83 protein-coding genes and 1 tRNA gene (3 of these 84 running past the window's edge) are annotated in these 115,343 nt (G+C 62.3%); 17 read left to right on the top strand and 67 right to left on the bottom strand.

Annotation, left to right across the window (positions count from 1 at the left end; translation table 11 throughout):
* Window positions 1-3, top strand: the end of a protein-coding gene (locus tag ACFPN2_RS02490) for an iron-containing redox enzyme family protein (RefSeq protein WP_380594636.1). Its footprint begins 1,836 nt before the window's first position; 3 of the gene's 1,839 nt are visible here — the last part of the coding sequence; the start codon falls outside the window, past its left edge; its stop codon occupies window positions 1-3.
* A protein-coding gene (locus ACFPN2_RS02495; protein ID WP_380594638.1) for a DUF6999 family protein crosses the window boundary here: on the top strand, window positions 1-905 show its 3' portion. The gene continues 1 nt to the left of window position 1, outside the view; the window shows 905 of its 906 coding nt (coding positions 2-906); only part of the start codon is in view: it crosses the left edge, with 2 bases visible at window positions 1-2; it ends in the stop codon at window positions 903-905. Before ACFPN2_RS02490 ends, ACFPN2_RS02495 begins: the two co-directional genes overlap by 4 nt.
* A gap of 230 nt (window positions 906-1,135) precedes the next feature.
* Entirely contained in the window at window positions 1,136-2,083 is a 948-nt protein-coding gene (locus ACFPN2_RS02500; RefSeq protein WP_380594640.1) for a pectate lyase, read from the top strand.
* 40 nt (window positions 2,084-2,123) lie between these two features.
* On the opposite strand, the gene ACFPN2_RS02505 is transcribed toward ACFPN2_RS02500, so the two are convergent.
* From ACFPN2_RS02505 to ACFPN2_RS02530, 6 genes are all read right to left on the bottom strand, one after another.
* A complete protein-coding gene (locus ACFPN2_RS02505; RefSeq protein WP_380594642.1) occupies window positions 2,124-4,568 on the bottom strand; it encodes a M20/M25/M40 family metallo-hydrolase in 2,445 nt (814 codons plus the stop codon).
* Window positions 4,565-5,518: an alpha/beta hydrolase gene (locus ACFPN2_RS02510; RefSeq protein WP_380594643.1), complete on the bottom strand. Its 954-nt coding sequence runs from the start codon at window positions 5,516-5,518 to the stop codon at window positions 4,565-4,567. Before ACFPN2_RS02510 ends, ACFPN2_RS02505 begins: the two co-directional genes overlap by 4 nt.
* A gap of 31 nt (window positions 5,519-5,549) precedes the next feature.
* Window positions 5,550-8,009 (bottom strand): TonB-dependent receptor, encoded by a 2,460-nt coding sequence (locus ACFPN2_RS02515; protein WP_380594645.1) that lies wholly within the window; start codon window positions 8,007-8,009, stop codon window positions 5,550-5,552.
* Between the two features lie 86 nt (window positions 8,010-8,095).
* Entirely contained in the window at window positions 8,096-9,064 is a 969-nt protein-coding gene (locus tag ACFPN2_RS02520; RefSeq protein ID WP_380594647.1) for a FecR family protein, read from the bottom strand.
* Complete coding sequence (locus ACFPN2_RS02525; RefSeq protein ID WP_380594649.1) at window positions 9,037-9,606, bottom strand: RNA polymerase sigma factor; 570 nt, start codon at window positions 9,604-9,606, stop codon at window positions 9,037-9,039. The genes ACFPN2_RS02520 and ACFPN2_RS02525 overlap by 28 nt, the downstream gene beginning before the upstream one ends.
* 544 nt (window positions 9,607-10,150) lie before the next feature.
* The gene (locus ACFPN2_RS02530; RefSeq protein ID WP_380594651.1) at window positions 10,151-11,089 is read right to left on the bottom strand and encodes a LysR family transcriptional regulator; all 939 of its coding nucleotides are present in this window, start codon (window positions 11,087-11,089) and stop codon (window positions 10,151-10,153) included.
* Window positions 11,090-11,206: 117 nt separating this feature from the next.
* Between ACFPN2_RS02530 and ACFPN2_RS02535 the strand changes: the two genes are divergently transcribed.
* Window positions 11,207-12,100 (top strand): NmrA family NAD(P)-binding protein, encoded by an 894-nt coding sequence (locus ACFPN2_RS02535; protein ID WP_380594653.1) that lies wholly within the window; start codon window positions 11,207-11,209, stop codon window positions 12,098-12,100.
* Between the two features lie 48 nt (window positions 12,101-12,148).
* On the opposite strand, the gene ACFPN2_RS02540 is transcribed toward ACFPN2_RS02535, so the two are convergent.
* From ACFPN2_RS02540 to ACFPN2_RS02585, 10 genes are all read right to left on the bottom strand, one after another.
* Window positions 12,149-13,645, bottom strand: a complete 1,497-nt coding sequence (locus ACFPN2_RS02540; RefSeq protein WP_380594655.1) for a S10 family serine carboxypeptidase-like protein — start codon at window positions 13,643-13,645, stop codon at window positions 12,149-12,151.
* Window positions 13,646-13,676: 31 nt separating this feature from the next.
* Complete coding sequence (locus tag ACFPN2_RS02545; protein ID WP_380594657.1) at window positions 13,677-14,162, bottom strand: Lrp/AsnC family transcriptional regulator; 486 nt, start codon at window positions 14,160-14,162, stop codon at window positions 13,677-13,679.
* A 10-nt stretch (window positions 14,163-14,172) separates the two neighbouring features.
* A complete protein-coding gene (locus ACFPN2_RS02550; RefSeq protein ID WP_380594659.1) occupies window positions 14,173-15,624 on the bottom strand; it encodes an amidohydrolase family protein in 1,452 nt (483 codons plus the stop codon).
* A 2-nt stretch (window positions 15,625-15,626) separates the two neighbouring features.
* The gene (locus ACFPN2_RS02555; RefSeq protein ID WP_380594661.1) at window positions 15,627-16,967 is read right to left on the bottom strand and encodes an APC family permease; all 1,341 of its coding nucleotides are present in this window, start codon (window positions 16,965-16,967) and stop codon (window positions 15,627-15,629) included.
* Window positions 16,964-18,964, bottom strand: a complete 2,001-nt coding sequence (locus ACFPN2_RS02560) for an amidohydrolase family protein (RefSeq protein WP_380594663.1) — start codon at window positions 18,962-18,964, stop codon at window positions 16,964-16,966. The genes ACFPN2_RS02555 and ACFPN2_RS02560 overlap by 4 nt, the downstream gene beginning before the upstream one ends.
* A complete protein-coding gene (locus ACFPN2_RS02565) occupies window positions 18,961-20,286 on the bottom strand; it encodes an amidohydrolase family protein (protein WP_380594665.1) in 1,326 nt (441 codons plus the stop codon). The genes ACFPN2_RS02560 and ACFPN2_RS02565 overlap by 4 nt, the downstream gene beginning before the upstream one ends.
* A gap of 21 nt (window positions 20,287-20,307) precedes the next feature.
* A complete protein-coding gene (locus ACFPN2_RS02570) occupies window positions 20,308-21,492 on the bottom strand; it encodes an aminotransferase class V-fold PLP-dependent enzyme (protein ID WP_380594667.1) in 1,185 nt (394 codons plus the stop codon).
* Between the two features lie 184 nt (window positions 21,493-21,676).
* Window positions 21,677-22,168, bottom strand: a complete 492-nt coding sequence (locus tag ACFPN2_RS02575) for an Lrp/AsnC family transcriptional regulator (RefSeq protein WP_380594669.1) — start codon at window positions 22,166-22,168, stop codon at window positions 21,677-21,679.
* 45 nt (window positions 22,169-22,213) lie between these two features.
* Entirely contained in the window at window positions 22,214-23,689 is a 1,476-nt protein-coding gene (locus ACFPN2_RS02580) for a S41 family peptidase (protein WP_380594671.1), read from the bottom strand.
* Window positions 23,686-25,254, bottom strand: a complete 1,569-nt coding sequence (locus ACFPN2_RS02585; protein WP_380594673.1) for a S10 family peptidase — start codon at window positions 25,252-25,254, stop codon at window positions 23,686-23,688. The genes ACFPN2_RS02580 and ACFPN2_RS02585 overlap by 4 nt, the downstream gene beginning before the upstream one ends.
* A gap of 158 nt (window positions 25,255-25,412) precedes the next feature.
* Here ACFPN2_RS02585 and ACFPN2_RS02590 point away from each other — a divergent pair, with 158 nt between their 5' ends.
* Window positions 25,413-27,254, top strand: a complete 1,842-nt coding sequence (locus tag ACFPN2_RS02590) for a DUF885 domain-containing protein (RefSeq protein ID WP_380594675.1) — start codon at window positions 25,413-25,415, stop codon at window positions 27,252-27,254.
* A gap of 22 nt (window positions 27,255-27,276) precedes the next feature.
* On the opposite strand, the gene ACFPN2_RS02595 is transcribed toward ACFPN2_RS02590, so the two are convergent.
* From ACFPN2_RS02595 to ACFPN2_RS02605, 3 genes are all read right to left on the bottom strand, one after another.
* On the bottom strand, window positions 27,277-29,097 hold the full coding sequence (locus ACFPN2_RS02595) for a DUF885 domain-containing protein (RefSeq protein WP_380594677.1): 1,821 nt from the start codon (window positions 29,095-29,097) through the stop codon (window positions 27,277-27,279).
* A 15-nt stretch (window positions 29,098-29,112) separates the two neighbouring features.
* Window positions 29,113-31,314, bottom strand: coding sequence for a TonB-dependent receptor (locus ACFPN2_RS02600; protein ID WP_380594679.1), 2,202 nt, complete (start codon window positions 31,312-31,314; stop codon window positions 29,113-29,115).
* A 228-nt stretch (window positions 31,315-31,542) separates the two neighbouring features.
* The gene (locus ACFPN2_RS02605) at window positions 31,543-32,346 is read right to left on the bottom strand and encodes a tryptophan 2,3-dioxygenase (protein ID WP_380594681.1); all 804 of its coding nucleotides are present in this window, start codon (window positions 32,344-32,346) and stop codon (window positions 31,543-31,545) included.
* Window positions 32,347-32,476: 130 nt separating this feature from the next.
* On the opposite strand from ACFPN2_RS02605, the gene ACFPN2_RS02610 reads away from it, so the two are divergent.
* On the top strand, window positions 32,477-32,932 hold the full coding sequence (locus ACFPN2_RS02610) for an Lrp/AsnC family transcriptional regulator (protein ID WP_380594683.1): 456 nt from the start codon (window positions 32,477-32,479) through the stop codon (window positions 32,930-32,932).
* Between the two features lie 4 nt (window positions 32,933-32,936).
* Here the strand turns inward: ACFPN2_RS02610 and ACFPN2_RS02615 are convergent, their stop codons facing one another.
* Window positions 32,937-33,998 (bottom strand): serine hydrolase domain-containing protein, encoded by a 1,062-nt coding sequence (locus ACFPN2_RS02615; RefSeq protein WP_380594685.1) that lies wholly within the window; start codon window positions 33,996-33,998, stop codon window positions 32,937-32,939.
* 170 nt (window positions 33,999-34,168) lie between these two features.
* Window positions 34,169-35,653, bottom strand: coding sequence for a serine hydrolase domain-containing protein (locus tag ACFPN2_RS02620; RefSeq protein ID WP_380594687.1), 1,485 nt, complete (start codon window positions 35,651-35,653; stop codon window positions 34,169-34,171).
* Window positions 35,654-35,772: 119 nt separating this feature from the next.
* Between ACFPN2_RS02620 and ACFPN2_RS02625 the strand changes: the two genes are divergently transcribed.
* Window positions 35,773-37,047 carry an O-acetylhomoserine aminocarboxypropyltransferase/cysteine synthase family protein gene (locus ACFPN2_RS02625; protein WP_380594689.1) on the top strand — a complete coding sequence of 425 codons (1,275 nt, stop codon included), beginning with the start codon at window positions 35,773-35,775 and terminating at the stop codon, window positions 37,045-37,047.
* A 62-nt stretch (window positions 37,048-37,109) separates the two neighbouring features.
* On the opposite strand, the gene ACFPN2_RS02630 is transcribed toward ACFPN2_RS02625, so the two are convergent.
* Window positions 37,110-39,875: a TonB-dependent receptor gene (locus ACFPN2_RS02630; protein WP_380594691.1), complete on the bottom strand. Its 2,766-nt coding sequence runs from the start codon at window positions 39,873-39,875 to the stop codon at window positions 37,110-37,112.
* A gap of 229 nt (window positions 39,876-40,104) precedes the next feature.
* Between ACFPN2_RS02630 and ACFPN2_RS02635 the strand changes: the two genes are divergently transcribed.
* Both ACFPN2_RS02635 and ACFPN2_RS02640 read left to right on the top strand, forming a co-directional pair.
* Complete coding sequence (locus tag ACFPN2_RS02635; RefSeq protein WP_380594693.1) at window positions 40,105-41,139, top strand: YncE family protein; 1,035 nt, start codon at window positions 40,105-40,107, stop codon at window positions 41,137-41,139.
* A 290-nt stretch (window positions 41,140-41,429) separates the two neighbouring features.
* Window positions 41,430-43,229: a glycosyl hydrolase family 18 protein gene (locus ACFPN2_RS02640; protein ID WP_380594695.1), complete on the top strand. Its 1,800-nt coding sequence runs from the start codon at window positions 41,430-41,432 to the stop codon at window positions 43,227-43,229.
* A gap of 56 nt (window positions 43,230-43,285) precedes the next feature.
* On the opposite strand, the gene ACFPN2_RS02645 is transcribed toward ACFPN2_RS02640, so the two are convergent.
* On the bottom strand, window positions 43,286-43,612 hold the full coding sequence (locus ACFPN2_RS02645; protein ID WP_380594697.1) for a hypothetical protein: 327 nt from the start codon (window positions 43,610-43,612) through the stop codon (window positions 43,286-43,288).
* A gap of 801 nt (window positions 43,613-44,413) precedes the next feature.
* Between ACFPN2_RS02645 and ACFPN2_RS02650 the strand changes: the two genes are divergently transcribed.
* Both ACFPN2_RS02650 and ACFPN2_RS02655 read left to right on the top strand, forming a co-directional pair.
* Complete coding sequence (locus ACFPN2_RS02650; protein ID WP_380594699.1) at window positions 44,414-45,565, top strand: ABC transporter permease; 1,152 nt, start codon at window positions 44,414-44,416, stop codon at window positions 45,563-45,565.
* A gap of 6 nt (window positions 45,566-45,571) precedes the next feature.
* On the top strand, window positions 45,572-46,741 hold the full coding sequence (locus ACFPN2_RS02655) for an ABC transporter permease (RefSeq protein WP_380594701.1): 1,170 nt from the start codon (window positions 45,572-45,574) through the stop codon (window positions 46,739-46,741).
* A 125-nt stretch (window positions 46,742-46,866) separates the two neighbouring features.
* Here ACFPN2_RS02655 and ACFPN2_RS02660 read toward each other — a convergent pair whose 3' ends face one another.
* The 4 genes from ACFPN2_RS02660 to ACFPN2_RS02675 form a co-directional block, all read right to left on the bottom strand.
* Window positions 46,867-48,330 carry a Fic family protein gene (locus ACFPN2_RS02660; RefSeq protein ID WP_380594703.1) on the bottom strand — a complete coding sequence of 488 codons (1,464 nt, stop codon included), beginning with the start codon at window positions 48,328-48,330 and terminating at the stop codon, window positions 46,867-46,869.
* Between the two features lie 138 nt (window positions 48,331-48,468).
* Window positions 48,469-49,713 (bottom strand): tyrosine-type recombinase/integrase, encoded by a 1,245-nt coding sequence (locus tag ACFPN2_RS02665; protein WP_380594705.1) that lies wholly within the window; start codon window positions 49,711-49,713, stop codon window positions 48,469-48,471.
* A 165-nt stretch (window positions 49,714-49,878) separates the two neighbouring features.
* Window positions 49,879-49,954 (bottom strand) — tRNA-Arg (locus tag ACFPN2_RS02670).
* Between the two features lie 33 nt (window positions 49,955-49,987).
* Window positions 49,988-50,227, bottom strand: coding sequence for a hypothetical protein (locus tag ACFPN2_RS02675; RefSeq protein WP_380594707.1), 240 nt, complete (start codon window positions 50,225-50,227; stop codon window positions 49,988-49,990).
* A 158-nt stretch (window positions 50,228-50,385) separates the two neighbouring features.
* Here ACFPN2_RS02675 and ACFPN2_RS02680 point away from each other — a divergent pair, with 158 nt between their 5' ends.
* Complete coding sequence (locus ACFPN2_RS02680) at window positions 50,386-52,044, top strand: response regulator (RefSeq protein ID WP_380594709.1); 1,659 nt, start codon at window positions 50,386-50,388, stop codon at window positions 52,042-52,044.
* A 1-nt stretch (window position 52,045) separates the two neighbouring features.
* Here ACFPN2_RS02680 and mgrA read toward each other — a convergent pair whose 3' ends face one another.
* From mgrA to ACFPN2_RS02700, 4 genes are all read right to left on the bottom strand, one after another.
* On the bottom strand, window positions 52,046-53,062 hold the full coding sequence (mgrA, locus tag ACFPN2_RS02685; protein ID WP_380594711.1) for an L-glyceraldehyde 3-phosphate reductase: 1,017 nt from the start codon (window positions 53,060-53,062) through the stop codon (window positions 52,046-52,048).
* A 65-nt stretch (window positions 53,063-53,127) separates the two neighbouring features.
* Window positions 53,128-54,417, bottom strand: coding sequence for a putative porin (locus ACFPN2_RS02690; RefSeq protein ID WP_380594713.1), 1,290 nt, complete (start codon window positions 54,415-54,417; stop codon window positions 53,128-53,130).
* A gap of 109 nt (window positions 54,418-54,526) precedes the next feature.
* Window positions 54,527-54,811: an Lrp/AsnC family transcriptional regulator gene (locus ACFPN2_RS02695; protein ID WP_129649355.1), complete on the bottom strand. Its 285-nt coding sequence runs from the start codon at window positions 54,809-54,811 to the stop codon at window positions 54,527-54,529.
* Window positions 54,812-54,853: 42 nt separating this feature from the next.
* Window positions 54,854-55,309: an Lrp/AsnC family transcriptional regulator gene (locus tag ACFPN2_RS02700; RefSeq protein ID WP_380594716.1), complete on the bottom strand. Its 456-nt coding sequence runs from the start codon at window positions 55,307-55,309 to the stop codon at window positions 54,854-54,856.
* A gap of 132 nt (window positions 55,310-55,441) precedes the next feature.
* On the opposite strand from ACFPN2_RS02700, the gene kynU reads away from it, so the two are divergent.
* Together kynU and ACFPN2_RS02710 are read left to right on the top strand one after the other, a co-directional pair.
* Complete coding sequence (gene kynU, locus ACFPN2_RS02705) at window positions 55,442-56,716, top strand: kynureninase (protein ID WP_380594718.1); 1,275 nt, start codon at window positions 55,442-55,444, stop codon at window positions 56,714-56,716.
* A gap of 20 nt (window positions 56,717-56,736) precedes the next feature.
* Complete coding sequence (locus ACFPN2_RS02710) at window positions 56,737-58,341, top strand: AMP-binding protein (RefSeq protein ID WP_380595293.1); 1,605 nt, start codon at window positions 56,737-56,739, stop codon at window positions 58,339-58,341.
* A 393-nt stretch (window positions 58,342-58,734) separates the two neighbouring features.
* Here ACFPN2_RS02710 and ACFPN2_RS02715 read toward each other — a convergent pair whose 3' ends face one another.
* From ACFPN2_RS02715 to ACFPN2_RS02820, 22 genes are all read right to left on the bottom strand, one after another.
* Complete coding sequence (locus ACFPN2_RS02715) at window positions 58,735-59,016, bottom strand: alanine-zipper protein (protein ID WP_380594720.1); 282 nt, start codon at window positions 59,014-59,016, stop codon at window positions 58,735-58,737.
* Window positions 59,017-59,103: 87 nt separating this feature from the next.
* Window positions 59,104-61,146 (bottom strand): hypothetical protein, encoded by a 2,043-nt coding sequence (locus ACFPN2_RS02720; protein ID WP_380594722.1) that lies wholly within the window; start codon window positions 61,144-61,146, stop codon window positions 59,104-59,106.
* A 67-nt stretch (window positions 61,147-61,213) separates the two neighbouring features.
* Window positions 61,214-63,601: a tetratricopeptide repeat protein gene (locus ACFPN2_RS02725; RefSeq protein WP_380594724.1), complete on the bottom strand. Its 2,388-nt coding sequence runs from the start codon at window positions 63,599-63,601 to the stop codon at window positions 61,214-61,216.
* A gap of 391 nt (window positions 63,602-63,992) precedes the next feature.
* On the bottom strand, window positions 63,993-65,636 hold the full coding sequence (locus ACFPN2_RS02730; RefSeq protein ID WP_380594726.1) for a glycosyltransferase family 4 protein: 1,644 nt from the start codon (window positions 65,634-65,636) through the stop codon (window positions 63,993-63,995).
* 7 nt (window positions 65,637-65,643) lie between these two features.
* Window positions 65,644-67,239 (bottom strand): VPLPA-CTERM-specific exosortase XrtD, encoded by a 1,596-nt coding sequence (xrtD, locus tag ACFPN2_RS02735; RefSeq protein WP_380594728.1) that lies wholly within the window; start codon window positions 67,237-67,239, stop codon window positions 65,644-65,646.
* 87 nt (window positions 67,240-67,326) lie between these two features.
* The gene (locus ACFPN2_RS02740; protein ID WP_380594730.1) at window positions 67,327-68,364 is read right to left on the bottom strand and encodes a glycosyltransferase family A protein; all 1,038 of its coding nucleotides are present in this window, start codon (window positions 68,362-68,364) and stop codon (window positions 67,327-67,329) included.
* Entirely contained in the window at window positions 68,361-69,851 is a 1,491-nt protein-coding gene (locus ACFPN2_RS02745; RefSeq protein WP_380594732.1) for a lipopolysaccharide biosynthesis protein, read from the bottom strand. The genes ACFPN2_RS02740 and ACFPN2_RS02745 overlap by 4 nt, the downstream gene beginning before the upstream one ends.
* Window positions 69,848-71,023 (bottom strand): glycosyltransferase, encoded by a 1,176-nt coding sequence (locus tag ACFPN2_RS02750; protein WP_380594734.1) that lies wholly within the window; start codon window positions 71,021-71,023, stop codon window positions 69,848-69,850. Before ACFPN2_RS02750 ends, ACFPN2_RS02745 begins: the two co-directional genes overlap by 4 nt.
* On the bottom strand, window positions 71,001-72,167 hold the full coding sequence (locus tag ACFPN2_RS02755; protein WP_380594736.1) for a glycosyltransferase family 4 protein: 1,167 nt from the start codon (window positions 72,165-72,167) through the stop codon (window positions 71,001-71,003). Before ACFPN2_RS02755 ends, ACFPN2_RS02750 begins: the two co-directional genes overlap by 23 nt.
* 1 nt (window position 72,168) lies before the next feature.
* Window positions 72,169-73,578: a BNR-4 repeat-containing protein gene (locus ACFPN2_RS02760; RefSeq protein ID WP_380594738.1), complete on the bottom strand. Its 1,410-nt coding sequence runs from the start codon at window positions 73,576-73,578 to the stop codon at window positions 72,169-72,171.
* An 8-nt stretch (window positions 73,579-73,586) separates the two neighbouring features.
* Entirely contained in the window at window positions 73,587-74,921 is a 1,335-nt protein-coding gene (locus ACFPN2_RS02765) for an O-antigen ligase family protein (RefSeq protein WP_380594740.1), read from the bottom strand.
* Window positions 74,911-75,804 (bottom strand): glycosyltransferase family 2 protein, encoded by an 894-nt coding sequence (locus ACFPN2_RS02770; RefSeq protein WP_380594742.1) that lies wholly within the window; start codon window positions 75,802-75,804, stop codon window positions 74,911-74,913. The genes ACFPN2_RS02765 and ACFPN2_RS02770 overlap by 11 nt, the downstream gene beginning before the upstream one ends.
* Before the next feature lie 146 nt (window positions 75,805-75,950).
* Window positions 75,951-77,213 carry a glycosyltransferase family 4 protein gene (locus ACFPN2_RS02775; protein WP_380594744.1) on the bottom strand — a complete coding sequence of 421 codons (1,263 nt, stop codon included), beginning with the start codon at window positions 77,211-77,213 and terminating at the stop codon, window positions 75,951-75,953.
* A 4-nt stretch (window positions 77,214-77,217) separates the two neighbouring features.
* Window positions 77,218-77,913, bottom strand: a complete 696-nt coding sequence (locus ACFPN2_RS02780) for an FkbM family methyltransferase (RefSeq protein WP_380594746.1) — start codon at window positions 77,911-77,913, stop codon at window positions 77,218-77,220.
* A gap of 32 nt (window positions 77,914-77,945) precedes the next feature.
* Entirely contained in the window at window positions 77,946-78,737 is a 792-nt protein-coding gene (locus ACFPN2_RS02785; protein ID WP_380594748.1) for a WecB/TagA/CpsF family glycosyltransferase, read from the bottom strand.
* 98 nt (window positions 78,738-78,835) lie between these two features.
* Complete coding sequence (locus ACFPN2_RS02790; RefSeq protein WP_380594750.1) at window positions 78,836-79,666, bottom strand: CpsD/CapB family tyrosine-protein kinase; 831 nt, start codon at window positions 79,664-79,666, stop codon at window positions 78,836-78,838.
* A 10-nt stretch (window positions 79,667-79,676) separates the two neighbouring features.
* Entirely contained in the window at window positions 79,677-81,380 is a 1,704-nt protein-coding gene (locus ACFPN2_RS02795) for a lipopolysaccharide biosynthesis protein (protein WP_380594752.1), read from the bottom strand.
* A gap of 32 nt (window positions 81,381-81,412) precedes the next feature.
* On the bottom strand, window positions 81,413-82,582 hold the full coding sequence (locus ACFPN2_RS02800) for a TonB-dependent receptor (protein ID WP_380594754.1): 1,170 nt from the start codon (window positions 82,580-82,582) through the stop codon (window positions 81,413-81,415).
* Between the two features lie 5 nt (window positions 82,583-82,587).
* Window positions 82,588-83,169, bottom strand: a complete 582-nt coding sequence (locus ACFPN2_RS02805; protein ID WP_380594756.1) for a polysaccharide biosynthesis/export family protein — start codon at window positions 83,167-83,169, stop codon at window positions 82,588-82,590.
* Between the two features lie 103 nt (window positions 83,170-83,272).
* Entirely contained in the window at window positions 83,273-83,812 is a 540-nt protein-coding gene (locus tag ACFPN2_RS02810) for a VPLPA-CTERM sorting domain-containing protein (RefSeq protein ID WP_380594758.1), read from the bottom strand.
* A gap of 5 nt (window positions 83,813-83,817) precedes the next feature.
* Window positions 83,818-84,357 (bottom strand): ribbon-helix-helix domain-containing protein, encoded by a 540-nt coding sequence (locus tag ACFPN2_RS02815; protein ID WP_380594760.1) that lies wholly within the window; start codon window positions 84,355-84,357, stop codon window positions 83,818-83,820.
* Between the two features lie 243 nt (window positions 84,358-84,600).
* Complete coding sequence (locus ACFPN2_RS02820; RefSeq protein ID WP_380594762.1) at window positions 84,601-85,350, bottom strand: DUF4114 domain-containing protein; 750 nt, start codon at window positions 85,348-85,350, stop codon at window positions 84,601-84,603.
* Between the two features lie 335 nt (window positions 85,351-85,685).
* Here ACFPN2_RS02820 and ACFPN2_RS02825 point away from each other — a divergent pair, with 335 nt between their 5' ends.
* Together ACFPN2_RS02825 and ACFPN2_RS02830 are read left to right on the top strand one after the other, a co-directional pair.
* A complete protein-coding gene (locus ACFPN2_RS02825) occupies window positions 85,686-86,360 on the top strand; it encodes a lamin tail domain-containing protein (protein WP_380594764.1) in 675 nt (224 codons plus the stop codon).
* Between the two features lie 29 nt (window positions 86,361-86,389).
* Complete coding sequence (locus ACFPN2_RS02830; protein WP_380594766.1) at window positions 86,390-87,286, top strand: SdiA-regulated domain-containing protein; 897 nt, start codon at window positions 86,390-86,392, stop codon at window positions 87,284-87,286.
* A gap of 107 nt (window positions 87,287-87,393) precedes the next feature.
* Here ACFPN2_RS02830 and ACFPN2_RS02835 read toward each other — a convergent pair whose 3' ends face one another.
* The 13 genes from ACFPN2_RS02835 to ACFPN2_RS02895 all read right to left on the bottom strand — a co-directional run bounded on the left by ACFPN2_RS02835 (window position 87,394) and on the right by ACFPN2_RS02895 (window position 111,928).
* Window positions 87,394-87,654: a hypothetical protein gene (locus tag ACFPN2_RS02835; RefSeq protein WP_380594768.1), complete on the bottom strand. Its 261-nt coding sequence runs from the start codon at window positions 87,652-87,654 to the stop codon at window positions 87,394-87,396.
* A 150-nt stretch (window positions 87,655-87,804) separates the two neighbouring features.
* Window positions 87,805-89,421 carry a hypothetical protein gene (locus tag ACFPN2_RS02840; RefSeq protein ID WP_380594770.1) on the bottom strand — a complete coding sequence of 539 codons (1,617 nt, stop codon included), beginning with the start codon at window positions 89,419-89,421 and terminating at the stop codon, window positions 87,805-87,807.
* A gap of 97 nt (window positions 89,422-89,518) precedes the next feature.
* Window positions 89,519-90,331: a VPLPA-CTERM sorting domain-containing protein gene (locus ACFPN2_RS02845; protein WP_380594771.1), complete on the bottom strand. Its 813-nt coding sequence runs from the start codon at window positions 90,329-90,331 to the stop codon at window positions 89,519-89,521.
* A gap of 445 nt (window positions 90,332-90,776) precedes the next feature.
* Window positions 90,777-91,508: a DsbC family protein gene (locus tag ACFPN2_RS02850; RefSeq protein WP_380594773.1), complete on the bottom strand. Its 732-nt coding sequence runs from the start codon at window positions 91,506-91,508 to the stop codon at window positions 90,777-90,779.
* Between the two features lie 4 nt (window positions 91,509-91,512).
* The gene (locus ACFPN2_RS02855; protein WP_380594775.1) at window positions 91,513-93,936 is read right to left on the bottom strand and encodes a tetratricopeptide repeat protein; all 2,424 of its coding nucleotides are present in this window, start codon (window positions 93,934-93,936) and stop codon (window positions 91,513-91,515) included.
* A gap of 9 nt (window positions 93,937-93,945) precedes the next feature.
* Window positions 93,946-94,590: a hypothetical protein gene (locus tag ACFPN2_RS02860; protein WP_380594777.1), complete on the bottom strand. Its 645-nt coding sequence runs from the start codon at window positions 94,588-94,590 to the stop codon at window positions 93,946-93,948.
* 20 nt (window positions 94,591-94,610) lie between these two features.
* Window positions 94,611-96,278 carry a putative porin gene (locus ACFPN2_RS02865; RefSeq protein WP_380594779.1) on the bottom strand — a complete coding sequence of 556 codons (1,668 nt, stop codon included), beginning with the start codon at window positions 96,276-96,278 and terminating at the stop codon, window positions 94,611-94,613.
* Between the two features lie 38 nt (window positions 96,279-96,316).
* Window positions 96,317-96,952 carry a TonB C-terminal domain-containing protein gene (locus ACFPN2_RS02870; RefSeq protein ID WP_380594780.1) on the bottom strand — a complete coding sequence of 212 codons (636 nt, stop codon included), beginning with the start codon at window positions 96,950-96,952 and terminating at the stop codon, window positions 96,317-96,319.
* Window positions 96,953-96,965: 13 nt separating this feature from the next.
* Complete coding sequence (locus ACFPN2_RS02875) at window positions 96,966-97,373, bottom strand: ExbD/TolR family protein (protein ID WP_380594782.1); 408 nt, start codon at window positions 97,371-97,373, stop codon at window positions 96,966-96,968.
* Window positions 97,373-99,187 (bottom strand): DUF2341 domain-containing protein, encoded by a 1,815-nt coding sequence (locus ACFPN2_RS02880; RefSeq protein WP_380594784.1) that lies wholly within the window; start codon window positions 99,185-99,187, stop codon window positions 97,373-97,375. The genes ACFPN2_RS02875 and ACFPN2_RS02880 overlap by 1 nt, the downstream gene beginning before the upstream one ends.
* A gap of 158 nt (window positions 99,188-99,345) precedes the next feature.
* Window positions 99,346-99,948, bottom strand: a complete 603-nt coding sequence (locus ACFPN2_RS02885) for a hypothetical protein (protein WP_380594786.1) — start codon at window positions 99,946-99,948, stop codon at window positions 99,346-99,348.
* A complete protein-coding gene (locus ACFPN2_RS02890; protein WP_380594788.1) occupies window positions 99,918-110,306 on the bottom strand; it encodes a filamentous haemagglutinin family protein in 10,389 nt (3,462 codons plus the stop codon). Before ACFPN2_RS02890 ends, ACFPN2_RS02885 begins: the two co-directional genes overlap by 31 nt.
* Before the next feature lie 17 nt (window positions 110,307-110,323).
* Window positions 110,324-111,928: a ShlB/FhaC/HecB family hemolysin secretion/activation protein gene (locus tag ACFPN2_RS02895; RefSeq protein WP_380594790.1), complete on the bottom strand. Its 1,605-nt coding sequence runs from the start codon at window positions 111,926-111,928 to the stop codon at window positions 110,324-110,326.
* 224 nt (window positions 111,929-112,152) lie between these two features.
* Between ACFPN2_RS02895 and ACFPN2_RS02900 the strand changes: the two genes are divergently transcribed.
* Window positions 112,153-114,546 carry a tetratricopeptide repeat protein gene (locus ACFPN2_RS02900; protein ID WP_380594792.1) on the top strand — a complete coding sequence of 798 codons (2,394 nt, stop codon included), beginning with the start codon at window positions 112,153-112,155 and terminating at the stop codon, window positions 114,544-114,546.
* Here the strand turns inward: ACFPN2_RS02900 and ACFPN2_RS02905 are convergent.
* Window positions 114,541-115,343, bottom strand: the 3' portion of a protein-coding gene (locus tag ACFPN2_RS02905; RefSeq protein ID WP_380594794.1) for a CorA family divalent cation transporter. The gene runs 256 nt beyond the window's last position; the window shows 803 of its 1,059 coding nt (coding positions 257-1,059); its start codon lies off the right edge, out of view; its stop codon occupies window positions 114,541-114,543. The genes ACFPN2_RS02900 and ACFPN2_RS02905 overlap by 6 nt on opposite strands.

The raw sequence follows: 115,343 nt of genomic DNA on the forward strand, positions 1-115,343 counted from the left end.
TGACCACTCAACCGAAGTTCCTCCGCGAACCGCACGACCCCAACGATCCGAGCCCGTGGCGCGCGTTGTATCTCGACCAGAGCTTGCCACTGGCCGAAGAATGCAAGCGCGCATGGCTGGAGGATGTGAGCTCGCGCTCGCGGCAGTTCCTGCTGCCGCTGGTGCGACCGCTCGCGCGACTGACCATCGTCGGCCTGCAAGTCCTCAAGACCCTGATTCCGAATCGGTTCACGTCCTCGGCGCTGTTGCATCGACTGCTGGAATGGAACATGCGCACGTGGCTGTCGCCGAATGCGAATCTGCTGATCTTCCGCCATTTCCATCTGGGATCGGAAATCCTCGACTTCATCGCGCGCAATACGCGAGGTGTAAATGTGACGACGAATCCGCTGAAGCCAAAACAGCTCAGCGAGGTCCGCGATCACCTCTATCTGAAACACGATATCAATCTGTTCAACTTCGTGATCGCCCTCAACGAGCAACTGCGCGAGCGCGGCCTGGAGCTGGCACCCGTCGACGAGCTCGATTTCAGCGGCATCACGGACGGGCCGCTGCCCATCGAGCCGATGCCGGATCGCTGGAGCAACTTCATCGACCTGCAGACCGCCATCGAGCTGTACACGCCGTTCTATCAGCTGCTGCTGACCGATAACGACTTCTGGCGCGCATCCAACTCATTGCAACTGGATGAAACCATCGGCCTCTATGTGGCACGCCTGCTCGGCACGGCCTGGACGCCGGGACTCATCAACAACCGACATCCCCTCGTGCCGCTCTCGACGATGAAGGCCGGCTTCCGACTGGTGTTGCATGGACTCGCGACGGAGATGCAACACGCGTTGCTGGTTCAATACAAACGCGCGCAATCGCAGGAAACAAACTCGCGTATCGGGCCTACGGCGTGAACAAATGAGTCACAAACGTTTCGCCTGCACCATGTACGTATACCGAGCGATGAAGTGCGCTTGTACGGTCCGTGACACCGGTGTCAAGGGGGCCAAGAGCACCGGTATCAACCCGCTCGGCGCTCAATGTGTGCTCGAAGGATCAGCACGCAGTCGTGTTGTTGCGCCTGTTGTTCGCCCGATCGGGATCGACGCAATGTTCCAAACATCCAATGGACAGGAGATGGATCATGATTCGTAAGTTGTTTTTCGGGGGATTGTTGCTGACAGTCGCGAGCACGGCATGGAGCGCGATCAGCCTGACGGCATCGGCCGGCAGCGGCCAGGTGTCGTTGAGCTGGTCCTATTCCGGCAGCACCGCCACCACCCAGGAAATTTATCGCGATCTGGATTCGAATCCGACCGGCCGCGTCCGCATCGCCAGCGTGAGCGCAAGCACACGCAGCTATGTCGATACCGGTGTGAGCAGCGGCACGACCTATTACTACTGGATCAAGAACACCGTCAGTGGCGTGGCTGAGAATTCGAACGTCGCCTCCGCCACGCCCTCCGGCGGTAGCTCGATCACAGGGGCGTCTTGCACGACGGGCGGTGCGCAGACCACGGTGAATGCAACGATCCGTGTCACCAGCGGTACATACGATGGCGGTTGCCAACGTTTCAACGCGGGCTCGGCGCTGGGCGACGGCAGTCAGTCTGAAAGTCAGCTGCCAGTGTTCCGGGTCGAGAATGGCGCGACGCTGCGTAACGTCGTGATCGGCACCAACGGTGCGGATGGCATCCACACCTACAACGGCGCGGTGCTGGACAACATCTACTGGATGAACGTCGGTGAAGACGCGATGACCATCAAATCGTCGGGCACCACCACGGTACGCAACATCGAAGGCTACGATGCCGAGGACAAGTTCTTCCAGGTGAATGCCGCGTCCACGTTGAATGTGAGTAACTGCATCATTCATCGCGCCGGCAAGGTCCTGCGACAGAACGGCGGCACCACGTTCCAGATCAACGTCACCGTCGATCGCTGCGACATCAACACCATGAGCGAAGGCGTGTTCCGCACCGACAGCTCGAGCAGCACGGCACGGCTGACCAACAGCCGACTTCACAACGCCGGCACGGTCTGCATCGGCTCGTGGTCGAGCTGCACGCAGTCGGGCAATACGAGCTATTGAGACTGGCGAGTCGGGCGCCGGGGGCTTCGTCCCCTGGCGCTCACTTGTCGCCGATCACGACATGGCTCATGAACAGCGAGTTCTCCGACAGTCGGCTCGGCATAGTTTCAGCCGGTGGCGGCGTAGGTAACGTCACACCCTCCGGCCAGCCATCGACGATTTCGATTGCGTGGACTTCGATGCGTCCGAGCGCCGTGGTATCGAAGCGGAGTGTCAGCCCCTTCTCCCCGGTCGCGTACGCGCTGAAGCGACCCCACTCGTTCGGACGAGAGAACCACTCGGCGCGAACCGGATGTCCGTTCAAAGTGACATTGCGGACCTCATTCGACGATCGGATGTGAACTGCGATCTGCCGCGCCTTGTGCGGACTGCCGATCCGAATCACGACCTGCGTCCCTTCTGCCGCTGTCGTGTTTTCAGCCGTGATCGTCGGCCCGACGGCGTCGGTGAGCTTCGTTTCAGCGAACCACATGGGCTGCGTGAACACCGGCTCGAGGGTCTTCTTCTCGGGCTTCGCGCCATCGAGCTGCAACGCTGACCAGGACCACTCATCGGGCTTTGGAAGCGTGCTGGCACGGTAGGAACGTCCATTCGTCACATCGGCGACGAAGAAGGCGTCGCGCGTTTCCGGCGCATCGACACTGGGACTGCGGTCCATGCGTGAATAGGCAACGAGCAATGCTCCCGCCACGACAGCGAAGGTACAAAGCGTAATTGCGACGTGCCCCGACGCGCGAATCAAAGGAAACAACACGAGCACCGCAACCATGACGAACGGTGCCAGGATCAAAGGCAACAGAGACCCGACAGCACCGAAGATGGTTGCGGCCCAATAGGCAAGTTGAGCGAAGAGCACCGTGCCGACCAGCGCACTGATCAGCACTACACGTCCATCCATCTGCTTTGACGCCACCAGCAACGTGAGAACTGCCAGGATGGCGGCACCGAGCACCGGCCACATCACCATGAACGCGCCGAGCGGCGCGAGCGCTTGAGCCACCGTCGCCAGAACGACACCGGTTGCGAGACCGCCCAACCAGTAGCCCCACGCGGATGCGGGCTTCCGTAATGTCACCAGTCCCAGAATGCTCACCACCGCGGCAAGCGCGATCGCCACCCAATCGACACTGCCCGAGACCAGACAGGAAATCGCCGCCACGATCCAGGCGCCGGCGAGCACCCAGCGGGCGGCAACGCCGCGCAATTGAGCGATCACCAACAGCACCGCGACGCCACCCGCAAGACTCGCCGCGCCGGCGAGCTCGAATGTGTAACGGTCAAACAACGCATATATCTGTGAGATGGAGCTCTTCAGAATCCCCGCCCCGGCGGCCTGCAGACACAGCGCTGTGCCTGCAAGCAACACTACTGGCGCGCTCGCGCCCCGTGCGAAATCCCAGCCGCCCGCCAGCTCCATCCGACGCGCGCGAACGATTGCGAACGCCACGAGCGCGACAGCGAGAATCGCCAGCCCCCAGCCGATCCAGGTCGGATAAAAAATCAGCGTCGTGCCGAGGACATCGAAATGAACGGCATCCGGTTGCGCGGCGGGCAGTTCGGGCGCCTTGGCAAGCGCGAGCACAATCGGCAGCACCTGTTCCCCGAGATGCTGAAGACTGCCCACGTCCAGTCGCTCGGGCGTCGCCACCATCGTGTGATAACCGAACTGATCGCCGAGGAAAGCGAAGTTCAGCCCCGGCAGACCGCGTTTCAACGGAACGGTGAGATCCGTGCCGTTGGGCATGCGTCGGTACACGCTGCCCATCAACGAGTTTGCAACCGGCAGACTCGCATGGGCGCCCCACAACCGAACCAGATCTCCAGCGCGCTCGCTCGTTTCAAACATCATGGCGCGGCCGCTGGTCCCTCGAGCTTCCATGTTCAGCACCACACCGACGCGACTACTCAACGGATCGCTCTCGAAAAAAGCAGCGGCGCCGAGCAGCCCCACTTCCTCACCGTCCGTGAAAAGGAAGATCACCGTGCGCTCCAGCGGCCCGCCCGCACGCAGATTGGCAGCCAGCTCCAGAGCTGTAGCCACACCCGCGCTATCGTCCCCGGCGCCGGGCGACGTCGGCACGGTGTCGTAATGGCTCATGATCACGATGGCCGGCAGCTCCGGTGAGCGCCCGGCAAGCACACCGATGACGTTCTCAACCGAAGCCAGAGCTGGAGGCAATCGCCAGGCATCGAAAAACGCCTCGCCCCGTTGGATGTGCGTCTGCAGGCCGAGCGTTTGCAATCGGCCCGCGATGTAGTCGCGAACGCGCGCCGCTTCCGCTGAACCGATGGGATGAGGACGCTGCGCGATGGCACGCACATCTTGCATCGCTCGTTCGGCGGAAAAGATCGTCGCCGGCGCTATCGCCGGTTGTGGCGCGGGCGTCCGCAGGGCCAGGCCGACGAGCATCAAAGCGATGCCGATACATACGAGCAACGGCAGCGCGCTGAGGAACGAACCCTCGCGTCGGATAGCATCATTCATTGGGATTGGTTGAGGCTGCGTACTTCTTGAACGACTTCAAGGATGTTTCGAACGACATCGTCCGCGTTGCTCTTGTCGTAGACCAAGGACATGTGCCCGGCATTGGGCAGTATGACCTGACGACCGCGGGAAGACAGTGCGGCGTACTGGGCATGCAGCTCGGAGAAAATCTTCACGTAGGCTTCGGCATCAGCCAATTCCTTCGGGTTCGAATGTTTCCTCAGCTTGCCCGCGGTGATGACCACCACCGGCCGGTCGCCCAGACTGTCGACCAGCGCCGCGTCGGCGGTGTCAGCGTCGAAACGATCCAGCTCGGCACGCCCGGTGGAATACATGCGAGGATCGCCGCCGAAATACTCAAACGCTGCGCGCACGTCTGCGGGAGGCTCACCGGACGACGGCTCATCAGACGAAGAAGTCAGCAGCCCCGTCAAGCCCAGATGCGCCCCGATGCTCAACGCAGTAAGCATCCGCTTGCCCCATCGCTCGTTGCGCTCGTAATCGGGTAAACGTGCCTTCTGTTGCGGATGACTGGAGTCGAGAAACACCAGGCCCGCCACTTCATCGGGATAGCGACGGGTGTACGCAAGGATGAGCAAACCACCTAGCGAGTGACCCGCAAGCACATAAGGCGGAGAGATATGCGCTGCCTCGAGCAGCGCATGCAGATCGCGAACCATGTGCTGAGCGTCGCGTGGATCGGAGCTGCTGTCGCTCCATCCCAATCCGGCGCGGTCATAGGAACACACTCGCGCCTGTTTCGAGACACCGGCCTGTACCCAATGATAGCTCGCGCTCATCTCGCCGAGCCCGGCTTCAATGATTACTGTCGGTTGCGCCGTGCTCGGCCCCGTGCAGTTCACATGAAGCGCGAGCCCACCGATATCCACCTTCTGTCCAGGCGGCGGTGGCGCCGACGAGCAACCGGCCAGCGCGAGGACACAGACCATGCTGAGCCTCGCGCCGATCCTCGTAGCCCAATCAAAACTCATAGCGCGCTTCGAAGCCGTACGTGCGGGGACGCAGCTGATACGCCGTCGCGGGGGTCAGCTGTTGTCCCGCCAGCGTCGAAAGCGGCGTCCCCAACGTGCTGGCATCCTCATTGAGCACGTTGTCGACGTAGAGCATGAAATCGATAGCCGACACCCGCAGCGTGCCGCGCAGATTCACGAGGTGATAGTCGCCGAGCTTCGGGCCGGTGGCATTGAATCCCGCATACGAGGCACCCACGTAGCCATGCTCGGCACGCAGCGTCGTTGCCTTGGTCGGCTGGAACTGCAGATAAGTCGTGCTGGTGAACTCCGGGGTCGCGGGCAAGCGAGCCCCCGATCGAATGCCGACCGCACCGGCCATCGATATGTCCTCGGTCAACTTGGCCCGGCCGCCGAACAGCGATGAGCCCAGCGTCCAGCGCTGCGACATCCGCCACAGGGTTTCGATCTCGACGCCGTAGGATCCCGCGGCACCGACGTTGCCGGTATAGGACACGCCATTGGTGGACAGGCCGAGCTGCAGGTCCTGCCAGTCGATGTAATAGACCGCGGCGTTGAGGACCAGCCGGCGATCGAGCCAGTGACTCTTCAGACCCAGCTCGTAGTTCCACAACCAGTCCGGCTCATATGTGCTGGGAATGCCGAACAACGTGGACGCGGTCAGATTCGGGCCGCCGGTCCGAAATCCCTTCGACGCCTGCGCGTACACGCGTGCGTCGTCGGAGAACGCATAGCTCAACGCCAACCTTGGCGTCACTGTATCGGCTTCCTTATCGCCGAAAAAATTGTTGGTCAGCGTGAACGAGCCGGTGGCCAGATAGCCCTGCGCAATCGTGTCGAAACCCACGCTGGTCCGGCTGGCGCGCAGACCGGCGGTGGCATTGAATCGGCCTGTGACATCCCAGGAGACTTCGCCGAACAACGCCTTCTCGCTCTGCTCGGAGCGCACGTCCAGCGCGAACAGCGTACCGGAGCCGACCAATGGCACGAGCTCCGGCGCCGTGAGCCACTGGCCGGAACGCGTGCCGCGATCGATATAGATCGCGCCAACGGTCCAGTCGAGCACATGCTCGCCGGTCGACGCCAGGCGAATTTCCTGCGCGAACTGATGCTGGGACGATGGCGTCCACAGCGGCGTAGGCGTCGTCAGCCCGCCAGGCACGCCCAATGCGCGACTGATGACGGTGAGATACGCCGTACCGTCATCGGTGATGTTGAATTCGCGCTCGCTATAGCTCGTCGAGGACAGCAGCGAAGCGAAGCCGAGATCGACCTGCGCGACGAAATTCGCCGCCGAGAATTCCAGCTCGTTGCGAGCGTTCAGGTATTGCACCGTTTGATAGTCCCCGACCCGCGCCCCGAGGCCCGGCGTGACGACCGATCCATAAGTGCCGTAGGTCTTGCTGTCCTGATGCAGCACCGTGGCTTGCAACGACAGCCGTTCCAATGGCTGCGCAGCCACGATCAAACGTCCGCCGCGCACGCGCTCCGAATTCACGTCCTTCTCATTGCGCCTGACATTGTCGATGTAGCCGCCTTCGTCGTGTCCATAAGCCACGGCACGCACGCCGAGCTTGCCTGCCACGAGAGGAACATTGAGCATGCCGCTCAACCCGCCTCCTTCGTCGCCGTCCTGGGTCGACTCGCCGCGAACCTCGGTCGTGACATGAAACTCTTCCAGATCCGGCTTGTTGGTGATGATGCGCATCGCGCCGCTGAGCGAGCCGGAGCCGAACAATGTTCCTTGCGGGCCGCGTAACAATTCGACCCGCTGCACGTCGAACAGTCGCGAGTCGAGCGTCGTGGTCGCGCCCGTGCCCGAGTCCGTGACGATCTCATCGACGAACTGTCCCACCGTCGCCTGTTGCAACACTCCGCCCTGCGAGGTCGCGATACCGCGCACAGCGATGCGGTCCCGATTGGCACCGGCACTGGTGATCGAAAAGCCAGGGGAATAACGCACGACATCCTGCACGCGGGTGGCGCCGGCACTGACCAGATCGTCTTGAGTCAGCGCCGTCGCGGCGATCGGCACTTCACTCAAGGTCTGCGCGCGATGGGTCGCGGTCACGATCACTTCCTCGACCGTCATCGTGCTCGATTTGGACTCCGGGACACGAAGTGTGACGACATTGCCTTCCCGCGAGGCGATGATCAGCCCCACTTGAATCAGCAACCGGTCGAGCACTTCCTCGGTCGTGAGCTCGCCTTGAATGGCGCGGATCTGCTTGTTCTCGATCGCGTCATAGGGGAACAGCAGCCGCAGGCCGGATTCGCGCGAGAAAGCATTCAAGGCATCGACCGCAGGTTGCGCGGGGATATCGACTCGTTGACGAGCCTCCTCGGCGACCGCGTTCTGACTGAGTAGCGCTCCGAGCGCCGCGACCATCAGGGTCTTCCGCAGGCTTCGGGCAATCGAGTTATTGCTGAGTTGTTTTTTTGACGACATCGTATCCTCCCCGCCAGCTGTTGCTGGGTACCGATGTCGAAACGAAGCAAGCCGACCGAGCTGCTACTCGAAACTGAAATATTTTTCTAATCGCGGTGGACCAGATACACGGTGCCGTCCGCGCCTTCGATGATCCGGACCGGAAAGCCGGACTGCACCGAGCGCAGGAACGCGTCCGCCTCGTTGCTCGGGAATCGTCCGCCGATCCGGATCGAAGCAACGCGGGGATCGGCAACGATGATGCGTTTGGTCCGGTAGCGGCTGAATTCTTCGGCGGCCTGGGCCAGGGTCTCGCCGCGCAACTCGATCACCCCTTCGCTCCAGGCGAGGCGTTGTCGCAAGACATCCGGTCCAAGCTCGCTCTTCGCGACCGTTGAGCGGTCGACAACAGCTCCCGAGCCGGCGGCGATTTGCCTGGCAGGGTCCGGCGGTGGCACTGTTTCCGGCGCTTCGACGACGACCACGGTTCCTTCCGTCACCGTGACCTCCGCCAGATCGCTTCGCAGGCGAACGACGAACGCCGTGCCCAAGGCGCGGATGTGCGAACCCGCCGCTGTAACGACGAAGGGGCGCTGCGGATTGTGAGCCACCTCGAACAGCGCTTCACCGCTGACCAGATGTAACGAACGCTCCGCGTCCGTGAACCGGACGCGCAGGACGCTCGCGGTATTCAATGTGACTCGGCTGCCGTCTTCGAGCGCGATGACCCGACGCTCGCCGATCGCACTCTTATAAGTGTCGGGGGCGGAGAAAACCCACCAGCCAGCGGCACTCGCCGCGCATAAACCGAGTCCACCCGCGAGCGCCGTCCGACGCGTCATCCGCCATCGGGCCACCGTCTCGTCGGGCATGAGCGAGGACACCGGCACCGCTTTGAGTCGTTCCATGCGCTCCCACGCAGCTTCCGCCTGCAGATAGGCCACGGCGTGCGCCGGATCCGCATCCATCCAGCGTTCCAGTTCGTCCCGCACTTCGCGCGTGACGGCCTGTCCCTGAACACGGGCGACCCAGGCGGCCGCCTCGCCGCTCAGCGCGTTTCCTTCACTTTGCGCCATGATCGTCCGAACCTGGGTTGAGGGGCCTGATGCTCGGCGAGCGCGCTGGTGACGAGCGCAATCGCCTTGGTCAAATGTTTCTCCACGGTGGAAATCGAGAGCGACAGCTCGGCGGCAATCTCTTGCGTCGATCGTTCCAGCACCCGGCGCAGGACGAAGACACGACGGCATTGAGGAGGCAGCGTATCGATGATGGCTTGCAGGCGACGCAGCTCGTCCCGCACGGTCACGACCTCTTCCGCCGAACCGCCGCCGTCCGCCACGTTGAGCACTTCGAGGTCGGCCATCAAGTCGAAAGACACCACGGCCTTGCGACGGGCCGCGTCGGTCAACAAGTTGCGCGCAATAGTGAAGAGATAGCTGCGGCCTTGCTCGATGCGCGCCCAATCCGTTGCTACATAAGCACGGGCCAGCGTCTCGGCGACGACGTCATCGATTTCCACGGCAGGCAGCGCCATCCGACGCAGTTGACGGCGCAGCGCCGGCTCATGCACCAGGATGATCGACTTGAACCAGGCGTTGCGGGCATCGCGGTCGTGCACGTGGCTGCTCACCTCCAGCGGCCGGCAGCCTAAGGGACGAGCCGCAGCCGCGCAACTCGCTCTTGACAGATCTCCGCCGGTCACTGCCGCCGAGTGATCCACAAAAGTTGTGGGCAACCCTGTGGATATCTTCGCGCACGCGGTCTGTTGCGGCGAAAATCGGCCGCGAGCGTGGGGTGATCAACTTTTGATCATTGGCGCCCCTGCCGGGCGCGGTTCTGCGCGAAGCGCGTGCTCGCCGCACTCGTGCGCCTCGGACCTGTGGCCTCCTGGAACTGTTGCAGGAAACATTGCTGACCTCCGGCCGATCGTTGCCGGAGACGACGAGATCGGCCCTGTCCTCGATGAAGCTCGGCGGTCAGGGGGCGCGTATCAGAAAGGAGTTGCTGAGATAGTCGCGTCTGCTCGTCAAGTCTTGACAGCTCGCGCGAATTCATCGCCGTCAATCGATCCACAAAAGTTGTGGGCAACCCTGTGGATATCTTCTGGAGCACCCCCTCTCGCCGCGAAAAACCGCGACTCACATCACGTGATCAAGTTTTGATCAAACCGTGGTGTCGACGACCGCGGGTTGCGCGAGGCGCGCGGGCGCACGCGCGGCTTCCTTCGCAAGATCGATGAAAGCGCGTGTCTTCGCGGGCGGAGCGATGTTCCCCGGATAGGCCGCGTACAAAAACATGTGGCGCATCGTCCAGCCAGACACGAGGCGAACGAGCCGCCCCGCCGCCACTTCGGCACGCAAGTCGGCCGTGCAAGGAAAACCGGAAATACCGGCGCCTTGAATCACCATGCGCAACAACGCGTCGTTGCTGGCGACCGAAATGGCACCGCGTGTCTTGACGCGCACCTTGCGACCACCGCGATGAAGCTCGATCGACCACGGCGACGGTAACAATGACAACGCGATCCACTCGTGGCTCGACAGGTCCGCCGGCTTGCGAGGCGTGCCATGTCGCGCCAGGTAGACGGGCGCCGCCACTGGCCACAGTTCCAGCTCCTCCAACACGACCGCGCGCAGCGAGGAATCGGCCATCGGTCCGATGCGGATCGAAAGATCGAAGCGTTCCGCGATCAGGTCGAGCTTCCGGTCCGTCGGCACGTAGTCGATGCGCATGGCCGGATAGCGCTCGCGGTAGGTCGCGATCCAACCGGCGACCAAACCGGCCACTCCGTGCGTGCTCGTGAGCCGCAATGTGCCGGACGGTTGAGCACGACCGGTGCGAGCTCGCTCCATCGCTGCTTCGGCATCGGTCAACAAGGCTCGGCAGTCGGCAAGAAACGCCGCGCCTTGCTCCGTGATTGCAAGCTTGCGCGTTGAGCGCTGTAACAGCTGCGCTCCCAACTCCCGCTCCAGCACCGCGACGGCCTGACTGACGGCGGACTTGGTCGTGTTGAGACGTTCCGCCGCGGCCGTGAACGAGCCGGCCTCCGCCACCGCGACGAAAGCCACCAGACGAGCCAGGGAGACGGCGGGCGTTCTCATTCGATTGTTCTCGATTACTGGACAATGAATTATTGCCCGGCCGCTTTTTCAGAACAATCGGGACGCGCAGCATGGCACCCATCGACTCACCGCAACCCACTGATAAAAGGAACTGCCATGTACGTACTCCTCGGCTCCAACGGCAACATCACCTCCAAGACCGCCAGCCTGCTGCTCGCTCAAGGCGCGCCGGTCCGCGTCGTCGGTCGAAATGCGAACTCGCTCCGTGCCCTTCGCGCCGCCGGCGCCGAGATCGCGACGGGCGACCTTGCCGACTCAGACTTTCTTGCAAAGGCATTCACCGGCGCCCTCGCCGTCTACACCATGATCCCGCCCGGTCACTCCGAGCTCGACATGGCGGCCACTCAGAATCGACGCGGAGAGGCCATCGCCCGCGCAATTGGCGCGTCGGGCGTGAAGCGGGTCGTGAACCTGAGCAGCATCGGCGCCCATCTGCCCTCGGGCACCGGGCCGATCGCCGGCTTGTATCGACAGGAACAGCGCCTCAATGCGCTCGACGGTGTCGACGTGCTCCATGTCCGCCCCGGATATTTCTTTGAGAATCATCTGGCCGCGCTACAAATGATCCCGACCATTGGCGTGTACACGGACATGACCGCTCCCGACGCTCCGCTGCCGATGGCTGCCACTTCCGATATCGCAAAAGTCGTGGCGCGCGAACTGCTGACTCCGTCCTTCAGCGGCAAGCGCGTGCTCCACCTGCACGCGCCGCGCCTCTACACGATGCGCGAATCGACCCAGTTGCTCGGCGCCGCCATCGGCAAACCCGACCTCGCCTATGTGCAGGCAGACCTGGTGCAAGGCAAAGCGGCGCTGCTGCAGTTCGGACTCTCCGCCAGCGGCGCCGATCAGATCGCGGAAATGAGCGCCGCCTTCTCAGCGGGACTCTTGAATGGCGAATATGAGAAAGGCCCGACGGAGCTCGCGCCGACGACCCTGGAAAGTTTCGCGGCCACGGTGTTCAAGCCTGCGTACGAGGCAAGCTTATAAATATATCGATCCATCGCGGGGGCGGCCAATTGCCGCCGTCTGCAGCCGCTACGGCGTCTTCGAAGCCGAGCGAATGAAGGCACGCGCATCGTTGGCGAATTGCAGGCCGACGCCCGGGGTGCGCCAGGGCGTGTGACCTGACTCGTAACATTTGAACGTCATGGCCTGCCGCAAATAGGGCGGCAGGTTGCGTTCCAATTCGGCATTCGCCGGACACGTCGACTCACCGTCGTAGCGTCCGAGAATGATTAGAAACTTCAGGTTCGGATTGAGCTGTACCGCTTCATCCGTCGCGGGTAATGGCGTGCCGACCGTCGGTGGCCCGCCACCTCGCTGCACGGCTGCTACCATGAGCGCGTTGGCCTCCGCTTCCGGCACGGGGGACGTTGCATATACCCAGTTCTCGCCCGGTCCCGGAGGAAACACGCCCGCGGGAGCAAAGCCGGCGTTGTTATGGGGCGAGCCCAGGCCGCGATAGGGAAGATCGGTGCGATATCCCAACTCATACTTGAAGTGCCGCAGGATGGCTGGCGTCGCACTCGTGGGCGGACGCGACGTCGTCACTCGAGTGTCGAAGCCGAACAGCTTCTGGTCCTGATCCTTCAGCAGCAGCGTATGAAACTGACGCGGCGTGACGATCAGCGTCTTGCGATCGATGGCGTCCGGCGCGATACCAGTGAATCGTGACAAGCCCGCGACGATCTCGGATCGTTCCGCACCCGATAACTGATCGATGCGATCCAAGGCGGGAACATAAGTGTTACGAACCCACGTGTCCGCGGCTTTGGCAATCGCGTCCCGATCCGTACCGAGTTCGGGTGAAAGGCGATGATGGAAGCGCGCGACCTCGGCCATACCGACGACGCGCAGCGCTTCGAACAAACGACGCGAGATGTAGGGCTTATTCAGACTGGTCTCGCCCGTGATCATGATCACGCCGTGAAGCGGCAGCCCCTGCTTCGTCAACGCATATCCGACGGTGGCCGCACGCGGTGCGCCCCAGCTGACACCGCCGATGAAAACCGGCGTCTCTTCGGCATCGTGCTGAATGAGCCAGCAACGAATGAACTCAGCAAAGGAATTGGTATCGCCGATGGTGCTGTTGAACTCGGCGGCATACTCGGGCCTTGTCGGTCTGCTGAAGCCGGTGCCCACCTGATCGACGACGACCAGGTCCGTGGCCGTCAGCCAGGTTCGATCGTTCGCCACCAACCGCGCGCCATCGAACAACTCGCCCTCTGCCACCATGGGGCCAGCAAGATTGAAGTTCATTCCGACTGACGCGCCGCCCGGTCCGCCGCCCCACAGAAAGGTGACGGGTCGGGTCTGTCCGGACGAGCGCACGCGATACGCCGTATAAAACATGTAAGCGTGAGGCTCGCCGGTCTGAACGTCGCGAATGGCGATGCGACCTGCTTCAGCGGTGTATTGCAACGTCTTGCCGTCGACTTTGATCTGATGCTGAGTGACGACCGGCGCCGGCTCCTCCGCCCGCGCAGTCATCGCACAGAGCATCGCCAACGCTGCCAGAGCAAATCTCACCATAAACATCGCGTCCCCTTTGAATTCAGAATGATCAGCGTCGCTTCGCCAGGATCTGCAACGGCAGCTGCGTGGTATCGATGAGCCGGGTCAGGGAAATCGACGAGCGGATGTCGACGATGCCCGGCATGGAAGAAAACCTCTCCCACAGCAGCTTTTCGTAATCCTTGATGGTCGGCGCCACGATCTTCAGCAACAGATCCACGGCGCCCATCAGGGCGTGGCACTCCACGACCTGAGGAATCTTTCTGATGTTCTCGATGATCTGCGAGGCCGTGACCTCACCGCGCCCGTCGATCTTCACCATCGCCAGCACCATCACCCCGAAGCCCACCTTCTCCGCATCCAGCAAGGTGACGCTGTTGGTGACAATGCCCTCTTCCTTGAAGCGCTGAATGCGCCGCCAGCACACCGACTTGGAGGAGCCGACCCGCTCGGCCAGGGCTTCCAGGCGCAACGACGCATCGGATTGCAGCTCGGTCAGAATTTTCAGATCCAGCGCATCGAGAGGCTCGCTCACTGTCGACGCCTCAATCGATCCCGACCGTTCCAGCCAGCGCCTTCTTGATCGCGACCGGGTCGTAGGCCACGCCGTTCTTGAAGACACTCTCGACGTGGTCGATGGCATTCACGTTGGCGGACAGATCGCCGTTCAAGAGCACCAGGTCGGCGCGCTTGCCCGCCGCCACGGAGCCGATCTCTTTGTCGCGCCCGAGATAAATGGCGGCATTGAGACTCATGATGCGAATCGACTCCGGCAGCTGGAAGCCGCCCTCGAGCATCATGTGCAATTGTCTTTGCGCTGTAGTTCCGGGCACGGTGCCGCCAAAGCTGGTCGGATCGGAGCCGGCCATCAGCAAACCGCCGGCTGCGACGAACGCCCGCTCGAATTGCAGCAGCTTGGGCACGAAGCCAGTCATGATGTTGACCATCTGGCTCGGCTGCAGTCGCGTCCACATCGCATCGAAGCTACTACGCAATGCAGGCGAGAGCGGCGCGAGCGCTTCGTCGGTCGGTCGATGGCCGCGAATCAGGACTTCGGTCACAGGGAGTGTCGAGGTGAGCGCCACTTTGTGATCGACCAGCAGCTTGATCAGCCGCTGTATTTCGGGTCCCTGCGGATCCAGGGCCATGAGCGAGGCGGTTCGCACCTCCCACGAGGGACATTCCTCTGGCTTTCGGCCGGGCACGAAGTCGCTCGGCTCCATAAAACTGTGTTCGAGATTGTCGATGCCGGCGTTGATCGCCTCTTCGTAGGTAATCGAGCAGATGTGGCCGGTGACTTTGAGCCCACGCGCGTGCGCAGCTTCAATGGCTGCGCGTAAGTCGGCACGCGAGACGTGCTCATACACTTTATATGAGGTGACGCCCTCGTCCGCCCAATAGTTGACGAGCTCGCGCACCTTGTCGGGCCCATGCACCGACGGCATGCGATCGAGCCGCGGCTCGCCTTCGATGTAGGGCCCCGTCACATCCATGTCCGGACCGATTTGTTTGCCGCTCTTGATAGCACGCGCGACCGCGAGATCGGCATAAGGGTCGAGTGAGCCTGCGGTTCGAATCGTCGTTGCGCCGGAAGCCAGATACAAGCGCGAGAACTGCTCGGGATACGTGCCGTAGTGGCCTTGGCCGAGCGGATAAAACATATGCTCGTGCATCAGCACGAAGCCGGGCACCACGGTTTTGCCCGTGCCGTCGATGACGGTCGCTTCCTTGGGAACAGGCGTACTCGCCGACGATCCTACGGCAGTGATGCGCCCGCCAGCGAACAGCACCGTCATGTCTTTGGCAGGCGGCGCACCGGACCCGTCGATGAGAGTCACATGTGTGATCGCAATCGAGGGCTGGTGGTGAGACACAAAGGCCTGGTCCGCGGCCACCAGACTCGAGCCATTCTGAGCCGACGAGCCATTCTGCGCCGACGCCGTGCCAGCAATCGATAGGCCGAGCAGCGTCGCGACACTGAGAAACGTTGCGCGCATCGTCATTCTCCCGTGCGCTCATGCATCGCCAGGCTGCGATGCCGACCATGAAGCCACCAATACACCGTGCCGAGCACCGCCCATCCGAGCAGCAGCACGTATGAACGCCAGTCCGCGTTGATGCCCACAATCAAAATTCCCAGCGCGCATACGACGCCGATCCAGCCCCAGAGCCTGACCGTGCGCCGATGCAACCTGAACGCCGCCTGCGCGTGAATGTCAGGATGCTTGTCGACCAACCCGATGGCCGCCAGACAGTTACTACCGTACTTGAAAACGGTCGGAATATTCGACGCGAGAAACAAAAACACCAGGCTGTCCGGCAACATGAGACACGCCACCGCGCAGACGAAAACCACGGTGATCGCCACATGTGGCGTGCCCCACTTGGGATGAATCGCTCCCAACGAAGCGGGCAGGACTTGATCCCGGCCCATCGCAAACAAAAACCGGCCGGTGATCAAGGTCAGCGTATTGATCGCCGCGGCGATGGAGACCAGAGCAGTAAACATCAGCGCCGGCCCCATCCAGCCGCCGAAGAACGCATTGCCGGCATCCGCCAGCGGCGCTTTGCTGGCCCCCGCAGCGGTTGCGCCCAACACGCCAATCGTGACGACGGTGACGCCCAGATAAACAACGACGGCAATGACGGTGGAGAGCGTCAACCCCTTCCCCATCGTGCCCTTGCTGTTGCGGATTTCTTCGCCGGCTTCCGCTGCACTCTCGATACCGGAATACAGACCGACCAACAGCGGCAGAGCCGCCAGCGCGCCTACCACCCCGTGCGGCAGGAACGGATCGAAATGCATCGACTCGATCTTGGGCAAGCCGAAAAAGATGAAGGCGGCCAGCACGATCAGCTTCGCCGCCACCAGCCAGCGCGCCGCGCGACCGACCAGCCCGACCCCGAATACGTTGACCAGATAAAATGCCAGCAACAGCGCGAACATCGTCGGCAAGCGCGGCACATCGACCAGTTGCGACAGATAGCCGACGAACACCGTCGCCATCAAGCTCAGCGCGCCGGCATTACCGAGAATCCGCAGCCACGACACGATGAATCCCAGATAGGGATGTACGAATTGCGCCGGCCACGCGTACGAAGAGCCGCTGCGGGGGACCGCCGACCCCATGAAGGCATAGATCACGACGAACACGGCCATCGGCACCATGGCCACCAGCAACGTGAGCAGCACGGCCGGACCGGCCACCGCCGTCGAAGGCGCGACCACCGAGAAAATCGAGACGCCGATCGCAGCGCTGAGTCCGAGCGCGACCACGTCGAACAGAGTCATCGCCGGCTGCAGATGACCCGGCGCGGCGCGTTCGTTCGAGGTCGTCATGGCTTGCGGGGCTTCATTCCGATGGCGCGATCGAGCGCAGCGGGATCATAGAACGTCCCATCGCGCACGATCAGTTCGATGTTCCGCAGGTTGCCGATGTCGATCGAAGGATCGCCGCGGACCAGGAACACATCGGCGAGCTTGCCCTCCGCAATCGAGCCCAGCTCCCGGTCGCGCTTCATCATACGCGCCGGCTCGAGCGTGGCCAGTTGCAACACGCTCAGCGGAGAAATGCCTGCGGCAACGTACAGCTCCAACTCATGCGGCAGCGTCAAGCCGGCCATGCCGTCCGTTCCAGGCACGACACGCCCACCGCACGCGTGAAACCGGCGCAACAACTCCATCGCTCGTTTGAACGACGCCGTGTACTCCGCGCGCTCCTCATCGTTCTTCGGCAGCCCGCCGCCCTTCGCCTCGCGTACTACTGTCGGGGGAAGACGGTCGACATAGGGCAGCGCATACGCCGCCACTTCACCACGACGCGTAGTAAACAAAGCTTCCAGCACGATCGCGGTTGCATCCAGCGTGATGCCACGCTCGCACCAGTTCTTGATCGATTGCGTCACCGCCGGCGAATCCAGATCGATGGTCGCACCGAGCTTTGCCGGCAACAGCATCCGATTGAGCGTGTTGGTCTGTTTCTGCACCTCGTCGGGCAGGAAATTCAGCACCGCGAAGTTGAGATGACTCACATCGTCGAAGCCCACGCGGACGACATCGTCGAACCGGATCCCGGCGGGGACATGGCCACCGACACGCAGCCCATGCGCATGCGCTTCCTTCACGGCCTGCGGCAGCAGCTCGACCGGCACCGAGCTATAGATCTTCAATTCGTCGTAGCCGCGGTCTGCCAGAGTCTCGATGGCTTGCGTGAGCTCGGACGCATTTGTGACTTTGATGCTGACGAGATTGCTGGTCGCGGCCCGGCCATCGACGAGCCCAGCCAAGGCCAGGCGCGGGCCGATCAACGTACCGTCGTTGAACTCCTTGCGCCAGCGGGTGACGGCATCGATGTCATTGCCCATGTCACGCGCGGCCAGCACACCGTTGGCCACATGAAGCAGTCCGTCGAGCGTCGACCGCAGATGCACGTGCATATCCCACAAGCCGGGCATGAGCGTGCGACCCGTGCCGTCGATCTCGCCCTTGCTGACACCGGTCGTGTCATCCGGCGCCACTTGTGAGATCCGGTTGCCTGCGATGACCACGCGCATGTTTCGGCGCATGACTTTGGCTTCAGCGTCGAACACATCGACGTGGCGAAATACCGTCGCGCCCGTAGGCTTGCGTCCCAGCTGTTTGGCAATATCGTGATCGCGTCGATCCAGCACTTCGTTCTGCGCCGACAGCAACGATGCAGCCGTGTCCTCCCAGCCCGCGCGAATGGTGGTGATACCCGTCCTGCTCAGTTCGGCAAACAACTCGCCGCCCGCATCCAGCCAGATCGGCGATGGCCCCAGCGCGACGCCGTGTATGAGAACGAGCGATACCCGCTGCGTTTTTCCGCCCGAGCTGACTTCGCGAGAGACGACGTCCTCCAGAGTTGCCCGGCCCGCCGGTAGCAGATCGATGCCGTGATCCTTCGTCTTCCGTAGCACACGCGCGAGCATCGGAAAGTTGTCAGGTGTGCTGGTCTCCGGCAGATAGAAACCACCGGTCCTCGCCTGCCCCGCATCGCCCGAGGAACGCCAGTGCAACCGGCCATCGCTCGTGCTCAACTCTTCCACGGGCGGCACACCGATGCCGGTATCGCCGCTCGTCTTCAACTCACGGGGCCGACCCGCAGAATCGAGCGACCACACCAGCTCAAGATCGGGTCCGCGACCGTTGTTCCTGGCCGTGTATCGCACGGTACGAGCGTCGCCCGCTTCCTGGACACTCATGTGCCCCACCGGTTGCGACCGATGCAGGACCACATAGTCGGCGGCCGAGGCAACGCCGGCTAGAAACATCGCGACCAGCGATGCGCCGCGGATCAACAAGTATCGTCGGCTCACGGCTGCACCGTCGGCTGTCCGCCGGATTTGTAGACGCGGCCGTCCTTCATCACGAAATCCACCGTGCTCAGTAACTTCACATCGGCAAGCGGATCGCCGGTCACCGCGATGATGTCCGCTCGAAAGCCGGGCTTGATCTGTCCCAAACGGTCGCTCATGCCGAGCGCTTCAGCTGCGTTCACCGTCGCGGTCTTGATCGCCTCGCTCGCAGGCAATCCGCTTTGCACATACAGCTCGAGCTCTTGCGCCCGATTGGCATCGAGATCGCCGCCGGCATCGGTCCCCAACGCAATCTTCACGCCTGCTCGATACGCTTCACCCGGCAGCTGCCGCGCGCGTTTGATGGCGGCGGAAAGGAACGTCCACTCCTCGGGCTTCAATCCCGCCTGAATGCTGGGCTTGTCCAGAAACACGCTGACGTACGTGGTCGGCACCAGGATCACGCCCTTCTGTTTCATCAGCGCGAACGATTCTTTGTCGGCGTAAGTGCCGTGCTCAATGGTAGTCACGCCAGCGCGAACCGCCGCATTGATGCCTTTGGTGCTGGTGACATGCGCCGCCACGCGACGATTGAGTGACTTCGCCGTAGCGATGATTGTTTCCAGCTCATCAGGCAACAGGTCAGGTTCGGCGCTCGCATTCCCCGTCTCGTCGCTGCCCGAGCCCGATACGGAAATCTTGATCACATCGGCGCCATCCGCCACGCGCTCGCGCACGCCTTCGCGACACGCAGCGACGCCGCTGCACGGCTTGCCATAGTCTTCAATGTGCATGCGTAGCTCGGGCCGCAACAGATGCGGATCGCCATGACCGCCCGTACGCGACAGCATCGAGCCGGCCGCGATGATGTGGGGCCCAGGAAACATGCCTGCATTCAGCGCATCGCGCAGAGGAAAGATCACGTCATGAGGCGCGCCCAGATCGCGAATCGTCGTGAATCCACTCAACAACACTTGTCGGGCGCTGACGGCAGCTCGCAACGCCAGGTCGGCCGGGCGCATCGTGACTGAGTCGGTGATCCGCCCGGGACGTGGCTGGAACAGTCGCATGGTGATGTGCGCATGCAGGTCCATCATTCCTGGCAGAACGAATTGCTGAGACAGATCGACCAGGCGCCCATCCGCGCCGACCGCGGCTGGATCGATGAAACCCGCACGCACCTCCGCGATCTTGTCGTCGCGCACGATGATGGTCTGCTTCTCCAGCGGCGCCGCGCCCGGCGTCGCGAGCAACCGGCCGGCATGAATCACGACCGTTTCAGCGGCAGCGGGAGTTGCGATGGCAGCGACAGCAATCGCCAGTAAGGTTCGAAACATCAGCATGAGATCATCGCCCCTGGGTCTTCACAGAATCCGGCGCAGCGCGTGCAGCGCTTTGTCGATATCTGTTTCGTCGTTGAATATATGAGGCGCAAAACGCAGCAGCCCCAGACGCGGCGACACTGCGACGCCCTGCGCCGCCAACTGTTGAGCCAGCGTCGCTGCGTTGTGTGCCGGGAACTCAGCGCTCAGCATCGCTCCCCGTCGAGCTGGATCGAGCGGCGTGACGATGCGGGCCCCCAGCTTCATCAGCCCTTCGGCGAGCATGGAGCCGAGCGCCTGAGTGTGCGCTTGAATGCGATCGATGCCGATGTCCAGCAGATAACTCACCGCGGTCGAGAAGGCAACGCGCGATGGATGAGCGGTACTCGCATACTCGAGCCGACGCGCATCGTCCGGCAGCGTGAGCCGCCTCGGATCGATATCGTCGTACGGCGGTGTCGGGTCGGATGAGCGCGCCCCGACCATGATGGGACGAAAACGATCGAGCAGCTCCGGCCGCAGATAGCAGGCGGCGACGCCACCAAAGCTGCACAACCATTTGTAGGAGCCGGCCACGAGCACATCGACATCGGCCGCCTGCACATCGATGGGCACGACGCCGGCCGATTGCATGGCATCCACCACGAGCAGCGCATTGTGCGCATGGGCGAGATCGGCCAGCGCCTTCAGATCGAAACGATAGCCCGTGATCCATTGCACATGACTCACACAGATCGCCACGGTGTTCTTGTCGACCTGAGCAGCGATATCGTCGATGGACAACGATCCTGGATTGTTTCTTAGCGAGGCCAGGCGCACTTCCGCTTTTGTATCCTCCGCGACCCGCAGCCACGGCAAGGTGACGGCCTCCGGCTCGATGTCGATGGACACGACGTTCTGCCCGGCACGCGGATGCACCCACCACGCCACCTGGCTGATGGCTTCGGAAACACTGGTGGCTGCCGCAACGCTGCTGGCATCGGCACCAAACAATCGGGCGCCGGCGATGCGCGGACCTTTCAGAATCGCATCGACATTGTCGAAGAACGCCGCTGAGCCGCGCTCCGCGAGATCGCGCGCAAAGGCTTCGTGTCGTGCGAGAACCGGTGTCGAGATCAAGCCGACCGCCGCGCTATTCAGATAGCCGGCGCGTCTCGCTGTCGCATAGTCCCTTGCGAGCGCGGCTGAATCGATGTTGTGAAGCTTGTCGCCGGCTGTTTGATACATCGTGCGAGACGATATGACGCGCCCCTCCCGACCGGCAAGACACCGATCCCGCCGCTGGCGGCGGTTTGAACACATCCGCGCGTTTTTGCCCTGCCCGACCGCCGATATTCTCGCACACGCAGTGGAAACAGGAACGTTGTGCCGGCCCCGGCCCCCGGCGGCGTCAAAATAGGGAACGGGTTTCTCAGCGCTTTTTGCCCAGCGTATGCAGCGGCAGCTGGGTGGTGGAAATGAACCGGGTCAACGAGATCGACGAGCGGATGTCGAGGATGCCGGGCATGGCGGAAAACTTTTCCCACAACAGCCGCTCGTAGTCCTTGATGGTCGGCACCACGATCTTCAGGCACATGTCGATCTCGCCCATCATGGCGTGACACTCCACCACCTGCGGGATCTTCCTGATGTTCTCGATGATGTGGGCCGGCTTCACCTCGCCGCGTCCGTCGATTTTGACGAACGCGAACACCGTGACCCCGAAGCCGACCTTCTCCGGGTCGAGCAGGGTCACGCTGCCGGTGATGATGCCCTCTTCCTTGAACCGCTGAATGCGCCGCCAGCACACGGACTTGGAGGAGCCGACACGCTCGGCCAATGCTTCCAGATGCAATGAGGCGTCGGACTGAAGCTCCGTGAGTATCTTGAGATCCAGCGGATCCAGTGGCTCGGTCAACTGCACCCTCGGGCGCCAGGCGCGAAACAGAAGGTGCAATGATAGGCCGAACTACCGAGCCTGTGGCAAGACCTGCTCGCGGATCCAGTGCTTCACCGCATCGGTATCGGCGATGTTGCCCTCGAAGTAGCGGCTCGGTTTCCACGCCTCGTTTTCGCCGCGACGGCGGCCTTCGCGCACCAGTCGTCCCATGCGCACCACCGCCAGTCCGCTAGGTAATTCGAACGCTTCGGGCCAGCCGCCGGAGCGCCGGTCGATATGCGTTTCACCGCCGATTTGCGTCACGCCCGGAAACCTCATGATCTCATCCATGAAGGACAAGCAGGCGCTGGCGCAGCCGTAGTCCGTGAGCACATAGACCTTCGCACGCACCGGATTCGCCGGCGGTCGCTTAGGAAAAGAAAGGCGCTCGACCGCGGGGCGCGTCGTCACGAGCCTCGTGCCGTTCGGCAGCATGCGCACCTTGGGCTTGTCGGCCGTCGCCGTCATCGGTGGATCCGGGGGCATCTCGATACGATTCTGATCGGCCGAGAACCCTGGATCGTCCGCGCCGGTCGGCGAAATCACCAGCATGACGTTGGAGATCTCGAGCCGTGCCCGCGCCATGTAGTCAGCGTATTGCTGGCCATAGAAACCACGCAGGAACGCCATGAACCAGTTGTACGTGCCGCCGGGATTGCCACGAACGTCCAGAATCACCGCATCCCTGTCGCGCAAGCCGGGTGCGCCATCGATGATCTGACGAAACTGCGCGGCGGCTTCCGCTGTGGCCGGCATCATCGTGCCCATTCTCACCCACGCCACGTTGTCCCCGAACTCGCTGATGCTCGACGTTGAGTCGTTGATGCTGGGTGCGGATGAGCTCGTGCGTTGCGGCTGTTCGATCGAGCTGCCTTCGGGCGCCGGCCCCCAGGTCAATGCAATCTCGTTCTCGCCAATCCGACACTTCGTCGGCAGTGAGTACAAGGGATTGCCGAAGTCGAGAAACATCTGCCTCGCGATCGCGGCACGCGTCGTTTCAAGCCCGCGAGGACCGCCGTAGAACTCAGCGAGTCCGTCGGTCCACTCATGCATGGCGCGGCCATCGCAAGTCGTGACGGCATCGCCGGCTTTGACCGTTGGCAACTGCGAGCTGGTGACGACGTAACGTCCGCCTTGATACTCCACCTTGAAGCGTGGCCAATTGGCCCGACGCGTGTTCACATTGAAATAAGCACTGAGATGAGCGTCTTCGAAGCTCACGATGAAATGCTGAAGCACCGCGCGATACGAGCCAAAGTCCTTGACCTGCGCCGCCTCGCGCCGCGCTTGAGTCAGCGAACGTTGGAACAACGTTTGCCATTGCTCTCCGCCCGGGTAGACGGCATAGATGTAGTGTTTGGGAATCGCGGCCTCCAGATACTGCAGATCCTGCTCCAGCAGCGATTGCCACGCTTTGGCGGATGGCGACTCCACGGCATCCGCGGCAACGGTGCCCGCCCCCATGGAAATCAGCACCGCACCGAATAACCAGTTTGCAACGCTCATCGTGAGTTCCCCGCAAGCACGAAAGTTCGGACATCGTCGGCAAAGCGCTCCGCCGTACCGCCGAGATACAACATGTGACCCGACTCGTAGTTCTTGAATGTCACGCGCTCGAGCGGCAGCCCGCCGCGCTCGACCTGACTTTGCGATCCCGCGGGCGTGGCGCCCATGTCGTAGTAACCCGAGGTGACCATGACCCTGAGTGCGGGCGTGCGACGCATGGCCGTGGCGAGATCGACAGCGAAGCTCTGCCCTTTCGGCAACCCGCTGACGCGCGAGAAATCCCAGGTGAATGCCAATGAGAACGTGATCGGCGAATACGCGACCGGCATGGTCACTTTCAAATGATCACGCAGCATCATGTTGAACGCGGCAACAAACCCCGGCACGTAACGAGTCATCGCCGGATCGTCGGCCACCGGATCGCCACCGCTGCCGGCGAGCGGCAAGGTGTAACGACTGTCGTAGGCACCGACTTCAAGCCCCTGCGATGCCAGCAGTTGTTTGCGGAATTCGTTCTTGGGAATGCGCAGGTCCGCGCGCATCCATGCGTCTACGGGCAAGCCGGTGTAGTCGTGAAGCTTGAGTGCGAGCGATTGCTTCTCCGTATCGCTCAACGCACCGCTGCCCTGCTTCCCCAACGCCACCGCGTACTCGGTCGCGGCGAAGGTTTTCACTTCATCGTAGAACTGGACCGCCGACAATCCCTTGCGATCGATCTTGTTGTGATACCAGGCAGTGACCGCGAGGCTCGGCAACGCCAAGGTGGCGGGATCCGGCGCGTTGGGATCCGGCGGGACACCCACGTCGAACCCCGGAGCCACCAGAATCACACCGTCGACCGTGATCCCTCGCATGACGCCGTTGTACATCGGCCCACCCATGAGCGCCCTGGGCAGCACCGCCGCGCGAATCGTTCCGTAACTCTCGCCGACCAGATACTTCGGCGAATTCCAGCGACCATACTTCGTAAGCCAGGCTTCGATGAAACGGGCGACCGAATCGGCGTCCGCATCGACGCTGGCGAAGTCGGTATCGACGGCGTTGCCCGCCGCCCGACTGAATCCCGTGCCCACCGGATCGATGAACACCAGGTCGGCGACATCGAGCACGCTGAAGGCATTGTCGTTAACTCCGAACGGCGGTGTGTTGGAGGGATTCACTTCCTGATCGAGCGCCACACGCTGTGGCCCGAGCACGCCCATGTGAAGCCACAACGACGCGGACCCCGGCCCGCCATTGAAGACGAACATGACGGGTCGCCCGGCATCGCGCGGCTCGTCGCTCATATATGAGAAGGAAAAGAACCGTGCGATCGGCTCGCCGGCGATATTAGTGATGTAGGTCTCTCCGGCCGTGGCTGTATAGGACAGCGCCTTGCCACGTATCTTCGTACGGTGGTGGGTCACAAACTCTCGTGGCGCCGGCAGATCGGAGAGCGCCACCGGCTTCTGAGACACACGAGCCATGATGGCAGGCGGCGTGGGTGGTGCGGGTTGCGCCGGCGGCTCCGCCGCTGACGCGACAGCGCAGATCAAGACGGCCATGCTCGAAACGATCTTTCTCATTATTGGTCCTGGCGATGATGGCGGCTGCCGCGGCTCATTCTAGGCAGGAGTGCTTGCATATTCCTCGCGCGATCGCGGCCGAACTTCGCGTCTAACGAAATATCCATGCGCGCCATCGGGCCTATGATCGCGGGGTGATCCATCTTCGGAGCGATGAGATGAAAGAACAAACGTCCCGCAAGGCACACGCACTCGCGCTGGCCGTGCTGGCAACCCTGGCGACTGCATCGTGCTCGACTGCGCCGACAGCGCAACAGCCGCTGCCCGCGAATCAGGACGCTCGATTCAACGAGTTCGTCGATCGGGCTTATAAACAAGAGCTGGCCTCGGATCCCACGCGGCGTACTGAACTGACGCTCGCCCCGTCCGAACCTTCGTGGACGCCGGCCGGTCTCGCGAACGATGCGGAACTGGCACGCAAGTACACCGAGCGACTGTCGTCTCTGGGCGCGCAGGTCGACCGGCAACAGCTGTCGCCGGATCAGCAGATCCGCTTCGATATCTACCGGGCGGCGTTGCAGAACCAACTGGTCCGGCTGCGGATCAAGCAGGCCGGCTACACGATCGGCGCCAACGTGTTCGATCCACCGCGCGAACTGACCCAGCTGCTGATCAAGAACCACAAGATTCTGTCGGCCGATGACGCACGCAACTATCTGTCTCGGTTGCAGGAATTGCCGAAGATAGTCGATGACACGATGGCCGCGGCCAAGGAACATCACGGCCGAGGGATCGTGATGATCGATCGGGAATATCAGCGCGTCGCCGACGATGCTCGCTCGCTGTCGCAAGGCGCGCCCTGCTCTGGCAACGGCGATCAAGCGCTGGCAAAGGATTTTCGCGACAAGCTCAAAGGCTCGTCCATCCCTGCCGCCGAGCAGGCCGCTTTCACAACTGAGTCGAACACGGTGCTCGCACAGTCCGTTTGCCCGGCGTATGCGAAGTTCGCGCAGGTCGTGACTGAGCTTGGCAAGGCCGGACGTGCCGACGGTCTGTGGGCTCTGCCCAATGGCGTCGCGGTCTATGAGGACACGATCGAATATTCCCTGGGTCGCCGGGTCGATCCTGAAGCCGTGCATCAACTTGGCTTGCGGGAAGTCGAACGTCATCAGCGCGAGATTCAGCAGCTCACCGCCAAGCTGGGCATTCCCAGCGGCGCAGCCGAGCTCGACGCCTACCTCGCCAAGAAAGCTGACCTGTGGGTTCCGAACACGGACGAAGGCTTCAAGCAGTACAAGGCCGCCACTGAAGCCATGATCGCTTTCATCCAGACCAAATTGCCGGACTACTTTCAATACATTCCGAAGTCGCCCCTGGCGGTTGAGTGGGCCGCCACCGGCCCCACCGGCGGCGGCCCGAGCCGCGGCTCGTACTACACGCTCGCCTTGCCCGATGGCTCCAAACCGGCGATCTACAATCTGGCGTTCTGGCCGGGCCCGGAAAGGTTTTCCCTGGTGTCGCTGCCCACGGTGACTTATCACGAAGCCGTGCCGGGTCATCACATGCAGATGGCGACGGCTTTCGAGCTGCAAGGCGCCGACGATAAATTGCGCTTCGGTCACGACGTCGCCTACGCCGAAGGCTGGGGCCTGTATGCCGAACAACTCGCTTATGAGATGGGCGTGTATGCGAACGATCCGTACGGTGCGATCGGCTGGCGCCGCGCTCTGCTCGAACGTGCTGTGCGATTGGTGATCGATACTGGCGTCAACTACAAGCACTGGTCGCGCAAGCAAGCCGAGGACTATCAAGTATCGGTGCTCGGCGGTGAGGCCAGTGTGAACCGATTCTTCAACTGGCCCGGTCAAGCTCTCGGCTACTACTGGGGTTATCAGGAAATCGTCCGGCTGCGCGACAAGGCTCGCCAGGAGCTCGGACCGCGCTTCGACATCAAGGCGTTCCATCATGTGGTGCTCAAGAATGGCGAGATGCCGCTCGATGTGCTGGAACGTACTGTCGATCGTTACATCCGGGAGACCGCGGCGCGCGGCGCTTCCTGATAAAAGCGCCCGAGGCGAGAGATCAGCCCTCGCCTCGGGCTTGAATGTGACGCTCCACCACGCCACTCAAGACCGATTCTGGCATCGGGCCTGATAACAACAACGAATCGTGAAACGCGCGAATGTCGAAGCGCGTCCCCAGCGCAGCTTGCGCCCGCTCTCTCAGCCCAAGAATGCTGAGCTTTCCAACCATATAACTGCACGCCTGCGCGGGAGTCACGCAATAGCGCTCCACCTCGCTCGCAACCGCACTCTCCATCATTCCCACTGTGTCGACCACATATTGGATGGCTTGCGCACGAGTCCACCGCATCTCGTGAATGCCGGTGTCGACGACCATTCGTGCAGCTCGAAACAATGCATCGTTGAGATAGCCCACGCGACCGAGCGGATCGTTGTCGTATACGCCCATCTCATCGGCCAGTTGCTCGGCATAGAGCGCCCATCCTTCATCGTAGGCGCCGTAACGCTGCAGCTTGCGGACCAGCGGCAGCGTCGAATCTCGTTTCAATCCGCCGACCATATGATGGCCAGGCACGGTTTCGTGAAACGTGAGCGTCGACATGCGCCAGCTGGGCAGCTCCGCCGTGTTACGAAGGTTCACGTAAAACAACGCAGGTCGCGAGCCATCCATCGAGCCCGGCACATAGGCACCGCTCGGTGCGCCCGCTTCGATGCTCTGTGGGATGCGTACTGCCGACACTGACGTGTTCGGCAACGTGTTGAAGTACCTCGGCAGACGCCGCTCCATCTCAGCAATCAGCCGATTGAGCTCGGCGATGAGCTGTTCCTTCGCGGCATCGGTATTCGGCCGCACAAATGCAGGGTCCGTCGCCAATGCGCGCAAACGCTCGCCAACGCTTCCGCTCGTGCGACCTTGCGCTCGAAGCAAACCATCGATCTGCGATGACAGCTCCGCCACGACCTCCTTGCCTCGCTCGTGGATGGACTCGGCCGAGCCGTCCGTGGTGGTCTGTTGCCGCAAGCACATTTGGTAGTACTCGCTGCCATTCTTGAACTTCCACACACCCGCATCCGACCTGGCGCGACCGCGCAGCTCCGTGAGCAGCGCGATCTGGCGATCCAACGCCGGCAGCACTTTCTTGGAATAGATGCTGGCGGCGTCACGCTCGTAGTTTCCATCGATCTGCTTCGCTCGAACTTTCGCAGCGAGCGCTTGCACGAACGTTGCGGACTCGACGGGCCTGGCGCGCACGTCCTTTAACATGGCCAACGTTCTATCCAGAATGAAGTCCGGCGCGATCACGCCCAGGCTGGCGCCCTTGCGAAGACATTCCGATTCCTGATCCAGGGAGACCGCAAGCGCCGCCACACGCGACAGGTAAGCATCAGCGTCGGCGCGCACATCGATCCGATGCTGTTGAGCCAGGAACTCCGGAACGCCGGTGCTCGCCGAGGACAGTTGCGTAACGACATACGGCGAACCGACGGGGAAATCGAAACGATCAGCCTCGCGCAGTTCCCGTTCGCAGCCGTACAACACCGTGTCGAGATTGACTTGATCGGGGAACGGTAAGGCGCCGCGGTCCACGGATCGCAAGCGGCGCACCCAGCGGGCGTTATAGCTCTGCTTTGCCGTCAACGCTGCCGGCGAGCGATCGTTCAACAGCGCCTTGGCACCCGCCCGCGCTCCTGTATCCAGGCCAAGCGACGTGACTTGTTCCGGATCGAGATCGAGCCGATCCCGCTCCATGCCCGTGAATATCTCACGCAGCTCGGTCGCGGCGTCCGCTCGATCTTTCGTAACAGCTGCCGCCGGCAGCGCGAGCACCGCGCCGCCGGCGATCAGGAACGATCGACGATCGATCGTTACGTCCGTCATCGTCGACTCCACGCGTCAGAAGCTATAGCGAGCATTGACGCCAATCACTCTCGGTGTGGCAATGACGTCGTAGGGCACTCCGCTCCCGAGGACCGGCACATACGTCACGATGTATTCATCGAACACGTTCGTGGCATAGAGCGCCGCCGACCAGTTCCCTCCCGACACGCCGAGCCGCAGATTCGTGGACGTGTATGCATCCATCAGCGTCGAGCCGCGAGCGCTCTCGAACTGGCTCCAGCGATCGCCGACGCGGTTGACCTCGACTCGAGCGAAGCCATTGAGCGCGGCACCGATCGGGAACTGATACTGCGAGCTCAGATTCCAGGACAGCTTCGCCGCAAGTGGCAGACGATCGCCATCCGACGCGGCGGTTCCAGGCGCGGCTTCGGTGAGCTTGGCGTCGGTATAACCCACGGAGGCGACGATGTTCCACCCATCCACAGGCTGCAGCGCCGCTTCGATCTCGATGCCCTTGCTCTCCGCTTTGCCCGCATTGGCCGTGAAGCTGAAGCCGCAGGTCGGCAGCGGAATGCTGCTTTGGATCCGATCCCAATCGATGAAGAAGGCCGACGCGTTCAACGTGAGCCGCCGATCCAGGAACGCATTCTTCGAACCGATCTCATAGCTCCACAGCTTGTCCGGCTCATATTCGCCAGGCGCCGACGTGTAGCCGAGCGCCGCCAGATCGGCGCCGCACACGGTCGTCGGCACCACATCGTTGGCGCCGCCGGCACGAAAGCCCTGTGCCGCCTGCACATACATGTGATTGTCCGGCGTGAACTTGTAGTCGAGCAGATACTTCTGAGTCGCCGATGACGACTTGCCATCCTTGTTCGTGACGCTACGCCCGCCATTGAGCACGCCATCGCCAATCGACTTGGTATCGGTACGCACATCGAAGCCGCGCGCACCGACAGTTGCGGACAAGCGGTCCGTGATCTCGTATGTGAGCTCACCGAACACCGCTGCCTGGCGATTTTTTTCTTCCTGCTCGCTGAGGAACAAGTCGGAGCCGGTGTACCGCGCCGACACCGCCACCGCTTCGCGCAGATCGAACTCTTGCGTCAAGGTGGTCCGTGCATCGGAATAGAAGCCGCCAACGAGCCAGCGCAATCGGCTGTCACCGCTCGATGCGAGGCGCAGCTCCTGACTGAATACGCTGAAATCCACGTCGGTCGCGATGCCCAGGCCCTCGTTCACACCGACCGGGATGCCGGTCAATGCGCCGACCAGCCCGCGGAAAAACATGGTCGCGTCGATATTCGCCGCACTCGTCTTATCGAGATAGTTGGTCGCCGAGGTAAGGGTCGCGTTGGCGAACTCATGCTCGATGGTCAGGCTCGACAAGCTGGTTTCGCCCGGACCGGTCTGCGAATACACCCGATCCTGCTGATAGCGCGGCAGCGTGTGATCGCTGAAGGCGGTGCCCTGCAGATCCTCATCCTGATACATGAAGCCGAGCGTGACCGACGTTTGCTCCTGCGGCTTGAGCAGCACCTGGGTGCGAACGTTGGTCTTCTCGATGGAGTTCACATCCTTGCGCTCGCGGCCCGGATGCACGTTGTCGATGAAGCCGTCCTCGTCGCGATAGCTGGCGACGATGCGCACCGCAGCCACGTCGTCGACCAGCGGCGCATTGAGGACACCGTCGACGCGATACAAATCGCCGCCGTGCGAGATCGCGCCGAACGTTCCTTCCGCCGCGCCCGAAAATTCGTTGAGCTTGGGCTTGTTCATGATGACGCGCACGGTGCCGCCCATGGAGCCGGCGCCATACAGCGTGCCCTGCGGGCCCTTCAACACTTCGACGCGCTCGACGTCGTAGAGACTGGGATCGAACGTCGGCTGGCTGCCCTGCGTGACTGGCGCCTCGTCGATGTACATCCCGGTCAACGGATCGGTGACGACGAGTCCATCGGAGACACCGCGAATGATGACGCGACTGGTGCGATATCCGTTGTCGGCGTAAGTCACGCCCGGCACCGAGTTGAGATAATCGGTGTAGTCCTGCGCGCCGCTGGCGGCAAGCTGGTCGCCCGTGACGACCGTCAGCGAAGCTGCGACATCCTGCAGGCGCTCGGACCGTCGCAGCGCCGTCACCACGACTTCTTCGAGCGCCATTGTCGAGTCATCGGCCGCCAGCACCGGCAGCGTCGTTACCGCTGAGCTCAGCGCCGTGATTCCGCACAGCCAACGGGAAAATGTTCGTGTCATCGCGCTCCCCTGTTCTATCGTTCTCGATCGACGAGTCGCGATGACGATAGAGCGCGTCACACAGCGCGGCAATACAGCTTTCCAGCGCGGCGCGGCGATTTGAAATCGTTGGCACGGATTCGCCGCTCGTGGCGCGCGAAGATTCCGACGCGACGCTGGATCCTGGAACGATTTTCCCGAGAAGCGCGCCTCGGCCGCAAATTAGGGAAAGTCTCCCCGGCGCTCGAATCAAAGGGCCGTGCGCACCGAGAAAAGCTCGGGAAAGAAGCGCTGTTCGATGACTTTGGCGAGATACGGCACGCCCGGCGTACCGCCGGTGCCGGTCTTGCGGCCGATGATACGCTCGACCGTGCGCAGATGCGCGTAGCGCCACAACTGGAAGCGATCTTCCAGATCCACCAGCTTCTCGGCCAGCTCGTACAATTCCCAGTAACGCTCGGTGTTCCGATACACCTTCGACCACGCGATCTCCACCTCGCGCGACGGCTCGTACGGTTGGCTGAAATCCCGGGAAATGTAGCTGCTCGGGATATCCAACCCATGACGCTGCAAGGCTCGCAACGCTTCGTCGTAGATACTCGGCTCGACCAAAGCCTGCTGCAGATTCCGATAGGCGTCGGCGTGATCGCGAAAGCGCTCGACGTGCGCCACGCTCTTGTTCCCCAGCAGGAACTCGATCAACCGATACTGCTGTGACTGAAATCCCGAGCTGGTGCCCAACAAGTCGCGGAAGCTGAGATAGTCCGCGGGCGTCATCGTGCCCAGCACATCCCAGGAATGAATCAGCTGTTTCTGGACCCCGGCGACTCGCGACAGCATCTTGAACGCCGAACGCAACTGGTTTGACGCGATGCTGACCCGCGCCGCCCGCAACTCGTGCAAGCACAGCTTGAGCCACAGCTCGGAGGCCTGGTGAATGAGGATGAACAGCATCTCATCGTGGCTGTCCGAGGCCGGGGCCTGTTGGTCCAGCAGCGCATCCAGGCGCAGATAGCTCGCGTAGGTGACCGGCGACTGATCGGCATTCGGCATGACGGCTCCACGTGCAATGGCAGACCAGTGTGCGCCGATGCCCGGAAACATTGTTCCGTTCGGGCTGCGTTTTACCCCTCGCGCGCGAACAACGGTTGTCAGCCCCGCGCCTTTCCGAAACAATATTCACATGCTCGATAAAACCGAAATCGCCCTGCTACGTGCACTGGAGCACGACGCCCGCCTGTCCTTTGCCGAATTGGGCGAGAAAGTCGGCCTGTCCAAGACCCCGTGCTGGTCGCGCGTCCAGGATCTGGAGAAGCGCGGCATCATCAAGGGCTACCGCGCCGAAGTCGATCCCGCCGCGATCGGGCTGCACATCCACGCGTTCGTGCAGGTCACCATCACGTCGACCAAGCATACGGAGTTCGAAGCGGCGGCGAACCGGCACGCATCCATCGTGCAGTGTTTTGCCACAGCGGGCGACGGCGACTACCTGCTCCAGGTGCTGGTCCCTGGCATCGCCGACCTGGACCAGCTGCTGCGCCTGGAGATTTCCCGACTGCCGGGCGTGCAACGAATCGTGACGACCGTCTGCGTGAAGGCCATCAAGCATCGCACCCCGATGATCGACTGCGTGCGCTGACCTGCTATTTCGCAGGCAGGCCCAACGCGATCCGCTCGATCCGTTTTGCGACCTCCCCGACACCCACCTTGGGCCCGATGCCGTTCGCGATGATGGCGATGGTGAGGTGATCGTCCGGGAACTCCTGCAATGACGTGTTGAAGCCGAAGATGCCACCGCCGTGTCCGATCCGGGTGTGTCCTTCAATCTTGGTGATTCCGAGCGCGTAGCCATATTCGCTCGGCGGCGCGTCCTCGCTCTTGGGCATCGCCGTCCCACTCAATGTTCCGTCGTTGAGCCGGCCCGGTGCGATCATCGCTTGGAAGGACGCGGGCTTCAGCACCTTGCCGCCAAACAGCGCGGCATTCCATTTCACCAGGTCCGTGGCCGAAGAGCGCATCGCGCCGGCCCCACCGGGAATGGTCATCGAGATCAAGCCCGCATTCTTGAATTTGCCCGGCCCGTCGGCGTCATAGCCCGCCACTCGACCCGGAACGATTTCCTGCTCGTCGTCCAGCGCCGTCTGTTTCATTCCCAAGGGACCGAAGAAACGAGCGGCCAGCACTGCCGCCAGCGGCTTGCCCTCCACCTTCTCGATCACGCCGCCGAGCAGAAAATAAGCCGTGTTACTGTAGTGCCAGCGGGTGCCAGGCTCGAAGTCCTGGGTCTTCGGCATACGCCCGAAACGTTCGACCCACTCGTCGGTCGTCAACTTCACCGCCGCCTCGCGCTTCAGAATCAACTCGTCGTCCGTGTAGTTGTGCAGCCCGGAGGTGTGATGGAGCATTTGCGCCAGCGTCACATCGGCCGCGCGTGGATAGGCGGGGTAATACTTGGACAGCTTGTCGTTGGTGGAAAGCTTGCCCTCTTCCTGCAGTTTCAGCAGCGCGGCCGCGGTGAATTGCTTCGTCACCGAGCCGATCCGAAACACACTGTTGTTGGTGACCGGCACGTTCAATTCGAGATTGGCCGAGCCGTAGCCTTTCACCAGCACCGGCGCGCCATCCTTGAACACCGCCACTTGCAGTCCCGGACTTTCTCCCGCCGCGATGGCTGCCTGAGCTGCGCGGTCGATCGCGGCGGCCATTGTGGACGTGTCCGAGCAGAACGCAGGGAATGCAACCAGAGTCAGCAGCGCCGACAGGAGAAAACGCCGAGCCGGGTGGTTCACGAACAGCCCTCCAGGGAAAGCGCCATTCTAGTATGCGGTCGGCAAGCCGCGACTGACGTTTGGCAATCCATGAGACAAGGCCGAGCTCAATGCTCGGCCTTCGACAGCGCCACCCAATACGACAGCGCATTCCCGGCGCGATCCGGCAAGTCGCGTGACAGCGTCGACACCGAGCCATTCAACTTGTCCGTGCCCCGCTGCTTCAGCGTGAACGACAGCGTGTACGGATAGCGAGCCGCATCGGGCGTGCCGACATCGCCCTCGATGTTCGACAGTTGTAACAAGCCATCCTTACCCAAGGCGACTTCGTCCACGACGCGCAGCGGGCGTTTGCCAACGCGTGCCAGCACGGCGCCATCTTCTTTCACCTGCAGTTCCACCGGTGTCGTGCCAGTGTAGGTCTGCACCGCGCCCGTCCAGCGACCCGTCAGTGACGCCGGCAAGGTCGATTGCCGATCCTTAAGAATCGTTTCCGGCAGCACCGTATGCATGATGGCGTTATCGATGGCGCGGATGTCGGGGCCGCTCGCGTTGGTCAGAATCACCACCACCGTCTTGCTCTCCAGATAGATCGACAGCTGGGTGCGCACGCCGGCCATGCCGCCGGTGTGACCGAACTGCTGCAACCCATGCATCTCGCCGATTCCCCAGCCGATGCCATAAGTTCGCTTGCCTTCGCTGTCGGAGGCAACGGCCTGGTCGAGCATGCGCGCCAGCGTGGCCTGTTTCAGCACTTGCCGCTTTTGTCCGGCGAGCTTGCCGTCCAGATGAAACATCCCGAAACGCACCAGATCGTGGGCGCTCATGTAAATGGCCGAGGCGCCGCGATGATCGAAATCGTAAAACGGCACCTGGTGGCGGTTGACGCCGACGCCATAACGTTCGGCCGCGCGACCGTCGCTGGCCGACGGACGCTCCGCGATGGTTTCGGTCAGACCCAGCGGCGCGAACAGCTCCTCACGCATGAACTGCGGATAGCTCTTGCCCGAGGCACGCTCGATTGCATACTCGAGCAGGCCGTAACCGAAATTACTGTACAGCCAGTTTTCTCCCGGCTCCCGCACCAGGGTGCCGTAACGACGGATGCTTTCGTCCATGGTCGGACGGGTCACTTTTTCGTCGTCGTAAAAGAACTGGTAGTGCAACGGCAGCCCGGAGGTATGGTTCGCCACTCGACGCACCGTCGCCTGGCGCACGTCGAACGCCGGCGACGTGAGCTTCTGCGCGCCGAGATAATCGTTCATGGGCTTGTCGAGATCGATGGCGCCGCGCTCCACCAGGATCATCAGCGCGGTGGCTGTGATGGGCTTGGAGATCGAGGCCAGCGAATACATCGTGTGCGCATCGGCGGGCACACGCTTGGCGACATCGGCCCAACCGAAGCCCTCCTCCCACAGGATCTGGCTGTTGCGCGCCACCGCCACCGCTATCGATGGAATGTTCTGCTCCACCATCGCGTCGCGAATCTGCTGGCGGACGCCGTCGAAATCGTCAGCCTGCGCCCCCGTTCCCAACAACAGCGCGCAGCCGATACCGAGCCAGCCGCGCAGAATCGATCTATTCACTCGCATGCGTTCGCATCTCCCTTACACCTGTCCTAGTTAGTCGAGCGTTCGAGGCATTTCCGTCAGTCATCTTGCGAGACGCTACCGCATGGGGGACGATAGCTTCTTTCCAGTAGAGCAAGCTTATGAAAGACCAGACGATCGCGATCCACGGCGGCTACGAGACCGAACCGACCACGCATGCCGTCGCCGTGCCAATCTATCAGAACGTCGCTTTTGAATTCGACGACGCTCAGCATGGCGCCGATCTGTTCAACCTGGCGGTTCCGGGCAACATCTACACTCGCATCATGAATCCGACGTGCGATGTGCTCGAGAAGCGTATCGCGATGCTCGAAGGTGGCGTAGGCGCCCTGGCGGTATCCGCAGGCAGCGCCGCGATTCATTACGCGATCGTCAATCTGGCGCAAGCGGGCGATAACATCGTGACCACGCCGCAGTTGTATGGCGGAACGTACACGTTGTTCGCTCACATGCTGCCGAAGCTGGGCATCGAGGTGCGTTTCGCCGCGAGCGACGCCGCCAGCGATCTGGAAAAGCTGATCGACAAGAACACCCGGGCGGTATTCTTCGAGTCCATCGGCAACCCCGCCGGCAACATCGTCGACGTGGCGGCCGTGACCGCGATGGCACGTAACCGCGGCGTCGCCACCATCGTCGACAACACCGTCGCCACCCCTGTGCTCCTCAAGCCCTTCGACTATGGCGCGGATATCGTCGTGCATTCGGCCACCAAATACATCGGCGGTCATGGCACGACCCTCGGCGGCTTGATCGTCGACTCCGGTAAGTTTCCCTGGGCTACTCACAAAGAGCGCTACCCGATGTTCAGCGAACCGGAAGCGTCTTATCACGGCGTCGTGTACGTCGATGCGCTCGGGCCCGCTGCTTATATCGGCCGTGCGCGTACTGTGCCGCTGCGGAACACGGGCTCGGCGTTGTCACCATTCAACGCGTTTCAGTTACTGCAAGGCATGGAGACGCTGCCATTGCGCATGCAACGTCATTGCGAGAACACGCAGCGCGTCGCCGAGCACCTGCAATCTCACAAAGCCATTCAATGGGTACGCTACGCGGGATTGAAGGATCATCCGCATCACGCGCTGGCGCAGAAATATATGAAGGGCCGCGCCGCGGGCATTCTAACTTTCGGTGTCAAGGGCGGCTTCGAAGCAGGCGTCAAATTCTACGATGCGCTCAAGCTGTTCCGTCGCCTCGTCAACATCGGCGACGCCAAATCGCTGGCATGTCATCCGGCATCCACCACGCATCGGCAGCTCAGCGAGGACGAACAGCGCAAGGTCGGCGTCACGCCGGAAGCGATCCGCCTCTCCGTGGGTATCGAAGACATCGAGGACATCCTCGAGGACCTCGATCAGGCGTTGAGCGCGGCCCGCTAAGGGGTATAGGTCCACCCGGCGGAGTCTAGTTGATCAGGCCAGCTCCGCCGGTTAACGCTGGTTCAGAACTTCATGCGTGCGCCGATGCTGTAGATCGTCTCGTCGCCGTTGAGCTGGAAGACGACCCGCTCGCTGCCCCAATAACTCGCGGTCTTGTTACGAAGGATGTTCGTGCCGCCAACGTCCACGCGTAACGCGTCGTTCACGTCGTAGCCGATGCTGAAGTCGAGGCGACCGGCGGGCCGGACATAGGTCAGGAACGTCGGCACATAGGCCTCGTCGACGCGGTCCGGATCGAAGGGCCGCAGCGCCACGCCACCGGTGTTGTCGGCGTTGATGTATTTGGAGCGATAGGTCCAGATCAGGCGCCCGCTGAGACCGAACTTGTCGTAGAGCAAGCCGGTCGTATAGTTATATTTGGACACGCCCACCAACGGGTTGCCCGCGAGTGGATCGTCGCCCTTGATCTCCGAGTCCGCCAGCGTAAAGGCGCCCTGCACGCCGAAGCCCGACATCGCGCCCGGCAGGAAGTCGAAGAAATATTGCGCACTGACCTCGACGCCCTGGAGATCCACGGAACCGACGTTGCGTGGGCTCGACATCAAATAGTTGAGTCCGTCGATGGTCTCCTGAGTGTTCGACGTGACGACGCGGTCCTTGATCTTGCGATAGTAGCCGGTCACCGCGGCGTAGCCACTGTCGAAATAATATTCCGCCGTCAGGTCGATGCTATCGGATGTTTGCGGCTTCAAATTCGGATTGCCACGCGTGCCGGTGTTGAGCAGAAACACGTTGCCCACCAGCGTCAACGACTCGGTGGGATTGAGCGACGCGAAGTCCGGACGCCGCATCGAGCGTGAATAAGCCAGACGCGTCTGGAACGACTCGGTGAACTGCAACCGCGCCGTCGCTGAAGGCAGGAAATCGACATCCGATGTCTCAGCACGCACCGGGCTGAAGGTGCTGCCCGTCCGCTCGAAACCTTCGATGGTCCGTTCGGTTCTGACCACACGCGTGCCGATCACGCCATCCAGCATCAGCGATCCCAGCGGAATCTCATAAGCGCCTTCGACATAGGCGGCATAGGTTGGCTCCTCGGCATTGAACTCCTTGGCCGGTTCAAAGCTGGGCTGACTCAGCGGCAAATTGAACAACGCGCGCAGCTCGTTTCGTCCGCGCTCAGAGCGAAGATACGCCGGATTCACACCGAGGAACTCGGCTCCGCCGTTGAGACGCGGCGCCTCGCCGATGACCGCGAGGAAATCAGATGACAGCGGCAGACTGGAGATCAGCCGCGCGTTCGCTTCGGTCGCGGTGCCGATATTGCCGAAGCCGATCGACTGCACCGTATTGGTCTGTCGCACCTCTTGAAACTGCGCCTCACGCCGGGCGAAGCGCAGGCCGGTCTTGAGCTTGGGGAAAAAGCCGCCCATCTCAAACTCGCCGTCGAGCCGCGCCTGTAACAGCTCGCCCTCGCCCAGCGTGTAGTTCTGGTTGATCGAGTTACGCAACGACAGGTTGGTGGAGCTCAGCGGAATCGAAGGATCGATGGAGAACGACGGACCGTCGTTATGATCCATCTCGACGAAGATCGTCGGCACGCGCTGACCGATCTCGGCGTTGAAGTTCTGCAGGAACGAGCGCGACGTCTGATAAGCCAGGTCGAAATTGAGCCTGGCGCGCTCCCGCTCGAAGTTGAAGCCGGTCGCGAACATCTTGTTTCGCTGAGTCACGTCCTCGGACGAAGAGTTCTGGTTGATCACGACATTGTCGAAGCGCGCACTCTTCAGTTCGCACACTCGCCGCACCGTGAACGGCTGCAGCGACACCGTGCCGTCGGCATTGTTGATCAGCGTCGGATTCGTGCCCTGCGCGTTCATGCGGGTGTCGAAACAGTAGTCGCTGACCGTGACGTCGGAAATCCGCGAGTCGTTGGTGAAGGGCTGCGGATTGAAACCGGCAAAACCGGTCGTGCTACGAAAATGGGTGTAGAGACCGTCCGCGTAGACCTGCAACTCCGGCGTCGCCTGCCATTGAATGGCCGCATTCGCTTGCTTGCGATCGATATCGCCCACGTCGGGCATGTTTCTCAGCACCTGCGGAATCAGCAGCCCCGGCTCATTGAGCGGCGCCACGCCCGAATAGCGGCGCTCGCCCAGGTTGGACACGCTGCGGATGTTCTCCGCGCGCGAATAGGTCGCGTTGATCAGCGCACCGATCTCTCCGATCGAAGTATCGGTCTTGCCTGCCGCGAGCAGACCGAACTGTGGATTGTGTGCTTCGGCGATGGTTGCGTAGTTGTCGCGCGCCGTGATGACGGCCGTCGGCTCGCTGAAGCTGAAGGGACGGTTGAGTCGCAGGTCGAGCGCACCGGCCACGCCGCCTTCGATCTGATCCGACGTTTGCGACTTGAACGCGTCGATCCGGGCCAATGCCTCAGCCGGAACATCTTGAAGGTCGAAGCCGCGACCGGTCGTCGTGATCACCTCGCGCCCGTTGACCGTCGTCAGGATGTCCGTCAAGCCGCGAATGCGCACGCTCGACAGCTCGTTGTTACGATCGTTCTGCACCTGGATGCCAGGCACGCGCTGCAAAGCTGCGGCGACAGTGGGATCGGGAAGCTTGCCAATGTCGGTCGCGACGATCGAATCGACGACCTGGACCGATTCTCGCTTCACCTCTGCCGCTCGTTCCAGCGACTGACGAACGCCAGTCACGACGATTTCTTCGAGGCCCCCTGAATCCGTCGCCTCGCTCTCTTGAGCGAGCGCCGGCATGGAAACAAACACAGCCGTGACCGACACGGCACCCAACAGATCGAACCGCATTGTTACCCCCTTGTTACGTGTTGCTCTTATTCGCCAGCGCACGTCCGCTATGTTAGCTATTGCCCGATTAATATTATAAAACCGAAAAATGGTCAACTGGCGTTACGATCTGCACGGGTCCAGGGCATGGTTGCGGGGGGCTGACGCGCCAGGAGAGGCGTCAGCACGGCGTCAGGATCGACGATTCAGAATCAGGGGATCGACTCCACGTACGTCGCAGGGTGGCCTTATGACATCGGCATTTCGCACGTTTCCAACCCGGTTTGCGACCGCCCTTCTCGCCACCGGCGCCTTGGTGGCGGCTCATGAAGCATCGGCGGCCGACGCCCCGGCACCCTACGCCGTCATCCAACATATCGCGGCGAAGGACGGCGGCTACGATTACGTCTCGATCGACAGCGCCGCACACCGCCTGTACATGGCCCGCAACGACGGTGTGATGACCGTCGATTTGAAAACAAACAAAGTCACCCCGCGCTTTGTCGCCGGCGACGAGGTCGCCGCGGTGCTGATCATCCCCGACACTTCCCTCATGCTGAGCACCAACTGGGCCAGCGGCAAAGCCACGCTGTTCGATCGACTGACCGGACAGATCAAAGCGCAAATCCCCGTCGGCAAAGGCCCGGACGCGGCACTGTACGATCCGGCGAGCAAGCTCGCCTTCGTGATGAACGGCGAGAGCAACGATGTGACTCTGGTGGATCTGACCAAGGCCGCCGCCGTCGCAACGATCCCGGTCGGCGGCAAGCCGGAGGCCGCCGCTTCTGACGGGCATGGACGCGTGTATCTAAACATCGAAGACACGGCAGAGATCGTCGTCATCGACAGCCACGCTCACAAAGTCGTTGGCCGCTACGCCATGAAGGGTTGCAAAGAACCGACCGGCCTGGCGTTCGATCCCACGACCGGCTTGCTGATCTCCGCTTGCCACAACAGCGTCGCCAAGCTGATCGATGCTCGCACCGGCGCCGACAAAGGCAGCGCGAAGATCGGCGCAGACGCCGATGGCGCGATCTTCGATGCAACCAAACGCCTGGTCTTCATTCCCTGTAACAGCGGAACGATGACGGTCCTGAAGCTCGATATGAACGGCAAAGCACAGCCCGTTCAGCAGGTGCAGACCCATGAGGGCGCCCGCACTGCCGCCCTGGATCCCACCACCGACCGGCTTTATCTGCCTTCGGCCAATTTCGTGGACGGCAAGGGCGGCGAGCGCGAAGCCGTGGCCGGCACGTTCGAGGTGCTGGTGGTTGGCCGGAAGTAGCTCTTTCTATACTACCAATATAATACCAATTTGATTGAGGATTGGCAATCGGGTTCGATTGGTACTATATTGGCCCTAACGTGGTCTTAGCCACGTGGCGGCGAGGGATCGCCCCCAGCACCGAGCCCCCTAGCGAGCAAGCGACACATGGACGTGTTCATCGGCCCGACCGACAGCCCAGGCGACCGCAGAGTCGCCGGGCTTTGCCCTCTTCCTTCCGGAACATTCGATGACATCGACGGCACCCGCCGTTGCACCCAGTCAGCCATTTTTCATGGAGGATCTTCGCAGTGACAGCTTCAATTGCACGTGCCCCGTGGGGCATCGTAGCGGCCTTCTTCTGGTTGTTATATTCATCGGCGAGCCTGGCCCAGACCCAGCCCTGCCCCTTCCCCGCCTGGAGCAGCAGCGCGGTTTACGTCGGCGGTAACCGCGTCACTTATCAAAACGTCGCGTACGAGGCGAAGTGGTGGACGCAGAATGAGATCCCGTCGCAGTCCGGTGAGTGGGATGTCTGGCGCAGACTATGGGCCTGCAGCGGCGGCGGCACGAATCAACTGCCCACAGCGAATGCGGGCGCGGATCGCTCGATCGCCCCAGGCGCCGCCGCGAGCCTGCAAGGCTCAGGCTCCGATACCGACGGCACGATTGTTTCCTATCTGTGGACGCAGACCGCCGGCCCCGCGATCACGCTGAGCGGCGCAAACACCGCCAACGCGAGCTTCACAGCGCCGCAGGTCACGACGAGTACGGCGTTGACGTTCCGTCTCACTGTGACGGACAACCAAGGCGGTACGGGCAGCGATGGCGTCACGATCACTGTAACGACCGGCACTAACCCTGGCGGCGGCAAACAAGTCGGCTCCTATTTCACACAGTGGGGCATCTATGGGCGCAACTACCACGTAAAGAACGTCGACACGAGTGGCGCGGCCGCGAAGCTGACCTTCATCAACTACGCTTTCGGCAACGTTTATGATGACGGTCGCTGCAACATCATTACTCGCGCCGAGAGCGGCAACGGCGACGGCGGCGATGCTTATGCGGACTACCAGAAGTCCTACGACGCGGCCTCGTCCGTGGACGGCGTGGGCGATACGTGGGATCAGCCGCTGAAAGGCAACTTCAATCAATTGAAGAAGCTCAAGGCGCGTCATCCGCAGATCAAGTTGTTTATTTCCCTGGGTGGCTGGACCTGGTCGAAGAACTTCAGCCGCTACTCGACGACGGCCGCGGCACGCCAGACGATGGTGTCCTCGTGCATCGACATTTATATCAAGGGCAACCTGCCAGTCGGCGATGGCGCGGGCGGTGTGGGCGCCGCGGCCGGCGTGTTCGACGGTATCGACATCGATTGGGAATATCCGGGCGGCGGCGGCCAGCCGTACAACACCGTCAGTCCCGACGACAAGCACAACTTCACCCTGCTCCTCGCCGAGTTCCGTCGTCAGCTGACTGCACTGTCCTCGCAGACCGGTCGTCAGTACTACCTCACGATTGCCGCCGGCGCCGGCACCGACAAGATCGACAACACGGAGCCCGCTCAGTACTCGCAGTCGCTCGACTGGATCAATCTGATGAACTACGACTATCACGGCGGCTTCGAGCCGCAGGGTCCGACCAATTTCCAATCGAACCTGTACATGGACCCGAACAATCCAGCCACGGGCGTCGCGAAGACGTATGCAACCGAAAACGCCGTGAACAAACTACTCGCGGCCGGCGTGCCCGCGCAGAAGATCGTCGTCGGCATTCCGTTGTATGGCCGCGGCTGGACGGGCGTGCCGAACGGTGGCGTCAACGGTTTGTATCAACCGGCGACCGGTCCGGCGCCCGGCACGTACGAAGCAGGCATCGAGGACTACAAGGTGCTCGCCCCTCGCAACGCGCCGAAGTTCTATCACCCCATCACGAAGCAACTGTGGACCTACAACGGCTCGCAGTTCTGGAGCTTCGACGATGCGACGGTGATCGCGACCAAAGCCGCCTACGTCAACAGCCTGGGACTCGGCGGCTTGTTCTCCTGGTCCCTCGACGGCGATGACGCGTCCGCCACGCTCGTGAAGGAGACCGCGAAGGTTCGTCAGTGATCGTGCGATAGCAGATCGATGCGGCGTCGGGGCTCGTCTCCGACGCCGCTCTGCGGTTAGAACTGCAGGATCTCGGCCGACACGATTTCCAGCTGCGACGCGCAGCCAATGGCTCTGCCATCCTTCGGCGACAGGATGAACTCCTCCTGCATCTCCTTCGCCCCCACCGCCGACCACCGGACCCGCACCTTGATGCTCCGGTAGGTATGTTTATTGGTCACGACCCAGGAACGATTGAACTCATCGCACTGTTTATCCGTGCTCGACACGATGAACTCCGTCGCCGGCGGCTCTTCAGCCGCCGCACACAGCTCGCCCAGCACGATTCCTACGGCCAGCACCGCAGCCGGTAACGCCCGGCCCTTCCCCTGAACTTGTCTCATGATGCAGTCCTGTTCTGCGCACCTGGCGCAAATGAGACGGCTAATTATTCGAACGTTGCCCAAGCATGGGCGCAACTAGTCAACGGACCTGTTACTCAGATCTCATTTGTGAGATGAGGGCGGGGCGTATCTAATGAGAAGTGTGAAATCTATCAAGTGACCGGTTACGCTCCCGGAGCCAGGGATTCGTGGGTTGATCAGCTGTTGACCCGCCTCCGGGCCGATCAATCGCTCACCATCGTCCATCTCGATCTCCAGCTCGCCCGTCCGGCGAATCGTATCAATCTGAGCCGATGTCAAAGACAACCGCTGCCCCGGCCCTGCACGACCGTAGCTAACGATATCCAACGCTGGCCTGCCGCGATCGAGGCGAATGGGTTTCATCGCCAGTCCTCCATGAACGCGCATTGGCCTTGATCAGGCCCTTGGTGTAATCGCGCAGCGCCTCACATGCCTTGAGGATCAGATCCCCACGGCTGGGTCCGGCCATGCCTTGATGGGCCAGTCGCGCCCAGCTCGGCAACCGAGTGCTTGAGCGCCATCAACTCAGCTTCGGACAGCGGAGAAAGGTTTCGCAGATCGGCACGGATATATACGTCGCCACCGCCATCTGCCGGGCCGCCGCGCGCTCACTCAGTAGCACTGGCGCTTCATAACATCATGGACGGTAGGATACGATCCGCAAAGGAGCGGAAATGGCGATGAACCAATTTGCGGTGCTGTACGGCGATCGACTCACGATCCCGAAGAAGTGAAATCAACCCGCCTCAAACATAAAGACACGCCCTTAGGAACAGCTGCATGAAATTCCTGCCGCTCATCTGGTCCGGTATATGGCGCAAGCCCGTGCGAACAATCCTCACGCTGGTGCAAGTTATCGTAGCCTTCGCCTTGTTCGGTGTCTTGCAGGGAATGAAAACGGGCGTAGATCAGGTCATAGCTGATGCTCGCGCTGATGTCCTCTACGTCGCTCCTGCTGCTTCCGGGGGTGCGCCTCTGCCTCGAGCTCATATCGAGAGACTCAGGTCGATCCCTGGCGTAAAGACCGTTGCATTCGCCGACGCTCTCTTCGCCACCTATCAGAAGCCCACGCAGCCTGTGTACGTGATGGCGCTCGAAAGCAGTGACGTGTGGTTGACACTTTTCCCGGAGGTCCTCCACATAGATCCAATGAATCTCAAGGCTCTGCGAGAAACGCGAACCGGCGCGCTGATAACCGCCGATATGGTCAAGCAATACGGGTGGCGCATGGGGGACCGGATTCCCCTCACGTCACCCACTCTGCAGCGCAACGGGTCTGGGGCTTGGTTCTTCGACATCGTGGGAACGTTCACTCCTCGCGAGATCGGTGACGATAGCGGCGGCTATATCTTGGCTAACTATGCCTATTTGGATGAGGCGCGGGTGCTCAACGCGGGCACGGTGCGCAACTTCTACGCCATCGCCGCCGATCCGAAGCAGGCGGCGATGGTCGCTGAAGCCATCGACAACGCCTTCGCGAATTCTCCGAGCGAGACGAGAACGACGTCGTTTAGGGAGAACTCACAACAGGCAATGCAATCGATCGGCGACCTCGATTTCGCCATCCGCTCCATCGTGAGCGCAGTACTCGTGGCGCTTCTATTCTCAGTGGCCACCATGATGATGCAAACGACTCGGGAACGAACCCCCGAGTTGGCCGTGCTGAAGACTCTGGGCTTCTCACACCGGGCAGTTTTCCTCTTGCTCGTTGGCGAAGCAGTAGCGACGTGCGTCATCGGAGCAGTCATTGGTCTCGGGCTGGCAATGGTCGCATTTCCTTACGCAGGAAAATTCGTGCCGGGGATTTCGATGCCGATGACTGTGATTGAAATCGGTGTGATGGGGGCAGTACTGGTTGCCTTGCTCAGCACTGCTGTGCCGGCGTTCCGGGCATCGAAACTCGAAATCGTCGACGCACTGGCGGGCCGATAACTCATCATGAACTTCACAAGACAGTTTTGGGCGCTGCTGCACATGAGTCTAACCGCCATTCCCCAGCGCCTGGGGTTGGTGCTCACAATTGTGGTTGGCGTCGCATGCGCTGTTGGAGTGCTGGTGTCGATGTTGGCCATGGGCGTCGGGGCACGACGAGAGGCGATGGGGAATCTGCGACCTGATCGCATCATTCTGATGAGCACTGGCGCCCCAGGCCCAATGCAGAGCAGTATCGGGAAGGACATTGTGCCGTTGCTCTATGATCTGCCGGGCATACGTCGAAATGCGAATGGCAGCCCGATGGCTGCGGCACAGGCAATGCTCTACACGCAGGCACGCAAGAAACTGACGGGCGATCGGGTGGGCTTTGCGCTCTTTGGTGCTACTGCCGGACTAGCCGACACGCTGCCGGAGTTGCGGCTGACTTCCGGACGCATGTTTGAGCCAGGATTCCACGAATTGATTGCCAGCAACAAATGCGCTCGCCAGTTCATGAATTTCGGCGTAGGCGACCAGAGAGTAATGCGAGGCAGCGAGTGGACAGTCGTGGGGAGCTTCGATCTCGGTAGCAGCGAGGGTATGTGTGCCGTCTTCGCCGATGCGGAAACCATTCTGTCAGCATTTCGCATAAACACTTACAACCAAGTGACGGTACTGCTGCAATCTCCGAAAGCATTCACTCAGCTCACCGAGGCCCTCAAAGCCAATCCAACACTTCGGATCGAAGCTAGGCGCGAAGCCGAAGTGATTGAGGAGAGCATGAAGCGCTTCAATGGAATACTTAACTTTGTAAGCTACTTCATCGGCGCCATCATGGCCGTGGCGGCTACGTTTGGAGCTGCAAACTCGCTATACGCAATCGTCGATAGCCGCCGCCGCGAGCTGGCCACGTTGTGTGCCCTGGGTTTCACACCGGGGCCGCTCATCGCAGCCATCGTGGCCGAATCCACTCTCCTGGCATTGTCCGGGGCTATCATCGGAGTGGGGCTCGCCTGGTTTTTCTTCAACGGATTCGCCGCCAGCCCGCTTGGCTTCAGCATTCGCCTTGCGGTCACGGCTCCGATTGCGGGGCTCGGTATCGCATGGGCATTCGCCATGGGCATCGTTGGAGGCGTGCTGCCGGCGGTGAAAGCAGCGCGCCTGCCGCTGACAACGGCGTTGCGCGCAGCTTAGCCCCGCCGGACGGGATCTTGCGGGAAAGTGAGCGCCACGGCTCGGCCAGCAAAGTCACGCGGGCTAGCTAGCAAGCTGGCACTGTCATCCGTCCCACCTGTTTCCAGCAAAGTCGGAATGACTGGCTAAATCGCCCTTCCCCCATCCCCAATCTCCAAACGAAACCTCCTCGGATCCTCCTTCATCGCATTCGATCGCGCCAGCGCCTGAAACGCCCTCTCCTTCGAGCTGACATCGAGCCATCGGCTGAAGCTCGCGGCAAAGGCCAGCATGCGGGGCAACGGCACGGGATGACCATTCGACAGCGCCTTCAGTGCGCTGAGGTAGTCGTCACGATAGATCGTGGGAATGATGATTCTTGTCAGGCCCGCATTCGACAGGAAATGATTCATGGCGATACGCGCGGTACGACCATTACCGTCATCGAACGGATGTACTTCGGTGACGACGAACATCGCCAGCGTCGCCCGATTGGCAGGCGTTGCGGCCGCCATCGTGACTTCATAGCCTTTCATCAGCGTGCCGACGACCTTGTCCGGGTCGACGAAGACGGTCTGTCCGGCCCGGTTTGCCGCCGTTTTGAAATCGCCTGGGTGCTTCTCGCGGCGGGATTCGATGACGAGTCTATTCCAATCTTTGAGCTGAGCGATGAACGCTTCCGCACTCTGCGGGAGGCTCGGGTCGCGCTTCGAGCGTAGGATGGCGCGGTAGGTTCCCAAGATGTCGTGGGAGTCGTCCTCGCGATACTGCAGTGGTCGATCATTGACCACGATGTCGTGCGCCACCTCGATCTCAAATTCGGTTCCTTCGATGAAGTTGGAAAAATATGTTTCGATGAACGCCTGCAGCTGCGGATCCGCATTCGCAGCCGCAGGCGGCACCACCATCGGGTTGCTCTGAAGTTCGGCGGCGAGCGTTTCGAACAACGTCACCCGATCATCGTCGTATGGACGACGTGCGGCGCGAGCGACCGCCTGAGGCGTGATCAATGTCGCTGCTCGCGTGCCGAGCAGCGAGCCGATCATCGCATCCAGCTTTTTGAATTCCTCGTTAAGACCCAATGACTCTGCAATCGATCGGGCTTGGTCGCGAAGCTTGTTAACTTCATTGCTCACGTCACGACTGATGAATCGCTCGAGCCACTCCTCTACGAACGAGACCCCCAACGTGCGTCGTTCGGCGGGATCGCCGCGGCTGAGCGAGAGATTTTCCAGTAGAGCCCGAGCTTGACTCGAAATGAATGCATCGGCGCTCTGCAGTGGCAGCCTGATGTCTGTATCGGTGGGACCAGGGCCCCGCGCGTAACGCAGCTTCACGCCAGGCAGTTGCACCTCGCGCCGGTAAGGGCCGGTGAGAAAGTAATGCCCGCCCGCTGTCGGCCGGTGCTCGAACGCGGAACGATGCGAGACAATGCAGCCAGGCATGATGACGGCGCAGATCTCATTGAGGTGCCTGCAGGTGACCGACTCAATGGGCGCATCGACGTTGTCGGTATAGATGCCGGGCGCCAAGCGCTGCAATTGCCCCTGCCGAGCCAGCCGCTGCAGGCGCCTGGCCTCGGCCCGGTCATCGCCGGCGATTTTCAGCACGTCGCTTTTCTCCACATAAGAAGGCGATAGAAGACTGGGGTGTCGCTACTTTAGGTGTAAGAGCGCTAGTGTGTCGCTATTTTAGACACAAGACGGCATCCGTGTCGCCGTTTTAGGCATAAGGAAGCGCAATTGTCGTCAAACTCGGCATAGTGGTCTCCGCCGATCCGGAAGCCGCTTCGACTTGTCATAGGCTCGTTTCACATCGTTCCCGACATCGTGCCCGAGCTGCCGTTCGATCAACTCATCCTCCCAACCCAGCTCGCGCAATAGCGTGCTCGCGATGGTGCGGAAGCCGTGCCATGTCATCTCATCGCCTGAGTACCCCATGCGCCGAAACGCCGCGGTGATTGCATTCTCGGACATCGGTCGAGTTGAGTTCGTGAGCGAAGGAAACATCAAATCCATCCGGCCCCGTCGCCGAGTGAAGATCACCCAGAATGGCGACCACTCGCGACGCCAGCGGAACAATATGCTCACGCCGCGTCTTCGTCCGAGCGGCTGGAATACGCCATACAGGCGCTCAGCCGCGAGATCGAACTCCGACCATTCGGCGGCACGCAACTCACCAGGCCGAACAAACAAATAGAGTGCCACCCTCATGGCGGCTTCCGTTGTTGGTTGCCCGCTGTAGCTTTCGATCGCGCGCAGCAGTTCACCAACGCGGCGAAGTTCGGTGATCGCTGGATGATTTCTCACCGACAGCGGTGGCAGCTTGTCGCGCGGATCCGCACTATCGCGAAGCGCAGCAGCGGGATTGATCTGCATGCGACCAGTTCCCACGGCATACCGGAACACGCGCTCTAAACGATCGATCAAACGATGCGCCGTCTCAATCTTGTTCCGGCGCTTCAGACCGTTGATGACACCAGCGATGTCATCCTTGGTAATGGCCTGGATCGCCCGGTCGCTGATCGGTCGCAACGGATGCGGCGCCCCCGCCTTCGTCTGCTTGACTCGATACGCGGCAAGATTCAGCAGCCACTGCGTCTTGATGATGGTCGCTTGCGAGAGCGGCTTGTTGCCTTGCTTCCGCTGCTCGCAATAGTGTGAGAACCATTCCTCGGCGACTGCGGCGAACGCGCTTTCCTTGGCCACCTTGTCGGCCTGCTGCTTGGCCTTGCGCTGTGCGCCCGGATCGATCTGACGATCGAGCAGCCGAGCTTCTTCGCGCTTCTCGCGAGCACGCTTCAACGAGACTTCCGGATACACGCCGAATGCCAGCGTCTTCTCGACACCAGCGTGTCGATACTTCATCCGCCCGTACTTCGCGCCAGTCGGTTTGATGAGCACGTGCAGACCACCACCGTCAAAAAGCTTCACGAGCTTGGCCGCGGGCTTCGCACTCTTGATGACAGAGTCGGTCAAAATGTTGGTTGCCACGTGTGGGGGTACCTCGGGCTGATTTTCAGCTGGTCCCCCACTGATACCCCGAGGGTGCTATGCCTCTCAACGGATGGCCACGGACGCAGGCGGACGGGATTTCTCGGGAATCATAGGTTTTTTGTTGTTCTACCGGTCGGTGCCGGATGCCTTCAGAGGCAGGACTGGTCCCCCCGGCCGGAGTTGAACCGACGACCTACCGCTTAGGAGGCGGTCGCTCTATCCACTGAGCTACGGGGGGAACCGGGCGGGATTCTAGCAGCTCGCGCTGGAATCAGGCCTGCGCCGGGTCATTCTTCTTGGCCCCGCGGAGGTTCAGCACGAACAGGCCGACCTGCAGGACGATCAGGGCCAGGGCCTGTTCGTGCCAGCCCCAGACGATCCAGAGCACGTTGCTGACGATGAAAGTCCAGAAGCCCCAGCTGCGCCGGGCTTTGGATTGGGAAGCGACCAGCCAGGCGGCAGTCAGGGTGACGACCATCGCGGGCCATTGCAGCAACGACAATGCATCCATGAAAGCCTCGAAGTGAGCGGTTCGACAGCGGACTGCCGGCGTCGATGCAATCGCCCGGGTGCACGGCGAGTTCCAGCGCGGGGTCGGTGCAATTGTCGGGAAAGCACGCGCTTTGCTAGATTGCGCGCTTTGTCAGCGCCGGTCTTTCCGTCGATCTCATGCTCGTCAGACGCATCCGCAAGTGGTACGAAGCCACGCAGTTCCTGCGAGAGCACACCTGGCTCGGTTATGCCTTTGCCCTGCTGACCAGCATCGGCGCCATGTACGTGCGGGTGCTGCTCAGTGGCATCCTGGAAGGTTTTCCGTTCATCACCTTCTTTGTCGCCATCGTGCTCACCGCCTTTATTTTCGGCTGGAGGGCCGGGGCACTGGCCGGGGTGCTCGGTGCGATCATTTCTGCACACTTCCTGCTGCAGCCAGACTGGTCGCTGGCGGGCGAAGGCATCTCGAACTGGATCGGCATGGGCTTCTACGTTGCGCTGGTTAGCGTGATTCTGCTGCTGACGGCAGCCATGCATCGTGGCTTCGCCGAATATGCGCAGGACGATAGGCAACGCCGGCAACTGAACGACATGCTCGAGACCCGCGTCGCGGAGCGCACAGCCGAGCTGGAAGCCGCGAATCAGAAGCTGCGCGATGAGGCGAAATCGCGAGCCGAGGCGGAAGCGCTGGTCAGGCAGATGCAAAAGATGGAAGTCGTCGGGCAGCTCACCGGCGGCATCGCGCACGACTTCAACAACATGCTCGCCATCATCGTCGGCTCGCTCGACATGGCGAAAAAATACTTCCCGCGCGATCCGGTCAAGGCGTCGCGGTCCATCGATCATGCGATGGAAGGCGCCACGCGCGCTGCCGAGCTCACGGCGCGGCTGCTCGCCTTCTCGCGCCAGCAACCGCTCGATCCCCGCGCCGTCGATGCAAATAAACTCGTGAGCGGCATGTCCGAGCTGCTGACGCGAACGCTCGGCGGCAACGTGCGCATGGAGACGGTGCTGGCCGGCGGCCTGTGGCGAATGTTTGCCGACCCGCCGCAACTCGAGAGCGCGATTCTGAATCTGTGCGTGAACGGTCGCGATGCCATGCCTGAGGGCGGCAAGATCACCCTGGAAACGATGAACGCGCATCTCGACGATGCTTACGCCGCGACCCATGCCGAAGTGCGGCCCGGTCAGTACGTGGCCATCGCGGTCAGCGACACAGGCACGGGCATGACGGCTGAAGTTCTGTCACGGGCGTTCGATCCCTTCTTCACGACCAAGAAGCCCGGCCAAGGCACGGGGCTCGGCTTGTCGCAGGTCTATGGATTCGCGAAACAATCCGGCGGTCACGTGAAGATCTATTCGGAATTGGGTCAGGGCACGACGGTGAAGCTCTACCTGCCCCGCTATACCGGCGAAGACGAGCCTGTTCATACCACGCTGCCGACGGATCGCCCGCTCGAAGGCACGGCAGCGGAAGTGATTCTCGTAGTGGAGGACGAGGATCGCGTGCGTCAGATGTCAGTGCAGCTGCTGAGAGATCTCGGCTACACCGTCATCCATGCGAGCGATGCGAAGCGGGCGCTGGCGATGCTGGAAACCGATGTTTCCTTCGATCTGCTGTTCACCGATGTCGTGATGCCCGACATGAACGGCAAGCAACTCGCCGATCGGGTGCGCGAGCTGCGCCCCGGCGTGAAAGTGCTCTACACCACCGGTTACACGCGCAATGCCGTCATTCACAACGGCATGCTCGATCGCGACGTGTCGTTCCTTCCCAAGCCCTTCACGATCCAGCAGCTGGCGACCAAAGTGCGTCAGGTGCTGGATCAGAAATAACTCACCCCGGCCCGGGAGCGATGCGGTCGATGGCCGCCAGCTCATCTTTGCTGAAACTCAGTTGCTCGAGCGCGCCGAGATTCTCGCGCACCTGAGCGCCGCTGCTCGCGCCGATGATAGTGGACGTCATGCGCGGATCTCGCAGCACCCACGCAATCGCCAGCTGAGCAAGTGACTGGCCGCGCGCCTGCGCGATCGCATTGAGCGCCGCCGCTTTCTTGACGACCGTCTCCGAGACCTCCTCCGGAAGAAGGAAACGAGTGCCTCGCCCAACGCGCGAATCCGCGGGAATGCCCTGCAGATATCGATTCGTCAGCAGGCCTTGCGCGAGCGGTGAGAACGAAATCATGCCGACGCCGACGCGCTCGACAGCCTCGAACAACCCCGCTTCGATCTCTCGATTGAAAATGCTGTACTTGGGCTGATGAATCAGCAGCGGGATCTGCCACCGGCGCAGTAACGCCTCCATTTCCAGCGTCTGCTGGGGCGAGTATGCCGAGATGCCGACGTACAACGCCTTGCCTTGCTGAACCGCGGTCGCGAGCGCCGAGGCCGTTTCTTCCAGCGGCGTCTCGGGATCGAAGCGATGCGAGTAGAAGATATCGACGTAGTCGAGCCCCATGCGCCGCAGACTCTGATCGAGACTGGCGAGCACATATTTGCGCGAGCCCCCGCCCTGCCCGTACGGGCCAGGCCACATGTCCCAGCCGGCTTTGGTGGAAATGATCAGCTCGTCACGATGTGCCTGAAAATCTTCCTTGAGCAGGCGGCCGAAGTTGATCTCGGCGCTTCCATACGGCGTGCCGTAGTTGTTGGCGAGATCGAAATGAGTGATGCCGAGATCGAACGCGGTCCGCAGGATTTCGCGCTGACGCTCGATCGGCGTGTTGTCGCCGAAGTTGTGCCAGAGCCCCAGCGACAAGGGCGGCAGCTTCAGACCGCTGCGGCCGACCGGGCGATACGCGAATTGTTCATATCGGTCGCTGGACGCGACGTAGGGAGTGGCGGGCGCTGTCATGCCCGGATCGTAGCAAACGGCCCCGGGTACGAATACCCAGGGCCGTTGTATCTCAATCGATCAAATCAGAACGAGACCAGGAACGCGACCCGAACCCGGTCCAGCCAATCGCCGATGGCATTGGTGCCGGCGTCCAGGGCGTTGTCCGGCTTGTAGTGATACCAGTAAGCCGTAAGCAGCGTCTTCGGCATAGGCACGTAGTCCACCGTCAGCGCGTGCAACTTGTAGTTGGTGCCGATGCTGATGTTGTCGTGTGAGAACGCGCCCAGCACCGCATCCGTTTCGGCGACCGAGTAGCCGTAAGTCACACGCCAATCGTGTTGCTGAGTGACTCGTCCGATGCCCAGGTCCGCGCCGTAGCCGGTGTCATCCGAGGTTTCGGCACCGAAGTTCTTCACGTAGTCGCCGACGAAACGCACCGGCCAACGCGAGCCGAAGCCCGACCAGGTCGCACCGACGATCAGGTCGCCCAGATTGAAGTCGGACAGATAGTCGCCGTTCGCTTTGCGCCGGTTGTTACGGAAGTCGCCGCTGTCGGCACCCACCACGCTACCCAAGGTGTAATCGTAGTAAGCCGCGGACACGTCGAACTTGAAGTTGCCGAGCTGCGCGGTGTCGTAGCCGACCTGACCGCCGACCATCGTGCTGTCGGCGGCAACTGCGTCTTCATCGACGATGAAGAACAAGCCACTCGCACGCAGCGCCGAGCCGTCGCCGAGCTTGTGCTTGTAGACGCCGCTCAAGCCCTGCGGATTCACGTCGCCGTCCCACACCAGATCGGTGCGAGTGAACGGCTGCGGAATCTTACCGCCGAAGATATTCAAATCGCCGAAGTTGACCTGCGCGTACGCCAGATCCAGGGCCACCTGAAAATCATCGTCCCAGTTCGACATCTGCACGTCGGTGCTGTTTGGATCGTCCGCATCGCCCGTCACGAGACGCGCGCCGAGCGTGACGCGATCGTTCACTGCATAGGTCGCGCCGATGCGGCCACGAACCTGGCCGCTGCGACGAGCGCGAGCATCGTCGTCGGAATAATCGCCTTGAAAGCGAAGACGCAGATCGCCGGTGACATTCAACTTCGACGCGCCATCGGCGCTCGCGACCTTCGGCGATGACGGAGCAACAGCCGGTGCAGGGCTTGCAACACCCGCACCTGCTTCCAGCTGACGAATCTTCGCTTCGGTCTGACGCTGCATCTCGGCGATGCGCGCCTGCTCCGCTCGCAGAGCTTCGATCTGAGCACGAAGCGCGGCGGCATCGGCGGTGTTCGCCGTCTGAGCGAACGCACTGGGACTCAACGCGGCCAGCAAGATTGCAACGGCAGCCCCGGTGCTGAGGTTATTCGAGCTCATTAATTCTCCACGGTTGAAAACGAGCGCGCTCTACCGCGCGACCGTGGAGAATGATGCCGAAGCCGTACTGACGTGAACCTGACGCCTTTGTCAGAAACGAGAGGTGCGCTCAACTGCCGAGATCGAACATCCCTTCGACCGCGGCCTTGGTGAAGACGCGAAACGCAATCATCGTCTCGGTCAACTGCACGCCGGGCAGCTTGCGCATCTTGTCGCTCACCACCTCCGCCAGCTGCTCGTTTTCCTTGACGCGCACGATGGCGACCAGATCGTATTGACCCGCCACCGAGAACACTTCGGCGACGCCCTTGAGCTCCACCAGCTTTTGCGCGAGCTCATTCACACTGGAAGTTTCGGCCTTGATGAGGACCACCGCGCTGACGCCGCCGACCATAGTCGTTCTCCTTAAAACTTTGTCACTGTACTTCGAAAAAGCTCATCGCAGACACGCCATGACCGAGCCGCGATGCTTGATGGTCTTCATACAGACCGTCGTTTCCAATCGTTGCACGCCGGGCAGACGCGAGATCTGCGACCGGAGCAAATCGTCCAGCTCACCGATGCCGCGCACGAGCACGTGGAGCAGATAGTCCGCCTGCCCCGCCGTCGTGAAGCACTCCAGCACCGAGGGGTGACGATTCACCGCCGCCTCGAAGTCGGTGTGCCGCGCCGAGCTGATGGTCACTTGCACGAAGGCGTGTAAATCCAACCCGACCGCCGCCGCATCGATCTCTGCCCGATAACGCCGGATCACGCCCTGGCGCTCCAGCTCCCGCACCCGGGACCAGCACGGGCTCTTCGACAAACCGACCTTTTCGCCCAGCTCGGCGTACGAGAGTCGTCCGTCGTCTTCGAGCAATTTCAGGATAGTGGTCTCGGTCTTGTCCAGCATCGGGACATTTTCCTTCGGATAGGGGTATCGGCACTACTATCGTTCTTTCCGGCCCTTGGCAAGGGCGGGCTTTCGGAACAATGTCTTGCGGCTCTGGCGCGACACTTTTGGGCAGGCACAGGGGTTCGCCAGATGCACCGAAAATTCGACAAGATCACGACCTTCGAGCGGCGCGATGCGATTACCTACCCGGCGATCCGCCGGTGGGACCAGGAAGATCCGTTACGCCATCGTCGTGAGGACTTCGAGTTGCCGGGCGGCATCATTTATCTGGACGGCAACTCGCTCGGCCCGTTGCCCAGAGCCACCCGAGGCCGGATCGATGAAGTGGTCGCCAAAGAATGGGGCCAGGGCCTGATCCGCAGCTGGAACGAGCATCGATGGATCGACGCTCCGCTCCGGGTTGGCGATAAGATCGCGAAACTGATCGGCGCACGCAGCGGTGAGGTCGTCGTGGCCGACTCCACCTCCGTGAACTTGTTCAAACTGCTGGGCGCGGCGCTGGCCGCCCGCCCGGACCGCTGCGTCGTGCTCTCCGAGCCCGGCAACTTCCCCACCGATCTGTACATGGCCGAAGGCGCCATCGGCGCGCGGAGCTGTCCGTTACAACTGCGGCTGGAGCCCGCCGAGCGGATTCTGCAGGCCATCGATTCGAACACCGCGGTGGTCATGCTCACGCATGTCCACTACAAGACCGCCGCCATCCACGACATGCGAGCCATCACGGCCAAGGCTCACGAGCATGGCGCGCTGGTCATCTGGGATTTGAGTCATAGCGTCGGCGCGATCGAGGTCGATCTGAACGGCTGCGAAGCCGATATGGCCGTGGGGTGCGGCTATAAATATCTGAATGGCGGGCCGGGCGCGCCGGCGTTCCTGTTCGTCTCGCAACGCTTGCAGGCCGAGCTCACCTCGCCGCTCAAGGGCTGGATGGGTCATAACCGGCCGTTCGAGTTCATCGACAACTACGAGCCGGCCGAAGGCATCCGTCGTTTCCTGTGCGGCACACCGTCCATTCTCGGCGTGCTCAGCCTCGAGGTCGGCGTCGATCTGATCTTACGCAGCCGGATGCAGGACATCGTGCAGAAGTCCCGCTGGCTGAGCGAACTGTTCGTCGATCTGATCGCCGACATCTGCCCGTCGCTGCGGCTGGTGAGCCCGGCGAATGTGCACGAACGCGGCAGCCATGTTTCTTTCGCGCATCCGGAAGGCTACGCGATCATGCAAGCGCTGATCGAGCGCGGTGTGATCGGCGATTTCCGCGCGCCCGACCTGCTGCGCTTCGGCTTCACTCCTTTATATCTTCGCTACCAGGATGTCTGGGACGCCGCCTATACCGTCGCCGATGTGGTTCACAGCGGCTGCTGGGCCGATCCTCGTTATGCCGTTCGCGCCGCGGTGACCTGATGTTTGCAGAGTCTTTTCGCATGCCGTACACCTCGCACGTGGATGGATTTGCGAATGAGCGGTTACCGCCGCCGCATTTGTGGCCGGAGTTTCGATTCGACCTGCCCGAGCTGCAATATCCCGACCGGATCAACTGCGGCGTGGTGCTCATCGACGATGCCGTCCGCGAAGGTCACGGCGATCGAGTCGCGCTCTACGCAGAGAGCGGCACGTGGACTTACGCGCAGCTGCTCGAGAGAAGCAACCGCATTGCCAACGTTCTAGTGAACGACCTGGGCGTCGTGCCCGGCAATCGCGTGCTGTTGCGAGGCCCGAACAATCCCACACTCGTCGCCTGTTGGCTCGCCGTGATGAAGGCCGGCGCCATCGCGGTGACCACCATGCCTTTGCTCCGCGCGCACGAGCTCTCGATCATCGCTGAGCGCGCACAAATCGATCACGCACTGTGCGATTCACGGTTCGCACAGGAGCTGCAGCAGGCCGCGCAACTCGGCGGACGCCTGCGCAATATCGTGCAGTTCGGGGATGGGCACCTGGAGAAAATAATGAACGGGCAGGCCTCGACGTTCGACAACGTCGACACTGCCCGTGACGACGTTTGTTTGCTCGCGTTCACCTCCGGAACGACGGGCACGCCGAAAGCGACCATGCATTTTCATCGCGACGTGCTGGCGATGCGCGAGATCGTCGCCGGCCATCTGCTCGAGACGTCACCCGAGGACATTTATGTCGGCAGTCCGCCGCTTGGCTTCACGTTTGGATTGGGAGCCCTGCTCGTCTTCCCACTGGGTCGCCGTGCGGCGAGTGTCCTCGTCGAGCAGCCCAGCGGCGAGAACCTGCTGGCGGCCGTGCAACGCTTCCGAGCGACCGCGCTGTTCACCTCCCCAACGGCATATCGTTCACTGATCCCGCTGTTGAGCAAGTTCGATATCGCCAGCCTGAAGCGCTGTATTTCCGCGGGCGAAGCCCTGCCGAAAGCCACCTCGGATGCCTGGTTCGCCGCGACCGGTCTGCGTCTGATCGACGGCATCGGGGCCACCGAGCTGATCCATATTTTCATTTCCGCCAAGGGCGAACAGATTCATCCCGGCACCACCGGCAAGCCGTTGCCTGGTTATCAGGCGTGCATTCTCGATCCCGACGGCTTGCCGCTGCCTCCGGGCAAAATCGGTCGACTCGCGGTGAAAGGTCCAACCGGCTGTCGTTATCTCGACGACCCGCGGCAACGTGACTACGTGTATGAAGGATGGAATGTCACGGGCGATCTGTATTCACAGGACGAGGACGGCTATTTCCATTTCGAAGCCCGCGCCGACGACATGATCATCTCCGCCGGCTACAACATCGCCGGACCGGAAGTGGAATGCGCGCTACTGGAGCATCCGGCCGTCAAGGAATGTGCGGTGATCGGCGTCCCGGACGAAGCGCGCGGCCAGCTCGTGAAAGCGTTCGTCGTGCTTCACGACGGACACGAGGCGTCGGCGGAACTCGTGCAAACATTGCAACAGTTCGTCAAACAAACGATTGCGCCCTACAAGTATCCGCGCGCCATCGAGTTTCGTAGTTCGCTGCCGAAAACGGCGACGGGAAAATTGCAGCGGCATGTGCTGCGCGCCACAATCTAACAAACTAAGCTGCCAGTGCGATCCCGGGTACATGGAAGTACCTCGCCGCCGCAGGCGGCGGCGAGCTGCAAAAAGTCACGCCTTTTTGCTAGCTCGCACGAGGGTCGTGGCAGGATGCCCGATCCCGAGTTTGACAAGCGCGAGGCTGCAATCGGGCTGACACGCTGACGTCACGTTGAAGGGTTTGAATGTCCCTTCCCCGCTGACTGCCCCAGACGCCCATGAAAGATTTGATCCGCTCGCCGCTGCAATTCGTCCGGCCCATGACGGACCCCGAGTGGCAGGACCTGGTGGCGCGAGCCGGTCATCGGGAGCGGCAACGGATCAAGCGGCGTCAACCGCACACCACCGCAAAAACTCTCGAGCTGACGACTCGCCGGCGCGGCGATCAGCTCACGCGGAACGCTTCTTCGGCTTCCCTTTGAGCGTGGCATCCGGGCCGAGCAGTTTCTTCAATTTCTTGCTCAAGCCTTCCAGCTCGGCGCGGGCTTTTTTCGCCACCTTCTTGGCTTCCTTGAAAAGCTTGCGAGCTTCCCGCGCACGAGTCTTGGCGTCGCGCGCTTCCTGTTTCGCAGACTCGGCTCGCTTGCGTGCATCCAGGGCTTGCCGCTGCAGCTCACCGACGTTTTTCTTCTTGCCCTTCCCGGCGCGGGCCGGCGCAGACTTCTTCTTCATAGCGGTTCCCGGTTCGCTGAACGTGGCCGGAGGATAGAGCAAGCCCCGGCCACCGGCAAATCAGTCTCTTTTATCAACCAAGTAGGCTCACTTCATTACACCGCGCTGACGGCGCACCGTCGCCAGGGTCAGTACCGTGGCGAGCGCCACGAGCAGCAGCGGATCCAGATGGCCGCCGCCCCCGCCGCTCTTACCCGGCGTCGGCACGGTCACCGAAACCGTGACGGATGCGCTGCTCCGGCCGCCGGGACCGACGCATTCGAGCGCGTAGGTCGTATTCGAACTGGTCGACAGAGCGCCGGTCGACTGGGTGCCGGAGACTGTCTTGCTCCCGCTCCAACCATTGCTGGCCGTGCAGGAGGTGGCATTGGTTGCGGACCAGGTCAGCGTGGAGCTCTGCCCCGCTGTAACAGACGTCGGCGAGGCCGACAGGGTCACGACCGGCGCGGGCGTCGAGTCGGACACCTTCAATCCGAAGGCGCCGTAGTTGGTGTTCGCCGCGGGCTGGCCGATGAAGTTCAGCACATGCACGCCGCCTTCCAGCTGCAGGTTTTGAATGGGGCTGCTGCCGATCACCTGGCCGACCAGCTCCGTGCCATGAGTGACCGCCAGCCAGCTGATCCGCAGTCGGGACGGGAATTCGAAATCCTTCAACTCGATGTCGTAACGGCCGGCCGCGGGCAGATCGACGACCTTGGCGTTGAACAAGCCGCCCACGCCCTGCGTGCTTTCGAACACGATCGCATCGTTCGCAGCTTTCAGAGCGAGCGCGAACGCGCCGTTGCCAGGCAATGTCCCGGACACGGGAGGCGGCGTCGCCGCCACCAGCACTCGCACCTTGCCGGCCTCCAAGGAAACGACAGTGTTACCGGCCGCATTCAGCTGACCCACCGGCAGCCCTTCCTGGATCGCCAACGCCCGCAGACTCGGCAGCTCGGTCGGAAAACGCAGATCGTTCAGCGACAACGCGTAATTGCCGCGGCTCACCGGTTCGCTGGGCGAGAAAGAATAGATCGCCGGCGTCGTCGCATCGGGTGACGCGTCGGTGATGTGAACATCGCCGTACGCCACCTGCCCGCCGCTCGACAGGACCGCCGACAGCGCGCCCGTCGTAGCGGTCGTGGAATATACAAACAACTGTGCGGAGCCGGCGCTCAAGGAGATATTGCCGGGCGTGGCTCCGGCCACACTGCCGACGAACGCGTCGTTCTGAACGATCGCGGCGGAGAACGCCGTGAGCGGCACCGGGAACTGCAGATCGGTGAGCGCCAGTGAGTACGTGGCCGCGGTTGGAATGGTCAACGCACGCGCCGGCGGCAAGGCACCGACGCCGTTTTCGCTTCTATAGATCACCGTGTCCGACGGACCGCCGCGCACGGCCGCGCCATACAAGCCAGCGCTGCCCGGACTGGCGGTGGCGACAACGATCAACTCATAAGTATCGCCAACTTGCGCGTTGAATGTTCCCACATCGCTCGGGCTGAACGCGCCGCTGGTGTTGAACTCAACCTGGGTCTGCGGCGAGCGTTTTACGAGCAGCACATTTCTATTGAGCAACGCACTCGGAAAGCCGCGATCGAGCGCGAGCACTCGATACGAGCCGGCTGTGCTCACCGTAAACTCGGTCTGCAACAGCGATTGTTCCGACGGCGGAGCGTTCTGAGTCGCGATTGCATCGGCGACAGCAAACACCGCCGCGCCACCGGCCGACGGAGCGACATCGACACTGAACAATCCGCCCGCGCCGTTCGCGGCAATCGCGCCCAACACATGCACCCGATAGGTGCCCGGCGTACCGGCAAACGTTTGCGTCTTCGCCGGCGGCGTCACGCTGGGTTGAGCCGGATACTCGATCGAGAGTCTGGCGACGGCCTGCAAATCGCGCGTCACCAGCACTTGCAACGATTGCAGCGACTGAGGCAGACCGGAGTCCAGGCTGATGTCTTTCAACGTAACAACGTAGTTACCCGCGGCAGTCAGCGTGAAATCATACGTTGGCGGCAGCTGCGCGGCGGCCTCGGCAGTCGCGGCCACCACCTCCGATGTATCCAGATGGACGACGGCTCCCGCCGGCACGCCGATACCGAACGCCAGCCACGCGGCCAGCGTCACAATCATTTTTTTAAGCACAAATGCTCCCACGCGGCGAACCGCGTCCCGCAAGTAGTCTGAGTCGAAAAGCGCGGGCGTCGTCGCCCTAGCCCGCTGCTTTGATCTGATCGAGTGCCGCCTGCGCTTCTTTTGCGCCATGGAACTGCCGGCCCGAGCGCACCGCTGCTTCGAGATTTTTCTCCGCCGAGATCCGGTCGCCGGTCTTCAACTGAGCCATGCCGAGGTGATAGCGCATGAGCGGCGATTCCGGCGATTTCTCCACGGCCTGCTGTAGCAGAGCCACGGATTCCTGAAACTCGCCGCGCTTGAACTTGACCCAGCCGCGCGTGTTCAGAATGGAAGGCTCGGTGACCTTGTCGAGCTTGCTGGCCAGCTCGCCGGCTCGCGCCAGGCTGTTGGAGTCGGTGCGATAGCTCACCAGCAGCATCGCCAGATTGTTTGCTACGGCGACCGAGCCGGGCTCGCGGCTGATCATCGATTCGTAGACGCGGATCGCATCGTCCGGCCGATTCACGCGTTCGTAGAGCGCGGCGAGATCGGTGCCCAAAGCCGCCGCACCGGTTTTCGCCAAGCCGGCTTCGAGTGTCTTTATCGCTTCCTCATTGCGCTTGCCGGCGAGATGCAACAACGCGAGCCCGCGATACGGCATCCACCACTTCGGCGCCTTGGCGATGGCTTCGTTGAACGATGCTGCGGCCTTGTCCAGCTCGCCACGCGTCGTCAGCAGTTCGCCCTTCAAGTTATAAGCGATGGCGTTATCTGGTTGTTTGGCGATGACTTTGTCCAGTCGCGCGAGCGCTTGAGGAATCTGCTTGCGCGTAGCATCGACACGCACGAGTGCAGTCAGCGGCTCACCCGCGCTCGGCTGAATTTCCAGCGACCGCTCATACGCGGCCACCGCGGCGTCGTATTTCTTTTCGGCTTCGTCGACGGCACCTTCCAGATAAGAGCCGAGCGGCAGATCCGGGCGGGCCTTCTTGATGCCTTCCGCCGTGACACGCGCGCCCGCCAGATCCTTGATCGACGCCTGCACGCGAAACAGCGCTTCCATCGCCGGCACGTCATTCGGCGAATCCTTCACCAGCTGCTCGAGCACCGGACGCGCCTGCTCCGGACGGCCGCTCTGAGTCAACAACTGCGCCAGCTCCATGCGAACCGTCTTGTCGCCCGAATTGGCCTGGACCGCCGAGCGCAATGTTTCTTCCGCCAGCGCCGGCTCATTGTTCTGCAAGTGAGCTCGCGCCAGGGCACGCAGCACCGGCGCCGAGTTCGGCTGATCGCGCAACACCGAGCGCAGGTCGGCAATCGCTGCCGGAGCGTCGCCTCGTGACAAAGCCATATTGCCGCGCAGAGCCAGCGCGTCGTTGTCCCGGGGATTTTCCGCCAGGACTTCCTCAATCAGCTTCGTTGCGCCCTTCACGTCTTGCTTGGCGAGCAGCAATACGGCGAGACGACTACGCGCGGTCAAACCATCGGGCTTGAGCTCTTGCTGCTTGATGATTTCGCCATAGACGCGCTGGGCGTCGTCCGGCCTTTTCTGCGACTCATAAAACCGGGCCAGCGCCAGTTGCATGGCCGCGCTGTCCTTTTCTTCGGCCGCGAATTTCTTCAGCTCAGCTTCGGCTTTGGCCGCCTCGCCATTCGAAGCCAGCAGTTCGGCGAGCGCGGCCTTCGGCTCGACGCTGTCGGGCTTGATCTTGATGGCATCGCGCATCACCTGTTCCGCGGCCGGCAGGTTCTTGGCGAGCATATGGAAGCGCGCCAGCCGATAGCGATGCGACAGATCGTCCGGCTGCAGCTCGATCACCTTCTTCAGCTGCGTCTCTGCTTCGGCTTCACGCTTCTGAGCCAGCAACAGATCGGCCAGCACGACGCGCAGATCGATGCTGTCCGGAACTCGGTCGATGCCGGCGGAGACGACGTTGATGGCCTCGTCAGTGCGAGAGTTCTGTCGATACAACGAGGCGAGCAATGCGACGGCGTACTCGTCGTTCGGGGCAAGCTTCGCCGCGGCTTCGGCGTCCTCGAACGCGCTCTTTACTTCGCCCTGCTGTGCCTTCGCGGCACCGCGCACCGTCAGCAATTGCGCGTTCTTCGGATCTTGCGTGAGCCCGGGCGTCACCAACTCCAACGCGCGCTCCGGAGCGCCGCCGAGCAGATACAAACGTCCGAGCGCCGCGCGAGAATCCAGATCGTTCGGATTCAGATCGACGGCCGCCTGATAGTGACCTGCCGCCTCGCGCGGATTGCCGAGCTTCTCGGAGATACGGCCGAGTTGATAACGCGCATGCGTGTCGTTGGGATCGATCTGCAAGGCGTTGCGAAATTCAACGCGCGCCTTCTCGTAGTTGCGCTCGGTGAGATAGCGCTCGCCCTTCTCGACATAACCGGCTTTGCGCTGCTCAGTCCCGCCACAGCCGGCCATCAGGCTGGCGACCGTCACCGCGCACAGCAGTTTGCTCAGGGTCTTCATCGCTTGGCACCGAAATCTTTTAATTGCCGCGCGAGATGTGTGACTTGGCGCAGCGTTCAAGGGCCTGTGAACACTCATTTGATGAGCTGCGTTGCGCCTCCAATCGCCTGCAGCAAGGCGCAAAGCGCAGCGGCTGGCGATTCGAGGCGCAACCCATTTAATGAATAAATACCTTTTATGGGACGAGCTATTGCGGTTCAGGACGTCGTTACTCCTCCCTTATGTACGGAGAGTACACGGCGGTCGTCGCGCCTAGCCCTGAACCGCAATAGCTCGTCGCAGCTCATCAAATGAGTGTTCACAGGCCCATGGGTGACGAGCGTATGCGCGACAGTTGACGGTCCGATGACAACGCCGTTGCAAACAAGACGGCGATGTGTCAACCGGAGCGTCAGTACCAGCTGTGCAGCGAACAGGCGACCAGATAGCCGAACGCCGCGAGGCTCGGCAGTCGCCACCAGTGAGCGGCCGCGCTGAACAATGTTTCCACGCCGTACATCAGCACCACGAGCTTCGCGATGCTCTCGCCCACGGTGGCGGCGCTTATGACAGATCCGGGTAGGTTGGGCACCGCGACGGCGATGAATATGACAAGGATGTCCAGCGGCGTGACCCGGAAGCGCCGATCGCTCGCCAGCCGAAAACGTATGACGATTGCAATCACCAGCGCAGCGAACAGACAAACCTGCAGCGCGGATCGCTCCTCGAGCAAGGTCGTCGTCTGACGATCGAAATACACCGCCATCACCAGCGCTAGGAACGCCGCTCCCCGCAGCATCCAGCCCGAGTCCGCTTCTCGCCAGCGCATGACCATCAGACCCAACATGCTGAGCGCGACAACCGCCGCCATGATCTGCACGTCCGTGCTCGGGCGCGGGCTCACCACGCTGACCGCGAACAGATACAAGCTGACGCCGAGGCCAATGACGACGAGCGACCAGCGAGGCAATCGAGTCGGAGCACGCAGCCACATGACCAGCCGTCCGAGGTTGGAGGAGTTGTCGCTGCCCTTGGGATTCACCGGACGCAGCCGCCACTTCACCGCCATAGCGAGCTGCAACGAGCCGATGGTGAGCAACGACAGGCCTGCGAACACGGCGATGATGGTCACATCGGACTCGTAACGCAGATACCAGGCGGTCACGAACAGGCACGCCTGCAGAAAATAAATGCCCATGACGGCTTCGTGATGATCGAAGCCGAGCCCCAGCAGCCGATGATGGATGTGATTGCGATCCGCCTGCAGCGGCGAGCGGCCTTCGAGCATCCGCTGAGACATCACCATCAGCGTGTCGATGATGGGAATGCCGAGCAGCAGCAACGGCAATGCCGAGCTCAACGGCGTCAGCTCATCTTGGGTCAGCACCACTGCCAGCACGGCGGCCGAGAAGCCCAGAATCTGACTGCCGCCGTCGCCCATGAACACTCGAGCGGGATGCGTGTTGTAGCGGAGAAAACCCAGGATGGCGCCGACGATCACGATCGCGACGACGCCGACAAACGGCGTGCCTGAAGTGAACGCCAGCAACGCCAGCGCCGACAACGACAACAGCGTCGTGCCGCCCGCCAAGCCGTCGAGACCGTCCGCCAGATTGATGGCATTGGTCACGCCGATCAGGAACACGAAGGTCAGCGGCCACGACACCCACACCGGCAGCTCGTGCCGCTCGGTCAAAGTGATGGTGCCGATGGTGACATCGCCCCACACCATGATGAACAGCACCGCGATCACTTGACCGATCAGCTTCGGCCCGGCGCTCAGCGTGACCCGATCGTCCCAAACGCCGAACAGCAGCAGCACCAGCACGCCGGCCAGATAGGCCGGCATGGGCTGAGCGAACTCACCTGAAAGTAACAACGCCAGCAGCGTGCCCGCCGCCATCGCGATGCCACCGACGCGCGGCACCGGCGTGGTGTGTACTTTGCGTGCCTCCGGCGCGTCCAGGAATTGCCAGCGCGCCGCGGCCTGCATCAGCGGCGGAATGAGCGCCATGGTGACGCTCATTGCCAGCAGGAACCCCAGCATCAAATCCATCTGCGCCTCAATTCGGAATGTAGCGCTCGAGGCGGGGCGTCACCTGGCCCGCGAATTCGGCCAGTCTGCGATCCGCCTGCTCCACCGGCTCGCCGATTTCCAGCGGTGTGACCAGGCGCACCAGCGCGCCGTCGGTCCGCTGCCGGGTCAACGAGTCCACGAACAAATACCACTTCACCAGATATTCGTTGGTGATGACCCGGCCGCGTTGCTGGAACCAGTAGTACACCAGCTGTTTGCGATTACCGAGCTCGATCTGCACTCGATTCACACGCAGCGGCTTGCCGGCCACCTGGACCCCGGGCACCTCCACCTGGCCGAATTCCTTCATGTGCCAGCCGCCGCCAGGCAGACAGGAGCGCGGCGAATGAGCGGAATTGCCGGCGCGCTGCGAGTCGTACCAGGCCACATAGAAATTCACCACCTCGCGACCGCCACGCACGTAATCCGTGATCACGTAGTCGTCGAGCTTGAGCGCATCCAGATAGACCTGCTCCAGCGCGCTGCGCCGGCCGCTCCACGTTTCGACTTGATTGGGAAAGCCGAAGAACGTTTCGCGCTTCGGCGGGACCTCGGTGCGCTCCGGCGCGATCATCACACCCACAGCGAACGCGCTGACGATGACCGTTGCCGTGATGAAAGAAGCCGGCACGGTACGCTGGATCGGCGGCGCAGTCCTGTCGATCGGCTCGGCGGCATCCAGTCCGAACACTTCGCGCCACGGCCGGCGATTCCTGCCGATGCTCGCGAGCACCATCATCTCCAGCAACAGCACGCCGGCGCTGGTCATGAACACGGCCCAGCCCTGGAAGTCGTGCAGAAACCCTTCGGCCATCGACTGGCCCCAATGCTCCACCATCACGCCGATGGTGCCGATGCGGAAGCTGTTCATCAGAATGGTCACGGGAATGCTGGACACGAACAACAGCACCCGCTTCCACATCTCTACCTTGAACAGGTAGGCCATGATGAAACCCAGCGTCATCAGCGGGAACAGATAACGCAATCCGTCGCACGCCTCGGCCACCTGCAGCTTGTAACCGCCCAGGTCGATCACGTTGCCTTCGACGAACACGCTGATGCCGAACAGGCGGATGAACCACACGCCGATCTGCGACGAGAGCAACTGCAGCTGCGAGGAGAAATTGCCCAGCAGGAACTGCGGCAACGGAACCATCAACGCGAGCAGCAACAGCGGCGCCCACAGGTCCGCCGAAGGACGCACGCCGAGCAGCGCGATGACCAGTCCATAGATCGCGATCAGCAAACCATACTGCTGCACGACCTCCACCGTGGCCAGCACGCCGGCGATCTGCAACAGCGCGCCGAACAGGACGATGCTCACTCCGACCCACGAGCCCTGCAGCTCGAGTCGCGCCAGCTGGGCCCGCTGTTGCCACAGCAAATAGGCCGAAATCACCGGGATCATCAGCGCATGGCTGTACTCTTCCCGGTGCAGCCACGTGTCGATCATGCTGCCGACGCCGGACTGCATGGACGCCGCCGCAACGACCGCGACCACCGCCAGCGCAGCCCACGCATATAACCAGATATTGTTGACGGGCCGTTCCGGTCCCGCCGACGCTCGAAGTACTGTGCTCATCTACCCGCTCGGCCGCCGACTGTTGTAAATCTCCACGCCGGAGCGCGAAGGTTATGGCGAGTGTGTGACAGTCCGAAGACTGGCGACTTATCTGGTCAGGTCCCGCATCCGTTCCTGCAACCCCGAGGCCGCATACTGCAGACGCCGCTTGAATTTCCGCCGCCAGGTCAGCTGCGCGCGAATTTCCGACCAATCGAACATGGAGTCGTTGAGATCGTGATGGCCGCGCTGCTGGTCCGGGACATCGCCGGCTTCGATGCGCTCGATCAGCCGCGGCAACTCGCGATAAAAGGCCGGCGTCCGATACACCGGATGCAGGGTCCACAGACCGGGCGCGCGGCCCAGAAAGTCCAGGCGCGACAGGCCATTCGCGACCATCATCGCGCTCAGACTGTCTTCCAGCGCCAGACAGGAAGGCGTGTAGTTGATGAACGCCTGAACGCGCGCCGACAACCCGGGCTGGAGCAACGGAATGCGCCATTGGCCGCTCAGAATCGGCCGTTTATCCATCAGGAAGATCCGGGTGCTCACGCTCGGAAAGCTGTACGCCGGATAAGGGGCGGCGAGCCGTCGCGCACTTTGCGAATGTAACGAGCCGTCGCTGGCAGGCGGCCCGGCCAATGGATTGCACGCGATGATGCTCGGATCCTGCGCCATTTTCTCGAGCGCCTCGCCCACCCATGTGTGCGAGCCACCGCCGAACAACATGTCCGAGTCGAGGTGGATCACATAATCGCCGCTGGCCGCATGCACTCCGAACAGATAGGCATAGAACGGACTGCCGTTGTGAGCCTTCTTCGGAATGAAGTCCTGCCCCAGAAAATCCCGGGCGACCCGGCGCATCGCGGGCGGCGTGTAATCGACCTCGACGATTTTCACCTTGGGCTCGGCGGCCGCGATCCGATCGAGGGTGTCCTGCAGGCTCTTCAGCTTCTGGTCATAGTCCTCGATCCGGTAACGACTGCCCTGGCTGCGATGCAAGTCCACCGTCAGCAACACCTGCCCGACTTGCGGGCCGAGCGCTCGGATCTGATGGGGCAGCGTGTACGCCACGTGCGGAGCATCGAGCGGATGCAGATTGACCTGCAGGCTCACCTCGGCCGCCGTCATGTTTGCTGATCTCATATGCCCAACACTCGCTGCGCGAACTGACCGGCTCGATTCGCTGGAATCCGGCCGCGGATGACCGAGCGCAGCTCAGGCCCTATCAAGGCGCCGCGCGAAGCGAGTACCGCGAGCATCGCCAAGCCGCCGACGAACGTAAGTCGCAGCACTGCCACGGTCGATGGGCCAAGGTCCTTGGGCACCCACGCACTGATCTCCCAGCCGAACACGATCACCAGCCCAAGAACGATGCCGCCAAACATCGCTCGAAGGGTTCTGCCATGGGGCAATTCGATGCGTCGTGACAACATCAGATAAGTGGCCGCCGCGCGCAGAATGTGAACTGCGGGCACGATCCAGATCGCAGTAGACAACGGCCACGAGCCCAGCAAAACAAATCCCGCGATAAGAATGGCGGCCAGCACGGATTGTGAGATCGCCTCACGCCCGGCCGCTCCGGTCGCCCACAGGAACGTGCCGGTGTTGGCCGCCAGAACATAGAACGGCATCGCGACCGCGCACGCGGCGAGTAATGGAACGGCCTCGTTCCATCGCTCGCCATAGAGCAGCAGCACGAGCGGCTGCGCGGCGACAGCAAACAACGAGAATACTGGCAGCAGGACCAGTGCCAATCCGCCAGCGACGATGCAGTAGGCACGGCGCAACCGCTCCGGATCGTCCTGCAGCCGCGAGGCGATGGGCAGCGACATCGATTGCACCGAGTAGGTCAGCAGCGTGGCCGGCGCTCGCGCCAGTCCAAACGCTCCGGAGTACGCACCCAACGCGGCGACGCCCCACACGCGACCGACCACCACGCGCTCCAGATTGTCCGCCATCCATGAGGCCAGCGTGCTACCGAGCACCTTCATCCCGTAACTACGCAGGTCGGCGCTCATTCGAAACAACGGTCGCAACGGGTGACGCACCAGCCGGTAGGCCGCCAGCCACGTGATCAACGATTGAGTTGCAAAGGCACCGACCAGCGACCACACCCCGGCGCCGAGCGCGGCGAGCGTGATGCCGACGCCGCCGAAGCCCACGGCATAAGCCGCGACTTGAATGAACTGCAAACGTTTCATATCGAACTGACGGCGCAGCAGGCTCGAGGAAATATTGCTCATCGACTGCAGCAGCACCAGCGCCGAGCAGGCCATCAGCGGCCCGGTCAGTCCCGGTTCGTCGAAGAGCGCGGCGAGATAGGGAGCCGCGATGATGAGCACCACCGCGACCAGCGCACCTTGCATCAGCATGCCGCCGAGGGCCTGGCGAATCACTTCATTGGTGAGCTCCCGTACCTGGACGAGCGCGACGCCCATGCCGCTCTCGGCGATGAACCAGCCGAGCCCCACCACAGCCAGCACGATCGTGAACTGACCATACACATGCGGCCCGAGCAGACGAGCAAGCACCACTTGCACGCCCAACTGCGCGATCGCGCGGGCAAAGCCACCCGCGTAGTTCCACAAGACCGCGGAGAAGGTCCGTTCGGTGAGCGAGGCCGCGTTCATCGGGCTGCGGCCCGCTGATAAATATCCATCAATGCCTGGAAACCCGCCGCAGCGGAGTAACGAGCATCGAACTCTTCGCGTGCGTTCTTGCGCATCTGTTTCAAGGCTTCGGGCGCAGCGAATTTCGCTCGTACCGCAGCGGCCAGCGCCTTCGGATCGCCCGCAGTGAACAGGCCGCCGGTAATGCCTTCGCGCACGATCTCGGCGAGCGAACCGAGACGCGAGGCGACAACCGGCGTGCCGCAAGCGAACGCCTCGACGACTACCATGGGGAAGCCTTCGAACCACTGCGATGGCACGACCGCCAGCGATGCCGCGCCTACGACCTGAGCCACGTGCGAGCGCTCGAGGCGTCCCATGAATTCGACATTGAGACGATCGCGACGTGCTTGCTCTTCGAGTTGCGCCCGCATCGGGCCGTCGCCGGCAATCTTCAAACGAATTTCCGGCAGCGCCTTCCAGGCCTCCAGCAGCGTATGCACACCTTTTTCGGCGCTGAGGCGACCGACGAACACGGCATGACCGCCCTCGCCCGCGCCTGCTTGCGGAGGTGCGGTCAAGCCATTCGGCTTCACTTCGATTCGATCCGCGGGCAGCCCTCCCGCGACGAATCGTTGCCGCGCAAATTCCGTCAACGCAACGTAACGCTGGACCAGCGAGGAGTAAGTGCCGCGCCGGCGATTGTTCCACAGCATGTTTACTACGCTGGCGGTCGCAGGCAGGGACTGTCGATAACAGCGATGCTTGAGCGCCGGCAGCAGCGACGTTCCCACGCAAGCCTCGCAGGGCACGCCTTCGCGATAGAGCATCGCGCCCGGACAGATCAGCCGATAGTTGTGGAGCGTTTGCACGACGGGAACGCCGGCTTTCACACACGCGTCATAGGCACTCGGTGAGATCAACGGAAACGTATTGTGGAAATGCGCGACATCCGGTCGCGTGCGTGCAATCAGACCAGACAGCTCACGAGCGACGCTGTCCGACCAGCTCGCCTGCAACGCCGAGCGCGCGAGCGTCAACGCGCCCGCGGTGTCGAGCTCGTCGCTTTGCCTCTCGTAAGGAATCACTTCCACGCCATGCCGCTCGAGCAGCGCACGCTCTTCCCGGTACACGGTGTCTTCACCGCTCGGTGCGGTGGAGCGATAGAAATTATGGGCGAGCAGGACCCGCATTCTCGCGCGCTCCCCCGGTGGATTCTTTCAAGCATCGCTCCACGCCGCCGGCGAAGTTCGCCACCATCGACGACAGCGAATATTTGCGGGCGCTCTCTTCGCACCCCGCTTTCAGTCCGTCCAGCACTTGGGGCTGCTGCAGATGCCGAGCCACCGCCTGCGCGTAGCTCTCGACATCGTCGGCCGTCATGTCGCCGTTGTAGCCGGAGCGCAGATAGGCGATCTCCGGACTGTGGAAAGGAAACTCCGTGGTGAACATCGGACAGCGGCCGATGAAACTGTCGACGATCACGAGCCCGACCATGCCCGGCATCATGAGCAGCTTCGATGCGTGGAAATATCGCGCCCGGGCTTCGCCCATCTGTGCGCCGACGTAATGTATCCAGGGCAGCCGCTGTCTCGCCGCTTCGATACGCGAGCGTTCCGGCCCGTCGCCCACGACCAGCAGCTCGAAATCGGGCACCAGCGCCCGCACGCGCTCGGCCGCGCTCAACAGAAAATCGATGCGCTTTTCCCGATGCAACCCGCCGCAGAACAACGCAACGTTGCCGCCCGAGCAACCGAGCGATCGCGCCATCTCCAACGGATCGACGCCACTGCACGCCTGCATGCCCCGCCGCAGCTCCTCATCGTCGACCGCGTTGTTGACCAACGTGGTGCGTTCTTCCGGGAAGCCGCTGCGCAGGACGGTCTCGCGAGACATTTCCGTATAAGCGAACCACCAATCGACGTGGCGCACGAGCCCGCTCTTGAAGCGCTCGCGCAGACCGTTCGGATTCCGGCTCTGCATGTTTCGACCGTGCCCCCAGAAGCCGAGCAGCGGCCGGGAAAACGAGCGTCGCAGCTGCAGCCAGTAGTTGAGCAGCAGCCGGTTCGATTGCTCGACGATGATGAGATCGCTGCCGCGCAGATCGGCAAGGCACGGCTGCCAGACGAGTTCGGTGGAGCCGATCGTGAGATACCGATTCCTGATCTCGCGCACCCAAGGCACCGGTAACGACACCGTGCGCGGCACCGTGCCGGGAAGCTCCTGCCCACACACGAGCTGCAGCTCGATGCCACGCATCGCGAGTTGCTCGTTGAGCCGCTCGACGAACGAGATCCGATAGTGCGGCAGGATGCGTTGGACGATCGTGACTTTCATACTATTGATCGGCCAGCTCGATCACTCGCGAGGTGCGCCAGTCGCAGCGTGTTACATGCACGAACCGTCGGTGTGCGCCGAGCGCGTGCAGCGGCTTGGGATCGCAATAGCCGTCCTGCTCATAAACCATCTTCCAGCTCGTCTCCAGCCGTTTTCGCCTGAAGATGCGAGGTCCGGTGGCATACGCCCAGCAGGTCGCGTCATCTTCACAAACCACCCACGGTGCTCCGTAAGGGGTGCGCTCGACGGTGCGCCAGCGCTTGGCAGAGGAGTCGTAGGTCACGAGCGTGCGCGGTGTGCCGTCATTGGATTCCAGGACGACGAGAGGTGCGCCGCGCGCGTCCGTCGTGACGGACGTGCCGGCGTGATACACGTGATCCGCATCGAACGCGTCGATCTCACCTACGCTCGAGAGCCGCACCGGCAGCTCGTACGACGAGCCATCCGCGCGTTGAAACGGAGCCTGCGGATTGGGACGCATGGCGAAGCTCGGATGAGTCGTATCGATGCCCGCCTGTTCCTTGCGCCACATCCAGGTCACGAACATCGCATTGTTACGATCGAACCAGAGGCGCGGATGGTAGACCGTCCAGCCCGGCTCCCAGGCGAAGGGATGCGAGGCGGCACCGGATGGCGCCGGCTGCGCATCGCGACTGGTCAGCGGCACATCTCCGCCCACGGCGGACCAGCGCTGCGAGCCGACATCGAAGCGAGCGATGCCGCCGCCGAAGGCGCGTTCCAGCCAGGTGCGTCCGGGTCGAACGGCGAACCGGTAAGTCACATACAAATCGCCGTTGCGATCGTTGAAGAACGCCGGATAAGTGATTTGATTGCCGGGAATGGCGGCCGAGCCCGGATCGCCCCAGGGCGAACGATTCTGTTCGAACGCGACGTGCAGATCGGCATCGGACATCGCCGTGCCGCGAAACTCGAAGTCATCGATACTGCACGGCGTCCGGGACCGCACGTACTGCCAGGGCATATTGTGCATGTTGTAAGCAATGTGCACGTTCTGCCGGGAATCGATCCCCACCGAGGGTTGGGTATGCGTGATGTCGGGCAGCGTTCTTTCTTCGAGAACGACGCGTCGCCATTGCCAGCTGCCGGCGTTATCCGGCGTGCCGAGCCGCACGACGGTCGTCAAGCGGTTGGGAAAACGCGATCCCTCCTCGACCGACGCCACCACCAGCTGGTCGCCGCACAGTCCGATGGGCGTCGAAAACAAATTGCGTGCTTGCGGAGAAACTGGCACGTCCGGCAGCACCTCGACCGCTTTCAGACGAGCTCCCGGCTTCACTCTGCCTGGGCTGACGATGACGGGTGGCTCGGGCGTGGCAGCGAGCACCGGGCTCAGTGCGATCGAGCCAGCCACAGCAAACAGTAATCCAACGACACCGGAATGTTTCGACATGGTTCAGCTCAACGCAGCAAGTTGGGGAATGCAACAGCGCCCGCTGAACGATCGCGCGATCCGATGGCAGGGCTGAGCGCCCTCGTGTCTTTGACTGTTGCCGACCATTGCAACAATCGACTCTTTTCCGCCACGGTCACCGCGATCATGAAAATCAACCAGAAAACATGCACCGGCCGCATCAGCGATGCTTCGGCCAGCTCGTAAACCAGGTCGCCCACCACGAACATGAACCAGAACGCGCCTTGCGGCGTTCGTGCGGTCATTTGCAACAGCCGGTAGATGCCTCGCAGCAGCGTCACCGAATAGATGAGCAAGCCGACGATACCGCCACGGACCAGCAGATCGAGATAGCCGTTGTGCAAGTGGCCGACTCGTTTCCAGAAGCCGGCCAGCACCGACGCCAGCGAATCGAAGCCATGACCGAGCAGCGGCTTCTGCAGAAACAATTGCCAGCCGAATTCCCAGACCTGGGTGCGACCGCTCAGATTTTCCGATTTGCCGAACACGCCGAGCCAGGTGCTCTTCTGAAAAATCTCCGGCAGGAAACTGATCGCGGCGGCACCCAGCAGGCACGCCATGAACACGCCGGACACCATGCGGATCGACAAACCGGTGGGTGCATCCTTTCTGCCGAACTGCAGCCACACGACGCCGCCGGTCAACACAGCGCCGAAGATGATCGCCGTGGCACTGCCACTGCCGCGCAATGCGAGCAGCGCGGCCAAGGCCAGCCCGCCGCTCGCCAGACGAACGAGTCGATGGCCGGGAGCGAGAAACATACTCATCGCGGCGCCGAGCAGCGCCGCGCTCATCAAACCGAGACTGTTGGCATTGCCGGCGGTTCCTCCCCAGCGGCCCGATTCGATGTCGATGGAATTCGGCCAACCGAGCCGGACCGCGAGCAGCGAAAGCACGATCACGATCCCGAGTGCCGCGATCAACGCCAATGCCAATCGTCGCAAGTCGTCACGCACCGCCGACACGGCCGCGAGCGCAATCAAGGTCTCACCGGCGTAGTGGCCGCAATTGATGAAGATCTTGAAGGGCACCGGCGACCACAGCATCGACGCACTCGCATAGCCCACCAGCAGCCATAGCGGCCAGATGCGCAGTGCCAGCGCCGAGACTTCTCTGGCCCGCGGCAGCAGCCACATCAACGCCCACAAATACGAGAGTCCGAGAACTATCAAGCGCCGCGGATCTTCGGTGAAGCCACGGCCGGTCGCGACAGCATTGCTGCTGACCTCGACGTCGCCGATCAGTCCCGAGATACCGGCGGCGACGATGAAGATGACGGCAGGCGCAACTCCCCACCACCAGCTGCGCGACTCAGCCCGCATGAGCCACCCAAAGGCCGACGCTGCGCCCCCAATGACGCGCGCTACGACAGAGCGTGCGTGTGATACCGGCCATTCCAGACAGAGCACTGGCGGGAACGAGCAGCAAAAAGCCGGCCGAGATACACGCGTACTTCAGCGCCCGCGTCGCTCGCCGCAACGAGTCTTCCTGCTTGTCGAAGATGCGTGCGAAACAATGCCCGCCGATGAACGAACGGCGCATCAGCCATCTGATTCGCAAGCGATGCGGCTGCACGGATTCATGAACCTCGGCCTCGTCGCACCAGACCGCGTTCACGCCGGCCGCGGCCAGGCGATGGAAGAACTCCGTGTCCTCGCCGCCCCAGATCCCATAGGAAACATCGAACTGAATTCCTGTCCGGCGCACTTCGTGAAGATCGAGCAACACATTGCCGGTGCCGCCGGCACCCGCATGCGCATACGTGCCGGTCACACGTCGAGGCCGCTCGAAGAAGCGACCGTCGACCACCCAGCGAGGAGTCCCGGACGGCAACAAGGGCATGACGGGTCCCAGCACGACAGCGGCCTGATACTGTTCCCTCGCGCGCAGGAGCGAAGCCAGCCACTGCGGGCTGGCCACCTCGTCGTCGTCGATGAAGGCCGCATAGCGTGCACGAGCCTCGGCTAACGCGCGATTGCGAGCCTTCGAGATGTTCGCTTCGGTTTCGCACACATAACGAACCGCGCCGAACTCCGCCTGGAAGCGACTCACCGTCGCCTGCGACGATTGGCCGGCGTCGTTGTCGACCACAATTATGTTCATCCGATGGTCGGCCGGCAGTTGCTGCCGCACCAGGCTGTCGAGCGTGTCGGCAAGCAGCGCGGGCCGCTTGTAGGTCAGTACCAACACGTCGACGTCGATCATGATGAACAGGGTGAATGGGTGTTGCCGGCACTCTATGGCGCGTTTGTTACAGTGGCGCGTTGGTTAGAGATATTACGAAGCGATGACACCCGGCCCACGGCTGTCGGCTGCCCTCTTAACGGCTCCGCAATACCCGCCGTCGGCGCTCACGAGCCCGATAGCAAATAACCTCTCGACTGCCTGTTCGCGATGGCCTCGCGATACCAGGCATCCGCCGCGTCGCCCTTGGCCGACCACGCAAGGCGTGGCGCACCTTCGGCCGCGGCAATCGAATAGGCGCGCAGGCGCTCGGGCTCGTGCGACAAAGAAACAAGCGCGTTGGCGAACGCCTCGACGCTGCTGGGCGGGTCGCTGACCGGCACGCCAATCCCCACCTCTTTGGTCACGATGTCGCCATGTCCGCAGGTGTCGTGACACAGCACCGGCAAGCCCGTCGCCAATGCCTCCGGCACGGTCGCCGAGGTCGCTTCCTTCAAACTGGGGAAAAACAGAACATGGGAGCTGCGCATGCGGTCGATGACCTCGGCCCGCGGGCGTTGTCCGTGAAAGTAACAAAGCCCCTGAATGCCCAGTTGCTCCGCCAATCCACGAGCGAACGGCTGTTGCGGCCCATCGCCGCACAAATGAAATTCGATCGGAATCGTCCGGCTCGCGCGTGCCACCGCCTGCAACGCCACTCCCACCGCTTTACTCGGCACCATGCGCCCGCACCACAAGACCCGCAGCCGCTCGCCCTCCCGGATCGTCCGGACGATGGGCTCCGACTCCGGCGCGGTGCCGGTTTCATGCACGACCGGCGCTTGCCGCCCGTACAACTTCGCGATCGCGACCCGATCCACGGACGTGGCCGAGATCAGTACGTCGCTGGCCTGCATCGCTGCTCGAACTCTGCGACTGAGCCGCATCTGCATCTCGTTGGCCAGGTTACGAAAGCCGAGCGACATCGCACCCGACGGCCCCATCGCGTGCAGATAGCGCCAGGGCATCTGCGCGAAGCCGCCGATCGGTCCCCAAACGAAAGGCACATCGAGCGACCACAGGAAGCCGGGCTCGCGATAGCCGATCATGTTGAGCTGGTGAATCACGTCGAAGCCGACGTGCCGATGCAGCTCGCGGGCTCGTTCGAGCGCGGCGCGCTGCCATCTTTCGTACGTGTGGTAGTACGCAAGGGATTTCAGCCAGCGCTCGGCGCGACGTTCGCGAGGGATGCCGATGACCTTCACGGCATCGCGCAGCTGGTGAGACTCGAGCGCGCTTTCGGTGGCCGGCGCAAACCGTTCCGCTTCCGTCAGCAGCCACACGTCGTGATGCCGAGCGATCTCTTTCAGCCAGTTCCAGCCGACGCCCGGCTCGGAGCCCTGCTCCGGGTGGCAGGCATAGGCGGACACCAATACTTTCAAGCGCTCCACGCGATCAGTTCCCGCAGACGAAGGTGTAGTTGCTGCGCCCTTCCTGCGCGATCAGCTCGTAACCCTGCTTCGTCAACGCGTCCGCCGTGGCGACGATTCGTTGCTTGCGTTCCGGCGTCCATTCCAGGGTGGCTTCGTCAAACTCGACACACAGGACTTTCACGGTCACGCCGTCTTTCAGCATGGCGGCGAGCACCCGCTGCTCGGCGCCTTCGATATCGAGCTTCAGCAGATCGATACGCGCATGTCCGAATTCCTTCATCAGCGACGGCAGCGAACGACACGGCGCTTCGAAGAATGAATCGGTCTGCTGCAGATTCATCACGGAATGGGACACGTGGTCCGGATTGCTGGGAGCGTAGAAGCGCAACTGCTCGTCGCGTTCCCAGATACCGACCGGATGGAAATGAAAGCCACGCACGTCGGCCGCGGTCCGGCGCACGAACTCGATGGCGCGCGGCGTCGGATCGAACGCATGCACCTCACAGCCGAAACGTTCCATGAGCGCGAGGTCGAAAGAAATATCCTCGCCCACGCCGGCGCAATAACAGATGGAATCCGGATGCACCGCGGATGAAGGCACGATCCAGCCGCCGTACTGCGAGCCCAGCCGGACCAGATCGGATCGCGACTGAATCCGCAGTCCGGTGAGCGCATCCCGCCCCATCGCACGACTCGTGTCGCGGTGAAGTCGATGCAAGGCGCGTTTCATTGTCGAGGCGGCATTCATGCTCACGCTACCCGTTCTCTCTGCCCGCCCGTCTGCAATCGTTCGCGCAACAACAACCAGGCGAATTGCGGTCCCGACACCAAGGTTCGACGCCACAGCCGGCGCGGCTCGCCCAGCAACCGATAGAGCCATTCGAAGCCGAGTTTGCAAATCCATTGCGGGGCCCGACGAACCGTGCCCGCGTAGTAATCGAACACCGCGCCGATCGCACCGATCACGGGCACGCCGCATTCCCCGGCATGGGCGTCGATCCATTTTTCCTGCTTGGGCGCAGTCATTCCCACCCAGAGCACATCGACCTTCGCGGCGTGGATTCGCCGCATGACCTCGGCCTGCTGCTCGGCCGACCAGGTGCCGAACGGCGGCGACAATGTTTCCACCGTCACACGAGGAAACTCTCGCGCCACGCGCTGTTTGACCAGCTCCAGCACGGGATCCACGGAACCCAGGAAGAATGCTTTGCCGCCGACCCGATCGAGGCGTCGCATCGTGCCCAGGAAAAAATCAGTTCCGGTGATACGCGGCCCTACTTCCATCCCGAACAGACGGGCCGCCAATGTCACACCCGAGCCGTCGGCCACGACGGCCGAGCACGCCTGCAAGGCGCGACGAAATGTTTCGTCCTGTTGAGCAACCACCAGCGAATGCGGATTGGCGCAAGCGACAGTGAACGGGCCCGTGCCCGTTTGCACGGCATGGCTCACCGAATCCAATAGCGAGTCCAGGCTTTCGACGCCAATGGGAATGCCCAACATCCGCCGCGCGGGCAATCGCGTTTCAGAAACGACGGCCATCGTGATCTTCCGGCACCGTGAGGGCCGTCACGGTATCCAGGCGGGGTGACGCCGATGTGACGTGTGTGTCATACGCGTGAATGACATCGTCGCTGTGCTCAGTACGGCGTGCGAACCGGCTCGCGCGATCCGTTGAGGACCGTGCCGACGAACGGCAGATCGTGCAGCAACTGGAACGTGCGAGTGACGTCCTCGCGACGCGTCTTGCCCTCGCCGATCACCAGCAGGCCCGCTTGCATATAACGCGCGAACGCCAGCGCGTCGTCGGCCATCAGCACCGGCGGCATATCGAAAATGATGACGCGATTGGCGTAGCGCATGCGCATCTCGTTGACGATCTCGGCCGTTGCCGGCGACGACAACAGCTCCGAGGAATGTTCGACCCGCTCGCGCGCCGGGAGGATCGTCAATCGATCGTAGCCCGCGACTTTGATCATCGCTTCCTGCACCGGGCGGCGCAGGCGCAAGCAATCGTCCACGCCCACCGATGGCTCATAGCTGAAGCGCTTGTGCACGTTGGGATTGCGCAGATCGAAATCCACCAGCAACACAGTGCGTGCCGGATCGGCGGAGATGGCGATCGCGAGATTGATCGCGGTCAGCGTCTTGCCTTCCGAGGACTGCGCGCTCATCACACCGAGCGAGTTCGCGCCCAGCTGATCCAATCGGCGCAGCACCTGAGTGCGCAACATCTTGTAGGCAGTGCCATGCGGCCCGCCCGCGCCCGGCGGCAGAATCCGCGCGTTCTCGCGATCCTGTTCGGAGTACTGAATGAGCGGCGAGCTGAACTTGATCGTATCGGTGAAGTCGACGTTGTTCTCAGTCGCAACTGCGCGCGGCGGCACGACCGAGATCGGCGCTTCAGCGCGTGCCTCGCGGTGAGCGAACGTCGTCAGATCAACAGCTCGGGGAGTAGTCGTACGTTCCACGTCATCACCTTCAACCGAAAAAGCGGCGCCACGCCACTGCCCAAAGCACGTCCAGCGGACGATATAAGAAGTGCACCATCACGATCGCAGCCACGAAGCTCGTGGCCGCACCCGCCAGGGATAAACGTCGAATCCTGGACCGGGCAGCACGATCCGCCGGCGTTTCGATCCAGGGCAACACTGCCAGCGGCGGCACCGACACCAGCGCCTCGATGTCACGACGACCCCGGATGCTGGTATCGACCGCCTCGAGCAACAGCACCATGCCGACTGCCGCGCCGAACGACAGCAGCACGCCAATCACCACCAGCGCCGGACGATTCGGGCTGGCCGGCTGTTCGGACGCCATCGGCGGCTCGATCAATGTGAAGCGCTCGCCCTTGCGCTCGGTCTCCAGATTCTTCGCCAGCGTAGCTTCCATTTGTTTCTGGCGTACTTCGCTATATTTCAATTGCGCATTCTCGAGCTCGCGCATGATGGTGCTGTACTCACGCGCGATCTCGGGCGACGCGGACAGGCGCCGCTCGTAATCGGCAATCCGCTTGCGCAACACCGCGTTCTTTTTCTGTAACGCCGCGCGCTCGTTGACCGACGCTTCGCGCTGGGCGCTCACCTGAATGTAAGCCGGATTGTCCGGATCCGAGCGCACCGCCTCCGAGGTCAGCGGCGCATCGCGCATCGCTGTGTGCAGGGAAGCGACCAGGCGCTCCAACTGCTGCACGTCCGGATGATCCGATGCATATTTTTCGCGAGCCGCGGCCAGCTGGCTCTTCGCATCGCTCAGCTGCCGTGCCAGATCGTTACCCGTATCGACGCGGCCCACCTGCTTTTCCAGGCCGTCGATCTCACGCTTCATGCGCAGGATGTCGGGATGCGTTGGCGCGTAGATCGCGGTAGCCCGTGCATATTCCGACTTCAACGTCTTGAGACGATCGGCGGGCGACAGGATGCGCTGCCCGGTTTCGGTGTACAGCTGCTCCGTCGGCGTCAGCTGCGCCAGCTGCGCGTCGAGATAAACGATCTGCTGATCGAGCGAGCGCACGCGCGTATCGGTCTCGCGCAATTCCTCTTCGGCGCGATTCATCAGCTGCATGTTGAGCTGCGACAGCTCGGGCAGATTGTTGACGTTCTGTTCCTTGAAGGCCGCGAGCTTCACGCCCAGCTCGTCGATTTGTTTGCTCAGCCGATCGCCTTCGGCGGTCAGGAACGTGGCGGTGTCATCGGCGGTCTGGCGCCGGCTGGTGAGGTTCTCGTTCAGATACAGCGTGGCGAGCTCGTTGGCGACCTTGGCGGCGATCACCGCTGAAGGACTGTCGTAGCTCACCGAGAACGCGATGGTCGCCTTGGTGGGACGACCCATCCGGGGGTCGACGACGTCGGCGCTGATCATCGAGAAGTGCACGTCGTCGCGCATGCGATTCAGCAGCACTTCGCGCGGATCCTTGCGTCGACGCTCCGGATACAACTGATAGCGATCGATGATGCGCATCAGGTTCTCCGAGGTCATGACCCGTTGCGTGATCACCTGCAGTCGCTGGTCGGCATAACTCGACACCATCGAGCGCACCAGGTCGACCGGCACTTCCTGCTGCTCGATCAGGATGGTGCCGGTGGAGCGATAAGTCGCCGGCCACAGCACCGCCGCCGCGAGCGCGACGATCAGTATCGATGCGGCCGCGACGATCGCGGGGACACGCCGGCGACGGACTGCCATGAGATAGTCCGCCAGCGAACGCGACGGCGGGTTCACAGGGATTGAGGTTGACCGTTCCATACCACGTTGAATGAAGCTCTATAACCATTGGCCCGCTCGGCAGCGAGCTCGAAATCTTGTGTATTGCCTGTCAACTGCAGCGACACGCTCCAGTCACGAGCCAGGCGCCAGTTTGCTGAGAGATTGAGTTGAGCGTAGTCGACCTGATACGTCCGCACGCCGTTCCGCTGCGGCAGCAAGTCCTGGCTGCTGACGTAGCGCGCCCCGACGGTTGCGCTCAAACGTTCGGTGATGGTGCGGTTGAAAGTCAGCCTCGCCTCGTCGCGTCGGGTGAGCACGCCGCGGCCGGTGGGCGATTGGTTGCGGCTCGCATTGGCGGTCAGCGACCAGCGATCGCCCAGTCGTTTGATTTCGCCGTCGAACACCCAGCCCGTGTCGTTGGCGATCGCGGTTTCGACGGTCGAAGGACCGGCCGACAGCGAGGCCGTCCACAACATCCAGGGTTGGAAGGTCCAGCCCAGCTTCAATGTGCCGTCGCGCGTCTCGGAGCCGAAAAATCCGGCAGTCGTCAGCCGGCCGGCCTGCGCGGTCACGGTCAGCGCACTGCCGGCGTCCGTCAGCACGATCTGAGAGAACACCGACACCGCCGAGTACCTGTAGTCCGTCAGCCCGGTGACCTCGGTATCGACATAGTGATTGTCAACCTGGAACATCTGGAAACCGCCGCTGACCCGCTCCGTGAACATCACTCTCGGAGAAAAGGAAAAGCTGGTCTCTTCGTGCCGGCGGTTGGAATCCACCAGGCCGGTCGAGCCGAGCTCGCTGGTCAAGGTGGTGTCGCGGGTCAGGCCGAGCTGCATGTTCCATTCGGAACGCTCGCCCATCCAGCGATAGCTGCCGGTGACGAACTGATCGTTGGTGTCGAGCGATTCGTCGTCGCTGTAACGGGCCGCGACCAGGCGTGGCAGCAAGGTCAGCTCCGATCGCTCGGTGACCCGCTGCAAGCTCGCCTTCAATTCGCCGCTGGCACCCGAGGCGGAACTGGTGTCGTTGACTCGCAACCGGGGATTGTCGGCATACGAGGTGCCGACGAAGGCCGACGGCAGGACGCGCCACTCAGCGGCCGAAGCCTGCTGAGCGAGCAGCGCCGCGCTCGCCGAGCACAGCGCCAGACACGTCAGTTGCGTCCCCGATCGCAGCATGTTTGTTACGGCACCACGACCGTGTCGCCGCTCTTCAGCAGAATGTTCTGTTCCAGACTGCGGCCGCGCTCGACTTCGCTGTAACGGAAGCGGCGCGCCGTCTGTTTACCGCTCGTGTCCCGGCGCAGGATCTGAATGTCGTCGAGCGAAGCGAACGAAGTCGCACCGCCCGCCATGCTCAACGCCTGCATCACATCGAGCGGCCGGCTGAATGTGAACTCGCCGGGACGATTCACCTTGCCGAGCACATAGATACGATTGCCGCCGATCTGCTTGACGGCGATGGTCACCGACGGATCGGGAATGAACTTGCTCAGGCGCTCATTCACCTGCTCGCGCACTTCCTCGACGGTACGGCCGGACGCATGCACGTCGCCGACCAGCGGAAAGGACATGCCGCCGTCGGGGCGCACCAGCACCTCCGACATCAGCGCTTCTTCCTTCCACACCGATACCATCAACACGTCTCCGGGCTGGATGCGATACGGCTCGGGCTCATCGGCACGCACCGAAGTGAGGTGCGCGCAGAGCATGAGCAACAGCGCGAGAGCGTATCGATGGAAGATGACAGTATTGGGGCGACGCATTCGTATGACCGCTGAATTTCAAAGGCAAGACAGACCAGACATAAGAAAGCGCGGTACGGCCACCGGGTCAGCCGCCCGCGCTTTTCACTCTTATATATGTGAGTTATCGATCGAGCAGACGCTTCCGGCGGAACGCGGCGAGACCGCCCAGGCCGGACAGCAGCAGCCACGCGGCGGCGGGCAGCGGCACCGGCGAGAAGCTCGCCTGCAGGTTGTAAGCACCCGGCACATACTTGTTATCGGTCTGCGCGAACACCGCGACGAACAGGTTCGCCGGGCCCGACAGATCGAAGATCAAGCCGTCGGCACCGGTGCTGCCGTCGATCTTCTTCCAGAAGCCGTTGAGATCGGTCACCAGCATCGACAGCGACTTCAGCGGGCTCGCAAACTCATAATCGGTCAGCTTCACGGTCACCTGGCCAGGACCGGAAGTGCTCAGCGCGTTGACCGACAGGCTCGTGCCCCACAGCACGATGGTCGAGTTGATCGAGTCGCCGATCGGGCCCTTGACCAGCGATTCCAGCGGCACGCCCGAGAACCACGGCGTCTCGGCCTGCACGTGCTCGGCACGCGCGGCCATCGACATCGTGAACAGACCCAGCACCAGCGAGGCGACGGCGGCAAACTTCAAAACACCCTTCATATGCTTCACTCCAGTTCGACCGGCGAGCGCAGCCCGCCATTGTTGTTTCGATACACGTACTTTTCGTACAGATACTTGCGCAAGCTGTTGCCCAGCTCGTCTTCTTCTCCGGGCTTGCCGGCCCGGCCCGCTTTATCCGTGGCAGCCGCGGTGGCGCTCTTGGCCTGCTGGCTGTAGTTCTGGCTGATGCTCGACAGGCGCAGCTTGGCGTACGACTGCTGGATGCCGCTCATCGCGATGAGTTGAATATCGTCGGAATCGACGCGGGCATCCGGATCGGCGCCCTGATTGATGATCGAGTCCAGACGCAACGCATCGAGCTCGAAATGACGGAAGATGTCGGTGCCCGACTCGACGAACACCGGCACCAGGCTCTTGCCTCGCACGCCCAGGTCATGCAACGGCGCCAGGCGCCCCAGCATCACCTTGACCGCGAAACGTATGACATCTGAATCACGAACCCCAAGCCGCTCAGCCAGCCGCTTGACGCTGCGGATATCGGCTGCGCTCATGCGAATCGAGACGGCCTGCTTGCGGCTGTCCATGGTTGTTGTCCCCTGCGCTACACGTTAGGTGCGACCGGCTCGGCCGCGGTCGGGAATACTCCGGTAGGCAAGTGACAGGACTTTGAACAAATGATGAAAGCGTGACACAAGCACTGGCGGCGGAGTGCCAGGTCTGGCCTCCGCTATCCCGTTTGCCGGGCTGTTTATTTTTGCCGCGGCGTGCTGAATTTCTTTTTAGAAGCTCAGGACGCCGGGGGGTTCAGCAAATTCCGTTTTGCTTTTTCAGGCGGTCCGGCGCGACACCCCCGCCAGGCCGACCAGCCCGGAGATCAGCAGCCACACCGCTGTCGGCAGCGGCACCGGAGTGATGTCCTGCACCACCGCGACGAAATCCTGATAGTCGCGATCGCCGCCGCCGCGCAGGTCTTCCCACGCGAGGAGGTAATCCTGGCGGCTGAAGTACTCGCCCGCGAGCGAGCCCGTCAGGAACGGCGTGCCCGTGCCCTGATAGGCGTACATGTGATCTTCGCCGTCGGCGTTGCGGGCGGTCTGGCTATAGAACGTGCCTTCGTTCTGCGTGCTCAGATAGAAACCGAAAGCCGACGTGGAAATGAACTGGTGCGTCCAGGTGGTCGAGCCCACCTCCTGCACGCTGACCCGCCAGCCGTTGACCGTCTGGCGCAACCGCAGGACCGCCTGATCGCCGGCCGAGTCGGCACCGTCGAAAATCGACAGGCGCGCGTTAGGGTTGTTCAGATCGTAGACGCCGAACACGTTGGTCTCGGCATTGCCGGCCAGCTCCAGCATGATATCGATCTGTCCGATCGAGCCCACCGTGGTCCACGACGCGTCGTTGCCGTCATCCAGGCACGAAGCGGTCGCGCTCAGCGTGTTGGCGCCGAGCAATGAGTTGAAGCTTCCCTGCAGGGACGGCTCGCCCGAGCCGTCGAAAGTACACAGCGCGTTCGCCTGAGCGGCCGCCAATCCCAATGCGGCCAGCGAAACGAGCTGCAGTCTAGAAACGTTCGTCACACCCGCTCTCCACCCGATTGTTACTTATCGACGGTGGGATGGTGAGTTTTGTGAATGAAACCGGCGTTATGCCAAGTTGAAACCTTTACGGCAATCTTGCAGTACCGTTGCGCCACGATGGTCGCGCGAAAGTACAAACATCGTCAGACAAGGACTTGCGAGCGTTAGTTGGCTCAGCGCTGGAGCATGCGACACGCGAGTGACATACGACGGTGTCGCGCTTGTCGTTCGTATTCTTAACGGTCACGCAACAGCGGTTTCGTACGGTCGCCGTGCGGAAGTGCGTTTGACGCCGCATGACATTTTTCAATACGAATATATGACGAGGCTCGCCCATGAATGTTTCTTCTTTGCGTAAGTTTCTTTTCGCCGGTGCCGTGCTGAGCAGCGCCGCGTTCGCCCCGCTCGCCTCCGCCCAGGTCTACATCACCGAATGGATGTACAACGGCAATGGCACGACCGGCGAGTACATCGAGTTCACCAACCTCGGCAACACCGCGGTCGACTTCTCCGGCTGGAGCTTCGATGACGACTCGAACAATCCCCGCACCGTCAGCCTGAGCGCGTTCGGTCTGGTGAATCCGGGTGAGTCGGTCATCCTCACCGAAGCCACCGCCGCTGAATTCCGCTCGGTGTGGAATCTGTCGAGCACGGTCAAGGTAATCGGCAGCAACATCACCAACCTCGGCCGTAACGATCAGATCAATCTCTATGACGGCGCCGGCCAACTGGTCGACCGCCTCAGCTACGGCGATCAGAACATCCCCGGCTCGATCCGCGCGCAGAACATCAGCGGCAATCCGCTGAGCCTGGACGTGCTCGGCACCAACAACGCGCTCGCCTGGATCTTCGCGTCGGTCGGCGACGTGTACGGCTCTTACGTGGACCTCAACAACGTGGACGTCGGCAACCCCGGCACGTTCGCGCTCGCTCCGGTGCCGCTGCCGGCCGCCGCGTGGCTGTTGTTGTCCGGTGTCGCCGGTCTGGCCGGCTTCCGCCGTCGCGCCTGATCCGAAGTCATCTCGGGAGGAGATAACTCATGAAGATTCGTTCTTTGATCGCGTCAGCCGTGCTGCTGGCCCCTGCCATCGCCGGGGCGCAAGTCGCATCGCTCGATCTGGGCAACTATCAACTCACCCGTCAGGTCAGCCTGCCGGCCGGTCCGGCCTCCGAGGCCTCCGCGGTGACGTGGAACTGGGATCGTGACTCGCTGTTCGTGGTCGGCGATGAAGGCGATGCCATCGTCGAAGTCGATCGCAACGGCACGCTGCTCAGCTCCATGTCGCTGAGCGGCTTCGACGATACCGAAGGTCTCACTTATATCGGCGGCGGCCGCTTCGTCGTCGTCGAGGAGCGCTTGCAGGATGCCTACGTGCTGACGTACACGGCCGGTGGCGTCGCCTCCCGCTCCAGCCTCGCCTCCGCTTCGCTCGGCGCGACGGTGGGCAACGTCGGTCTCGAAGGTATTTCCTACGATCCGAGCACGGGCCAGTACGTCGTCGTCAAGGAAAAGACCCCGCAGCAAGTGAACGCCGCGACGTTGAACTTCGGCACCGGCACTTCCGGCACGGCCAATGTGACTTCGCTGTTCGATCCGGCGAGCCTCGGCCTGGCCGATCTGTCGGACGTGCAGGTGTTGTCGACCGTGATGGATCCTTCGTCGGCGGATTTCGGCAATCTGCTGATCTATAGCCAGGAGTCGGCCCGCCTGTTGGAAGTGAGCCGCACCGGCACCGTGCTCAGCATGTACAGCCTCGCCGGCATCACCGATTCGGCGGAAGGCGTGACCATCGACCGTAACGGCACGATCTATATCGTCGACGAAACGCCGAACATGTACATCCTCACGCCAACGCCGGTGCCGCTGCCGGCTGCCGCGTGGTTGCTGCTGTCGGGCATCGCCGGCGTCGCTGGATTCGGCCGCCGCAAGAAGTAATATCTGACTCGATACAATAAAAAAACTCCGGCCGCCGCCAATCCTGGTGGGGGCCGGAGTAAGCGATGTCCATCCGATCGGAATCGGGGGACACCGTGGGGACTGGTTCAGGTGGTGGGATCGGCCGAGGTCTCGGCGATCCGGCAATGATTCAAAAACGTTCCTAACTTCAACAACGCCTCCACCGCCGCGGCCGAGATGGCGCGATGCTCGTCGAGCATCATGCGCTGGGTGGCATTGTCACAACCGAGCAGCGCGCCGATCAGCAGGCTGTGATGCTGATTCAATTCCTGCATGGCGACGTTGGCTGCACGATGCAACTCGATGAGCCGCTGCTGGCTGCGGCCGCTGAGCAAAGATCGGTTCACGTCGGGCTCTTGTTGGATTTGGACGCGGGCATAACGTAACCAACAATCATTGCGACAACATTGCCGTTGACGGATTTAGGAAAAAAAGCGGCGCCACCGAAGTGGCGCCGCCTGCTCTTGCCGAACGAATCTGCTTCGAGCGTAACAGGCTTACGGATAAGCCTGGTACGGCGGGTTGCAGTTGTTGGCCTGACCGCTCAGCGTCTGACGGGTCTGGCTGTTGATCGGCGTGGTGCGCACTTCGCCGCCCTCGATCACATGGTTGAGGAACATGTTGTTGATAGCGGTGGCGTTGGCCGGAGAAGCCGTGTCCAGAATGCCGGTATCAGCATCGCCCACATCGCCCGTCATCGTCAGGGCCGCCGACGTGCGCCACGAGCGGTTCAGCTCGGAGATCGCGGTCGGGTTGCCGATGGAGGCATACAGCTTGTCCCACAGAGTCTGCGAGCCGCTGGCCGAAGTGCTCGGGAAGCGGTCGTTGAAGGTGTTCTCGGTGAAGAAGCTGTAACGGCCTTCGATCGTGGCCTTCAGGGTCGGCTCCGCGCCATCGACCTTGATGTAACGGAAACGGTTGCTGCTGGTGCCCGGCTTGGCTTCCGTGCTGGCGACGCCAATGGCCAGACGGCCCTGGCTGGTGTGATAGTCGATGCACTGGCGCACGTCGCCCGAGCCTGCACCGGCGAACACGTAGTCGTTGCCATACGTGGTGGCGTTCCACGTGCAGCCCGAGGTGGCGCAGCCAGCAGAGTCCGGAGCGACGAACAGCACAGTGTTCGACGGCGTCTTGCTGCAGCCCTGGTTCAGGAAGTGCAGCTTGAAGCTGGTCATCGTGCCCGAGGTATCGCCACGACGGCACAAATAGATGTCACCGCTGCTGTCGTAGCCGGTGTTGCCGATGTGATCAGCCAGGTTCTGGCCGTTCAGGTTGATCTCGTTGGCATTCAGCACCGACGTGCCGTTGAAGATCGCGCGCAGCACCGAGCTCGGCAGCGACGGGATCTGATCCAGGGTCGCGGTCGCTTCGGTCGCGGTGTCGGCGATCGTGCCGTAAGTGCGCTGAAGAACGGTGAACAGCGGCACGCTGACGATCGGGTTGAACGTCACCGCGACCGACGTGCGCTTGCGGGTCAACGCGGCGTCATGAGCGGCGGTCACACCACCGGTGCCCACGAAAGTCGTCGGATCGACGTCAGAAATACCGGCCTGAGAAGTGCGGGCGGTACGGACCACGGTCGACGCGGACGAGGCAGTGGCGCCGCAATCGCGGGTGTTGAAGTGGTTCGCGCCGGTCGGCAGCGTGGTGCCGGTGCTGGTGGTGATCGTGGCGCAAGCGGTCGGGAAGGTCGCAGCGGACAGATCGATGAACTGCAGCTGCGGAGTGCCCGGCAGGTTCGCCGGCTGCACGATGCCGTTGGCCGAGCCACCGGTCGACTCCTTCAGGAGCGCGATCTTGGTGGTGCCGGAAACGATGCCGGTGCCGGTGAAGGCAGCCGTGCAAGTCAGTGCACGCTGCGACGGCGAGCCCGAGCTGGTCGAACGATAGTAGTAGATGTCGAGCGTGTCGGGCACGCAGACGCGGAAGTTGGCGTCGTCGAGCTTGAACAGGTTCTCGAGCGCGTTGTCAGTGGCCGTGGCGCCGCTGACATACAGCGTCACCAGCGTGCCGTTGGCAGCGGCCGCCTGGATGTCGGCCGGGGACGTGGCGAGGGCGTTGGCGCCAGCCAGCGCCAAGGCGCCGGCGACAGCAACCTTGAGGGAAGTTTTCATCAAGATTCTCCGTGGATCGATGTGGACAGAGAGAAGAGAGAGAGAAGATTGGGAGGGAGTGCCGCGATACGCGGCACTCCCCGACTCGAAGAGTCGATCAGGCAGCGACGCGACGACGGCTGACGGCGCCCAGGCCACCGAGGGCCGAGAGCAACAGCCAGGCAGCGGCCGGCAGCGGCACCGGAGCGGCAGCGACGGAGTAGCTCAGCACGCCAGTGGCGGCATCGAACGACCACACGCCCGCGTACTGCGTCTGGGTGGTCGGGTTGTTGCCGGTGTTACGGCCGCCGTTCTGCACGTACAGGTACATCGCCAACGTCGCATCGGCATCGCTCGCATCCGCCGTCCAGTCGAAGCCGGCGATACCGAAGTTGCCGAGCACAGAGCGGGTGTCGCGCGTGCCAGCGAGCGTATTGCGATCGAGCGGGTTGGCGTCTTCGTTGGCGCCAGCGTACGAGTTGTCGACCAGCGCGGCCGCCGTGATGATGTTGGTGTTGATCAGGTTGGTCACAGAGCCGTTGGCCACAGTGCTCAGCAAGCGGGTCGAGCCGTTGGTGTTCTGGCTGCCGTTATCGCCAGCAACCACGCCCCACTGCATCTGCGTCAGATCGGCACCGGCGTAGGTCGACGGACTGATCGTCCAGTTGAGCGTCAGGCCGGCCTGATCTGTCTCGACGGCCGAGAAGTCCGACAGATCCAGACCCAGGTAGTAGCTCACCGACAGAATGGTGTCGCCCGTGTTGAACAGATGAAACACCAAGCCGCCGTCATCGTCCGTGTTGGTCGTGAGACCGGTCGGAGCCGTGGCGGAATTCTCATAGCCCGCCGGCACCGTCACGTCCGCGAGTGCCGCGGTCGAGGCCGCCAGCAGCGTGCTCGCCGCAACAATCTGCTTCAAAGAAAATTTCATGAGAGTAAGTCCCCTAGCCAAGTAAGAAATGGATCTTGCGATCCGCCTGAAAACACGCGCGCCCTTGCAGTCCCTGGCATGCCACTGCACGCCGCCAGCGCGCTACTGAATCAAAGACGGCTTCCTGCCTTCCTCGCCTGCATTGAGGCGGATCGACCTCGTGTTCGTTTAGCACTGGAAAATCTAACGGTGCGCTGTGTCTCGCCTTTGAACGCCGCTTTAACGTTTTGCGACTCGAGCCGCGTTCATCGACCGTTATGTGTGACACACGTGCTTGACGGCACGTCGCGCACCACGCCTGCGCAATCTAGGAATTGTTTGTTACTGCGTAGTGAACAATTTGTATAACGCGTGCGCTGCGTATGACACACGGGCGGGAATGAAAAACAAACGTATGACACCGGTGCGCGGGCGTAAAATCGCCCGACGCGCGCCGGCGTATTTATTACCGCTTGTTGGTCGCGGCGATCTTTGTTTCTAATTTATCCAGCGCGATCGCGCCGGGCACGCGCGAGCCGTCCGGGAAGAACATCGTCGGCGTGGAATTGATCCTGAGCTTCTCGCCCAGCGCCGCCAGCGGCGCGAGCGGCGTGTCCTTGCACTCCGGGGCCTGCGGCGGCGCCTTCTTGTTCAACATCCATTCGCTCCAGGCCGCCGCGCGATCGCTGGCGCACCAGATATCGCGCGCCGCATCGCTCGCGCCCGGGTGCAAGCCTTCCAGCGGGAACAGAAAGATATAAACCGTCACGTCGTCGAGCTGGTGCAGAGCGCGCTCGAGCTCCTGGCAATACGGGCAGAAAGGATCTTCGAAGATGGCAAACTTGCGCCGCCCCTGCCCTTTGACCAGCTTGATGGCCTGCTGGAACGGCAGCCCGGCGAAGTCCACCTTGTTGAGCTCGTTCCAGCGAGTCTGCGTCAGGTTCTCGCGCGTCTTCACGTCCATGATCTGGCCGAGCACCAGATGCTCGCCCTTGGCGTCGGAATAAACGATTTCGCTGGGCGTCACGACTTCGTACAGCCCCGGCAACACCGACGGCCCGACCCGCTCGACCTTGATGTCCGGAAAGCGCTCGGTCAGCGTCTTCTGCAAAGTCGTGGCCACGTCGTCGGCCGCGGGCAGCACAGCCGAGTACATCGCGCTCAGCACTGCGAGCGCGATCGGAAAAGTCTTGTTCATGTCTTCAACCGGATTGTTTGAGCTGATCGAGCGTGGTGCGCGCTTCATCCCTGCCGAAGAAGGGCTTGCCATGATCGAGCGCGGCTTGCAGGCTTTCCCGCGCAGCGGCTTTGTCGCCAGCACGCAGCTGCGCCATGCCCAGGTGATAACGAACCGTCGCGGACTCCTTGCTGTTCGCGGCAGCATCGCGCAGCAAGTTCACGGCGCCTTGGAAGTCGCCGTTCTTGTACTTGGCCCAGCCGCGAATCTCGAGCGCGGACGGCTCGTTGGAATTCGCCAGGCTCTCCGCCAACTGCGTCGCCCGCTGCACGCTGGCGCGGTCTTCCCGATAGTTCAGCAACAGCATCGCCAGGTTCCTGCTGGCGAGCGACGACTTGGGCTCGCGGCTCACCCATTGCTCATAGACTTTGATCGCCTCGTCGGGCTTGCCGGCGCGCTCATACAAAGCCGCCAGATCGATGGACAGATTGCCCGCGTGCGTGCGCTCGATGCCGCGCTGGAAAGCAGCGATGGCCGCGTCATTTTGTTTCTGAGACAACTGCGCCAAGGCGAGGCCGCGATACGGCATCCACCACTCCGGTGCATGCTCGATCGCTTTTTCGAACGACTCGACCGCAGCCGCCGATTGACGTTCGGCAATCAGCAGCTCGCCCCGCAGATTGTGGGCCACGGCGTTGCTCGGCGTACGCTCGATCGCCGTCGCCAGGCGTGCGAGTGCGCGCTTGTTATCTTTCGCAACCGCATCCAGACGGACCAGCGCGGTCAGCGGCTCGTTGACCTGAGGCTGCAGCTCCAGCGCCTTCTCATAGTTCTGGCGCGCGAGCTCCGAATTGCCCTGCGATTCAGCGACCAGGCCCGCGTAGTACCAGCCCATGGCCGCCTTGGGGCGCTGCTGCTGGACTTTCTCGGCAGTCAGCTGAGCGGCAGCGAAATCCTTGGTCGCCAGCTGCGCCTTGAACTGCGCGTCCTGGATCTCCGCATCGTCACCCACCCCTGGCATGCCGGCGACCGGATCCAGAATGAGTCGCGCCTGGTCGGCCTTGCCTTGTTTCAACAACAGCTGAGCCAGCGCTTTGCGGGTCGGCAGCTCGCTCGAATTACTCTGCAAGGCAGAGCGAAATGTTTCTTCCGCCAGCGCGACCTCATTGTTCTGCAGATGGGCCTGGGCCAGCGCCCGCAAGACCGGCGTCGAGTTCGGCTGATCGCGCAATACAGCTCGCAGATCGGTGATAGCGGTGCTGGTATCGCCCTTCTGCAAGGCCAGATTCGCACGCAGGATCAACGCATCGTTGTCGCGCGGGTTTTCTTCGAGCACTTCGTCGATCAGGGCCTGTGCCCGCGCGATGTCATTGCGCGTCAGATACAACGCAGCCAGGCGAGTACGCGCGCTCAACCCCTGCGCATCCCTGGCGGCATCCTTCGCCACTTCCTGATACAGCTTCTCAGCTTGCTCCGCCTTGCCCTGCCGCTCCAGATAGCCGCCGATCGCCAGCTTCAGCTCGATATTGTCCGGATCCTTGCTCATCATGGCCTGCATTTCCTGGAGGCCGGCCTCCTCGCCCCGCTGCGACCAGAGCAGATCGAGCAACGCGAGCCGCGGCGCGATGTCGCCGGCTTTGCCATCTTTCTTGCTATCGGCCAGCGCGGCAATGGCGTCACGCCAGGTAGCTTCCGCTTTCGGCAGATCCTTGCGGGACAGATAGAAGCGCGCGAGGCGCGCGTGATGCGAGAAGCTCTTCGGCTCCAACGTCACAACTTGCTTGAGCTGCTGCTCCGCCGCCGCATAGTTCCCGCGGCTCGCTTCCAGATCCGCCAGCACGACGCGCAGCTCGACGTTCTTCGGCAACTGCTCCAGCCCGCGATTGATCACCTCGATGGCCTTGTCCAGACGCGCGCTCTGTTTGTACAAGGACGCCAGCAGCGAGATCGTGAATTCGTCATTGGGTGCGATCTTGATCGCGGCCTCGGCATCTTCCAGCGCAGCGGGCAGAAGCCCACGCTGCGCTTGCACGGCGCCGCGCACGGTCAACAGCGCTGCGCTCTGCGGATCGTCCTTGAGACCGGCTTCGACCAACTCCAGACTCTTATCGGGCATGCCGCCGAACAGCAGCAACCGGGCCAATGCCGCGCGTGCCTGATTGAACTTTGGATTGGTATCGAGCACGGCTTGATAGTTGCCGGCTGCCTCACGGATCTCGGCCTTCTTCTCCGCTACGCGACCGGCGAGATAACGTGCCTCGACGTAGTTCGGATCGATCTGTAACGCGTTACGGGCTTCGATGCGCGCCTTGTCGTAATTTTGCTCGGCAAAGTATTTCTCGCCGCGCTCCAGATAGCTGACCTTGCGCGCTTCGCCGTTGCTACACGCAGCGGACGCGACCAGCGTGGCGGCAATCGCCGTCCATCGGACCAGGCGTGAAATAGTCATGCAAACCTCTCAATTCGCCGGAGCCGCCGCGGTCTTTTCTTTGACGCGCAGCTCATCGACTCGATAGCGGTAATCGTCGATCAGATTTTCCAGCCGGGTGCGGCTGATCTTGGTGAACGGCTCCTTGTCGGTCAGCGAGCTCCACACACCCCGGTCTTCGACTTTGCGCAGAATCTCATCGGTCAGCAGATACATGCCGGCGTTGCGATCGACGCAGGTCTTGAGGTCGCGCTCCTGAGTCGAGGTCTGCGCGCGTAACTGATCGCGCTCGGTTTCGACAGTCTTCAGGGTCTCGCCGGTCTCGCGATAGCGGCTCACGAGCTCCTGCATTTGCGAGCTCTTGCGAGTCAACGCGTCGTTGAGCTCCTGCACGGCCGCCGACTCCTTGGCCGTGGCACCGGCGGCGACTTTCTTCGCACGCTGCTCGGAAGCAGACAACGCGGCGGCGGCACTAGCCAGCTGCGTCTTCAGGTTCTCCACATCCGTCTTGAGCCTGGCGTTTTCAGCCTGCATCGCGGTCTTCTCTGCCGTGAGCTGCTGAAGCTGCTGCATGACGCGAGCGTTGTCGTTGCCGCTGCGCTGTACCTGCGCCGTGGCACCGAACGCCAGCAGCAAGCTCAACGCGCCCAGCGTCAGTCGTGACAGAACGGTCATGATCGTCTCCTCACGTCGTCCTAGAACGTACCGTTGATATCGAGCATCGCCGTATCCACGTTGACCGGCAGCGCATCGATGGACTTGGTGCTGATATAACGCAACGACAGCGCGGCCCGATTGCGGAACCACCAGTCGGCGCGCAACACATAACCCTTGGCGTCGGTGCCGCCGAGATTGAAGTCGGAATCCGTGAAGGCGTCGACCACCGCGTCGCGCTCGAGATGTTTGTAAGCGACGTACGCACGCCAGTCGCCGCGTCCACCGGTGCGCGCTGTACCGAAACCTATTTCGCCCTGATAGCCCGTGGTGCGCTCGCGTCCATCCGTCGTGCGATCCACTTCCGGAATCGCCAGCACCTGGTCCTCGTCGTAACCGAGGTTGCGCACGTAATCGCCGGTGATGAGCAGCTTGTAACTTCCCATCGGCACTTCCAGCACCGCGGTGGCGTTGGCGAGGTGATACTCGGTGGCCAGGGCGAACAGATAAGTCGACGAATTGTTGTCGTTGCGAATGTCGAAGAGCGTGTTGCCCTTCTGCATGAACTTGGGCGCGGTGTAATCGAACGCTCTGCTATCGAGCACCGGGTTACGGATGCCGGTGATGTTCTCGAAGTAGTAATAAGCCGCGGCGATCTTGAAGCGGGCGCGATCAGCCCACGACCAATCCACGCCCAGCTGTCCGGCGTACAGCCACTTGTCATCCGTGCTCAGCTCGATTTCCTGCAGCGGGAATGCACCCGCGGTGACGAACGCGTAGCTGGGCGCGGCGCCCGCGCCGCCAAAGCCGAGTCGCCACGTGCTGGCGACGCCGTCGAAATTCAGATCGGCATCCCACACCAGATCGGTGGACAGGAACGGGTTCGGATTGCGACCGCCATACACCGTCATCCACGGCAGCTCCGAATGCGCGCCGGCGTCGAAACGCAGATAAGCCTGATCGACCGCGATGTCGAAGCGGCTGCCGTATTGACCGAGAGTCTGGTTGGTCGACACCGGATCGCCGGGATTGCCCGTGGCCAGACGCACGACGGCGGTGATTCCGTCGCTGACTTGAGCTTGCAGCCCCGCGCGCAAGCGAACGCGCGTTCGGACGCGCTCCGTGGTGATGTTTCGGTAGATGCTGCTCAGATCATTGACCGCGATGCCGCCGGCCTCGTTGACCGCCTGGTAGTCGAGCAAACAAAAATCCGGGCCCAGCCTGCAGCCCGACGGGACGATCGGCATTTCCTGGTCATAGCGCTCCTCACGCAACCGGATGTCGCCGAACAGCTGAATCCCATTGAGCCAATCCGGCAGTGCGCCCGGCACGCCCCACTTCTCTTCCTTGGCCTGCGCGATCACTTCCTTGGTGACTTCCGGCTTCAACTCGGCACGCACTTGTTTGCTGATTTCGTCGCGCACGATCTGCGGGACATAAGTGACGCGCACCGCGTCCTTCTCAGCGGCGTCGACGTCAGCCTTCGCCTTGGCAGTGTCCGCGGCCTTCGATTGCGCATCGGCAACCATCTGCGCGGCCTGCTCGCTCGTGATCACATTGCGCTTCACCAGACCATCGAGCAGATTGATGACGGTGTTGCGCAGCTCTTCGAGCGATTGCGCTTCGTCGCTCTGCGCGAAAGCGGTGTTGTGAGCGGCGCACGCCAGGACGGCGGCGATGGTCACGCTCAATCGAGTTCGGTTCGACATTCCCATTCTCTTGTAATGCCCGTTCGCAAATAAAGTTGTCAGCGTGAAATGACCCGGATCGTCGCCAGCGCCGGCACTTCCACCGGCCGGCTCTGACCGATATTGCAGCCGGTGCGACCGCGGATCGCCGCGTCGATCGCCGCGTTACCCGAGCTGCCGACCAGATCGACCACCCGCATGCTGCCGTCTTTGTCGACCTGCACTTTCACATCGACCTTGTAGCTGCTGCGCCGAACGGCCTCGTCTTCGGAGATACAGCCTTCCAGACTCTTCGCGACCAGGTCGGTGTACCAACGGAACGGCGCCGTGCCGCTGCCAGGAATGAATTCCCGACCGCCCTTGCGTGCCGCGAGACCGAAGCCATCGCCGCCGGCGGAGCCTTCGGCATCCACGCCCAGGCTCCCGGCGGGCGCGGCGTCCTGAGGCGCCTGCTCCGGCTCCTGCTGTTCGATCGGCTCTTCGATCTTTTCTTCCGGCGGCGGCGGCGGCGGCGGTGGCGGCTGATCTTCCGGCGGTCGCACGATCTTCACGACCTGCGCCACCTGCCGCTGCGGACCGTCCGGCTTCTCTGCCATCATCCTCATCACGAACTTGATGAGCACCACACCCACCACGAGCACAATGACCGTGCCGGCGGCCAGCGGCACGTAGCGTTGCCAGCGGTGTTTGTTCACAACGCGCGCTCCGCTACTTGACCAGTCGCTGCGTCACGAGACCGAGTTGGGTGATCTCCAGCCGTCCCACCAGGTCAAGCACGTCGACCACCTTCTGATATTGAATCGTGGAGTCGGCTTTGATGATCACCGGCAGCTCCGGATCCTGCGCCTTGTATTGACGAAGCAGATTCTCGAGCTCCGGCAACGTCACCGGATACGTGTCGAGATAAATCGTGCCATCGGCGGTGATCGACACCGCCTTGGTCTTCGGCTTGGCCAGCGCCGGCGTCTCGCTCGCCTTCGGCAAGTTCACCTTGATGCCTTGCACGGACGCCGTGGTCATGATGATGAAGATCACCAACAGCACATACGCGAGATCGAGCATCGGCGTGATGTTGATCTCGTCGTATACGTCTTTCTCTTCGGCTGATGCAGACATTAGCTGTAGTGCTCCGCGACTCGCGTGACGAACTCGTCGACGAACACACGCATATCGGCGTTCACTTCCTTGATCTGCGTGTTCAACCAGTTGTAGCCGAACAAGGCCGGGATCGCGACGCCGAGGCCGGCGACGGTCGCGGCCAGCGCGGCGGCGATACCGGGCGCGATCGCGTTGACGTTAACGTCGCCGCTGGCCGCGATGGCCGCGAACGTGATCATCACGCCGACCACCGTGCCGAGCAGTCCAAGGAACGGACCGCCGGCGATGGCGATAGAGAGCAACACCATCTGCGACTGCAGTTTCTGCGTCATGCGCACCATGGTGGCGTCCATGGTGGCGCGGATCGCTTCGATCGACTGCGGCGTCAGTGTCGTTGCCGCGCGGGCGCCCGCCGACTTCAAGCCAACGCGTCCGCTCATCTGCTGCACGCCGTGGTGATACAGGCGATACAGGGTGGAGAACTTGAACTTGGTTTCGCCTTTCTCGCCGAAGTGCGGCATGAACGGCGACTCATCCAGCGCGGCATCTCCTGCCTCGTCCTTGCTCTCTTCGTGATCCAGCGCGGTCGGATCGCCGTGCATGGCCTGATATTCCTTCAGGAACGCGGCGTTCTGTTTCTTGATCTTGGACAGGTAGGTCGCCTTGGCGATCATGACCAGCAAGGCGATCACGAACATGATGGCCAGGATGATGATGACCACCCAGCCGTCGACGGTGACGTTCTGCATCGTCACCTTGAAATAGGAAACATCGCCGCCTTCTTTCTGCGCGTCCGCGCCGTACACGACCAACGGCGATTCCTGGCCTTGCGCCTTCGCGGAAGCCGCGATCCATTCCGGCGCGCGTGCGCTGTTGGCGACCTGCACTTCGTCGACTTCGCCGATCAGGCCGTTGCTGCCGGCGGTGCTGTTGCCGATGTTCAATGTGCCGGCGATCTCGACCGGCTGCGCGGCCACGTTCGCCGCTTCCTTACCGTCGACGAACAGAATCAACTTGCCGCCGCCCACGGTCGCGGCGACGTGATGCCAGGCGCCGGTCGCGATCTGCTCCGAACTCAGCGCTTCGACTTCTCCGCTCGCACCGGTCAGCGCGGAATAAACCTGCGCGCCGCGAATGCCGATGACCCAGCGCTTGCCCTGATCGTCCAGGCCGACCACCTGCGCATTACCTTGCGGCTGATCGATACGCACCCAGGCGGACAGCGTGCCGCCCTTCGCTGGGATCAAGCGCAGCGAGGCGGTCGACGGCTTGCTGATGACCGAGCTGCCCGCGAACTTCGCACCGCCGCCGATCAAAGAAGCCGGCGTCATTTCCGCGGTCGACGATGCCGCGTCATTGTCGTTGGCCGTGCTGTCGGCGAGTGCTTCGGCATCCGCGCCGAAGTGATAAACCGCCGCCTGCGTAGCGTCGTAAGTGTCGGCGGCGGGCGGCGCCGTCGTGGCCTTCTGATTGCCGTAATAGAGATAAATCTTTTCAGCGTTGCTGGCGCCCGCGATACGCGGCACCCGCACCCAGATGAACGCCATCTGATTGGTGGGATCGTAACGCTCGATGTGAAACTTCAACGGCGTCTTGTCGTCGCCGGCGACCACGCGCATGTCGCTGCCGTCGGGCTTGGTGTCGCCGAAATAACCGAAGTTGCCCAGGTGCAGGCGGACCAGCACCGGCACATCCACCGGCGTCGCCGCGATATCGGCCGCCGCGGGGGTCGAGTCAAAGGTGATTTCCTTGCGGAAATTCCACTCGTCATTCCACCAGGCATGGCTGGCCATCGGCAGACAACAGAACAGCACTGCAAGTAACTTGCGCACGGGATTTCGCGTCTCGGCTTGGTCTAATGACGATGTATTTAATGGTTTACAGTTCGCAGCCGGCGAACTGCGGCCGGAATTATTTCCATCCGACGTGATGATTTCGTGACAAAGACACTATGAATTTCGGGCGTCATGCACGTGTATGACACTCGCAATCACTCGCTCGGCGCGGGCTCCTGAGTGAGCTCCCGATAAACCTCGCTGGCACGCGACGCCACGCTGCTATTCGCGTCCGCCGTGGCTAGATGCACGATCCTGAGGACGGCGTCTTTCGCATCGCCCTGCTCCGCGAGGACCCGCAGTGAATTGAGGGCGCGAATACGATTGCGTACAGCGGAGTCGGAAGTGACGACAGATTGCAGCGCCTGCAATGCCTCCGGCGTAGCCGCACTCAGCTGATCGATAGCCGTCGCTCGTTCCTGAGGTGCCTCAGCCCGAGTCGCCTGCTGACTCACTTCGCTCAAACGCACGCGTTCCTGCTGCCGCCCGGTGTCTTCCGAGACTGCGACCGGAGCGGCTTCAGATACGACAGAAACATTTCTGGCGGCAGGCTTCGACACAACCACCGGCGGCGGCGCAGCCGCGAGTGGCTGCGGCTCCGTTTCGGAACGCTTGCTGATCAACGCAGCAACCGGATTGTGCGGATCCGTCACTGCGAAGTACCCCAGGAACCCGAGGTAGGCGCACACAAACAACAGCGCGTGCGCCCGATAGAGTTTCCAGCCGATCACAGCGTGGTCGACTGGCGCTTCAAGCATTCCAGATCGTCGCCCTTGCAGCCTTCTTCGCCGAGGCCGATCACGAACACATCCAGCCACGACAGCGCGGCTTGCGCCATCGGTGCGCCGGACTGTTCGCGAGAACCGGAATCGTCGACCGAGGTCGCCGCCGACTTGCTGGCGCTGCTCGCCGCCGAAGCGACACCCGCCAGGCTCGCGCCCAGACCGCCAGTATCGACCGGCACGCCCACCGCGATGCCGCTCACCGAAATGTTGTCGGCACCGAGCACCGCCGTCGCCGCAATCGTGAGATTGCCCGCGACGATACCCGCATCGCCGGCGTTGACTACACCACGAGGCGCGGCGAGGACCACGTCTCCCGGCTTGTGCTCGGCAGTGGTGGCACGCGTTTGAATGCCGCTGCCCGACAACGCCGCGTCATAAGTGACGTACGCGTGTCCATCATTGTCGTAGGTGACTTTGAACGTCGGCGCGGAGATCGCCGTCTTCGCACCTCGACCGGCATCGACGTCGCCGTTGGAGGACCACACCAGGATGTCGCTGTCGTTGATCGCGAAGATGCGCGACTCGTTCACCAGCACGTCGCCGTCGGTAACGATGCCGATGTCGCCGCCGCGACGGGTGACCAGGCCCAGCTCGCTGGCGTCCTTCTTGATACCGAATCGCTCCAGCGTCGCGGCCGACAGGCCGGCGTTCACGCCACCGCCCGGCGTCAGCAAAGTGATATCGCCGCCATCGACCGTATAGATACGGCTGAAATACAGACTGATGTCGCCGCTGTACGGATTGTTCTCGGCATCCGTGCTGCCGGGGAACAACGTTTCGAGCGCCGCGAAGCCACGCGAATAGTCATCCTTCATTTCCAGCGACGCCGCTTCCTTGGCCGACTCCCGGATCTCCGAGAGCAGCACGCGATGGAGGAAGGTGCGCTGCTGCTTGGAGCCCAGCGCAGCGAACGCGACGCGAGCTTCGCCCGCATCGGCGGGACGATCACCGGTCAGGGTCTGGATATAGTCCGTGAGCGCGGCAATATAGTCAGCGGTCTGCGCCACGTAATTGTCAGCGAACGAGGCATAGTCGGGATTCTCGTCGCTCAGGCCGGCTAGCGCAGTGATGCTGGCGCCTCCCTCGGGCAGCGCGAGGTTCACATCGTTACCCCGAGAAGTCACACCCGTTGAGGTCGCCAGGTCGATGTCGCCGCCGGCGGCAAGTAACAGCTGACCGGGGCCGTCGACGGTGATGCCCGCCTCATTGCGCGCCAGTCCGCCCGCGGCGCTCGACATCGTGTAGCGAATGTCGCCGCCCGCGCTGATGGTGCTCACATCGGAAGCCACCAGATTCTGGATGACCACATCCAGATCGACGATATCGCCGCCGGCATGAATATCGGCAGCCGCGCCGAAGTAGCCGGAGCCGGTGACGTCGCCATTGGCCGCAACGATGCGCGAGGAAAGCAACGTCCCGTCCTCTGCGGCCTGCTGCCGTACCGGCGTGTCCGCGTTGAAGATTCGCTTGCTGTTTCCCTTCCAGATGGTCAGCGCCGAGTATAAGTCGCTGTTGAATTTATCGATGGCGGTACTGGCCACCGGCCGGTCCTGATCGGGCATCAAGCCCATGTCGACATCCGATACGATGACGTTTAGATCCACATCCTGGTACGCGCGCACACTCAGCGTGCCGTTCTCATCCGGCATGAGCGTTCCCGCGATTCTCGCGCCACCACGCAGAGCGAGCATGTCGACGGTGCCGGGCAACAGCGTGAATGCCAGCTCTGCCTGGTTCGCATCGGTGCCAGTCCACAGGTAGTAATCGTTGATCGCGCCCCGGTTGGACACCAGGGAGACGTCCCCGCCCATGGACTCGATCGCCAACGAGCTCTCCGACGAATAGGTGGAGAACGTGCTATCCGTCGATGCCGCGTTGCCTTGTGAGGAACCTTGCGGCAACAGAGTCGGTGTCGCCACGCCGCCGAGAGTCACATCCTGCCTCGCCGCGACTGTCGCCTGAGTATCACCGAGCAGCAGCAGCGGCCCGAGGCCCGTCGGCTGGCCAGTCACATCCAGGCTCCTGCCCACCTCGCCTGATGCGCGCAGATCGATCTTGCCGCGACCGGAATAGTAAGTGCCGTTCTGGATATCGCCACCCGCTGTGACATTCACATTGCCGCCGCCGATCACTTCGAGATTGTTGGCCGCAGCGGTCTTGTCGTTGGTGGGATTGGCCGCCTGCCGGCCAATCGTGACGGTCGACACCGACAGGTCGCGAACGTCGTTGCCCGCGGTCACGCTGACATCGCCGCCAGCGAGCGCACCGACGCCCTGGTGGAATCGCGAGAAATTCACGGTCCAGGCCGTGGAGCGACTCGGATTGTTGAAGTCTTCCGACACCTTACCGATGCGCCACAGCCAATCGGTGATCAGTTGATTGGTGGGCGCACCGATCACATTGCGACCGGCGGTGAGCGTGATATCGCCGCCGTTGGTCGGATAGTAGAGCCCACCGAGCTGATTGCCCTGACCGCGCACGGTGCCATAGATCATGCCGTTGCTGGCTTCACCCGCGGTGTAAATCATCGCCGCGTCGTTGCTCAGCACGATGTCCGACGCCGCAGCCACGTCGATGCTGCCTGTGCCGGTACGCACGACGGTGTAACCGGCGGCCGATGAGCTGTCGACTCCGTTGATGAGGACGGTGCCGACCGCCGTCGACGCATGCGTCGCCATCACATTGGCGCTGGCGGTATCCCCGCCGGCGACCAGGTTATAGGACCAGCTGTCGCCGAAGCCGAGACCCAGCGTGAAGCTGTTCTCGTCGATAAAGCCATCGCTCAGCGATTCGTTGAAAGTGAGATTGCCCGCGGCGCGCAGCGTCAGCACGCCGGGCTTGGTCGGGGCGCCCGTGCTGTCGGCGAAGCGCCAGGCCGCCATGTTCCAATCCGAGTTCAACGCCAGGCTGCCATCGCTGGCGCCGGATTGAATCTCGATGCCGGTGACCACCTCGAGACCCGTCAGCGTCGAATTGCTCAGCGCCGTCGCGATCTCATCGCTGTGCGCGGCGAACGCGGCAGCGGCGTCATAGATGACATTGCCGGCCATCGCCACCGTGTCGTTCGCATCGAGGATGCCGTCGGCATCGACATGCACCGCGAAACCTTCGACGCTCACGTCGGCCGTTCTGCTCCAGTCGCCGCCAAGGTGCACGGCATCGTTGCCGGCATCGGCATCGATGACCGTCAACAACGACGACTGCGGCAGACGAATAGAAACATCGCCGTCGCCGGTCGTTCCTTGCTTCGCGCCCGCGGCCACCGTAGCGATCGTCGCGCTGTTGGTGACTTCCAAGCCGCCGTTGCTCACGCTCAGATCGATGCGACCGTTGCGTTCCGTGTCGCCGGTCGAGCGAGCATCGAGCGTGCCGCTGATCGTCATGCCGTTGCGGGCCGACAGATTGATACGACCGCCGTCGGCGTCGTGAGCAACGATGCCGCCCGCGACCACGACGCTACCTTGGTCTGCAGTCATCGACACAGACGTTCCACGCACCGTCGCACCGCTTGCCACGGTCAGATCGCCGGCGCCTCGCTGACGGAAACTCAAATCGCCCGCGAAGCCGCTGCTCGCGAGCTGCTGAGTCAGCACGCTGAAATCGCCAAGCTGCTGAGCGTCGGCACTGAAGCTGCCAGCCGTTCCTTCGGCGCGCCCATTGAGCGTGCCCGCCACTTGCAGATTGCCCGTGGCTGCGGTCAGCCCGATGCTGCCAGCGTTTGCACCGCCGGCCGCAGAAACATCGATGCTCGAGCCCGCGGCCAGCTCCAGATTGCCGCTGGCGGTTTCCAGGTTCACTTTGCCGCCGTGGCTATAGGCCACCTGGTCGGCAAGCTGAGTGGCACGACCGCTGACATCGATCGCCGCGGTTTCGCTCAGCGTGATGCCGCCCTGAGTGGCATCGGTCGCATTCAATGTCACGAGGCCCGAGGGCAACTCGATTCGCGTAGCCAGCTCGATCGCACGGGCGTTCAACGTGAACGAGCCGCCGAGATCGTTGACCGCCGCGAGCGCTTGATTCGAACCGCTGTTCGAAAGCGTGGCCCTGCCATCGGCGGTGATGGTGAGATCCACGCCCGACTTGGTCGTGATACGTTGCGCGCCAAGTTGCAGATCGCCGCCGACGACATTGATCGCCGTCGTATCGTCCGCACGTACTTCGCTATTGGCCAACAGCGCGACCGTATCGAAGCCGGACAGCTCGACCGCGTCGTCGAAGATCACGTTGTTTGCTGTGACATTGAAACGGCCGCCGCCGATGGAGTCGACTGGATCGATCAGCGCGTTGCCGCCCCGGAACGCGACATCGCCAGTGGCGGCGATGGACACCGTGCCGTCGTTATAACCTCGGATCGCCCGAGCATTCAGATTCAAATTCGTGAGTGCGAGCGAAACGTCGCCGTACCAGTCGATGGTGCTGCGGCTGTTCAAGCTCAACGTACCCGCATCGAGTTGTGACAACTGAGCCGCGTCCAGCACCCAGCCGGTGACCGAAGGATCCACGTTGCCGAGGCTGATCACGTTACCTGTCATGGAAACTTCGCCGCCGACGGCGGACAACGCGCCCGCCAGCTGTGCATCGCCGGCGGATTCCAGACTGATGGAACCGGACGTCGCGGTCAGCGTCGAGCCACTGACGAGAACCACACGGCCGTTGTTGGTCGAGTTGCTACGATTGACGTCCGCAGCTTCACCAGTAGCCACGCGCACGAAGGCACCGTTGCCACGCAGGTTCACATCCTGTGACTGCACTTCCGCACCGGTCGCGGCGATGCTCGCGTTTTGCTCGACCGTGACCGTATTGGTCGCGGCCAACATCACTTCCGGCGCCTGCAACGACGCGCCGGACGCGATCGTTACTGTCGAGGAGCTGGTGTCGATGCTCACACCCTGCGCGCCTTCGCGACGCACGCCGCCGAGCAGAATCGACTCCGCGCCGAGCGCATTCAAATCTGCCGCATCCAGAATCAGCGCACCGCCAGTACCACCGGCGCTGCCCGCATTTGCGACCACTTCAATGGCGTTACTCGCAATATCCAATGCCGCGCCTCGGCCGCCCTGAGCAATGTCAGCTTGCAATGTTCCTTCGAGCGTCAGCGACTCGATGGCGGTGATCGCCACAGTGCCGGCATCCTTCGGCAATCGCTGCGCCAGTAAGTCATCGCCCTTCGGGGCAAAGAAATCATTGGCGTTGGCAACGGCGTACTTGGCTTTGTTCTGAACCTGCGTGCCCTTGAGGACCGCAAATCCCAAGCTACGCGCGCTGTCGCGCAGACCGCTGCCGGTGTATGTGTAGTAGCCGGAAACGACGTTGCTGCCGTCCGCCAACGTGTACGATTCGGCCGCGGTGATGTCGCGATAACCAGAGACCGGCCGCACCAGATACGCCCCTGGCAACAGCGCGTACTTGGCCGGCAACATGATGTAATCGCCCGCCGGCAAATCTTTGGTGCCGGACAGATAAACACTCTTGCCGGCCTGGAAGCCGCCGTCGGCGGCGTAGATCGCGGCATCGTAGGCCGCAGCCACCACGCTGCTCGCGGGCACGATGGCGAAACTGCCCAGGGTGTTGTCTTCGCTGAGCACGTCCTGCTTGCCGGTCGTGCCGGAACTGAATTCGGTGGCGAGCAGATTGCCGCCGCCGCTCACATCCAGCACCGCGCCCTCTTCCAAAGCGACGTTGTCGCCGTTGAGCTCGATGCGCTGATCGACGATGCGTTTACCGTTCTCGCCGTAAACGATCTTGTCGCCGCCGAGCACATACACCCAGTTCAGGCCGCCTTCGGTCTCGCCGTAGAGCACGTTCAAGCCGGCGCCGCTGGTGGATGTGACGCTGCCATCGGCAAGCGTGATGTTCGGCGAATCGATCTCGATGCTGCCGAAGGGTGCGCGCACCGTGCCGGACTGCACGACATTCGGTGCCGACAGCGTCAATGCGCCGCCCGCAGACAGAGCATCGCCCGCCACGCCGTTCTGCTCGACCCGCAACGTGCCGTCGGTGCTACCGACGCCCGCCGCTACTTTGAATTCAGACAGCGTGGTCGGATACACCTGCGCCGCGCTCAATGTGAGATCGCCGGCAGTGCTCAGCGAACCTTGCAGCACCTTCAATCCCTGATCGCCGAGCGGATCGACCAACACGCCGGTCAGACGCAAATCGCCGCTGGATCGCAGCGTGGCCGAGCCAAAGCCCTGCAGGACGCTGGTGCCGATCACATCGATCTGTTTCGCATCGACTCGCAACGTGCCCGTACCCGCCAGAATCGGCGGCTGGTACTGAACGTTGTTCAAGTCGATTTCCGAGTTGCCCAATGTCACTCGCGGCGCGCTCAGCACCGCATTGCCGCCATCCGAAGCGACCACGGCGGCATTCAGCACCACACTGCGAGCGAGCGCGAGAGAAACATCGCGGTCGAACTCGATCCGTCCCGTGTGCACGACGTTCGCCGACGTACTGCGTTCGGCGGTCCAGACCGTTCTGGCATCGAGCTCGAGCGCGTCGAAACCGCCGCCGGTGATCTGATCCGCCGCCACCACGGCCGTGCCCTGGTAGCCGACCAGCGTGGAGTCGCCAAAACTGATGTCGAGCGCGCGTTGTGTGATTTCGATGGTGCGATCGCCGCCCGGGAACACGGGCTCGTTCCCGGGCGGGAAGCGCGTCAGTCCAGGATCGTTGCGCAATGACATGTCCAGCGCAATGCGCAGCGTGCCGCCTGCGAGATTGCCAGGATCTCCCGATGCGCCGCGAATGTCGCCACCGATCAGAATGGCTTCGGACGCTTCGATATCCAGACGACCGCCGGCCGAGCCGACCTCGCGGATCTGATAACGCCCTTGCGTATCCGACTTGACGGACAGCGCCGCCGACGTGCCGGAAACATCGATGAGCGAACCGGAAGAAGTGATCACGTGACCGCGATCGGCGTCGATGCTGATAGTGCCGCCGCTGCGGACTTCGCCGATGACGCGTCCCTGGTTGTCCACCTCGGTAACCGCTGCACCACGCGCCAACAGTTGCGCGTTGCTGCCGAGCCAGATGCCTTGATCGGCAAAATACTGACCCGTGCCGTCCGGCGCGATCGCCAGGCCGCTGTTCAATCCCAACTTGATGGTGCCGGCTGCCGCGGAAACCGTACCGTCCACGAGCAAACGACTGGTCGAACTCAGATCGATCGTCGCGCCGACCTCTCCGATGATGCTGGCACCCGTGCGAATGACCAGATTCTCAGCATTTGAGAAGGTCGCTGCCGTGTAGCTGCCGCCCGAGCCCGGTTGCGTCGGTTGCGCCCACAACGTCAGATCCACCGCCTTACGGTCGATGTCCTCGAGCAATCCGACCGTCGCGATATCGCTGAGCGACGTGCCGGTCGCGAAGCGGCTCAAATCTCCGGACAAGGGCACGAGCCAGTTCTGTTGACGCAAGGTCACCGTGGTGTCCGCAGCGACTTCGATACCGCCGCGATTGCTCACGATGGAATAACTGCTGAAACCACCCGACGCAAAGAACTCTGGCGTCAGCCACAACGTCCCGGCGGAGGTCTGTTCGCACCCTGATGCGGTCGCTGCGATACAGGCTCCGGTCGTCGTCAACGACAGGCTGCCGCCGTCTTCGAGTCCGTAGGCACGCAACTCGCCACCCAGTGTCATGGCGGTGACCGCGCCAACCGCGTCCGCCGATTGGGAGTTGCTCAATACAATCGAGCCCGCCTTGCCGGCGACCACGTCGCTATCGCTGGTGAACTGCGCGCCGCCGGACACGTCGATGACGCTGCCGCTTTCCAACGTCAGCGAGTTACGTTGCGCTTGCAATCGCACGCTGCCGCCATTGATGGACAACGGAGCCGTACCGACCTCGCCGCCGTTTGCGCTGGCAGTGTCGTTGACCCATGTGCCGCTGGTATCGAGCCGAGCACCGCTTCTCAGCACCAGCCCATCGCCCAACTCACGCGAGGTAAAGGTAGGCCGAGCCGTGAGCGCGAGCTGACCGCCGTGACTCGTCACCGAGCCGGCGATGTCGATTGAGCCGGCCGTTACATTCATCGTACCGCCGGGCGACAAAGTCACATTCGCGCCCTGCGCCACCGTGACGGCGCCATTGGCCCGCAAGGTCAGATTTCCGATGCGGTCTTCGCCGAACAAATCGCTCCTCAGCAACACCGTGCTGCCGACGTCGCCGAGCGAATCGGTGAGCGGATTGAAGTCCGCTGCCAGTGCTGAGTACGCGTTGTTTGCAATCGTCACATCGCCGACGACGTAGTCGGCCTCGTCGCCGCTGGCGGTGGTCTTACCGAGAATGAGCGTGCCGCTCAGCGGCAGCTCGTCGTACGGCCGATACAACGCCGAGGCATTGACGGTGCCGCTCAGCTCGCGCTGATTGCGTCCCACCACGGTTTCCGCCCGAATCGCGCCATCCAGAACAGTTCGATTGCCGACGATCTGCACGGAGCCGGCGTCTTTGCCTTCGACGTAGCCTTCCTCGTAATGGCCCCGCGCGCCGCCCGCGAAATACGTGCGCGTCACACCCCAACGCCGATCGAACACGGTGTGGACGCCACTGTTGGTCGCCGCCACGTAGCTGCGATCCGCGATAGCCTTCGAGATGTCGTAAACCTTGCCGTCGGCGCCGATCACGTTGGAGGTGTTGATATAACCGCCGGCGAAATTGATCGAGCCGCCGGAAATGTCGATGGTCGCGCCCCGCTCGACCAGGACATCTCCTCTGGACAACAAATTGACGGTGCCGCCGGTCAGGCTGCGCTCCTCGACATTCCGCTGAATGCCGCCCACCCAGCCGCTCAGATCGCCGATGGGGCTGCCGACCCAGGTCGTGCCGTCGGCGCGCGTGCCGGTCTGACGAATATCGATGTAAACCGTTTCGCCGCGCAAAGCGCCGTCCCGCTGCAACTCGCTGTTGGCCAGCTCGTCGCCGCGCAGCTCGACCCTGAGCACGTTGATCTCCATGGTCTTGTCTATGTGCGCGCCGGAGACGTCGATCAGCGCGCCGGCGCCGACGAATAGTCTCGAGCCGTCGCTCGCCGAGGTTGCTTCGTCGGCCAGCTCGTGCGCTTTCGCCAAGGAGATATCGCTGATGCTGCTGCAATCGACACACGCAGCCAATGTGACATCGCCATGTGGCGCGATGACTTTCGCGTTGTCTTGCACGACGATCTGTTCGCCGATGCCGACGATCCGGGACACGGGCTGCGGATTGCTGTCCACCGTGGTCGCGCTGCTGCTATTGAGCTGCACTTCCGTGACGCTGTTACTGCCCAGAACCAACGTGCCACCGTTGTGGCCAGTCAACGTGACCGATGTACCGGCAACGGCCTGCACCGATCCGCCATCGCGCGCCACCAAGCGGATGGAGCCGCCTTCGTTGACAGACGTGGTCGCGGTAAGACGTCCCAACTGATTCACCGCCGCGCCAGCCAGTGTGATGTTGCCGCGCTCGGCGATGATCTGGCCGACCAGCCGCGTCTTGTCGGTGACGCTCGAATTTTCTTCGACACCGTTGACCACAGTGCCGCCGGTGCCGACTTCCACCCAGATGCCGCGCAGATTGTTATCCGCGCTGCTCGCCAGATACACCGAATCGCCGGCCGCGAGCACCGTCTGACCGTCCGGCGTCGAAATGTTGCCGTAGTTGTAAACGTTCGGCGCGAACATGAAGACCTGGCCGCCGTCCTTGGTGGTGATGGTGGCGCCCTGCCCGACCGTCACATCGCCGCTCGTCAATACATTGCCGCCCGCGTCCCGGTACAACTGGAACGCCGCCTGATTTCTCTGCCCGGCCGCGAGCAGATTGGTGCTGCCATCGGCGTTGAGCGACAGGCTGGAAATATCCAGCGAGCTGGCGATCAGGCCGGCGACGTTCACCACCGCGCCGTTGCCGAACACGATGCCGTTCTGATTGAGCAGATAGATGCGACCATTGGCGCTGAGATTGCCCATGATCTGGGACGCGCCGTTCTGATAGATCCGGTTGAGCGCCACCGAATCGCTGTCGGGCTGGACGAATGTGACGCTGGCGCCGCTTGCGATATCGAAGCTGCGCCAATGCAAGACCGCGTTCGCGGCAGTTTGATTGATGGTCATCGAGTTGCCGGCGATGGCAATGCCCGAGACCCCGCTCAGCGCGTTGTTGATGACGCTGTTGCTGTTACCGCAGGTCGCGCCCGAAACGCAGATCACCGGCAGCGGGTCCGCCTGGACCGTGGAAACAAACAATCCGGCCGTGGCCGCCGTAGCAGCCAACGACACGCCGCGCAGCACGCATCGCACTGCCTGAGCCAGCATCCGAACATTCGAGCGCTGCGTCACCGAGTCAACCATGCCCATCTCCACAAACCTCAAAACGCGTAGCGCACTCGGAAATGAACGCGCGAATCGCCCTTCTCGACATCGTCCCAATCGCGCAGCGGATAGGCCCAATCGAGCGCGGCTTCCAGGCCGCCGAAGCCAGTCAAGCGCAGGCCGGCGCCGGCGCTATACAAGTTGATGCCGCGGGCCACGAGATTGCCGTCATCGTCGATCTGTGCGAGCTGCGTGACGTGCGCGGCGTCGTAGAAAATAAATGTCGTGAGCTGCCGAACCATATTGCCGAACCAGGCATGCATCGACGGCGAGCGCAGCTCGATGGTGCCGCCGACGCCCCGATCGCCCATCAACGCCGATTCGACATAGCCGCGCACGCCTTCGGAGCCGCCGCTCGCGAATTGCTCGTTGCTGATCAGCGGATCCGGCGTCCACTGCGCCATGGCCTTCACGTACACCGCCGTGCCCGACCACAGCGTTTGCAGATGCGAAGCGTCGCCGCGCAGATAGAAAAAGCTCGCGTTGGCGTCGGTGCGCTTGTAACTGAATTCCGACTGATTGTTGATCACGCCACGCATGCCGAAGTTGGCGTTGAGATTGAACCCGGTGGTGCTGCCGTCGCGGCCGAGCACACCGCTGTAACCGGCGGTCCAGCTCATGTAACGAATCGGCGTGGTGTCGTTCGTGCCGTCCTCCAGCACGATGTCGTCTTTGAAATCCTTGTAGTCGGTGCCCAGCGTGACGTTCTGCGAATAGCCGCCGAGGATCGGCAGACGCGCGATGTAGCGCATGCCATAAATGTTGCCCGTGCCCAGCACGGACAGATCGCCGCCGGTGTTCACGACTGCGAAATCGCTGTTGGTATCGACCGCGTACACCGCGAGCAGATTGCCGTTCGACAGCGGCATGAGATACGTGCCCGCGAGCACGCGCGTTTCATCGAGATCCTCGGGCGAGGTCTGGTATTGCAGCGACAGGCTGTGGAACTTCTGCCACAAATTGTCGTAGCTCAGGTTGACGCTGGCGCGCGTGTGCGTGGTGTTGGCGCTGTAACGATCGTTGACTTCGACGCTGCCGTGAACCGGCAGGCTGTCCTGCACTTTGAGCTCGATATCGACCGTGCCGGGCGAGCGCCCCGCCTTCAGCACCGGCGTGATGGTTCGATCGCGCGATTGCTGATTCACTTCGCCCAGCTGAGCCTGCAACTCCGGCAGACTCACCACCGTGCCGGACTGCAACGACGTGAGCTCGCTGCGAATGGCGCCATTGGCGAAGTAACGAGCGCCGGTGATACGCACGCGATCGAGCCGGCCTTCGGTCACCTTCAGGCGCACGATGCCTTCGCTGACGCTCTGCTCCGGAATATCCACGTAGACCGTGCCGAAGCCCTTGTCCTTATAAAGCTTCTCCAACGCCTGGCGCACCACCTCGACGTCGGCGATGGTCTTGCCTTCGCCCAGGAACGGATACACGACCGTCTCGATATCCGTGGGCCGCAGCACCGTGTTGCCGAGCACGCGGTATTCGGTGACGGCGAACTTGTCTTGAGCACTGTCGGCGCCGCTTTCCTGCGCAAGCAGCTGGGAGCTGCCAAGAACCGATAGCAATAGAAATGTAACGCTGGCGCAACGCAATGACACGATGGGTGACCCTTTCCCCGCGCGGTCCCCTCGCCAACACCCGTTGCGGGCAGGCCAACGTGAGAGCCGTCGCTTTTAAGTCGCGTCTTGATACGTGATGCCGATGACATCCCCGTGACAGCAGGCGAATCGATTCAGCCGACGAATGTATGACACGCGTCAGCACGAATTGCCGCAGCGACTGACATCAATCTGACAGCTTGCATCGCTATCCTGCGCGGCCCATGAAATATTCCGCCGCGATCCGCAACCGTTTCGACCAGGCCGTGAGCTACTTCGGTCAGGCTCAGCTCGAGCGGGCCCGCGCCCTGTGTTTGCAAGTGCTGGATCGCCATCCGGATCATTGCGATGCCTTGCATCTGGTGGGCGTGATCGAGCTTCGCGATGGGCGGGCCGCCGCGGCGGCGGACTGGTTGCAGCGGGCGCTCGACACCGATCCGAATCAGGCGGAGATCCACCTCAACCTCGGCAACGCGCTGCTTGAAGCGGGCCGGCTGCAGGACGCAGCCGATCGTTTCAACGCCGCGTTGTCGCTCCAGCCGGGTCATGTTTCGGCCTGGAACAATCTCGGCCACGCGCTATTGCAGCTCGATCGACATGAAGATGCGCTGAACAGCTTTGAGCGCGCCCTGGCTCTCCAACCGGGACACGTGCGCGCCCTCAACAATAAAGGCACCGCGCTGTTTCGTTTGAAACGGGACACCGAGGCGCTGGCCGCCTTCGAGCGGGCAACGCAGCTGGCTCCCGACTATGCCGAAGCCTGGTGTAACGTCGGCATGTCGCATGTCGCGCTCAAGAACGGCGATGTCGCGCTCACTGCATACAACCGCGCGCTCGAGCTGCGACCGGATCTGGTCGATGGCTTGCTCGGCCGGGCCGACCTGTATATGGAAGCGGACCGACCGGATCTGGCGCTGGTCGATTTTCACCGTGCGCTACAGCTGCACCCCGATCATCCGATCGGATTGAATCACGCGGGCAACGCCTTGCTCGCGCTCGGGCGTACCGGCGAAGCGCTCGCTTGTTATGAATCTTGTCTCAAGGTCATGCCGGACAGCCCGCTGGTGCTCGCCAATCGAGGCAATGCCCTGCTCCGCCTGATGCGCTATGAAGAAGCGCTGCATGACTTCGACCGTGCACTGGCACTGCAGCCCGAGTTCGCCAACGCGCTCAACAGCAAGGCCAGCGTGTTACATGTGCTGGGACGCAAGGACGAAACCCGCGCCTGCCTCGAACAGCTGCATGCGCTGGCGCCCGACTTTGCATACATCCCCGGCGCCTTGTTGAACTTCAGATTGCAACAGTGCGACTGGCGTGACTACGCGTCGCTGCGCGACCGAGTGATCGCCGGACTGGGCGAAGGCCGAATGGTGGACCTGCCGTTTCCTTTCCTGGCGGTGTGCGATTCACCTGAGTTGCAACAGCGCTGCGGCCGTATATACACACGAGACCAGTGTCCAGTCGTGATGGCGCCCCCAGCCGCAGTTCGACGCAATGATCGGCTGCGCATCGCCTATGTTTCCGGGGACCTTCGCGAGCACGCCGTGAGTCATCTGATGGCCGGCGTATTTCGCGAGCACGACCGCTCGCGATTCGAAGTCGTCGCGGTCTCGCTCCAACCGTTCGATGAATCCGCATGCTCGCAAGCGCTACGCGCGAGCTTCGACCGATTCCACGTCGTACCGCATCTTTCGGATCAACAGATCGCGCAGCTCATGCGTGAGCAACAGATCGACGTGGCCATCGACCTGATGGGCCACACGCTACACAGCCGCCCAGGCATCTTCGCGCAGCGGCCGGCACCGGTGCAGATCCAGCATCTGGGTTTGCCCGGCACCATGGGCGCCCCCTTCATGGACTATTTGATCGCCGATGAATTCCTGGTGCCGCCGCCCGAGCGCGTGCACTACGACGAAGCGCTGATTCTGATGCCTCACTGCTTCCAGTCCAACGACGATCAGCGTCGGATCGACACCGCAATGCCCAGCCGTCGCGACGCTGGGCTGCCCGATGACGTTTTCGTGTTCTGCTCGTTCAACAACAGCTACAAGATCAATCCCGAGGGCTTTGCTGCCTGGATGCGCATTCTCGCCCGGGTGCCTGACAGCGTCTTGTGGCTGGTGGCCGATGACGAACCGACGCGCAACCATCTGCGTGCGGCCGCTTCGAAACACGACATCTCTGCCGAGCGACTGATCTTCGCGCCACGCGTGGCTTACGCACAGCACCTGGCACGCATGCAGCTGGCCGACCTCTTTCTCGACACCCTGCCCTTCAATGCCGGCGCGACTGCCAGCGATGCGTTGTGGGCGGGCGTGCCGTTACTCACTTGCCCCGGCCGTTCTTTCGCGGCACGCATGGCGGGAAGCTTGTTACACGCGCTCGACCTGCCGGAGCTGATTGCAAACGATCCGTCGCACTACGAAACGTGGGCGGTGGAACTGGCGCACGAACCACAACGATTGAAACAACTCAGGGACAAGCTCGCGCGGCAGCGGCTCACGCAACCGTTGTTTCAAACGAAGCCGCACACGCGTGCGCTGGAAGCCGCTTATGAGAGCGCCTTCGAACGGGCGACGCGGGGCGAGGCGCCGGCAACCTTCAACGTTTCTTTATAACAACCGTCGCCAGAAGAACGCGGCGAGCGTGACACCGCCGCTGGCGAGGATCAACAACATCACCCACCAGAACGCGTGATCGCCGTGCAAGCCCGGCAGACCGCCGACGTTCATGCCGAAGATGCCGGTGACCAGTGTCATAGGCAGCATCACCGCGGTGACGATGGACAATACATATAAGTTGCGGCCGGTGGCCTCGGCGAGGCGCGATGCCAGCTCTTCTTGCAAGAGCTTCGAGCGCTCGTACAACTCGGAGACCTCTTCGAGCGCGAACGCCAATGTATCGGTCGACGACTGCAACGTTTCGCGATCGGCCTCGGCCAACGCATCGGTCGGCCGATGCAGGAAACGATTCAAGTCCGAGCGCTCCGGAGCGAACTCCCTTCGCAGCCGCGCGCACAAGCGTCGATTGCGACCCAACAGCTCGCGTTGCTGCTCGATGTTACCGGCCAGAATCCGGTCCTCGATGTTGTCGAGCTGATCGGTCATTTCGTTGGCCAGCCGCTTCACTCGGCTGGTGCGGATGTCGAGCAGCTGCGCGGCCAGATCGATGCCCGAGGAAGCGGTGAGATGCGAGCGCATTTGCAGGCGCAGCTCATCGGCGCTTCGCAGCGGATGCAATCGAGCGGTGACCAGCAAATGCTGGCTGGCAAAGCACCACAGCGGCGCGACCTCAGACGGGTCCGACGCGTCGTCATAAGAGAAGTCGCTGACCACCAGCAGCAATCCGTCGTCGACGGTCTCGACCCGGCGGTTGCCATCGTGCTCGCGCCACAACTCCCGCAGCGATTCGGGGA

This window comes from Steroidobacter flavus, assembly GCF_042651805.1.
Taxonomy (GTDB): domain Bacteria; phylum Pseudomonadota; class Gammaproteobacteria; order Steroidobacterales; family Steroidobacteraceae; genus Steroidobacter; species Steroidobacter flavus.

Coding starts and splice junctions, on each gene's coding strand:
- ACFPN2_RS02690 (WP_380594713.1), bottom strand. CDS start 54,417: ATGAGCTCGAATAACCTCAGCACCGGGGCTGCCGTTGCAATCTTGCTG.
- ACFPN2_RS02610 (WP_380594683.1), top strand. CDS start 32,477: ATGCTCGATAAAACCGAAATCGCCCTGCTACGTGCACTGGAGCACGAC.
- ACFPN2_RS02625 (WP_380594689.1), top strand. CDS start 35,773: ATGAAAGACCAGACGATCGCGATCCACGGCGGCTACGAGACCGAACCG.
- ACFPN2_RS02500 (WP_380594640.1), top strand. CDS start 1,136: ATGATTCGTAAGTTGTTTTTCGGGGGATTGTTGCTGACAGTCGCGAGC.
- ACFPN2_RS02505 (WP_380594642.1), bottom strand. CDS start 4,568: ATGAATGATGCTATCCGACGCGAGGGTTCGTTCCTCAGCGCGCTGCCG.
- mgrA (WP_380594711.1), bottom strand. CDS start 53,062: ATGACAGCGCCCGCCACTCCCTACGTCGCGTCCAGCGACCGATATGAA.
- ACFPN2_RS02630 (WP_380594691.1), bottom strand. CDS start 39,875: ATGCGGTTCGATCTGTTGGGTGCCGTGTCGGTCACGGCTGTGTTTGTT.
- ACFPN2_RS02565 (WP_380594665.1), bottom strand. CDS start 20,286: ATGCTGATGTTTCGAACCTTACTGGCGATTGCTGTCGCTGCCATCGCA.
- ACFPN2_RS02535 (WP_380594653.1), top strand. CDS start 11,207: ATGTACGTACTCCTCGGCTCCAACGGCAACATCACCTCCAAGACCGCC.
- ACFPN2_RS02590 (WP_380594675.1), top strand. CDS start 25,413: ATGAAAGAACAAACGTCCCGCAAGGCACACGCACTCGCGCTGGCCGTG.
- ACFPN2_RS02740 (WP_380594730.1), bottom strand. CDS start 68,364: ATGAGATCAGCAAACATGACGGCGGCCGAGGTGAGCCTGCAGGTCAAT.
- kynU (WP_380594718.1), top strand. CDS start 55,442: ATGCACCGAAAATTCGACAAGATCACGACCTTCGAGCGGCGCGATGCG.
- ACFPN2_RS02510 (WP_380594643.1), bottom strand. CDS start 5,518: ATGGTCTGTGTCCTCGCGCTGGCCGGTTGCTCGTCGGCGCCACCGCCG.
- ACFPN2_RS02700 (WP_380594716.1), bottom strand. CDS start 55,309: ATGCTGGACAAGACCGAGACCACTATCCTGAAATTGCTCGAAGACGAC.
- ACFPN2_RS02645 (WP_380594697.1), bottom strand. CDS start 43,612: ATGAGACAAGTTCAGGGGAAGGGCCGGGCGTTACCGGCTGCGGTGCTG.
- ACFPN2_RS02650 (WP_380594699.1), top strand. CDS start 44,414: ATGAAATTCCTGCCGCTCATCTGGTCCGGTATATGGCGCAAGCCCGTG.
- ACFPN2_RS02830 (WP_380594766.1), top strand. CDS start 86,390: ATGAAGATTCGTTCTTTGATCGCGTCAGCCGTGCTGCTGGCCCCTGCC.
- ACFPN2_RS02580 (WP_380594671.1), bottom strand. CDS start 23,689: ATGAGCGTTGCAAACTGGTTATTCGGTGCGGTGCTGATTTCCATGGGG.
- ACFPN2_RS02515 (WP_380594645.1), bottom strand. CDS start 8,009: ATGTCGTCAAAAAAACAACTCAGCAATAACTCGATTGCCCGAAGCCTG.
- ACFPN2_RS02635 (WP_380594693.1), top strand. CDS start 40,105: ATGACATCGGCATTTCGCACGTTTCCAACCCGGTTTGCGACCGCCCTT.
- ACFPN2_RS02530 (WP_380594651.1), bottom strand. CDS start 11,089: ATGAGAACGCCCGCCGTCTCCCTGGCTCGTCTGGTGGCTTTCGTCGCG.
- ACFPN2_RS02825 (WP_380594764.1), top strand. CDS start 85,686: ATGAATGTTTCTTCTTTGCGTAAGTTTCTTTTCGCCGGTGCCGTGCTG.
- ACFPN2_RS02795 (WP_380594752.1), bottom strand. CDS start 81,380: ATGGCAGTCCGTCGCCGGCGTGTCCCCGCGATCGTCGCGGCCGCATCG.
- ACFPN2_RS02520 (WP_380594647.1), bottom strand. CDS start 9,064: ATGGCGCAAAGTGAAGGAAACGCGCTGAGCGGCGAGGCGGCCGCCTGG.
- ACFPN2_RS02710 (WP_380595293.1), top strand. CDS start 56,737: ATGCCGTACACCTCGCACGTGGATGGATTTGCGAATGAGCGGTTACCG.
- ACFPN2_RS02885 (WP_380594786.1), bottom strand. CDS start 99,948: ATGCTTGAAGCGCCAGTCGACCACGCTGTGATCGGCTGGAAACTCTAT.
- xrtD (WP_380594728.1), bottom strand. CDS start 67,239: ATGAGCACAGTACTTCGAGCGTCGGCGGGACCGGAACGGCCCGTCAAC.
- ACFPN2_RS02675 (WP_380594707.1), bottom strand. CDS start 50,227: ATGGATGCATTGTCGTTGCTGCAATGGCCCGCGATGGTCGTCACCCTG.
- ACFPN2_RS02615 (WP_380594685.1), bottom strand. CDS start 33,998: ATGGCCGCCGCGATCGACCGCGCAGCTCAGGCAGCCATCGCGGCGGGA.
- ACFPN2_RS02550 (WP_380594659.1), bottom strand. CDS start 15,624: ATGCGCGCAACGTTTCTCAGTGTCGCGACGCTGCTCGGCCTATCGATT.
- ACFPN2_RS02585 (WP_380594673.1), bottom strand. CDS start 25,254: ATGAGAAAGATCGTTTCGAGCATGGCCGTCTTGATCTGCGCTGTCGCG.
- ACFPN2_RS02750 (WP_380594734.1), bottom strand. CDS start 71,023: ATGCGGGTCCTGCTCGCCCATAATTTCTATCGCTCCACCGCACCGAGC.
- ACFPN2_RS02845 (WP_380594771.1), bottom strand. CDS start 90,331: ATGAAATTTTCTTTGAAGCAGATTGTTGCGGCGAGCACGCTGCTGGCG.
- ACFPN2_RS02785 (WP_380594748.1), bottom strand. CDS start 78,737: ATGGCCGTCGTTTCTGAAACGCGATTGCCCGCGCGGCGGATGTTGGGC.
- ACFPN2_RS02890 (WP_380594788.1), bottom strand. CDS start 110,306: ATGGTTGACTCGGTGACGCAGCGCTCGAATGTTCGGATGCTGGCTCAG.
- ACFPN2_RS02755 (WP_380594736.1), bottom strand. CDS start 72,167: ATGAAAGTCACGATCGTCCAACGCATCCTGCCGCACTATCGGATCTCG.
- ACFPN2_RS02815 (WP_380594760.1), bottom strand. CDS start 84,357: ATGGACAGCCGCAAGCAGGCCGTCTCGATTCGCATGAGCGCAGCCGAT.
- ACFPN2_RS02875 (WP_380594782.1), bottom strand. CDS start 97,373: ATGTCTGCATCAGCCGAAGAGAAAGACGTATACGACGAGATCAACATC.
- ACFPN2_RS02595 (WP_380594677.1), bottom strand. CDS start 29,097: ATGACGGACGTAACGATCGATCGTCGATCGTTCCTGATCGCCGGCGGC.
- ACFPN2_RS02805 (WP_380594756.1), bottom strand. CDS start 83,169: ATGCGTCGCCCCAATACTGTCATCTTCCATCGATACGCTCTCGCGCTG.
- ACFPN2_RS02900 (WP_380594792.1), top strand. CDS start 112,153: ATGAAATATTCCGCCGCGATCCGCAACCGTTTCGACCAGGCCGTGAGC.
- ACFPN2_RS02570 (WP_380594667.1), bottom strand. CDS start 21,492: ATGTATCAAACAGCCGGCGACAAGCTTCACAACATCGATTCAGCCGCG.
- ACFPN2_RS02810 (WP_380594758.1), bottom strand. CDS start 83,812: ATGAAGGGTGTTTTGAAGTTTGCCGCCGTCGCCTCGCTGGTGCTGGGT.
- ACFPN2_RS02655 (WP_380594701.1), top strand. CDS start 45,572: ATGAACTTCACAAGACAGTTTTGGGCGCTGCTGCACATGAGTCTAACC.
- ACFPN2_RS02840 (WP_380594770.1), bottom strand. CDS start 89,421: ATGAAAACTTCCCTCAAGGTTGCTGTCGCCGGCGCCTTGGCGCTGGCT.
- ACFPN2_RS02695 (WP_129649355.1), bottom strand. CDS start 54,811: ATGGTCGGCGGCGTCAGCGCGGTGGTCCTCATCAAGGCCGAAACTTCC.
- ACFPN2_RS02765 (WP_380594740.1), bottom strand. CDS start 74,921: ATGCGGGCTGAGTCGCGCAGCTGGTGGTGGGGAGTTGCGCCTGCCGTC.
- ACFPN2_RS02855 (WP_380594775.1), bottom strand. CDS start 93,936: ATGACTATTTCACGCCTGGTCCGATGGACGGCGATTGCCGCCACGCTG.
- ACFPN2_RS02555 (WP_380594661.1), bottom strand. CDS start 16,967: ATGACGACCTCGAACGAACGCGCCGCGCCGGGTCATCTGCAGCCGGCG.
- ACFPN2_RS02620 (WP_380594687.1), bottom strand. CDS start 35,653: ATGCGAGTGAATAGATCGATTCTGCGCGGCTGGCTCGGTATCGGCTGC.
- ACFPN2_RS02800 (WP_380594754.1), bottom strand. CDS start 82,582: ATGCTGCGATCGGGGACGCAACTGACGTGTCTGGCGCTGTGCTCGGCG.
- ACFPN2_RS02605 (WP_380594681.1), bottom strand. CDS start 32,346: ATGCCGAATGCCGATCAGTCGCCGGTCACCTACGCGAGCTATCTGCGC.
- ACFPN2_RS02715 (WP_380594720.1), bottom strand. CDS start 59,016: ATGAAGAAGAAGTCTGCGCCGGCCCGCGCCGGGAAGGGCAAGAAGAAA.
- ACFPN2_RS02850 (WP_380594773.1), bottom strand. CDS start 91,508: ATGAACAAGACTTTTCCGATCGCGCTCGCAGTGCTGAGCGCGATGTAC.
- ACFPN2_RS02860 (WP_380594777.1), bottom strand. CDS start 94,590: ATGACCGTTCTGTCACGACTGACGCTGGGCGCGTTGAGCTTGCTGCTG.
- ACFPN2_RS02680 (WP_380594709.1), top strand. CDS start 50,386: ATGCTCGTCAGACGCATCCGCAAGTGGTACGAAGCCACGCAGTTCCTG.
- ACFPN2_RS02730 (WP_380594726.1), bottom strand. CDS start 65,636: ATGGATTTGATGCTGGGGTTCCTGCTGGCAATGAGCGTCACCATGGCG.
- ACFPN2_RS02540 (WP_380594655.1), bottom strand. CDS start 13,645: ATGGTGAGATTTGCTCTGGCAGCGTTGGCGATGCTCTGTGCGATGACT.
- ACFPN2_RS02760 (WP_380594738.1), bottom strand. CDS start 73,578: ATGTCGAAACATTCCGGTGTCGTTGGATTACTGTTTGCTGTGGCTGGC.
- ACFPN2_RS02865 (WP_380594779.1), bottom strand. CDS start 96,278: ATGTCGAACCGAACTCGATTGAGCGTGACCATCGCCGCCGTCCTGGCG.
- ACFPN2_RS02745 (WP_380594732.1), bottom strand. CDS start 69,851: ATGAACGCGGCCTCGCTCACCGAACGGACCTTCTCCGCGGTCTTGTGG.
- ACFPN2_RS02600 (WP_380594679.1), bottom strand. CDS start 31,314: ATGACACGAACATTTTCCCGTTGGCTGTGCGGAATCACGGCGCTGAGC.
- ACFPN2_RS02770 (WP_380594742.1), bottom strand. CDS start 75,804: ATGATCGACGTCGACGTGTTGGTACTGACCTACAAGCGGCCCGCGCTG.
- ACFPN2_RS02725 (WP_380594724.1), bottom strand. CDS start 63,601: ATGAAGACCCTGAGCAAACTGCTGTGCGCGGTGACGGTCGCCAGCCTG.